At 41.5% G+C, this 115,343-nt stretch carries 104 protein-coding genes (1 of these 104 running past the window's edge); 66 read left to right on the top strand and 38 right to left on the bottom strand.

What is annotated here, in order from left to right; genetic code table 11:
* A protein-coding gene (locus tag M9899_08455) for an O-methyltransferase (protein ID MCO5114193.1) crosses the window boundary here: on the top strand, window positions 1-279 show its 3' end. The gene continues 378 nt to the left of window position 1, outside the view; only the last 279 of its 657 coding nucleotides appear in the window; its start codon lies off the left edge, out of view; it ends in the stop codon at window positions 277-279.
* Window positions 280-353: 74 nt separating this feature from the next.
* Here the strand turns inward: M9899_08455 and M9899_08450 are convergent, their stop codons facing one another.
* The gene (locus M9899_08450; GenBank protein MCO5114192.1) at window positions 354-3,155 is read right to left on the bottom strand and encodes a pyruvate dehydrogenase; all 2,802 of its coding nucleotides are present in this window, start codon (window positions 3,153-3,155) and stop codon (window positions 354-356) included.
* 239 nt (window positions 3,156-3,394) lie between these two features.
* Window positions 3,395-4,399, bottom strand: a complete 1,005-nt coding sequence (locus M9899_08445; GenBank protein ID MCO5114191.1) for a TonB family protein — start codon at window positions 4,397-4,399, stop codon at window positions 3,395-3,397.
* 102 nt (window positions 4,400-4,501) lie between these two features.
* On the opposite strand from M9899_08445, the gene M9899_08440 reads away from it, so the two are divergent.
* Window positions 4,502-5,227 (top strand): Stp1/IreP family PP2C-type Ser/Thr phosphatase, encoded by a 726-nt coding sequence (locus M9899_08440; GenBank protein MCO5114190.1) that lies wholly within the window; start codon window positions 4,502-4,504, stop codon window positions 5,225-5,227.
* A gap of 193 nt (window positions 5,228-5,420) precedes the next feature.
* On the top strand, window positions 5,421-6,446 hold the full coding sequence (locus M9899_08435) for a M23 family metallopeptidase (GenBank protein MCO5114189.1): 1,026 nt from the start codon (window positions 5,421-5,423) through the stop codon (window positions 6,444-6,446).
* Window positions 6,447-6,685: 239 nt separating this feature from the next.
* On the opposite strand, the gene M9899_08430 is transcribed toward M9899_08435, so the two are convergent.
* The 10 genes from M9899_08430 to add all read right to left on the bottom strand — a co-directional run bounded on the left by M9899_08430 (window position 6,686) and on the right by add (window position 18,453).
* The gene (locus tag M9899_08430; GenBank protein ID MCO5114188.1) at window positions 6,686-9,346 is read right to left on the bottom strand and encodes a hypothetical protein; all 2,661 of its coding nucleotides are present in this window, start codon (window positions 9,344-9,346) and stop codon (window positions 6,686-6,688) included.
* Entirely contained in the window at window positions 9,346-10,545 is a 1,200-nt protein-coding gene (locus M9899_08425) for a hypothetical protein (protein ID MCO5114187.1), read from the bottom strand. The genes M9899_08430 and M9899_08425 overlap by 1 nt, the downstream gene beginning before the upstream one ends.
* Window positions 10,546-10,903: 358 nt before the next feature.
* Window positions 10,904-11,299: a 30S ribosomal protein S9 gene (gene rpsI, locus M9899_08420; protein ID MCO5114186.1), complete on the bottom strand. Its 396-nt coding sequence runs from the start codon at window positions 11,297-11,299 to the stop codon at window positions 10,904-10,906.
* Window positions 11,300-11,310: 11 nt separating this feature from the next.
* Window positions 11,311-11,745, bottom strand: coding sequence for a 50S ribosomal protein L13 (gene rplM, locus M9899_08415; protein MCO5114185.1), 435 nt, complete (start codon window positions 11,743-11,745; stop codon window positions 11,311-11,313).
* Between the two features lie 175 nt (window positions 11,746-11,920).
* A complete protein-coding gene (gene truA / locus M9899_08410) occupies window positions 11,921-12,697 on the bottom strand; it encodes a tRNA pseudouridine(38-40) synthase TruA (GenBank protein MCO5114184.1) in 777 nt (258 codons plus the stop codon).
* A gap of 85 nt (window positions 12,698-12,782) precedes the next feature.
* Window positions 12,783-13,982, bottom strand: a complete 1,200-nt coding sequence (locus M9899_08405) for a hypothetical protein (protein MCO5114183.1) — start codon at window positions 13,980-13,982, stop codon at window positions 12,783-12,785.
* A 23-nt stretch (window positions 13,983-14,005) separates the two neighbouring features.
* Window positions 14,006-15,637, bottom strand: a complete 1,632-nt coding sequence (locus M9899_08400; protein ID MCO5114182.1) for a hypothetical protein — start codon at window positions 15,635-15,637, stop codon at window positions 14,006-14,008.
* Window positions 15,638-15,740: 103 nt separating this feature from the next.
* Window positions 15,741-16,748, bottom strand: coding sequence for an aspartate-semialdehyde dehydrogenase (locus M9899_08395; GenBank protein MCO5114181.1), 1,008 nt, complete (start codon window positions 16,746-16,748; stop codon window positions 15,741-15,743).
* Window positions 16,749-16,770: 22 nt separating this feature from the next.
* A complete protein-coding gene (locus M9899_08390) occupies window positions 16,771-17,421 on the bottom strand; it encodes a hypothetical protein (protein MCO5114180.1) in 651 nt (216 codons plus the stop codon).
* 21 nt (window positions 17,422-17,442) lie between these two features.
* Complete coding sequence (gene add / locus M9899_08385) at window positions 17,443-18,453, bottom strand: adenosine deaminase (protein ID MCO5114179.1); 1,011 nt, start codon at window positions 18,451-18,453, stop codon at window positions 17,443-17,445.
* A gap of 101 nt (window positions 18,454-18,554) precedes the next feature.
* Here add and M9899_08380 point away from each other — a divergent pair, with 101 nt between their 5' ends.
* Both M9899_08380 and M9899_08375 read left to right on the top strand, forming a co-directional pair.
* Window positions 18,555-20,564: a thiamine pyrophosphate-dependent enzyme gene (locus M9899_08380; GenBank protein ID MCO5114178.1), complete on the top strand. Its 2,010-nt coding sequence runs from the start codon at window positions 18,555-18,557 to the stop codon at window positions 20,562-20,564.
* 35 nt (window positions 20,565-20,599) lie between these two features.
* The gene (locus M9899_08375; GenBank protein ID MCO5114177.1) at window positions 20,600-21,127 is read left to right on the top strand and encodes a hypothetical protein; all 528 of its coding nucleotides are present in this window, start codon (window positions 20,600-20,602) and stop codon (window positions 21,125-21,127) included.
* Here M9899_08375 and tatA read toward each other — a convergent pair whose 3' ends face one another.
* Both tatA and M9899_08365 read right to left on the bottom strand, forming a co-directional pair.
* Complete coding sequence (gene tatA, locus M9899_08370) at window positions 21,128-21,370, bottom strand: twin-arginine translocase TatA/TatE family subunit (protein ID MCO5114176.1); 243 nt, start codon at window positions 21,368-21,370, stop codon at window positions 21,128-21,130.
* A 30-nt stretch (window positions 21,371-21,400) separates the two neighbouring features.
* Window positions 21,401-22,582, bottom strand: coding sequence for a poly(A) polymerase (locus M9899_08365; GenBank protein MCO5114175.1), 1,182 nt, complete (start codon window positions 22,580-22,582; stop codon window positions 21,401-21,403).
* A 163-nt stretch (window positions 22,583-22,745) separates the two neighbouring features.
* On the opposite strand from M9899_08365, the gene M9899_08360 reads away from it, so the two are divergent.
* Together M9899_08360 and M9899_08355 are read left to right on the top strand one after the other, a co-directional pair.
* Window positions 22,746-23,567, top strand: coding sequence for an alpha/beta hydrolase (locus M9899_08360; protein ID MCO5114174.1), 822 nt, complete (start codon window positions 22,746-22,748; stop codon window positions 23,565-23,567).
* 41 nt (window positions 23,568-23,608) lie between these two features.
* A complete protein-coding gene (locus tag M9899_08355; GenBank protein MCO5114173.1) occupies window positions 23,609-25,243 on the top strand; it encodes a DEAD/DEAH box helicase in 1,635 nt (544 codons plus the stop codon).
* A 133-nt stretch (window positions 25,244-25,376) separates the two neighbouring features.
* Here M9899_08355 and M9899_08350 read toward each other — a convergent pair whose 3' ends face one another.
* Both M9899_08350 and M9899_08345 read right to left on the bottom strand, forming a co-directional pair.
* Entirely contained in the window at window positions 25,377-25,913 is a 537-nt protein-coding gene (locus M9899_08350; GenBank protein ID MCO5114172.1) for a DUF1795 domain-containing protein, read from the bottom strand.
* Window positions 25,914-25,921: 8 nt separating this feature from the next.
* Entirely contained in the window at window positions 25,922-27,040 is a 1,119-nt protein-coding gene (locus tag M9899_08345; GenBank protein ID MCO5114171.1) for an A/G-specific adenine glycosylase, read from the bottom strand.
* A gap of 46 nt (window positions 27,041-27,086) precedes the next feature.
* On the opposite strand from M9899_08345, the gene M9899_08340 reads away from it, so the two are divergent.
* The 7 genes from M9899_08340 (at window position 27,087) to M9899_08310 (ending at window position 36,116) form a co-directional block, all read left to right on the top strand.
* Window positions 27,087-28,070: a hypothetical protein gene (locus tag M9899_08340; protein ID MCO5114170.1), complete on the top strand. Its 984-nt coding sequence runs from the start codon at window positions 27,087-27,089 to the stop codon at window positions 28,068-28,070.
* On the top strand, window positions 28,067-29,557 hold the full coding sequence (locus tag M9899_08335; GenBank protein ID MCO5114169.1) for an aminotransferase class V-fold PLP-dependent enzyme: 1,491 nt from the start codon (window positions 28,067-28,069) through the stop codon (window positions 29,555-29,557). Before M9899_08340 ends, M9899_08335 begins: the two co-directional genes overlap by 4 nt.
* A gap of 17 nt (window positions 29,558-29,574) precedes the next feature.
* Window positions 29,575-30,153, top strand: a complete 579-nt coding sequence (locus tag M9899_08330) for a glutathione peroxidase (GenBank protein ID MCO5114168.1) — start codon at window positions 29,575-29,577, stop codon at window positions 30,151-30,153.
* A 293-nt stretch (window positions 30,154-30,446) separates the two neighbouring features.
* Window positions 30,447-31,601, top strand: coding sequence for a hypothetical protein (locus M9899_08325; protein ID MCO5114167.1), 1,155 nt, complete (start codon window positions 30,447-30,449; stop codon window positions 31,599-31,601).
* An 8-nt stretch (window positions 31,602-31,609) separates the two neighbouring features.
* On the top strand, window positions 31,610-33,997 hold the full coding sequence (locus M9899_08320) for a hypothetical protein (GenBank protein MCO5114166.1): 2,388 nt from the start codon (window positions 31,610-31,612) through the stop codon (window positions 33,995-33,997).
* Window positions 33,994-34,932, top strand: coding sequence for a hypothetical protein (locus M9899_08315; GenBank protein ID MCO5114165.1), 939 nt, complete (start codon window positions 33,994-33,996; stop codon window positions 34,930-34,932). Before M9899_08320 ends, M9899_08315 begins: the two co-directional genes overlap by 4 nt.
* A 110-nt stretch (window positions 34,933-35,042) precedes the next feature.
* On the top strand, window positions 35,043-36,116 hold the full coding sequence (locus M9899_08310) for a hypothetical protein (protein ID MCO5114164.1): 1,074 nt from the start codon (window positions 35,043-35,045) through the stop codon (window positions 36,114-36,116).
* On the opposite strand, the gene M9899_08305 is transcribed toward M9899_08310, so the two are convergent.
* Window positions 36,094-38,277 (bottom strand): penicillin-insensitive murein endopeptidase, encoded by a 2,184-nt coding sequence (locus M9899_08305; protein ID MCO5114163.1) that lies wholly within the window; start codon window positions 38,275-38,277, stop codon window positions 36,094-36,096. The genes M9899_08310 and M9899_08305 overlap by 23 nt on opposite strands.
* A 438-nt stretch (window positions 38,278-38,715) precedes the next feature.
* Complete coding sequence (locus M9899_08300) at window positions 38,716-39,918, bottom strand: MFS transporter (GenBank protein MCO5114162.1); 1,203 nt, start codon at window positions 39,916-39,918, stop codon at window positions 38,716-38,718.
* 141 nt (window positions 39,919-40,059) lie between these two features.
* Between M9899_08300 and M9899_08295 the strand changes: the two genes are divergently transcribed.
* Window positions 40,060-41,178 (top strand): hypothetical protein, encoded by a 1,119-nt coding sequence (locus tag M9899_08295; GenBank protein ID MCO5114161.1) that lies wholly within the window; start codon window positions 40,060-40,062, stop codon window positions 41,176-41,178.
* On the opposite strand, the gene M9899_08290 is transcribed toward M9899_08295, so the two are convergent.
* From M9899_08290 to M9899_08280, 3 genes are read right to left on the bottom strand one after another with little or no spacing between them, the layout of a single operon-like run.
* Window positions 41,086-42,012 (bottom strand): arginase, encoded by a 927-nt coding sequence (locus tag M9899_08290; GenBank protein ID MCO5114160.1) that lies wholly within the window; start codon window positions 42,010-42,012, stop codon window positions 41,086-41,088. The genes M9899_08295 and M9899_08290 overlap by 93 nt on opposite strands.
* 45 nt (window positions 42,013-42,057) lie before the next feature.
* Entirely contained in the window at window positions 42,058-44,721 is a 2,664-nt protein-coding gene (gene alaS / locus M9899_08285; GenBank protein ID MCO5114159.1) for an alanine--tRNA ligase, read from the bottom strand.
* A complete protein-coding gene (locus tag M9899_08280) occupies window positions 44,708-45,169 on the bottom strand; it encodes a recombination regulator RecX (protein MCO5114158.1) in 462 nt (153 codons plus the stop codon). The genes alaS and M9899_08280 overlap by 14 nt, the downstream gene beginning before the upstream one ends.
* Before the next feature lie 120 nt (window positions 45,170-45,289).
* Here M9899_08280 and M9899_08275 point away from each other — a divergent pair, with 120 nt between their 5' ends.
* The 4 genes from M9899_08275 to M9899_08260 all read left to right on the top strand — a co-directional run bounded on the left by M9899_08275 (window position 45,290) and on the right by M9899_08260 (window position 48,972).
* A complete protein-coding gene (locus M9899_08275) occupies window positions 45,290-45,796 on the top strand; it encodes a phosphatidylglycerophosphatase A (GenBank protein ID MCO5114157.1) in 507 nt (168 codons plus the stop codon).
* A gap of 110 nt (window positions 45,797-45,906) precedes the next feature.
* Window positions 45,907-46,401: a CinA family protein gene (locus tag M9899_08270; protein MCO5114156.1), complete on the top strand. Its 495-nt coding sequence runs from the start codon at window positions 45,907-45,909 to the stop codon at window positions 46,399-46,401.
* A gap of 30 nt (window positions 46,402-46,431) precedes the next feature.
* Window positions 46,432-47,562 carry a recombinase RecA gene (gene recA, locus M9899_08265; protein ID MCO5114155.1) on the top strand — a complete coding sequence of 377 codons (1,131 nt, stop codon included), beginning with the start codon at window positions 46,432-46,434 and terminating at the stop codon, window positions 47,560-47,562.
* A 960-nt stretch (window positions 47,563-48,522) separates the two neighbouring features.
* The gene (locus M9899_08260) at window positions 48,523-48,972 is read left to right on the top strand and encodes a hypothetical protein (protein ID MCO5114154.1); all 450 of its coding nucleotides are present in this window, start codon (window positions 48,523-48,525) and stop codon (window positions 48,970-48,972) included.
* Window positions 48,973-48,988: 16 nt separating this feature from the next.
* On the opposite strand, the gene M9899_08255 is transcribed toward M9899_08260, so the two are convergent.
* Together M9899_08255 and M9899_08250 are read right to left on the bottom strand one after the other, a co-directional pair.
* Window positions 48,989-50,182: a hypothetical protein gene (locus M9899_08255; GenBank protein MCO5114153.1), complete on the bottom strand. Its 1,194-nt coding sequence runs from the start codon at window positions 50,180-50,182 to the stop codon at window positions 48,989-48,991.
* A gap of 85 nt (window positions 50,183-50,267) precedes the next feature.
* A complete protein-coding gene (locus M9899_08250) occupies window positions 50,268-51,227 on the bottom strand; it encodes a lytic transglycosylase domain-containing protein (GenBank protein ID MCO5114152.1) in 960 nt (319 codons plus the stop codon).
* Window positions 51,228-51,256: 29 nt separating this feature from the next.
* Between M9899_08250 and M9899_08245 the strand changes: the two genes are divergently transcribed.
* From M9899_08245 to rfaE2, 7 genes are all read left to right on the top strand, one after another.
* A complete protein-coding gene (locus tag M9899_08245) occupies window positions 51,257-51,508 on the top strand; it encodes a flagellar biosynthesis anti-sigma factor FlgM (protein MCO5114151.1) in 252 nt (83 codons plus the stop codon).
* Window positions 51,509-51,566: 58 nt separating this feature from the next.
* Complete coding sequence (gene csrA / locus M9899_08240; protein MCO5114150.1) at window positions 51,567-51,797, top strand: carbon storage regulator CsrA; 231 nt, start codon at window positions 51,567-51,569, stop codon at window positions 51,795-51,797.
* Between the two features lie 168 nt (window positions 51,798-51,965).
* Entirely contained in the window at window positions 51,966-52,427 is a 462-nt protein-coding gene (fliW, locus tag M9899_08235; protein MCO5114149.1) for a flagellar assembly protein FliW, read from the top strand.
* Window positions 52,411-53,292: a 50S ribosomal protein L11 methyltransferase gene (locus M9899_08230; GenBank protein MCO5114148.1), complete on the top strand. Its 882-nt coding sequence runs from the start codon at window positions 52,411-52,413 to the stop codon at window positions 53,290-53,292. Before fliW ends, M9899_08230 begins: the two co-directional genes overlap by 17 nt.
* Complete coding sequence (locus M9899_08225; GenBank protein ID MCO5114147.1) at window positions 53,289-54,047, top strand: 16S rRNA (uracil(1498)-N(3))-methyltransferase; 759 nt, start codon at window positions 53,289-53,291, stop codon at window positions 54,045-54,047. Before M9899_08230 ends, M9899_08225 begins: the two co-directional genes overlap by 4 nt.
* Before the next feature lie 19 nt (window positions 54,048-54,066).
* The gene (locus M9899_08220) at window positions 54,067-55,056 is read left to right on the top strand and encodes a hypothetical protein (protein MCO5114146.1); all 990 of its coding nucleotides are present in this window, start codon (window positions 54,067-54,069) and stop codon (window positions 55,054-55,056) included.
* An 81-nt stretch (window positions 55,057-55,137) separates the two neighbouring features.
* Window positions 55,138-55,587: a D-glycero-beta-D-manno-heptose 1-phosphate adenylyltransferase gene (rfaE2, locus tag M9899_08215; GenBank protein ID MCO5114145.1), complete on the top strand. Its 450-nt coding sequence runs from the start codon at window positions 55,138-55,140 to the stop codon at window positions 55,585-55,587.
* Between the two features lie 34 nt (window positions 55,588-55,621).
* Here rfaE2 and M9899_08210 read toward each other — a convergent pair whose 3' ends face one another.
* The 3 genes from M9899_08210 to M9899_08200 form a co-directional block, all read right to left on the bottom strand.
* Window positions 55,622-56,164 carry a hypothetical protein gene (locus tag M9899_08210; GenBank protein MCO5114144.1) on the bottom strand — a complete coding sequence of 181 codons (543 nt, stop codon included), beginning with the start codon at window positions 56,162-56,164 and terminating at the stop codon, window positions 55,622-55,624.
* An 86-nt stretch (window positions 56,165-56,250) separates the two neighbouring features.
* Window positions 56,251-56,991, bottom strand: a complete 741-nt coding sequence (locus M9899_08205) for a hypothetical protein (protein ID MCO5114143.1) — start codon at window positions 56,989-56,991, stop codon at window positions 56,251-56,253.
* Between the two features lie 42 nt (window positions 56,992-57,033).
* Window positions 57,034-58,167 carry a hypothetical protein gene (locus M9899_08200; GenBank protein ID MCO5114142.1) on the bottom strand — a complete coding sequence of 378 codons (1,134 nt, stop codon included), beginning with the start codon at window positions 58,165-58,167 and terminating at the stop codon, window positions 57,034-57,036.
* 555 nt (window positions 58,168-58,722) lie between these two features.
* On the opposite strand from M9899_08200, the gene M9899_08195 reads away from it, so the two are divergent.
* The 7 genes from M9899_08195 to M9899_08165 are packed head-to-tail and all read left to right on the top strand — an operon-like array spanning window position 58,723 to window position 64,404.
* A complete protein-coding gene (locus tag M9899_08195; protein ID MCO5114141.1) occupies window positions 58,723-59,076 on the top strand; it encodes a hypothetical protein in 354 nt (117 codons plus the stop codon).
* A 20-nt stretch (window positions 59,077-59,096) separates the two neighbouring features.
* Complete coding sequence (locus M9899_08190) at window positions 59,097-60,962, top strand: HAMP domain-containing histidine kinase (protein MCO5114140.1); 1,866 nt, start codon at window positions 59,097-59,099, stop codon at window positions 60,960-60,962.
* 38 nt (window positions 60,963-61,000) lie between these two features.
* Complete coding sequence (locus M9899_08185; protein MCO5114139.1) at window positions 61,001-61,378, top strand: response regulator; 378 nt, start codon at window positions 61,001-61,003, stop codon at window positions 61,376-61,378.
* Window positions 61,375-61,929: a 16S rRNA (guanine(966)-N(2))-methyltransferase RsmD gene (gene rsmD / locus M9899_08180; protein MCO5114138.1), complete on the top strand. Its 555-nt coding sequence runs from the start codon at window positions 61,375-61,377 to the stop codon at window positions 61,927-61,929. Before M9899_08185 ends, rsmD begins: the two co-directional genes overlap by 4 nt.
* Window positions 61,926-62,411 (top strand): pantetheine-phosphate adenylyltransferase, encoded by a 486-nt coding sequence (coaD, locus tag M9899_08175; protein ID MCO5114137.1) that lies wholly within the window; start codon window positions 61,926-61,928, stop codon window positions 62,409-62,411. Before rsmD ends, coaD begins: the two co-directional genes overlap by 4 nt.
* A 4-nt stretch (window positions 62,412-62,415) precedes the next feature.
* On the top strand, window positions 62,416-63,603 hold the full coding sequence (locus M9899_08170; protein ID MCO5114136.1) for a pyridoxal phosphate-dependent aminotransferase: 1,188 nt from the start codon (window positions 62,416-62,418) through the stop codon (window positions 63,601-63,603).
* 9 nt (window positions 63,604-63,612) lie between these two features.
* A complete protein-coding gene (locus M9899_08165; protein MCO5114135.1) occupies window positions 63,613-64,404 on the top strand; it encodes a hypothetical protein in 792 nt (263 codons plus the stop codon).
* Window positions 64,405-64,879: 475 nt separating this feature from the next.
* Here the strand turns inward: M9899_08165 and M9899_08160 are convergent, their stop codons facing one another.
* Together M9899_08160 and M9899_08155 are read right to left on the bottom strand one after the other, a co-directional pair.
* A complete protein-coding gene (locus M9899_08160) occupies window positions 64,880-65,101 on the bottom strand; it encodes a hypothetical protein (GenBank protein MCO5114134.1) in 222 nt (73 codons plus the stop codon).
* 384 nt (window positions 65,102-65,485) lie between these two features.
* The gene (locus M9899_08155) at window positions 65,486-68,335 is read right to left on the bottom strand and encodes a hypothetical protein (protein ID MCO5114133.1); all 2,850 of its coding nucleotides are present in this window, start codon (window positions 68,333-68,335) and stop codon (window positions 65,486-65,488) included.
* Between the two features lie 95 nt (window positions 68,336-68,430).
* Between M9899_08155 and M9899_08150 the strand changes: the two genes are divergently transcribed.
* The 11 genes from M9899_08150 (at window position 68,431) to M9899_08100 (ending at window position 79,352) form a co-directional block, all read left to right on the top strand.
* Complete coding sequence (locus M9899_08150) at window positions 68,431-68,967, top strand: OmpA family protein (protein ID MCO5114132.1); 537 nt, start codon at window positions 68,431-68,433, stop codon at window positions 68,965-68,967.
* A gap of 21 nt (window positions 68,968-68,988) precedes the next feature.
* Entirely contained in the window at window positions 68,989-69,303 is a 315-nt protein-coding gene (locus tag M9899_08145) for a hypothetical protein (protein MCO5114131.1), read from the top strand.
* Complete coding sequence (locus tag M9899_08140; GenBank protein MCO5114130.1) at window positions 69,300-69,959, top strand: tetratricopeptide repeat protein; 660 nt, start codon at window positions 69,300-69,302, stop codon at window positions 69,957-69,959. The genes M9899_08145 and M9899_08140 overlap by 4 nt, the downstream gene beginning before the upstream one ends.
* Before the next feature lie 7 nt (window positions 69,960-69,966).
* Entirely contained in the window at window positions 69,967-71,022 is a 1,056-nt protein-coding gene (tsaD, locus tag M9899_08135) for a tRNA (adenosine(37)-N6)-threonylcarbamoyltransferase complex transferase subunit TsaD (GenBank protein ID MCO5114129.1), read from the top strand.
* Entirely contained in the window at window positions 71,016-71,819 is an 804-nt protein-coding gene (rsmA, locus tag M9899_08130; protein ID MCO5114128.1) for a 16S rRNA (adenine(1518)-N(6)/adenine(1519)-N(6))-dimethyltransferase RsmA, read from the top strand. Before tsaD ends, rsmA begins: the two co-directional genes overlap by 7 nt.
* 14 nt (window positions 71,820-71,833) lie before the next feature.
* Window positions 71,834-72,271, top strand: coding sequence for an SsrA-binding protein SmpB (gene smpB / locus M9899_08125; GenBank protein ID MCO5114127.1), 438 nt, complete (start codon window positions 71,834-71,836; stop codon window positions 72,269-72,271).
* A gap of 286 nt (window positions 72,272-72,557) precedes the next feature.
* Window positions 72,558-72,737, top strand: a complete 180-nt coding sequence (locus M9899_08120; protein ID MCO5114126.1) for a hypothetical protein — start codon at window positions 72,558-72,560, stop codon at window positions 72,735-72,737.
* A complete protein-coding gene (locus tag M9899_08115) occupies window positions 72,715-76,155 on the top strand; it encodes a hypothetical protein (GenBank protein MCO5114125.1) in 3,441 nt (1,146 codons plus the stop codon). Before M9899_08120 ends, M9899_08115 begins: the two co-directional genes overlap by 23 nt.
* A gap of 3 nt (window positions 76,156-76,158) precedes the next feature.
* A complete protein-coding gene (locus M9899_08110) occupies window positions 76,159-77,169 on the top strand; it encodes a hypothetical protein (protein MCO5114124.1) in 1,011 nt (336 codons plus the stop codon).
* Between the two features lie 132 nt (window positions 77,170-77,301).
* The gene (locus tag M9899_08105) at window positions 77,302-78,330 is read left to right on the top strand and encodes a hypothetical protein (protein ID MCO5114123.1); all 1,029 of its coding nucleotides are present in this window, start codon (window positions 77,302-77,304) and stop codon (window positions 78,328-78,330) included.
* A gap of 5 nt (window positions 78,331-78,335) precedes the next feature.
* Window positions 78,336-79,352 carry a hypothetical protein gene (locus M9899_08100; protein MCO5114122.1) on the top strand — a complete coding sequence of 339 codons (1,017 nt, stop codon included), beginning with the start codon at window positions 78,336-78,338 and terminating at the stop codon, window positions 79,350-79,352.
* Between the two features lie 16 nt (window positions 79,353-79,368).
* Here M9899_08100 and M9899_08095 read toward each other — a convergent pair whose 3' ends face one another.
* From M9899_08095 to M9899_08085, 3 genes are all read right to left on the bottom strand, one after another.
* Complete coding sequence (locus M9899_08095) at window positions 79,369-79,974, bottom strand: hypothetical protein (protein MCO5114121.1); 606 nt, start codon at window positions 79,972-79,974, stop codon at window positions 79,369-79,371.
* Between the two features lie 206 nt (window positions 79,975-80,180).
* Window positions 80,181-81,101 (bottom strand): HpaII family restriction endonuclease, encoded by a 921-nt coding sequence (locus M9899_08090; protein ID MCO5114120.1) that lies wholly within the window; start codon window positions 81,099-81,101, stop codon window positions 80,181-80,183.
* Window positions 81,102-82,040 (bottom strand): DNA cytosine methyltransferase, encoded by a 939-nt coding sequence (locus tag M9899_08085; GenBank protein ID MCO5114119.1) that lies wholly within the window; start codon window positions 82,038-82,040, stop codon window positions 81,102-81,104.
* 281 nt (window positions 82,041-82,321) lie between these two features.
* On the opposite strand from M9899_08085, the gene M9899_08080 reads away from it, so the two are divergent.
* Entirely contained in the window at window positions 82,322-82,762 is a 441-nt protein-coding gene (locus M9899_08080; protein MCO5114118.1) for a hypothetical protein, read from the top strand.
* Here the strand turns inward: M9899_08080 and M9899_08075 are convergent.
* From M9899_08075 to M9899_08060, 4 genes are all read right to left on the bottom strand, one after another.
* Window positions 82,749-83,639 (bottom strand): rRNA pseudouridine synthase, encoded by an 891-nt coding sequence (locus tag M9899_08075; protein MCO5114117.1) that lies wholly within the window; start codon window positions 83,637-83,639, stop codon window positions 82,749-82,751. The genes M9899_08080 and M9899_08075 overlap by 14 nt on opposite strands.
* On the bottom strand, window positions 83,587-85,194 hold the full coding sequence (locus tag M9899_08070) for a thioredoxin family protein (GenBank protein ID MCO5114116.1): 1,608 nt from the start codon (window positions 85,192-85,194) through the stop codon (window positions 83,587-83,589). Before M9899_08070 ends, M9899_08075 begins: the two co-directional genes overlap by 53 nt.
* 74 nt (window positions 85,195-85,268) lie before the next feature.
* Window positions 85,269-86,270, bottom strand: a complete 1,002-nt coding sequence (locus tag M9899_08065; protein MCO5114115.1) for a signal peptidase II — start codon at window positions 86,268-86,270, stop codon at window positions 85,269-85,271.
* A 156-nt stretch (window positions 86,271-86,426) separates the two neighbouring features.
* On the bottom strand, window positions 86,427-88,016 hold the full coding sequence (locus M9899_08060; GenBank protein ID MCO5114114.1) for an ABC transporter substrate-binding protein: 1,590 nt from the start codon (window positions 88,014-88,016) through the stop codon (window positions 86,427-86,429).
* Between the two features lie 299 nt (window positions 88,017-88,315).
* Here M9899_08060 and dacB point away from each other — a divergent pair, with 299 nt between their 5' ends.
* The gene (dacB, locus tag M9899_08055; GenBank protein MCO5114113.1) at window positions 88,316-89,647 is read left to right on the top strand and encodes a D-alanyl-D-alanine carboxypeptidase/D-alanyl-D-alanine-endopeptidase; all 1,332 of its coding nucleotides are present in this window, start codon (window positions 88,316-88,318) and stop codon (window positions 89,645-89,647) included.
* Between the two features lie 5 nt (window positions 89,648-89,652).
* Here the strand turns inward: dacB and hpt are convergent, their stop codons facing one another.
* Both hpt and M9899_08045 read right to left on the bottom strand, forming a co-directional pair.
* Window positions 89,653-90,201 carry a hypoxanthine phosphoribosyltransferase gene (gene hpt / locus M9899_08050; GenBank protein MCO5114112.1) on the bottom strand — a complete coding sequence of 183 codons (549 nt, stop codon included), beginning with the start codon at window positions 90,199-90,201 and terminating at the stop codon, window positions 89,653-89,655.
* A gap of 77 nt (window positions 90,202-90,278) precedes the next feature.
* The gene (locus M9899_08045; protein ID MCO5114111.1) at window positions 90,279-90,911 is read right to left on the bottom strand and encodes a thymidine kinase; all 633 of its coding nucleotides are present in this window, start codon (window positions 90,909-90,911) and stop codon (window positions 90,279-90,281) included.
* A 209-nt stretch (window positions 90,912-91,120) separates the two neighbouring features.
* On the opposite strand from M9899_08045, the gene M9899_08040 reads away from it, so the two are divergent.
* The 11 genes from M9899_08040 (at window position 91,121) to murD (ending at window position 104,496) form a co-directional block, all read left to right on the top strand.
* Window positions 91,121-91,603 carry a division/cell wall cluster transcriptional repressor MraZ gene (locus M9899_08040; protein ID MCO5114110.1) on the top strand — a complete coding sequence of 161 codons (483 nt, stop codon included), beginning with the start codon at window positions 91,121-91,123 and terminating at the stop codon, window positions 91,601-91,603.
* Window positions 91,596-92,495, top strand: a complete 900-nt coding sequence (rsmH, locus tag M9899_08035; GenBank protein ID MCO5114109.1) for a 16S rRNA (cytosine(1402)-N(4))-methyltransferase RsmH — start codon at window positions 91,596-91,598, stop codon at window positions 92,493-92,495. The genes M9899_08040 and rsmH overlap by 8 nt, the downstream gene beginning before the upstream one ends.
* The gene (locus M9899_08030) at window positions 92,492-92,797 is read left to right on the top strand and encodes a cell division protein FtsL (protein ID MCO5114108.1); all 306 of its coding nucleotides are present in this window, start codon (window positions 92,492-92,494) and stop codon (window positions 92,795-92,797) included. The genes rsmH and M9899_08030 overlap by 4 nt, the downstream gene beginning before the upstream one ends.
* A gap of 32 nt (window positions 92,798-92,829) precedes the next feature.
* On the top strand, window positions 92,830-94,734 hold the full coding sequence (locus tag M9899_08025; GenBank protein MCO5114107.1) for a penicillin-binding transpeptidase domain-containing protein: 1,905 nt from the start codon (window positions 92,830-92,832) through the stop codon (window positions 94,732-94,734).
* A gap of 365 nt (window positions 94,735-95,099) precedes the next feature.
* On the top strand, window positions 95,100-95,681 hold the full coding sequence (locus tag M9899_08020) for a LemA family protein (protein MCO5114106.1): 582 nt from the start codon (window positions 95,100-95,102) through the stop codon (window positions 95,679-95,681).
* Window positions 95,682-95,710: 29 nt separating this feature from the next.
* Window positions 95,711-97,759 carry a M48 family metalloprotease gene (locus tag M9899_08015; GenBank protein MCO5114105.1) on the top strand — a complete coding sequence of 683 codons (2,049 nt, stop codon included), beginning with the start codon at window positions 95,711-95,713 and terminating at the stop codon, window positions 97,757-97,759.
* Window positions 97,760-98,030: 271 nt separating this feature from the next.
* Entirely contained in the window at window positions 98,031-98,711 is a 681-nt protein-coding gene (locus M9899_08010; GenBank protein ID MCO5114104.1) for a hypothetical protein, read from the top strand.
* A 146-nt stretch (window positions 98,712-98,857) separates the two neighbouring features.
* On the top strand, window positions 98,858-100,516 hold the full coding sequence (locus tag M9899_08005) for a UDP-N-acetylmuramoyl-L-alanyl-D-glutamate--2,6-diaminopimelate ligase (GenBank protein MCO5114103.1): 1,659 nt from the start codon (window positions 98,858-98,860) through the stop codon (window positions 100,514-100,516).
* Window positions 100,513-101,925 (top strand): UDP-N-acetylmuramoyl-tripeptide--D-alanyl-D-alanine ligase, encoded by a 1,413-nt coding sequence (locus M9899_08000; protein MCO5114102.1) that lies wholly within the window; start codon window positions 100,513-100,515, stop codon window positions 101,923-101,925. The genes M9899_08005 and M9899_08000 overlap by 4 nt, the downstream gene beginning before the upstream one ends.
* Window positions 101,922-103,001, top strand: a complete 1,080-nt coding sequence (mraY, locus tag M9899_07995; GenBank protein MCO5114101.1) for a phospho-N-acetylmuramoyl-pentapeptide-transferase — start codon at window positions 101,922-101,924, stop codon at window positions 102,999-103,001. Before M9899_08000 ends, mraY begins: the two co-directional genes overlap by 4 nt.
* Before the next feature lie 106 nt (window positions 103,002-103,107).
* Window positions 103,108-104,496 (top strand): UDP-N-acetylmuramoyl-L-alanine--D-glutamate ligase, encoded by a 1,389-nt coding sequence (gene murD, locus M9899_07990; protein MCO5114100.1) that lies wholly within the window; start codon window positions 103,108-103,110, stop codon window positions 104,494-104,496.
* Window positions 104,497-104,535: 39 nt separating this feature from the next.
* On the opposite strand, the gene M9899_07985 is transcribed toward murD, so the two are convergent.
* On the bottom strand, window positions 104,536-105,108 hold the full coding sequence (locus tag M9899_07985) for a hypothetical protein (GenBank protein MCO5114099.1): 573 nt from the start codon (window positions 105,106-105,108) through the stop codon (window positions 104,536-104,538).
* A 222-nt stretch (window positions 105,109-105,330) separates the two neighbouring features.
* Between M9899_07985 and M9899_07980 the strand changes: the two genes are divergently transcribed.
* From M9899_07980 to M9899_07940, 9 genes are all read left to right on the top strand, one after another.
* On the top strand, window positions 105,331-106,446 hold the full coding sequence (locus M9899_07980) for a putative lipid II flippase FtsW (protein ID MCO5114098.1): 1,116 nt from the start codon (window positions 105,331-105,333) through the stop codon (window positions 106,444-106,446).
* Window positions 106,447-106,470: 24 nt separating this feature from the next.
* Window positions 106,471-107,559 (top strand): undecaprenyldiphospho-muramoylpentapeptide beta-N-acetylglucosaminyltransferase, encoded by a 1,089-nt coding sequence (murG, locus tag M9899_07975; protein ID MCO5114097.1) that lies wholly within the window; start codon window positions 106,471-106,473, stop codon window positions 107,557-107,559.
* 12 nt (window positions 107,560-107,571) lie between these two features.
* Window positions 107,572-108,930 carry a UDP-N-acetylmuramate--L-alanine ligase gene (murC, locus tag M9899_07970; protein MCO5114096.1) on the top strand — a complete coding sequence of 453 codons (1,359 nt, stop codon included), beginning with the start codon at window positions 107,572-107,574 and terminating at the stop codon, window positions 108,928-108,930.
* Window positions 108,927-109,844 carry a UDP-N-acetylmuramate dehydrogenase gene (gene murB, locus M9899_07965; GenBank protein MCO5114095.1) on the top strand — a complete coding sequence of 306 codons (918 nt, stop codon included), beginning with the start codon at window positions 108,927-108,929 and terminating at the stop codon, window positions 109,842-109,844. Before murC ends, murB begins: the two co-directional genes overlap by 4 nt.
* Window positions 109,845-109,855: 11 nt before the next feature.
* Window positions 109,856-110,761: a D-alanine--D-alanine ligase gene (locus tag M9899_07960; GenBank protein ID MCO5114094.1), complete on the top strand. Its 906-nt coding sequence runs from the start codon at window positions 109,856-109,858 to the stop codon at window positions 110,759-110,761.
* Complete coding sequence (locus tag M9899_07955; protein MCO5114093.1) at window positions 110,748-111,488, top strand: cell division protein FtsQ; 741 nt, start codon at window positions 110,748-110,750, stop codon at window positions 111,486-111,488. The genes M9899_07960 and M9899_07955 overlap by 14 nt, the downstream gene beginning before the upstream one ends.
* A 140-nt stretch (window positions 111,489-111,628) precedes the next feature.
* Complete coding sequence (gene ftsA / locus M9899_07950; protein ID MCO5114092.1) at window positions 111,629-112,885, top strand: cell division protein FtsA; 1,257 nt, start codon at window positions 111,629-111,631, stop codon at window positions 112,883-112,885.
* A gap of 18 nt (window positions 112,886-112,903) precedes the next feature.
* Complete coding sequence (gene ftsZ, locus M9899_07945; protein ID MCO5114091.1) at window positions 112,904-114,592, top strand: cell division protein FtsZ; 1,689 nt, start codon at window positions 112,904-112,906, stop codon at window positions 114,590-114,592.
* Window positions 114,593-114,660: 68 nt separating this feature from the next.
* Window positions 114,661-115,343: UDP-2,3-diacylglucosamine diphosphatase (locus tag M9899_07940; protein ID MCO5114090.1), on the top strand; the 683-nt coding region annotated here is incomplete at its 3' end.

Here is a 115,343-nt window from a genome sequence, read left to right as displayed (position 1 = left end):
GAAGGCCCTTTTGATATGGTTTTTATTGATGCCAATAAAGCCGCATACTTGGATTATTTTAATTGGGCTCATCGCAACTTGCGTTCGGGTGGACTGATCGTTGCCGACAATACATTTTTATTTGGTATGGTTTATCAAGACGAAACTCCACCCAACCATGCTAAAGCCGTAGCGGTGATGCGAGAGTTCAATCAAAATTTAGGTGAACATCCCGAATATGATGCGATTCTGATTCCCACCTCAGAAGGCATGACCATCGCCCGCAAAAAGTCTCTTTAAATAAAAAAAGTCACCTTTGGCTAAAAGGTGACTTCAAAATTCATAGATTTTACTAAAAAGCAGAACCGTACTGCTTAGGCGTTGGTTTGATCCCAAAGATGTGACCAGTCTACATCAGGAGTCACCTTAGGATAAAAGCTTTGTTCTACTTGTGGACGAACCTGTGCGGGCATATTCGAGAAGTTGATTTTGACTTGCTCTAAGGCAGTCTCTGAAAGCACTTTGCCGCAAGCTTGGATCACACTGTCTGCATCAATGCCATGGTAGGCATAGATGTCTGTAGGACGACCACATTTAGAATGTTTGCGCACAGCCAAAGCCTCTTGGCGAACTCCAACAATAGAACCGATGTTATCTAATAACCCCGCTTCGCCATCATGCACACTCACAATAGGGATGCGACGACCAGAGAAGGTTTGAGCTTCGCCTGGAAGAGCAGCGCCGTTGCTTAAGGGTTGCAAGAATAAATCTGCGTTCACCTTTAAGTTTTGCTTTAAATGCTGATAGTTGTTTTTGTATGCAGGATTACCAATCAGTAAATCCGTATTTGTTACAACAATTACGTTGGCATAAATGCCTTTAGCTAAAAGGGCATTTGACGCTTTGATGGCTTCCGTCCCTAAGCTTCCCAAAGAAAAGATATTCACCACGTTATCACCAGGGTTGTAACCTGCATAAGATTCATAGTTGATCAGGTAGTAGCCGCCGTTTAACACATCTTTGCGAACGGTTTCTAGAATGTCTGCTTCGGCAATGGTGCTCATAGTATTTTCTGCAACAGCGCCACTCATAGGATAGTCTTTATGAGCAAGTACTGCATTAGAATCCGTCTTAAATCTTTTTTGAGTTTTTAAATATTTTAAAAAGTCTTTCTGCTCTATACCACGAGTCACACCACGGAAAACAACTCCTTGGCGTTCGTCATTATCATAAGTGAAGTGTCTTTTTAAAGATTCACAGAAGATCCAATCCAGTTCTTGGCAGAACATAGGCTCCCAAGTGGTTTGGTTAGGAACCTGAATGTCAGACTTCCAACCATGTTGCGCGCCCTCAGGAGACAGAGTGACTCCAGAGGGAGTTCCGCCCAAGAAGAACGACGACTTCCAGTACATGTTGTAAAAGTACTGATCCAAAGCTCTTTTGATAAAGAAGTCATAAACAGTCATCAGTGGGAAGAGCGGGATTCCAAGAATGTCGCGCATTCTTCCAAAGCTTCCAGCACAGGACATCACGTTAGCTTCAGCAATTTCAAACCTTAAGAATCTGTCCGTGATCTCTTCACCAGGAATCAGGTCAGGGTTTTTATGATCCTTCACTCCGCGTTGCTCTTCGATGTCATCCACTTCGTTGGCACTAAAAATCTTACCGTCCATCGAAGGGTTAAGGTTAGTGCTGGTTCCCACGTCAGGAGCCATAGATACAATATTTTCGGCAAGAGGCTTCCACAGCTTTTCTTCGTCAGTTAAAGGTTTGTCTTTGGTATCGAGTGACGTATTTGCAATACGAGTCAGTTTAGAAGTCAGCTGTCCTAACATCCACTGTGTATGAGGGTAGCTTGCAAACTTTAAATTGATATCTAGGGAAGTGGGAAGCTCATTCACTTTTTTCGCAAAAGCGTCTTTATTGGTTTTACGAATCTCTTCTTGTTTTAAAATGTCATTATAAAGTTTTTCACTACGGGCTTTTAGAAATTTCCCTTCTTCAGACTTGGCATCAAAGCGTTCAAACAATTTATCACCAGTGATACCTTGGGCCTGACGTAGGGCCTCCATCTCTTCGGGTTCGGGTAGGGCAGAGTGGTTTCCACTGCTTGCCGCCATCTCAAGACCCCAGCCTTTGATGGTATGAGCTACAATTGCTGTTGGTCTGTCTGTAGATTTTTTTGAAGCTTCGAAGGCTTGCAGTAAGCATTCGACATCATGTCCACCCATATCGTTAAGGGCCATTAAAAGATCTTCGGCCTTTTGTGACTCAACAAATTGAGCAATGGATTTAATCTTTGCCAGTTCGCTCTTTAAGGTGTTGGCATCTTTGATCAGCAGTAGAGTTTGAAGATCGTAGTCCGTCAATTCAGTTTCAAACCAATTTTTAAAAGCTTCACCACCTTGGGCAGAAAATAATTTCTGTCTGAATCGACCATGCTGAACAGTGATCACTTCCCAACCGTTAGCAGCCATGGTTCTTTCGATACGATGAGCATCGGTTCCATTAAGGGCATCGGTGTTGGTGATTCTATGTCCATCTAAACTTTGGCGGTTATAATCAATGATCCAAGTCAAATTGCCCAGTTCACGTTCTGCAAAGTCAGGCACAGCCTCAAACAAGGAGCCTTCGCGGAATTCCGAATCTCCAATCACACACCAAAAGTGGGCATCAGGAACATTGTATCCATGTTTTTTTGCATATCGGTAAGCCAGAGCTAAGTACCCAGCTTGAACTGCGGGAATGCCCACTGTTCCTGATGGGAAAAAGTTATGACGATCAGGATCCCAAGCCGAGTGATAAGATTGAAATACGGGCTCTCCATTTTGAGAGAAAGCACGTAGACCCATCATCGCTGTGTCACACTCTTCTTGTGTGAATTTAGAAAAGTCATCACGAAGAAATAAATCTAATAAATAATTAAACGAATGGTCTGCAGGTGAAGCATGAGGCTTATTTGAAATATGATCAAAACTGGTTTTGGCAAATAGGTGAAGTGTTCCGAGGATATGTAAAGCACTGGAGCTTGCCGACGAGTGACCGCCTACTTTGGGATCGCCTTTTGCTTTGTTTTTGCGATGGTTGGCTTGGAAGACCATTTGGTTAGCCAGATAGTGGGCGCGTCTGAAAATATGATCTAGAGCCTTAGGGCTGATGTCTTTTAGTGAACTCATGTTTCATGCTCCTTTTAAAATCACAATCAGATGTTCGCGTAAAAACAGCTTATAGAGGGAATCTATAAGCTGCGTTTTCTGACCTGTGAAAGCACCATTATTACCCCAACTGGGGGGCAGTATCAACCTAAAGTGACTTGATGCTGAATAAAGCTAGAAAGAGTAAAAGCCTAATGTTTTTATAAAGTTAGCAGTCGATTTGAGCTTCCAATTTGGGGACAAAAGTAGAGGCGTAAAGGTTAGCTTTCGAGAATAAAGTCCCAGAAGACTTTGATAGTTCCGTCTTTTTCAACCAAACCTGAAGGCGGATTTAAGAAGGGGGCCGCCGCTCTGAAAGCCTCAATGGCAGCGATGTCGAGTTCTTTAAAGCCAGAGGTTTTAAGCAGTTCAATCTTTTTCAAATACCCTTTTTTATCTAAAGTGATTCTTAGAGATGTGGACTTAATGTCTACAGAGGCTAAGCGACGATCGTCTTTAGCGAACAGCAGTTGCACACTATGGCGCACCTGTGGGTTCCAGTGACTGCGAAGCTGCTCTTTAACGCGTGCAAAGTAAGAATAGTAGATGAACTCACGAGTGTTTAACAAAGTTCTTTCACCAATAGGAATGTCTTTAAGGTGGTCATCAGTCTGACTGAATCCGTCTCCAGCAAAGCCTCTTTGTCCTGCCTGTGCAGCGACGGCTTGCTCAGCAGTGCGTTCCACGGTGTCTTCAAAAGAGGCTCCAGTAAGTCCTAGTTTTTGAGCTTTAGTTTTAGGTTTAGTCTCTGCTGCTTGTGAGGCTGTCAGAGGGAACTCGGGTGTCTTTTCTATTCGTGGAAGTTCTTGTTGTGGTTGTGTTTTAGATTTTGCCTGTGGTGTAGGGTCGATCTGTCTTTGGGGAGGTATAAAAGCTCCAGGTGCAGACGCATTATTGAATTTTCCGACGTTTGCGGCACGGGTCTCTTGCTCTACGGTTTGATTGCTCTGACTTAAGAAATAATCTTTTTCTGGAATTTGATCGTTAATGCTTTTCTCGTTTTGCGAAACCACCTGACGTCGCAGGTCTTCTTCATTGATCAGTTCGATCTGTGTTACGACATCTTCGGTTTTGTCTTCGATCGTGTGATTGAGTCGTTTTGCTAATTCCTGCATGAAGGCCAAGCGCGGTGCATAATGTACAAATCCACCCAGCATAGCGTGTAGAGCTATGGAAATAATCAAAAAACTGGTAAGGAGCATCTGCCTTGTGTTTTGCGGCTTCATCACTTGCTTATTTTATCGGATAAACGTGAAAAAAAATAGAGGACTAGGTTTGTGCTTTTTTCACTAGACTCTATGTGCGAGCTGTCGAAAAATAGAGATATTATGAAGATCATTGCCTATGCGAAAACAGACGTTGGTAGAAAGCGTAAAATTAACCAAGATTCGGTTTTGGTGAACTCTAAGTATCATATTTACGCTGTGGCCGATGGCATGGGGGGACATAAAGGTGGTGAGGTGGCGTCAGCTATGGCCGTTGAAGCCATGCAAGAGGTTTTAGGCACACCGCGCACAGCCACTGAAGCCGTCGAAGACAAGATTGAAATGGCCTATCGTCTAGCGAACGAGAGAATTTACACAAAGAGTCATGATCCCAATTTTATAGAGCTTGAGGGCATGGGCACGACTTTAGTCTCACTCATTGCTACAGAGAAGCGCATTTATATTTCAAATGTAGGCGATTCTCGTGCTTATATGTACAGCGATGGGAAACTTTGGCAGATGACCGAGGACCACTCTTTAATCCAAGAGCAGTTTCGTGCAGGTTTAGTGAATAACGAAAACTCTGCTGAAGTTATAGGCAAAAACGTGATCACCAGAAGTGTGGGCTATGAGTCGTATGTCAAATCTGACATTGTTTATAGAGATTATGTACCTGGCGAGATCTATTTATTGTGCTCGGATGGATTATCAGGCTTGATTTCTAATGGTGAGATTGCAAAAATCATAGCCGAAAATCCTTTGGATAAGGTGGCCAATGTGTGTGTAGAACGCGCCAATGAAGCAGGAGGCAATGACAACATCACCTGCCTTGTCGTTTGTCTTAAGTAATTGGTCTAGGTGCTGTGGTTTTTTTGACGCAGACAAAAAAGATTCGTATAACTAAGGAGTCAGTGGCAAAAGCCGCGAAATCCAAGGTGGCAGGCGGTTTGAAGGCATAGGCAAGCTAAACTAAAAGAGACTCAGCTTGCAAAGTGTGCAGACTATAAAGTGACGATGGTTAGGGAAAAACAGTAGAGGAAGAATGAAATCAAGCAAGAAATATAACATTATCATTACTGGAAACCATCGTGCCCCTGTTAGAAAATTTACGATCTCCAGAAGTTGGATTCATTTTTCTTTATTTATTTTTGGTCTGTTTGTTTTGATCATGCTGTCTATGGTGGGGGATTACTTCCGTCTGATTGCACAAAATAACGAGAATAAAATTTTAAGATTAAAAAACGAACAGATGGAAGTTCAATACGACCGTCTGATCACCAAGTTAGAATCCCTAGAGTTACAAGTAGAAAGAGTAAAGTCTCTGTCTACAAAACTTAAAGCCATCACAGATGTGAATGATGAAGACCGAGAGATGGACTTGGTGTTCAACTCAGAACCTCGCCCTGGTGACACCATTTATCCTAACGAACAAGAAGCAGCGATGGCCGCAGAAAGAAAATCAGCCTCTTTGGCCTCTTCAAGTAGTGGCGTAACAGGGCTTTCGTTTTTTAAATGGCCTATCCTTGCAAGAACACCGAATGCCATTCAATCCACTTCCACTCAGTTTTTCTCAGATTTAGAAGTGCGCATTTGGGATTCTTCAAAAACAGCCCAAAACATGGAGTTAGAGCTTAACAAACTTTGGGATGATCTTTCTGAAAGAAGAGATCTTTTGGATTACACTCCTAGCATTATGCCCGCAGTGGGTTGGATCTCGTCTCAATTCGGTTATCGTAATGATCCGTTCACAGGCCGAGTCATCTTACATAAAGGCTTAGACGTGGCGGCTTCAGTGGGAACCACAGTGGTAGCGCCTGCGGCAGGGGTAGTGTCTTATGTGGGATATGAATCTGGTTACGGAAAGATTGTGTCTATTGACCACGGATTTGGTGTGGTCACCCGTTTTGCTCATAACTCAAAAGTATTTGTAAAATTAGGCCAACAGGTCAAGCGTCGCGAGAAGATTTCAGCCGTAGGAAGTACAGGCCGTTCCACTGGCCCTCACGTTCACTACGAAGTCCGCGTCAACGGAATCCCAGTAGATCCAAAGAACTATATTCTAGATTAAGTCTTGGTTATTCCATATATCCTTAGAAGCCCCCCAACACGAGCGGGTGCGAAGCGTCTTCGGCTTTCATCATAGATTTTGGATTAAGATTAAGAGAACCCCCTTGGGGTCTCCCCTTAATCTTAATCCAAAACCTATGCTGCAAGTCGGATACGCATCGCCCGACGTGAGGTGATCTTCTAAGGATATATGGAATAACCAAGACTTAATCTAGAATATAGTTCTTTGGGCCGTGGTTTTTAGTCGGTTGGTTTTTTGATTTGTCCTGTGGCTTCTAGGAAGTGTGAGAATTGGTCTACGATGATACCAGAGACGACGTCATTGTCGTTGGCTTTAACTTCTAAAGGTTCTCGGCCGTAGAAGTCTTCGGGTTTTAAGGTTCCGAATTCTTTTCGTTGCATGAATGTTTGGGTCAATGACGAATAGATCACAAGTTGTTTTGAGCCGTCAGGATATAACAGCACAAAAGAGTTACTCCATGCCGAATACCCGCCGTTGTTGTAGCCCACACGTTGTGAGGTGGTGGTCCCGACACTCATCCAGTCACCAAGAATAAAAGATTGGTGCGAGTCTGCGGTGACAGCATTTTGTGACCCTGTAGCGTGTGCTCTTGGAGACCCTTTCGCGCCGTTAGCACCTTGGTGTCCGTGAAAGTTAAGATGGGTAGGGTTTTCTTTGGGCCCATACACAAAGGACTCACCAAAGGGGAGCACAATCACACGTCCTGGGTGTAAGACAGGGATGGCATGAGCTTCAACTTCGATGCGTTTTTCTGGAGGAAGATTTTTAAGTACATCGTTTCGGGCTTGAAATACGTAAGTTAAAGGATCACTGATTCCAAGCATTCTCGAAGCATAAGTCAACTCGGCTAAGAAGAGTCCATTGATCACAGATTGAGCTTGGGGTTGTTTGTCGATCAAGGTTTTGGCCCAATAGCTGTGGTTAGAATCTGTAAGTACAATCTGTATGTCAGGTCTGATGGAAGTTAAAGCATTCACGACTTGAACGATTCCCATCATTTCTTTATGAAAGTCCAAGTCTCCATTGGTAAACTTTCGAATGAGCAGAGATGTTTGCTCGGCTTCATGTCGGTTGTGTGAATTACCATCAATGGGATCATGTAAAACAATCTTTTTAATAGAAGGATTGTTACGAATAAAGTTGGTGATCGAAGCCATATAAGCTTGGTCAGTGACCCGATCATGAAGATCACCAAGTACAATCACTTCAGCCCCATGTTGAACCTTTTCAACAATCAACTTGATGTCCACTTTGCCTTCTTGTTGTAGCTTTTCTTTGGCTGTGTCTCGAACAAAGTAACTGATGTTCATGTCAGTAAAGCCTTCAATACCTCTGTGACCTTTGAAGTAAACAGGGCGGACGTGCCATATATTTTGCGCTCCATCTCCCAGAGGACCAGCTTTGGAATCGGACTTTTCAAGAACTAAAAAACCATTCTTGTGATTGTTTTTAGCAAGTTCACTGGTTCTACCTTGTATGGCATGTTGAAAGGGATAACTGTTTTGACTTAAAGAGCCTGTGGACCAAATTTCTGTAGGTCTGATATGGTTACTGCCTGTGGGTTTTACTTTTAAAGTGAGTTGCGAGTGCCCCACAATCGTCAGCTGTCCTGGGTTGACCTGTCCTGGAGCATCCAAAGAGGCCAGCGGATTTTGGTTTTTCGTTAAAATAGGAATGTTCCAAAGTTTAAGATGAGCATTGGAGATGGTGTGCGTAAGAATATGAATTCTAGGATTAGAAATCAATCTCTTATCTAAGCCTTCTAAAATTTGACTGGTGGGAATCACAAGAATGTCATAATTTTTATCTTTGGCATATTTGAGCATGGTGGCCAGTTGGCTTTCCACAACAGGTATCCCCGCATTGACGGAAGTCACTAGAAACCCATCACGAGCTTCTAAGGCGGTCATGATTTCGGCCAGTTTTCTTTCGTTATAAATCTCTTCAGGGATAAAGCTTTTAAAGGCATTGGGGTTACGTTCGCGCGCTTTCTCTTCTACACCTTTAATGCCGCCTTTAAAAAGACTAAATGGACCAGCAGTTTCAGCTTCACCAATAAGCTCGCGTAAGGTTTCTACAGTAAAAGCTTTGCTTTCAATATCCATAGCCAGAGCCTTGTCTTTAGAAATGGCCACAAGAGCTTGCAACAATTTTTCTGGACTAGGTGATTGAGGACGGGTTTTTGTATGTTCGGCTTCGTCGGTATTTCTAATGACTCTGAGGTAAGCGGCAATCAATTTATTTTGTGCCTTTTGTAAGGCTTCAGGATTGGAACTTGCGACATCTTTAAAGAACTTATTTGAATCAGGTATAATAATCCTTAAAACTTCTTCGGTGACTTCCATTTTTTGTGCGATGGCTTCGTATGTGGGAAATCTTAATCTTTGCACAAGATGATCCGCAGAAAATGACTGAATCTTTTTGACTAATTCAGCCACTAAGCTGGGATTGGATTCGACGGAGGCCTTTAAAATATTAGCAACAGAACTAGGAGACTTTTCATGACTGAAGTACTCTTCAAGTTTACCTGTTTGCTCCATGGATTTAGTAAAGCGTGACGCAGTTCCAGAGGAATCTAAAAACCCAATAATGCTTCTGATTAGAATATTTTCAGGAGGAAGTTGATGGTTTTTTGAAAAGAACCTTGAAACTTCATGGACTAAAACACCATTAAAATTTTTGTGTTTATTGAAATCAAAAGATTTGGCAGGCTCATTCCAAAACGCCGTGAAATTAAAGGATTTAAATTCTGTAACTACTGGGGAGGGGATAACCTTAGGGGAGTTGCTACTTAAATACTTGACGCACATATTTGCCGAGGCGTTTTGAGCCATAAAAAGAATAACGATAGCCGTAAGAATAGTTTGTAATGCCGTCATTAGTTACCACCCTTGTTACTACTTAAAAATTTTGTACACAGTCTCTGTGAACGTTGGGATCGCACATGAGATAACAGATCTTGTGTAGAGACTGTTTGATCTTTTGAAATTTTAGTCCAAGCTCGAATCTCTTCTGGTGAGGCCTCTCTGGCAAACCCACCTTCAAACACGGTCCATCTATTGGCCCATCTTGCGCCGACTAAATCTGACTCAACGCCTGCATTTAAAAGTACAAATCTTATGGCGTCTTTGAATCTATATTCTCTAGAAAGTTCTGCGAGTTTTTGTCCAATTTTAGCAACATAACCAGGATGGTCTTCTGCCACAATCAAGGTGTGTTTGGCCTCTAGAGCATAGGATAGGTTTTGAGTGGTGCCTTCCACATGGGGCTTCAGCGGAGAAATTAAAAGCTGCTGGGCTGTCTCCACCACAGATTGCACTTTTCTTTCAGATAGACTGCGTCCCAGCTCAAGACCTTCGGTTAAGGACTCTAAGTTACGCACGATCACTTTGTTGCTCTCAGGACTTAGAGGTTCGGCAAACTTCAGATGCCCATCCTTTTCCATTTGTGAAAACAGATGCAAAAACTCAGTGAGCTTCTGATCTCGCGCTGTAGAGATGATCACACGCGACTGGTCCGAACTTTCAGACAAGGCCTTTTGTAACAACGTGAATGCGGGTCCTTGCCATGCGTCTCTGCGCCCTAAACCCTTATCAGCTCGGACCAGAGCTTGTTCGTAACTGGACAGAAGGTGACTTGGACCTTTGGGGTTAGAATTGGTTTTGTAATATTCAAATGTGATGTCAGGATTCACTTTATAAAATCCAGGACGAATGGTTAAAGGACGTCTTAAAAAAGGATCGGGCGTAAGTTTAACATCCGTCAAATCACCAAGAAGCCCGTCACCTTTCGCAAGACGAGAAAGAAGCCCGCGATACTCAGCGTATGAAAGTTCAATACGCTCGGGTTGGTTTTCTAAAAAAGCAGTTTGGGCCACAGAGTGAAGTTGATTGACTCTAACAAGAACCCAAGGCGTTTTCCATGTCGCTCTTGGCCCAGCATCATTCACTATAGTCCCATCAAAATCTAAAACATAAACCGTAGCGGCATAAAGAGGGTGAGTGATAAAAAGAGGACCGAATGCCATGAAAATAAAGAGACAGGCTCTCATTTTGAATTTTAAAAAGGTACAAAACATAATCTTCCCCATCACTAAAAATGTTCCCCAAGAAAAACAGCCTAGATACGCCGTAGCAGTATCAATATACGGTTTTTTTCAAAGATCATGTCAGGATGAAGTTTCAAAAAAAATTATACTGTAATCATGTAAATAATTTACTTTTTGCCAAACTCACATACATTATATGGACTTAGAACATATACACCGAAAATAGAAGTAGTATTTCGCGCCCGCCGTATGTGAGCTTCTCAGAGATAAGAGAAATCTAAACCCGTGCCTTGAGAGTGTCTTAAAATGAAGTAGGATAGAAAAAAGATGAGCAAAAAAAAAGCCCCCGAAACGGAGGCTTTGTTGAAGAACAGTCTGAAACGTTGGATTAACGTTTTGAGAACTGAACTGCACGACGGGCTTTGTGTAGACCGTATTTTTTTCTTTCCACCATACGAGGGTCACGAGTAAGAAGACCCGCAGCCTTAAGCTTAGGACGATTGGTTTCGTCAGTGTTGCAAAGAGCACGAGAAATACCGTGTCTGATGGCACCAGCTTGACCAGATAAACCGCCGCCAGCAACAGTGATGTAAGCATCGAATTGACCTTTGCTGCCAGTCACTTCAAAAGCTTGCCATACTAATTGTCTACGAGTGGGGTCAACGATGTACTCTTCAAGAGATTTTCCGTTGACAGTAATTTTGCCGCTTCCTTGTTTTAGGAACACACGAGCAGCGCTTGTTTTTCTTCTTCCAGTTGCGTAGTAAACGTTATCATTTGCCATTTATTGACCCCTTAAGCCTTGATCTCTAGAACTTCTGGTTGTTGAGCATCGTGAGGGTGCTCGGAACCTTTGTAAACTTTTAACTTCTTAATGATTTTGCGAGAAAGTTTGTTTTTGGGAAGCATACCTTCAACCGCATTGATGATGATCTGTTCAGGATTTTTATCAAGCATCTCTTGAACAGAAGTTTCTTTTAAACCACCAAAAAAACCAGTGTGTCTGTAGTACACTTTTTGATCCAGTTTACGACCTTTTAGAACGATCTTTTCTGGATTCACTACAACTACGAAATCACCAGTATCCACATGAGGAGTAAATGTAGGTTTGTTCTTTCCTCTTAAAACGTTAGCGATTTCTGTGGCCATACGACCTAATGTTTTTCCTTCAGCATCAACGATCCACCATTTTTCTTTAATGTCAGATGCTTTAGCACTCCAAGTTTTCATTTCAACCTCTGTTTTCTAGTGGCGTTTGGTGTATCCATTTCAACGCACATCAATCTATAAAAATGCACTTTATTAAGTATCTAATTCTACATACAAATGCTTTGTCTACTTATTACTTATGCCATTAGTAGATGCAAGCAAGATCGTCAGATTAGACCTAACAAGAGTGAAATTTTTAGAGTTTTAGGCACTTATTGTCAAGGTTTTCAGGATAATTCACCTTAAAAAGGGTCAATCCTTGGGCAGGGGCTGTAGAACCTGCAATTTGCCTATCTTTTGAGCTTAAAATGGACCGAATGGACTCTGGGCTGTGGCGCCTTTCCCAATGGCCATCTAAAAGGGTGCCTACGATGTTCCTCACCATTTGTTTTAAAAAGCCATTGCCTCGGATAAGGAACAGAACCTCCTCATCGTCTTGGGGGGATGGGCTCCACTGGGCCTCAAAAATATGTCTGACCGTGGTTTTTAGCTCAGTGCCAGAGGTTTGGAAGGCTTTAAAGTCGTGCTCGCCTAAAAGTGGCTGAGTGATCTGATTTAAATAATCTAGGTCCACCTTAGAACGAACCCAATATCCATATCTGGTTTTAAGTGGGTTAGGGGTGGGAGTGTTGAGCACTCGATACAAGTAGGTTTTGCTTTCAGCATCTCTGAGGCAGTGAAAGTCATCGGGGCAGCGATAAGCCTCTCGCACTACAACAGCGGAGGGTAAAAATCTATTTAGTCCCCTGACCATATCAAAACGGGCAAGGTCTCCATCATAATCAAAATGGGCCACTTGGTCTAAAGCGTGAACTCCAGCATCCGTGCGGCCAGAGCCTTGAGTGGAAATATCATTTTTCAAAAGAAGTTTGAGGGCGTTTTCAATGGCCCCTTGAACGGTGCGTCCCTCAGGTTGTTTTTGCCAACCCAAATAATCGGTGCCGTCATAACTGATGTGAATACGATATCTCATAAAGTGCTTTTGTGATTTTAACGAGACAAACTATATTCGATGTTTGCACTGGCATCAATCACTACACGACATTTCCTCAATAAAATTAAAACTCTAACCAGAGCCCGCCTACGATAGATGCGGAAGTGAATTTAAACTCTTGTTGAATGGCGATGTTTTGGCGGAATTCTACAGTTAAATAAGCTTGGTTGATTCCAAATTCAGCGTCTAAATCAAACTTTGCCGACTCTTCTAACCAACCTAAACCCAGCGCTACACCACCAGAAAAGTGTGCCCCAGCTTGGCCCAGGTATTTCATATTTTTAAAACTGCCATCCTGAATTTCTGTAGCCACCATGTAACTTAAGGCGGCTGTTCCGTAGGGGATAAAGATCTGTTCGTCATAAAACTCAAGGGCATACTGAAGACCTACTTCAATGGGTATGCCTATAAAGGTGTATTTTTCAGGGGCGGGAATGCCACTATAGTCACCAGAACCAAATATCCCGTTACCATTGGCAAAGATAAGTCCCGCACCTAATTTTAAGCGAGCAGCTTTTAAAATTTGAGGTACATTTTTATTGCGGAAGAAGGGCCATAGGTATTCAACAAACGCAGAGGGTTTAGCCGAGTTACCATAAACGTCTGTAAATTTATTTTGCGTGCGCTGATTCATAAGGTCTTTGAATAAAAATGCGCCACCTTTAACGGCAATCCCATACTTTTTGGGCGATTCTTTCACCCGATAGTAGTATTTGCCATCAGAGGTGATTTTATAAAGCCCCTTTTTTTGGTTGGGATGTTTGATGTAGTAGTGGCGGTTGGTCTCTTTGGGTTGTACGCGTTCCACAGGCGGAGCATTGAGACCCTTGATCTCATCCTCAACAATCTGTTGCGCTTCGCCTTCTTCCCAAACACTGTCTGTGGCAAAGCTAGAATCATCTTCAAAAGCAGGGGACTCAGCGTTTAAGTCCTCTTCTGGAAATCCTGTGTCGGCAGTTTCTTCATCGCCTCCGTCAAAAAGTGAGCTTTCATCAAAGGGATCGTTTTCAATATCTTCATCAGAGGCTTCGGATTCAGAGTTGTCTGAAGAGTTTGAATCTTGAAAGTCAAAGTTTTCAGTTTCTAAATCGAAGTCCTCTTCGGTATCTGCCTGAGCCAGGAGTGACTCGCTTGTTAATGTAAAAAGGCTGCTATCAAACTTTTCTTTGGTATGAGATAGAGTCGGGGGCGTAGTCGCAGCTTGTACGAAAGGAAAACTTCCCCATGCTAAACTGAAAAATAAAATAAGAAAAACTCTACGCATTATTAAATCGTAACTTGAAAATATCATTTAAACAAAGAGTTTAAGCGTCTCATCATGTGTCCCAGCTGATAAAACAGAATCCCAGCCAAGCTGATTGTAGAGAATAAGAAAACTAGACCTCCCCATGCTCCCCATGTGTTAAACATGCGAGCGGTAAAATAGAAAGGCCATAAACCTACTTGTAATACAGGTTTAAACTGGGGATGTTGATCAATCCACTGTGCGGCTTTGGGGCCATGTGTGTAATAAAATTTGATGAACTCTTTGCCCAAGGATGTCGTGTTTAAAAAACGTCTTCTAAATTCGCGCAAGGCCACCACTTGATAATCTGAAGATGTCCCACGTAAAGCCGTAGCAATAAAACATTGCAAGTCTTTATCCAAAATTCCGTAGACGGCACTAGGTACCGTGGCATAGGGGCAGGAGCTGGCTCCGACATAATATGTGAGATTGGTAGTAGGGTCAGGTGGGCTTGTTGCAGGAGAACATTCGGTTTTTGTAAGTATCGTATTATCACCTGTAAGGTGGGTGACGTTTCCTGCCATATCTACAGAAGCGACTCTTGCAAAAACTGCCTGATCGTTTCTTGTAAATTCTGTTTTGACTGTGTTGGATATAAAGGTGGTCTCATCTCCTGGAATTCTCAGGGAAATCTCCTTGGCCTTTCCCAAACGAGGTAAAGCGGTAGCAAAGCTATTTGAAGTATAAATAATAATACTTTTAAGCGGCACACTGACTCCGCCAGAACCGCCAGTTGCCACGGAATTGTCAATGAGACGTAGAGTGTTGATGATACCTTGGTCGGATTCTATGCGAACTTTACGATCACCAGGCCAAATTGCAAAGTCGCAAGTGAAATAGTGACCTACATCTGTGGCACCAGTAGGAACCGAGTTTCCGCTGGCATCAGTGATACTTCCTGGGCAAGGGGATTGAGAGCTGTGCCCATCAGTACCTGCGATAGAGGTTGCTCCTGGACTCACATTAAACAAACCCACCGCAGGATCAGGAGTAAAGATGATAGTCTTTAAGTTCACAGGATAGGGCACATCAGTCCCCGCAGAATTTCCAACTCCAACGGCCAACTGAATCGCTCCGTTATGGATGACGCCACTATCGACACAAACATCCATAGGCCCGGCGGGTGAGGTGATGGTGCCCATTCCCCCTCCAGCGCGTAAACAGATTTCGCTCCATTTGATTCTTACAGTATAGTTTCCTAATGAACCTTGTATGTTAGTGGGGCCTTGTACTGCGACGGGAATGTTATTTGTTCCTCCGCCTACAGTGTTGCTGACACGAACAAAAGCTAGAAGCTGTCGACTGTCTGTAAACTCTTGGGTGTCACTAAAAGAAATGGTCAACTCAGTGTCTTTGCCCACTTTTTTTCTATTACACCCAGGGAAAGTGACGCTTGGTAGTGTGGCGGGGTTGGCGCCTGAGTATGTGAGAGAAGGGTCATTGCAACTATCAAAGGTCTTTGCTGGGTCGGTACTATGGTTCACACCCAAAAAACTTCCATACACATCAAAGTTGTTGTCCCCGTTTTGCACTACAGCCGAAGCCCCATCAATTTTAACGGAGCCTGCAACGATCTGCGCTTGAGAAAGAGTGGGTGCAAATAATAAAAGTAAGGCGATCCATAGGGTCTTCATCCCTACTATTGTCTCGGAGACCGAATTGAAAATCAAGAAAAAGCCCTAGAGAGGGGCTTTGTTATGAATATAAGTGTTTTTAAGCTCTTTCGCTTTGGAAAGTTTAGTGGTCGTATAAAGTTTCTGCAATTTGAAGGGCATTCCACGCTGCGCCCTTTAAAAGATTATCAGCCACAACCCAAAATAACCATGTTTTGGGATCATAACGATCTTGGTGAATACGACCCACATAAGTGTCGGTCTGACCCGAAACTTGGCGCACGACAGGATACCCTTCTTCCATCACCACAAGGTTATCGACTTTTTTTAAAGCCTTGATGAACTGCTCTTTAGAGATGTCTTCTTTGAGGCGCACCCACACCGCTTCAGCATGACCGTTTAAGGAAGGAACACGCACTGTAAATGCACTGATGTTTAAATCAGGCAGATTTAAAATCTTGCGACTTTCACGCATGATCTTATCTTCTTCAGAGCAGAACCCATCATCCAAAAAAGATCCGATCTGCGGGATGGTATTAAAAGCAATAGGATGAGGGAAGGCCTTGGGTGTGTGCTCCTCAAGGGGTTTTACACTTTGGGCAAGTAGCTCTTCTTGGGCCTCTTTGCCCGCACCACTGACAGACTGGTAACTGGCCACACGTACACTTTCAATGGTGAAGTCTTGAGAGATGCCATAAAGAGGTAACATCAATTGGATAGTAGAGCAGTTCGGGTTGGCAAAAATAGTGGGCTTGTCTCTTTGAATCAGATGTTTATTCACCTCAGGAACGACCAAGGGAAAACGTTCGTCCATTCTAAACGCCGAAGAATTGTCCACAACAAATGTCCCTTGTTCTATAGCTACAGGAGCCCACTTTTCGCTGATGTCAGCTTCAGAAGAGACAAAAACTAAATCTAAACCTTTAAGGCTGTCTTTACTCGGAACTTCAATGGTGTAGGGTTTGCCGCGAAATTGAATCTGTTGTCCTGCACTTCGCTCGGAAGCAAAGGGGACTAAGTTTGTAATATCCAGAGGACTTTTTTCTAACAGATTTAAAAATGTGGTTCCAACAAGGCCCGTAGCCCCTAAAATTCCAATTTTAATAGGTCTTTTTGATTCCGTTGCGTTCATAAAATATTTCCTTTTAAGTGTTTTACACGCTTAAGTAGAAAAGTAAACTGAGTAAAATTCCACTGATCACGGGCATGGAAAAATTATCATCCACTTTGGGGATTTGGATCAGTTCTGCTACCCCCCCAATCAAACCCGCAAAGAGAGCCACATACAGCAAACGATCAGATGAAAAGTTGGTGTAATATAAAAATCCCACAGAAATTAAAAAACAAATGGCAAAACAAGCCATAAAGCCCTGAAGGGACTTATCGCCGATCTTGTCTCGACCATACTTGGACCCAAACCAAGAGGCGATGGGGTCACCCAGCATCACAAAAAGAAGACTGAGGGTAACTACTTCTTCGGAACAGAAAAGAAAGAGAATCCAAAACCCTGCGAGCATATAACTTAAACCCGTGAAGTGTTTCTTTTCTTCTTCACGCATAAAGGGGCGCATAAAAAATAGAACGATCTTTTGAAAAAAAGCAAAGCGCATACGCAAGTAATCGCAAGTGATCACAAAGGCAGCGGCGGCACTGCATAGACCTAAAGACACCTTTAGGGGCAATGTAGAATAAAGCCATAGGATAAAGGCTACGCCTAAAACGTGCCAAATCTTACGGGCAATGTGAAGGTCCTTTCTTGAGGCCAATTTTACATTCGTATTTTCTGACATAAGAACATTCTCCATCTCAAACTCCTTTTTTTCAAATTAAGACCAAATATTTTGAGGCCAGACGGCTCTTTTTTTAGCCTCAGGGATAAAGCTGGCTAGAGCGGCAATCTTATTGCACTCCACAAAGTCAGACTCTTTCCATCCTAAATGCTTTTCTAAAATATCGTATTCTACTAGCAAGCTAGACTCAAAAATCCCAGGGTCATCGCTGTTCACAGTGACCTTTACGCCTTTGTCTCTTAAAACGTTAATAGGATGGTCTTCATAAGTCGGCACGGCAGATGTGAGCCAATTACTTTTGGGGCAGACTTCTAGCACAGTTCCTGTTTTAACAACGTAATCTAAGACCTCAGGGTTTCTGTGAATCTGAATGCCGTGACCAATACGAGTAGCACCAAGTTCATCAATAGAAACAACTACATTTTGTTCAGAACCTTCGGCCAAGGCCTCTCCAGCGTGCACAGTAATAGACAGTCCATGTTTTTTAGCCTTTTGAAAAACGGGAGCATAAGGGCGAGCTTCAAAACCCACTTCATTGTCGGCAAGGTCTAAAGCAACAAAACTATCTTTGTTTTCAATGGCAAAGTCGGTGACTTTTTCTGCCACCTCTACCCCAAGGATTCTTTGAATAATACAAATCATGCCGACAGCCATGTTAAAATCTTTTTCAGCACGAGCCACGCCTTTAGAAAAAGCCTGATGAATCTGTTCAAAGCTAAAAGTATGTCCTAATTGTACAAAGGTGGGGGCATAACGAAGTTCAAGAATTTTGATTCCCTCTTTGTGGGCATCTTCACACGCCTCGTAAGCAATGCGCTCTAAAATTTCCAAAGAGCTAAGAAGTTTCTGTGTATCTAAAAACTTATGCAATACGGCACCCAAATCAGGCATCTGCTCTGGAATGACAAAGTGATGCTCGTAGGCCCCAGGAGACTTGAGGTCAAAACCGTGGGAAGGAGCTAGTTCTTGGATGGTGGAAGGGCGTAACGACAACTCTAAGTGTCGGTGCAATTCAACTTTGGGCATGTCAGTCCATTTTGAGTTCATGGAGTTCTCCTTTATTTTTTAATTTGGAGATATTAACGCAGCAGACATAGGTTTAAAAGCCTTAATCTTTGTGGCATTTATTTAAGTAATAAGGAGCCATTATGATTCAGCCATTAAATCGCCCTAACCCATTAGCCAAAGGCCCTCTTTCTGCGCCTAAATATTCAAAAACAGTTCAGACACAGTTTGGAGAGTTTCAAGTTGCAAGTCCAGAAGTGGTCAGAGGACTGATCGCACTGATGGACATGCAGGCGGTGTTGGGCGGAGCGGCAAGTCATTTTGGTGGCCCCTCGGCTTTAGCAGAAATCAACTCTGCGCTTTATGCTTATGTTTTTGATCGTGGAGGTTCGAACTGGATGGATCGTTTCCACTTAGTGAATGATGCGGGACACTGTGAAAATGGTCTGTATGCTTTGAAGGCCCTATATGGTTTTGCAGATTTAAGCATCGAAAGTTTAAAAGGGTTTCGCTCCATCAAGAGCCCTCTGACGGGTCACGGGGAGCATCATATTTTCCCAGAAGGTGTGTTCATCTCTAACGGTCCATTAGGGTCGGCTGTGGCACAAGCGCAAGGCTTAGCTGTGGCCGATAAATTTGCAGGAAACTCTCGGGTGACACTTCTGACTTTGTCTGATGGTGCGTGTATGGAAGGCGAAGTCAAAGAGGCTTTGACATCTATTCCTGGTCTTGCCCGTCAAGGTAAAATGAATCCATTTGTGGTCTTGATCAGTGATAACAACACTAAACTTTCTGGCCGTATTGATACGGATGCCTTTTCTATGCAGCCGACTTTTGAGAGTTTGACAACTTTGGGTTGGAACGTGGTCCACATCGAAGACGGACATGATTTAAAATCCTGCCTAGAGGCGATTGCTAACGCCATAGAAAACTGTAAACCCGATCAGCCTTGGGCCTTGCATTTTAAAACCATCAAAGGTTATGGGCATGGAGCTTCAGAAAAGTCCTCTTCGGGAGGACATGGTTTTCCTCTCAAAAAAGCAGAAGAGTTAGAGGGTTTTTTACAAGAGGTTCTTAAAGGCGAATCTATGCCGCCAGAATTTTCTCCATGGCTTGAGGAGTTGAAAAACTACAAGCCCGATAGTTCTAATTATACGTATAAAAGTAAAAGCTGGTCATGGCTTAACGATCACAAAGATGAAAAGATTCAAACAGGAATCTCTAAAGCATTGATAGATTATAAAAATAAAAACTATCCGATCATTTCAGTCACCTCTGATCTGCCAGGTTCAACAGGGGTGGCGGAATTTAGAAAAGCCTTTCCTGAATCTTGCATTGATGTCGGCGTGGCAGAAAGCAATATGGTCAGTTTAGGTGCGGGATTATCCAAAGTGGGATACATCCCAGTGGTGGACACCTTTGCACAGTTTGGTGTGACTAAAGGAGCCTTACCATTAACGATGGCCAATCTGTCTTGTGCACCTGTGATTGCGGTCTTCTCTCATACAGGTTTTCAAGATGCGGCCGATGGAGCTTCTCACCAAGCTTTAAGTTACTTTTCTATGGTAGCGTCTATCCCTTACACTAAGGTGTTTGCATTGTCGTCTTCAGAAGAAGCTTATGAACTTATGGGACAGGCTTTAGAAGAGTATAAGTCGTCTTTAGAAAGTGGGAAGACTCCTTACTCTTACATCTTCTTTTTAGGACGTGAAAACTTTAAGCCTTCGTGGAAGCAAGGTCTAAAGTATAAATTGGGTAAAGCCCAAGTGATTGCAGAATCTTCAGAATCTTTAGCTACAGTGGTGGCAGCAGGGTCTTTATTAACACAAGCCATGCGCGCTTTAGACCAGTTAGAACAAACGGGACAAACTATGGATGTGATTCACCCTTCATCTTTGAATCATATAGATTTAACTCCCATTGTACGGTCCTTACAAAATACAGGAGGCAAACTGATTGTGATGGAAGACCATCAACAGATTGCAGGTTTTGGGCAGCACTTGGTGGGTGAGATCACCAAGAGTCATCCAGGTTTAATCACTGAGTATCAATCTTTAGGTGTTGAGGGCCACTTTGGACAAAGTGCCTATCAAGCCGATGAGCTTTACCGCAAACATAAAATGGATGCACAGGCATTGCTTGATTGCCTATAGTTGATCATAATAAAGGAACAAAAGGGGTGCCTAGAATGAAAGCGATGAAAGCATTAGCCGTATCTACAGTTTTATTTTTGTCTTCACTGGCTGTGGCGGGTGAGTATCAGCATTTGATAGATGGAAGCGTGAACCTTTCTAACACCAGAACCACTTCTGACTCTGCGGGAGAAAGTAAGGTCAACCAGTTTGAACTTTTTGTGAAGTACCGCAATCAAATCCAACCCAGTTTGTATTTGGTTTCAGGTTTTAGTTTTTTAGACTCTGCGACCATCAATGCCTTTGGACTTGAACTGGGAATTGAAAAGGACATTTTTGGCCGAAGTGAAAATGTCGAGATTGGACCTGGTGTTGTGGCAGGGTTTACAGATGGGGAATACGGCACTCAAGACTACCGCAGTTTTGGTTTTATGCCTTATGCGTTTTTAAGAAGTTTTATTGGCGGCAGCCGCGCTTATGTCATGTGGATGCTGGGGTATCAATTCACATTTGCTGATCGTGATGGTGTTGACGAAAAGTCTCGTGGGATCACGATGTCCTTTGGATTTGGACTCGGCTTTTAATTAAGCCTTGTCCTTTTCTGAAGACTTAGATTTGGAAGATTGAGCTTCGTCAGAATTAGATTCAATTCTTTCGGCTTTAGCAGAGTCTGTCACATCTAAAGTGTCATCTTCGTTTAAAGCTTTTTTGAAATCGCGGATTGATTTTCCTAGTGACTTGCCAATGTCTGGAAGTTTTTTAGGGCCTACAAAAAATATCAATACAATCACTACAAGTATGATAAGTTGCCAATATCCGACAGCCATACACCCTCCGAATTTAGAGTTAAGGTACTTCTAACTATTGTCACTGATCGGAGTTTTTGTCCAATCCTTTTCGTATTTTAGGTACTGCTCACTCCAGAATGCGATCTGATAATCTGAAAGCATTGAGGTCCACTGTCCCAGCGTAAGAGCCATAGGAAAGCTCTTCTGTGACAACAGTCCCATCTTACGGCGATCTCCTTTGCGTTCAAAGTCATCAATTTCAATCTGTGTAAGTTCAGTAAGTTGTCGGAAGGCTTGGGCAATGGCCGTACTTTCGATATTAAACAGTCCCAACTCCATTTTTAGAACCTGTTGCTGTTCTTCCTCTTTTAACCAGTCACAGGCTTGGTCAAAAGTGGTGTGGCCTAAAACATAGCCCGTTAATAGAATCATAAACAGATAGTGAGTGGGGGCATTTTTACGAAACTCAAGTGTGGCTTTGATCAGCAATTCATAAAACCAAGAGCGAGCCGTTGGATTTTCAAATAGAAAATTCAAATGCGGACTGAGTTGTTCTAAAACTCCTAAATCATAAAGTTGAATGAAAGCGGCATAGGGATTTTTAAGTCGTAAAAATTTTAAAATCTCCTCGCGACGTCTGGGTAATGCTGTGTCTTTCAGACTATGAGCGTGTTTGGTGATGTTTTCCTTAAGCTCAGGATCAATACGACACCCTGTTTTATGGGCTAAACGAATAGCGCGCAGAATGCGAATGGGGTCTTCTAATAATCGTACATTAGGGTCGCCAATCATCCGAAGTTTACGCGCCTTAAGGTCTATCAATCCGTCAGCATGATCTACAATTTGGCCTCTGACAGGATCGTAAAATAGGGCATTCAGAGTGAAGTCTCTACGGTGGGCATCCTCTTCGGGAGAGCCAAATAAATTATCCCCCTCTAAGTCATCATTTTCTAAATCTTCAGCGGTAGGGGCTCGTCTGAAAGTAGAGATTTCAAATTGCTCTTCATCTCTTTTGGCTAAAACCAAACGGAAGCGGCGGCCGATGATAAACGAGTTGCCGATGAGTTTTTTAACCTGTCGGGGACGAGCCGTAGTGCTGATATCAAAATCTTTGGGTTCTATGCCTACCAGAAGGTCTCTGACGCATCCTCCCACAAGATAGGTTTCAAAGCCGTTTTCTTGTAGGGCTTTCACGATCCCCAGCGCGTGGCTGTTAATCCATTTGTGGTTCAATCTCAGTTTCGACTTCAAGTGGTTCTGGCTCCCAAGTTGTAAATCATCTCGCAGATGTGTCTCATAAGCATTATGATGCTGATCAAATCTAATTTGTAGCCTTTAATTTTTAAAGGATGGATTATCGTTAATTCTTGAGCCGCTATTTGACAAGATCAAATATAGCTCTATTACTTTAAACATGTCGATATTGGAAAACTTATTCATCAGAGAGTACGGGCGAGCCCAGAATGAGGCTCCCACTTTGGTCTTTATTCATGGCCTACTGGGGTGGGGTTTGAATTGGAGCCCAATTATTAAGCACTTTGAGCAAGATTATCATATCATCACTTACGACCAACGCGGGCATGGTCGATCTTTCCATCCCCCATCTTACAAAACCGAAGACTACGCCATGGATCTGTTAGAGCTTTTGGATGCAAAAGACATCCAGACGGCTCACTTGGTGGGACACTCTATGGGAGGGCGAACGGCCCTTGATTTTGTGGTGAAGCACCCTGGTCGCACTTTATCTTTGGTGTTGGAAGACATTGGCCCCAGTCCAGAACCTGAAGAGACATTGTCCACGCAACAGATGATTCTGCGTGTGCCTGTGCCTTTTAAGTCTAAAGAAGAGATGGATCGTTTTTTTGAAGAGGAGTTCTTTTTGAAAAAAGCCAGTGGTGATAAGCAAAAGCAGGTGATGGCGCAGTTTTTAAAAGCCAACTTGCAAAGGCAGCCTAATGGTGAAATCAACTGGCGCTTCTCTTTGGATGGGGTTTTAAAAACCATCGAAGAGGGCTTTACACCGCGTTGGGCTGAATTTAAGTGTTTAGAGGTTCCTACTTTTGTGGTGCGCGGAGAAAAATCTAGACATTTACGCCAAGAGACTTATGAAATGATGCTCAAAAGTGCTCCAGATATTAGGGGTGTGGTGATTGCCGATGCTGGGCATTGGGTGCATTACCAAAAACCCGAAGAATTTTCAGCACATGTGTTGCAGTTTCTACAGAATTTAGGTTAAAGCTAAAGTGCATTTATTGATTTTGGAGCTAGGGAGCTGTTTTGGATTTTAAAAGCTTAGGGTTACATGAGGCCCTATTACAGAACTTGGAAAAATTAGGGTTAAAAGAACCCACCCCCATTCAACAAGAGTCCATTCCCACCATTTTACAGAAAAAAGACGTGGCAGGATTAGCGCAGACGGGAACGGGAAAAACCGCCGCCTTTTTATTACCGACCATTCACCGCATTTTAGATTCGATCATAGAACCCCAAGGGCCTATGGCTTTTGAAGAGTGGGGAGCTCAAAGCTTCTGTTTGATTCTTGTGCCCACTCGTGAGTTGGCCGAGCAGGTCAATCAAAATATCGAATCCTTAAGTTGCGAAGGCAAAATCAAATCCGCGGTGATCATTGGTGGTAAAGAGTACGAAGAGCAGATTCGCAAAATCTCTGAAGGCGTGGACTTCATTGTGGCTACTCCAGGTCGACTGATTGATCTTTATAAAGAAAAGAAAGTGGACTTAAATTTAGTACGTTCTGTGATTTTTGACGAGGCCGACAGAATGTTTGACATGGGCTTTAAGGATGACATGGTTTATCTCTTACAAAGAGTCCCTGCGGATCGTCAGCTTTTAATGTTTAGTGCGACGATGAATTTTGATGTGCTCAATGTGGCTTATGAATTTGGCTCTGAGCCTGTTGAAGTCAACATTGATAAAGATCAAGCCCGTGCAGAAAACGTGGATGATGCCATATTTCATGTGGGTCAGGATGAAAAGCCCCAGTTCTTATTGTCGTTGCTTAAAAAGATCAACCCCTCACAAGGAATCATCTTTAGTAACTTTAAAAGAAACATTCCTAAACTGGAAAAGTTTTTGATTGATAATGGGTATAAAACCCAAGGGATATCCAGTTCTTTAAACCAAAACCAACGCCACCGTGTGATGGAAAAATTTAAAGAAGGCCAGGTGCAAGTTCTTGTCGCTACGGATGTCGCAGCCAGAGGACTAGACATCAAAGGTGTGGATTTGGTGATTAACTTTGAACTCCCCGACGACCCTGAAAACTACGTGCATCGAATCGGTCGTACGGGTCGTGCAGGTGAAAAAGGGATTGCTTACAGTTTGGTGTCTGACCGTGATGTGTTGGCGTTAAACCGTATCGAAGATTATGTGGGTAATAAAGTGCAAGTGGGATGGATGGAAGACACAGAGTTGGTTAAAGACTTTAAGTCCTTCCCGTATCACTATGATGCCGAGTCAGGTTTAGATCGTGTGCAAAAGAAATCGCGTATAGATCGTTTGCAAGAAGATCGCCCGAGAGGAAAGAGACGAGATAAAAAACGTCCTTTTAAAGAAGGGCGAGGTGGTAAGCCGACGGATAACCGTAGTAGTGGTAGACCTGCGGATCATCGTGGGAGCAAACCTAACGACAACTATGAGGCACAACGAGCTGAAGGCACGGGGGCTTCTTTTAAAGATAAGAAGTATAAAAAAGATTTTAAACGTCCTGCAAAATCAGGCGACAACGCGAATTTTAAAAAGAAAAAACCAAGTGATAAAAGCAAAGGTTTCAAAGCCCAAGGCCAACGTTACGATAACTTTAAGACCCGCAAACGCACAGTGACTTCCACTCAAACGGGTGCCACTTCTTCTGGCGGATTATTTTCTAAAGTCAAAAAACTTTTTGGTCTATAAGGCGACGGCCGCAGAAGATTCGCGGCAAGCGGCCGCAAAAATATTTACGGTAAACGGCTGTAAGCTTTTGAAGTGCAAAAATTTAATTTTAAATCCAAAGTTTAAAGGCAGGCTTACGCTTTAAGTTAAGAGCCTAAAGCCATTTAAAATTTCTGTAGATTTGATTGCAAGCTTTAAGCTCTTGTTTGAAGCTCTCTTGGTGGGAACTGCATGTGAGGATCACCACGGTTTTATCTTTTTTAAATAAAACTTGTCGCAATTGTATAGGCGAACCGTTTTGCTTGAGGTCTACAAGGTAGGCCGACTGGTTGTTAATTTTAAGTGGACGTTGCGATAAAATCTCAAAACCAAAGCGATTATAATCACGCACAGATCGACCAATGTATTTCAGCAAAGACAGGTCCTGCTCTAGAGTTTCAGATCGGACTGTCATTTTGGCTTGTGAACTACTTTTAGGATTGATGAATTGGGTCTGCACCGATGAATTCTCAGGTGTGGGCACCATAAGCCAATCTGTATGGGCAGGACTGATTTGGAAGTCGTCTTTACCAAAATAAATGTCCTGCTCTTGTGTGCCTAAGAGTTCAGAAATATTCAGAGCCGTAGGTGTGGCTAGTGCATACCCAAGAGGAATGAAAGTTAAAAAAAGAAGAGTAATAAGCTTCTGCAAGCAGTTCATCATTTAATGATATGCTGAATTGCTTTCTGAACCAATGAAAAAGGAGAAATTTCTTTCACTTTGTTTAAAACCACCATTTGTTGCTCTTGGTTAGGACTTACGTGGGGGTGCTGCTCAGTCTTTTGAATGTCCACATAGATTTCATGGTGGGTGATATTATGTTTATAGTCGAACTTTTGCGGTTTGGTTTTAAGTTTCTGCGCGTCTCCAGGAGGCACCCACTTGTTATTTAAAAACAGAGGAGCGACGGGAGCGGGGCTGCTGTTTTTAGCCTTAGTGGGCAAAGAGGTTTTCGTATAGTGGGCTTTGTTTTCGGAAACTTGAGGGGAGACCATCTCTGGTTTTGCATTTGAAGTCGATACTGTTTTGTTGTGCACGAGAAGAATTTGATCCTTGTGGATGTACATCTGGGGCTGCCATAACCAAATTTCTTTTTGCTTTTTAGATTTTTTAATGGGCAGTACGTTTTGAGTTTGTTGCTGTAAAGCTAAACAGTCTTTAGACCATGGGCATAGCATACAGGTGGGCGACTTAGGAGTGCAGACAGTGGCTCCGAGTTCCATCAAAGCTTGATTGGCATCAGAAGGGTTAGTGGCCTTTTGTGCCAGAGCATCAGACCAATTTTGAATTTCGACCTGGGTTTTACGATTCCACCAAGGCTCAGAAAAATTAAAAAGCCGCGTGTAAACACGAATCACATTTCCATCTACCACGCCCACGCGTTCACCAAAGGCTTGGCTTGAAATGGCTCTTGAGGCGTAGGGGCCAATACCTGGAACCTTTAACAGGTCTTCATAACTGGAGCTAAAACCCTCGGTGGCAAAGATCTGTGCAGCCTTATGGATGTTTCTGGCTCTAGAGTAGTATCCTAAACCTGTCCATAACTCATAGACCTTTTCTAGTGGGGCTTTGGCCAAGCTTTGCACATCAGGAAAGGCGTGCATAAAACGTTCAAAGTAGGGGATGACGGCTGCCGTTGTGGTTTGTTGCAGCATGATCTCGGAAATCCAAATTTTGTAGGGATCGCGATCTGTACGCCATGGAAGAGGCCTTTGGCGCTCTCTAAACCAGTTTTCAAGAGTATGAATATCATGTGTTTTCGGAGCTTTGAGTGCCATTATTTATGTGTTATAACACGGTGTTTTTTTAACAAGGAAGGGTTTTTTGATCCACCATGAATTTTGGCCCACCTCATTACTGCACTTGCCAGTTTATATCTACGCGCTTGGACAAGCTTTGCGCTTTAGATCACTGAACTATTTTGTGTGGGCCAATCCCAAAATTGCAACGGGCGGACTTAAGGGATACTCAAGATATAAAATCTTGCAGCACGTTCCTGAGTCGCATTTGCCTGCTACAGTTTTGGTTTTTGCCTCGGCAACACCAGAGGATGTAGAAAAACTTTGGTCTGAAAAAGGCGGAGCATTTCCTATAGTGGTTAAGCCCGACTTGGGTGGCAGCCAAGGTTTTGGTGTCAAACTCATCAACGATCAGGAAGAGCTGTTAAAATATCATAAAAAAGTAAAGTACAACTATTTAATTCAAACTTATGTGGATGAACCCGAAGAGTTTGGAGTTTTTGTTCTTCGCACCTCAGAAGGGTTTCAAATCAGTTCTTTAGTGCAAAAAGATTTTTTGATTTTGCATGGCGATGGCCGATCTTCTATTAAGGAATTATTTTATAAACACGGTCGAGCCAGTCAGTTCATCAGCGTTCACGAGTTGCCTCATTACAGCGAAAGAATTTTAGAGGTCGGTCAGAATGTGTGGCTGCAACCGCTAGGGAGTCGCCGTAAGGGCACAAGGTTCGTAAATGCGAACAGCATTATTGATGAGTCGTTGACGGATCACTTTCAAATTTTAACTAAACATATCCCACAATTTTTCTATGGCCGTTTGGAAGTGCGTGCAGAGTCCGTAAGGGCCTTGTCAGAGGGACGATTTAAAGTGATGGATATCAGCGGTGTGGGCTCGGTCCCTGGGCACATTTATGATTCAGGGTACAAATGGACTCAAGCGATCAAAGATATATTGTGGCATTGGAAAAGACTCAGCGACATCGTCAATGTGAATCGCAAAAGACTCTCTAAAGAGTCCGCGAGCACGACCTATAAGACCATTTTTTTTTCTAAAGGCAGTGATGTATGAAGTCGGGACATGAAGATTTAAGCCTTACGCAATCACAGTCCACTTCTAAAACCAACAAGAGTGTGGCGTTTGCAAGTCCAAAAGATTTTGCTGAGATTTGGCAGACGCTTTTGCAAGAAGGACATTTAGAACAAATTTTAAAATCCGTAGCGTCTTTGCTGCAAGAGTCTAGAGTAGCTCATTACAAGTCGGCCCTTGAGAGATCACAAACCGAAGACTACCAACTGGTTGAAGAGGGAGCCTCGATTCCAGATGTGATCACGTCGTTACAGCAGTACATGCAAAAAGCCGTCAATACTCAAAGCCCCTATTTTTTGAATCAACTTTATGGTGGGGCTCATCCTTTGGCTGTACTTGCGGAATTTGTGACGGCCTTTATGAACACCTCTATGGCCACTTATGAAATTGCTCCTGTGGCCACGATGATGGAAAATGAGATTTTAAAGGCTTTAGCGTCACTGACAGACTGGCCAGAGATTGATGGACTTTTTGTTCCTGGAGGCAGTTACGCCAACATGATGGCCTTTCATGTGGCCCGCTACCATAAGTGCCCGCAAGTGAAGTCGCAGGGACAAGATTCCAAATTGTGTGTGTATGTCAGTGATCAGGCTCATTATAGTATCCAAAAGGCAGCTCATCTTTTGGGTTTTGGCGAAAATGCGGTTCGTATTATTGCCAGTGACAGTAAATATAAAATGTCACCTGTGTATTTGGAAAAACAAATCTTGCAAGACTTATCCCAAGGTCTTCGTCCGTGTGCGGTGGTGTCCACGTTAGGCACTACGGTTTTTGGAGCCTTAGATCCCATCAAAGACATTCAAGCTGTCTGCAAAAAATATGGAGTCTGGCACCATGTGGATGCCGCATGGGGTGGACCCTTGATCTTTACTTCCAAAGACCTGCAAAATGATCTGCGCGATGTGGATTCCATCACCTATGACTTTCATAAACTTTTTGGGGCAGGTGTGACCAAAGCTTTGTTTGTCACCTCTCATGCAGAGATTTTGGAACAGACTAACTCTTGTATGGGGACCGAGTACATCTTTCACGAAGAGCCTGATTCGGAGTGGGATACGGGTGTTAAGGCTTTACAATGTGGTCGTAAGGTAGAGGCTTTAACGCTTTGGACGCTGTGGAAGTATTTAGGCCAGCAGGGCTTTAAAGATTATATAGATCGTTTTTTAACACTTCAAAACTTCGCAATCACAGAATTGCGCCAAAGGGGATTCGAGCTTCTGCACGAACCTGAGTATTTGAACTTGTGTTTTAAGGTTCCTGTCGCCAAAAACTCTTCGCAGATGTTAAGCGACTCTCAGCACACAAGGTTGCGGCAAAGTCTGATTCATGGAGGAGAGCTGTTTGTCAATTATTCCAGTGATTCTAAAAATGGCGTTTTTATTCGTTTAGTTTTAAGTCATCTTCAAATCAACGAGCTGACATTGCAAAGAACTTTTGATCTAATTGAAGAGGCGAGGATGAAATGTTGAAAAAAGGAAAAGAGATTATGATCAAGTCGACATTAAGTGCGGTATTTTTATTTGCTATGGGTTGCTACAATAAAGTGACACAAAAAACACCAGAGGTGGGGACGATGACAGAACGCCAAGCGGCTTCGGCTGAGCTTTTAAAAATGGAGTTGACCACCTTAGATGGCAAAAAGACCTCTTTAAAAGATATGCCCGCTAAGGCGTATTTGGTTGTGAACACGGCTTCAAAGTGTGGCTTCACCTACCAGTATGAAGGTTTAGAAAAATTAAACAAAGAGTTTGGTCCCAAGGGCTTACAAGTTTTAGGTTTTCCTAGCAACGACTTTGGCTCTCAAGAGCCTGGATCAGCTGAAGAGATCAAAACGTTTTGCAAGATCAACTTTGGTGTCACATTTCCTTTATTTGCTAAAGCTCCAGTCAAAGGCGAAGACAAACAAGAGTTCTACAAATATCTTTTACAAGCTTCAGAAAAAAACTCTGAAATCCTTTGGAACTTCGAAAAGTTCCTTTTAAGTTCTAAGGGCGAAGTTTTAAAAAGATACAACTCCAAAGTAAACCCCGAAGACATCGCCCCTGATTTGAAAGAGATTTTGTAATTAAAAGGTTTTAACTTTCTTTTAGGAGAAGCACTACGATGTGTGTCAAATATAACCTATGCTGTAAATGAAAACTAAATTGTAAAATTTTTTTGACCTAGGTCTAGATTTCGTTTTCTTCTTTGATCCAAATAAAAAAACTTAATTTTATATTTATCTATTCAATCCAAAGGTTTACATATACAAAAATAATTACGTGCCAAAGATTTGTGCTATTTGAGATTGTGGGTAACGGATTAAAAACTTTTCTTTTTTAATCTTGATGAATACCCTTTATGCAAAAAGGAGATTGTATGAAGGGGAGTTTTTTGTTTTTAATTATTTTATTTAGTTTTATATACACAGAAAGCGTCTGCGCCAAAGAGCAAGAAAAATCTAAAACAACCCCAGATATCAATATACAAGTTTCGGGCATAGACCTGGTTCAAAGCGTGGGCTTGAGTGGTGATTATAGTATAAATCGTGAGAGCACAGTTTTGATGTATTCAGCTGCTCCAACAAGATCAGGTAAGCCAATAAAAAAAATAGAGTGGACCTACAATGGAGTAACATGGGAAGGATGGAGTTTTTTTCCTTATATCTCAGAAGATAAAGGTTCTACGATTACGGTCAAAGTTACAGACGATGACGATGATTACGAGACAAAAGATATTGATTTGGAGTTTGCTGACTTTTGTGAAGAAGAAACACAAGACAGTAATTTTGGATTTTGTTTAAAAAGTAATAACTTTTCAGGTGATGGTGAATTTATTGCCTTAAATCAGCCTTTTCTTAGTTTCTATTTGGCTCATGGTGAAACTTTAAATGGAAATTTGTCTGATAGACAAGTACTTTTGGTTTCAGAAAGCACGGGTGAGAGCGTAGATATTACGGCCGCTACAAGTTTATCGGGTTCAAATTTGGTTATTAACATGTTAGCCTTAGGCTCATCTTTAACGATTGATCTAAATGATAAATTTTATCTTAGTTTGTATGGAAATTACGATACAATTTCAGCGACCTTTGATTATGAGAACACAAATGCAAGATCAAAAAGTTTTAAGTTAGGTAGCTCTGCGCTTAGTCTTAATTTTGGCGAAACGGCTAACCAATTAAGTATTTACAGTTCTGATACACCCTTTGGAAAAGTGTTAGTAAGTGGTATCGGAACTAGTACATATAGTTTATCCTACCTTCCTGCAGGTCATTATGTGATTCATGTAGAAAACGCGACCAAAGAAGGCTATGCGCAGGTGTATGTCAATCCAGAAGAACTGGTAAGCATAAGTTTTAGTATGCAATCTAAGAATCCAATAAGTTCTGGCAGAACGGCACTTGCCGACAGCTATACAGTGACGTCAACTTCATTATTTAATAAGAGCAGTAGTTTATTAAAACAAGCTCCAATTTCTAAGAAAGAAAAACTTAAAAATAAGTTATTAGAATTACAAAAAAATATGCTGATTTAAGTGGAAAAATGAAAAAAAATGAAAAACCAGTCGACCCACTGGCTGATATTGTTTATTGGAACGGATATACAGAAAGCAGTATAACTTACCCTACACAATATACTGAAGACATGTTTATTCAAAACTATGAAACATTAAAAAGTCAGTTTTTGGATCCTTTACCTGTACCACTTAAAGCTTCTTCGATAGAAGTGAAAGGTAAAAATGGTGTACAAAAAACTTTTGTATCAGAATATCCAGAATTTCCAGAACCCATAGCCTCTGTTTATAATATGAAAGTAAATGGAACTGTGCCTAACGGATACACTACTCTTCCCAATAAAAATGTTGATATTGGTGCACTTTCTAACGGTGTAGATGTAATTCCAGATACAAACTACGCTCCGTTTATATTTGGTGATTTGCCAATTTTACACGTGGCAAAAAGTAAAGAGACAATAGAGATCATTTTTGAGCGATGTCTTATCGGTGCAGGAATTGATCCCCCTTCAATTGAGATGTGTAAATTTCAGTATCTTATTGCTTTAGAGGCTTGGAATGTACTTTTTAACTATTTTTATGAAATAGGTAGTATTCATATAAGATATACTTTAAAGGGCACTTATTCTTCACAAGAACATCAAGTTGTTCACGATTTTGTATACAATAATAAAACGTTCGTAGATGTTAATGGTAATTTAGATGTGGCATCATCAAAGTATATGTATAGTCCAGAAGGTACAGATATCAATGATGGATGGCTTTTTGGAAAAACACCGTATATTTATGTCCCAGATTATTTTACTAGTCCTACAGTCACATTAGAAATGTTCACGCAAATCCCAGATGATATTTTTGATGACTTAGACACTCTTAATTTAAAGGCATACATCGCAGCAGGTTTGGTAGAAGACGAAAGAGAGTTGCCAAAGGTCATCAATGTAGAACCTTTTAATGAATCTATAGCAGGGAAGGTAAAAGATGCTAGTATGGTGAGAAATAGTAAGGCCCATGGCCGCCTTATGATGATGAATAGATTTGTGCCTGTATCTTTAGAATCACAAGAGGCGGGTTTTTATTATGGTAAGAGCCATGCGTTTGAGGTTCAATTACATACGAGTGACTTGAAAGATTATGAGGTCACGGGTGTTATGGTTAGCATTAAAAGAGGCGATGAGCATTACCCAAACGTAATTACTTATCCAAAAGGAGGTAAAATATATACAGGTAGTAGTGTAACTATGAATGTTGATGGGAATCCTAATATTATTTCTATTGTAGTGAATCCTTATGATATATTTGAAGATAGCCTTATATTAGAGATGGAAGAAGATAATGCTTTAGATTTAAGATTTCAATTAGTTTTAGATGATACAACTACACCAGGAGTAGAGGAGCTTATCAGTCCAGTATTTACTATTGTAACGCTTGAGCCTATTTATGATTTAATGAACGAAGATATTATGGATTATGCTCCAATAGTTCCTCCTTGGTCATTTAATGAACCCTCAATATACAGCACACCAAGAGGATCGTACGCGAAAAATAGTTTGGCAAAGGCGATTAGAAAACTTACAGAAACTCTAGTGTTTAACCCTTTAACAGATCAATTATTAAGAATTAATGATGGTACTTTGCCCTATGGAGGAGGGTTTGATGTGCATGGTGGTCATCAAAGAGGTGTTGAGTTGGACATACGTTATCCTCATCCTCAAAGTCAGGATTGGGATCAGAGTAAAAACAGATCAGAGGCTAGCACCTCATTTTGTTCTTCTACACGGGGGCGAATAAAGTTTGGTGATGGGGTAAGGATTCATGGATATAAAAAATATTTATCAATTAAAAATTATCTTTGGATTAAAAGATTGACCAAAGATATCCATGAAAACTATAAATATATGTATGGAGATGCCAATATGAAATTGCTTGATACAGCAACTGAAGATCACAGAGGAGATTTGGTTGATTATATAGCAAATACATTTTGCCCTTCAGAGGCCCCTATTCCTAAACCTCCAACCCCCACATCTTTGCAAGGATTGTGTTATGATTTATTTGATGTCTATACGTCTGGCAATTTAGTAGATATTGATAATTTAGTAACGTATATTAGAGAAACTAGGTCTAATATTGAACTTATGGATGAAGAGACAGACTATAAGTTGACTCTGATATTATCTTCTGACGGCAGAGATTTAACGGATTGTTTCCCCACGGAACAAAGTACAATTGGTTTTGAGTATTCGACGGATTGGCATAAACTTCTAATGCAGGAAGGAGTATTTCCTGATGGCGTTCAAGCAACAGAATCATCTGTTCCTCTGGGTGAGTGGCTTGATGCTCCAAAGACTTTTGAATATAATGAAAACGATCAATCTCATTTAAGCCATCTACATATTGAGGCCAGTGTATTATGAAAATACTTAAACGAAAGCTTTTGATATATGCGGCTATATGTCTTTTCAGTTCTTCTTTTTCTCTAGCCAAGGAATATAGGACATTGACTAAAATAGCCTTTGTTCCCATGTCGCTTGAGAAAGAAAATCAAATAGAGGTTCTTAGTCATAATTTAAAAGATAATAAGATTAAGGTGGCAATGCGTAAGAGTTCTCCGCACATCGATAATATTGTTAATTATGCTGTATATATCACCCCTGCTCATGAGGGAGAGAAAATAGAAATGCTGGTTAACGGAGTTCAGATTGTTGCCAAGAAAGATGAGCCAGTAAAATTTTTTTTAGTAGGCGATCGGAAATTATATCCCATTGAATTTATATCTCCTATAGATCAAGAATATATGGGTGTCCAAATTAAGAAAGGACAATATATTTCGACGTCTCTTTACAGATCGGGATCACCATGGGGAACGATTGGCGAAGATGGATATTTTGGGCGTTGGAAAGAGTTTGAAGAAGAAGCAAAAAAGTCACCAGTAAAAGATATTCACGGATGTGTAGGGGTATATGAAAGTAAGGCTTCTCAAAAAAGGCTTTATTACATTTATAAAGGTAAAAAAATTCCTTTAGATAAAGCAGAGCCAAATTTTTGGAAGGCGAATTCTAAATATGCTGGAAATCGGATCTGTTCAGATCAGCCAGAGGCTATTATTGATTGTATAGCATCGGGTATCATAGACTGGGAGTATCCTATAATCTTTGGTGTATCTACTCTGGGACGATCGGGTTTAAATCCTGATGAGTACGATCAGCTCATATCTGACAGTGTTAAATATGGTAAAAGATGTGATCAAGCTGTTGCGGCCTATGAAAAAAAGACAGGAAAGAAAATCCGCATTTCAGGTTATTATAAATCTTTTGAACAAGAGATCAAAGAAAAGCAGAGCGGAAAGTAACTACTTGGTCTGTATATGGAAAATACCATTACCCAAACGACAGGTGATGGTGTTCAATTGAGGTAGGGCCAGACCTGATTTTAGGTTTTGGCCAATACCGAGAGTGAAATATGGGTACACAAGCAAAGTCGTGGATCGTCAGTCCTGTTTATGATCTTGGATTTTTTATTTTACCCTGTCTTTTGTCGTTAGCTATTTTTTCTTTTTATGAGGTCTTAGTTCATTTGGGCGTTCCCAACTTGATGTGGTGGGTGTTTGGGATCTATGTGGTCTTTGATAGTTTTTTTGATACACCCCATATCTTTCAATCTTTTAGCCGAACTCACAAAGACATGAGCCAATATCGCAAATACAGATTGGCTTTCACTTGGGGATTTTTAGCTCTTATCATTTTTGACACTTATATCTTTTATCTGGGATACAAAGAAATCTGGATGGTGTTCTTTGCGTGCATTGGTTACTACCATATCGGCAAACAGAATATGGGTTTTTTGATGGCCTATCGGGCAAAGTCAGGTCAGTTTTTTAAAGCCGATATATTTTTTGATCGTTACTTGTATTTGATCATCTTTTTTACTACAGGATGCCACTACTTCTTTAATAGCCCAGAATCTTTTTTATACCCTTTACAAAAGTATGTTCCAAATTATTTCTTCGTTGGCTTAAGTATTATGGGTTTAATGATTTATCTTGGTCGCCAGTTATATCTTAAGTTTTATCTTCAAAGTGATATCAGTGTGGCGAAGGTGTCCTTATACTTTGTAACCCTATTGACCAATCTCATTATACATATAGACCCTACTGTTCCCTTGTCTTTAATTGTGGTGATGGAGACCATCTATCATGATGTGCAATATCAAGGATGGATCATGCACTATCAGAAAAAGTTCTTTGAAGCAGTAGAAAAGAGAGTCAGACTAAAATGGTTGGGGTACTCGTTTATATATGGGATCGTCATGGGTTGGATTTTATATTCTGGCCAATCAGGAATCTGGGCCATTGCTATTGAACCTACATTTTTATCTATAATTTTATTTCATTATCTTTCAGATGGCTTTATTTGGAGATTCAGTAAAGACCCTCTGTTAAGAACTTTGTTGCATTCGATTCATCTAGTTGCGCTTATGAAGCAAATCCCACTGTTATTTGCTGTGATTCCTATTATTGGCATACCTTTTCGGTAGTGAGTTTACCCTGAGGTTGACAAAATTCATTTTGGGAATTGCACTTCATGCGAATATGGTAGTGATTACCGTGTCCAGCAATATGTCTGAGGTTGTTGTTGATAAAGTTTTTATACTCGTTAGTTAAACGACCTTTGTTTTTCATATACTGGCAAAAACGCTTTTTGATTTTTGTATCGGTAAAAATAATATGGATTCGATCTGTAGAATAAAGAATCTTAGCATAATCCAGAGCCACTTCGGTTCGTTCATCTGTCATATTATTAACAAATTTGTCAAAGCCTTTGGTTTTGTTTCCTATATGAGGATAGGACAAGTCCACATCCAAACCATTTTGATGAGAACCGTGGCCCCCAATCTTGCCGCCATTTTGTAAAGAAAAATCGTGAATATCAATTTTAATATTTTTATACTTTTGCTCTAAAACACAAGCGGCGTATTCCACCGTAAGAAGCGTTAAATCCGAACTGAATTGTCGACTTTTTTTAGATGTATTAGGGCGATTGCTTTCAAAACTTTTAGAATATGGTTTACCATTTCTTAAGCTTCCACTGTAATAGATACCACGAGATTGGTTGAATACACCTGTTTGCAGGCGATTCAACTGGGTTGTGCATTTGGTCAGATCAAATATAAATTTCCCATCTACACTTAAAAGTTGATTCTTTCCTGCTACAGCAGGACCAGCGTTACCTTGTCCCAAATGCTCAGGACGAGGCATGGGGCGTGGAATTTGATCAATAGGAATTTCGGCTAAAATCTCTGCGGGAGTGGGATTCTTGGGAGTCTCTTCAGATGCAGTATCTTTGGGTGTCTCTGTATTGTTGTCTGCTGAAGGGGGAGTGTGGTCTGGGCGTGGTGTTGGAATGGGAATATTTTCCGTGGGAAGTTTCACTTCATTGTCATTGGTATTTTCTGCTGGCGTAGTTGCAGACGTAGCAGGAGGTGTTGTTGTAGAGACTGAACCGGTGTCATTATCAGGGCCAGTGATCACAAAGCCTCCACTACTATTTTGATCATCAGGACCAGTGATGACAAAACCACCACTTCCTTCATGGCGATCTGGGGTTGTAACGATAGCTTTTTGATCTTCCGCAGAATTTGCTTGTCCCGTTGGCGGAACAGCAGGCTGAGTGGGGTTGTTATCGGCAGTATCTTTGTCTGTTTCTGGTTGCTCTGGAGTTTGAGGTTGTCCCAAAATATCTTGATCCATATTAAACACGTCAACTACAGCGTCGTCTTCATCTTCAGATTCTTCTTCATGAAGAGGATTTTTTTGAGTGGAGTCGTAAATATAATCAGGACATTGTGTAGGATCAGAAACCATCCCTGCACATAAGGTACCCGTAGGATCTTTAGGAAGTACGGGGGCTTTTACATTGGCAAAGACTTCATGGTTTTCAGGATCAGCAATGTCATCTACACCGAACTCATCTGGAAATTCCACTTCAGTGATTTTAATATCTAAGGTCCTTTGTTCGGCTTTCCCAGGCTGAGTGTCTGTTAGAGCTTTTTCACTTTCACGTCCATCAATAGTAAAAGTTTTAGAATCTACAAGTTCTTTACCGTCAGGGCTTGGATTTAAAAATGAAAAGACTAAAGCCACTTCATCACAACTGGGTTGAGTCGCACAGTACACAACACCATTTAGTTTTTCTGTAGGGCCTGATTTTTTCTCAAGAGGAATATAGCGCAAACTTTTATCGGTTTTATACTTTTCGCGAAATCCCTTGAGGTCGCCTTCAAAAGTGTATTTAAATTCTGTGAAGTCTCTATCAGAACTCTCATTGATTCTCAGTGTGGCTGATACATAAATCTTTCCATTTTTCTCATCATATTGAACCGTAGGTGAAACCACAGTTTTAAATTTTTCTTTTAAGCTAGGAGTCAACTCACGTATAAGTACAACTTCTTTATCAGAATTAGGACTCTTCTCGGTCACAATCTGTTGCTTGTGATCGCAATTACTTGAAATGTGCTGGTAAACGGTATCAATACAATCGGCACTACGAAAACGAAACTCCCTTAAACCTGTATCCTCATTGATCAGCTCAGGAAGTTTTTCATAAGCCTGCTGCTGAGCACACTGAGTCAGTGTGAAAATAGCAATCATAAAAAGCAGCGACTTAAGCACCCATTTCATCAAGAGTTTAAGAGGCAAAGACCATGCCCCATTTCTTGAGCGTATACGCTACTTTAAGGGCGAAAAGCGGCTATTTTAGAGCGAGGGTGACAATTTATGTCTTTTGCGTTTAACTCCGACCACAGATTTTAACGGGGAACCCAAACCTTGTTTTTTTAAATGTGGGGTGAATTCCGTGAACTAAAGGAAGACATCAGTGTTGATGTCTTCTCCATAAATTCTTGTAGTAATAGATACAAGTTGTACAAAACTAGTCACACCCCTCCATCCGTTGTCTGTTTATAAGGTCTTTTAATTAAGGTCTATCTTTCGAAGGAGGCCTCCAGCAAACGTGACGTGTTTTGCCCAAAGGGCAAATGCTGGCAGAGCCCAGGAGGGGCGTGCCTCCTTCGAAAGATAGACCTTAATTAAAAGACCTTATAAACAGACAACGGGGCCGCCATCCGCGCTAGGGATTTAGGTGTCGTAAGTGTTTTGTACTTTTCTGATGATAAATAAGGCCAGCAAGCTAAATAAAATAGCGATGTAGCCCACATAGTTAAAGTGTTCTAGGCTTCCAGTAGGGGATTCAATAATGATCATGCCCGCAAGCCACGATGCGGTAGCCGCAGACAGTTGTTGCACGCAACTCACTATGGCCAAAAAACCTGCGCGCATTTCAGTGGGTGCTGTAGCTGTAATCAGTGCCATTGAAGGTACAAGCCGTCCTGACATCACAATAAAAAAGAAACAACTTATTGCTAAAATTACTAATACGGGCTGAGGGCCAAGATGTGTGATAAGATAAATAGAAACTAATGACATAAGAACAGCCACACGAAATACGGCATGTTTGCCATATTTATCTGCTAGGCGCCCCATAAGCGGAGAGGCAAACATCGAACAGAATCCGCCTAGAAGATAAATCAAAGGAAGTTGGTCTTCTTTTAAACCTGCATTGAGCACAAAACTAGGACTGATAAAGGGAATGATGGTGAATTGCCCCAAGACTAATGAAAACACCAGTATTAAGGCTAAGACTTGATTATGATCAGAAAGGATCATTTTAAACACTTGGAAGTTGTCTCTGGTAGGAGCTTTATGTTGTAAGTGCGCATTTTGTTTTGGAATCAGAGCAAAAGCTAAGGCAAAAATAAAAATGGCAAGTACTCCTAAAACTAAAAACGGAGTCTGCCAATTTCTGTGATTCGCAAGATAAATTCCTAAAGGAAGTCCAAATATAGAGGCGGCAGCAAATGCTGACATGACAATGCCCATCGCCGATCCACGTCTAGAGTATTCAAAAGAATCTGAAACGATAGACATCACAATGGAAGTCAGTACCCCACCAAAGACACCTGTAAAACATCTGGCAAAAAGCAAAAGATGATAATGAGATGAGAAGGCACAGCCTAAAGTCCCGAGAATAAAACCCACAAAAAATAACAGCAGAATGTTTTTGCGATCAAAACGGTCTACAAAAAAAGAAGCCACTAGACCACTTAGACCTGCGGCTAGAGTATAACTAGAAACTAGAAGACTAAACTGTCCTGGGTTAATCTGTAGACTGCGCATGAGTTGCGGCCCAAGAGGCATCATGATCACAAAATCAATGATATGGGCAAACTGGATAGAGGAAAGCACCAGAATTAAAGAAAGCTCTGATTTAGTAAATTTCACGAAAAACCTTTGTGTAAAAGAAATGAGAGCATCTGTGCAAAAGGTATCTGTCGAGTTCTTGTTTCATAGAGGGTGTCTCTCCAAGAGCAGCAAGTGCGTTTAGAGCTTTAATTATAAACCGTTTTGACCGAGAAAGTAAGTGTGAGCAAGGTTTTCCCAGAAAATTATTATGTAGAAAAACTTATCAAAAAGCTATCTAAGTTTGGTTCGCTTTTTAACTACGAAGTGTTGGGTGAGGTTTCTGTTAAAGATAGAACGATTCCCATTTACGGCTTGCAATTAGGACAGACTGATCCATCTGTGCCTGTGCTTGGAATTTTTGCTGGTGTTCATGGTTTAGAAAAGATCGGCACACATATCATTGTGAATTATTTAAATACTCTCGCTAGCAATCTCAATTGGGACACATCTTTAACTTCCAGTCTTGAAAAGATTAAAATTGTAACGATTCCCATTGTAAATCCTGGCGGGATGTATTTACGCAAAAGATCTAATCCCAACGGTGTAGACTTAATGAGAAACGCCCCCGTAGATGCAGAAAGTGGGGGAGTTTTTTTGGGATCGGGTCATCGTATCAGTAAAAGGCTCCCATGGTATCGAGGTGAGCAAGGTGTTTTGGAATATGAAAACCAAGTGCTCAGGGATTTTGTTATTAAAAATATGATGCCCTCTCCGTTTGCGATGTCAGTTGATATTCACTCAGGTTTTGGATGGCATGATCGCTTATGGTATCCGTATGCAAAATCATATCTGCCATTTGATCAAACACGTATTACCAGTGTCTTTGCAAGGTACTTAAAGCTGTCCCATCCTTACCACCGTTATATTGTTGAAAAACAATCCGACAGTTATTTGATCCATGGTGATATGTGGGATCATATTTACGATATTCATAAATCACTTTATGGATCATCACAAGACAGTCAAAGTTTAGCTTTGCATTCACAAATGAATTTAGAGCACAAGCAACTTATGTCTAATGTGTTTGACTCAAGATTTTCTGCACCAGAGGATCATAAAAAGATTTTTATCCCATGGACATTAGAGGTGGGAAGCTGGTCATGGCTTTTAAGAAAACCTCATCGCATTTTTAGCACGTCGGGGCTCTTCCATACCGAAAAGACCACAAACAAGTACGCCTTTACAATGCGCAAGCACTGGGGACTTTTAGATTTTTTCCAAAGGATGACGATCCACTACAGGACTTGGGTGCGAGAGCAAGAGCCTAAAAAAGGTTTGGATAGCGCTGTAGGTTTTTAAAACTTCTTTGGGATCACTTACTTTTTCAGGGTTAAACTCCACACAATCTACAGAGATCAAACGAAATGTATTTTTGATGTTCTTGATCAGCTCTTCAAGCTCGGCAAAGGTTAAGCCTTTAGGTACGGGTGTGCCTGTGGCGGGAACTAATTCTGAACTTAAAGCATCAATATCAAAACTTAAGTGAAGACCTTCAGTAAATCCATGCTTTACAAAGTGGGCTTTGGATTCGGCAATGATCTGTGCAAGGCTTCCGTTATGAACTTGTTCTGAAGTGTAATAAAGCACGTTATGATCTTTAAGAATTTTATACTCGCCTTCATCCACGTCCCTCAGGCCAATATAAACGATCTGTTTTAAATCTAAGTTCGTTCGCATCCATTCGCCTTTAAACATCTCTTCGCGAGAAATGATTCCCGCTAAAGCAGCCACAGGCATTCCGTGTAAATTACCAGAAGGTGAGCTTTCAAAAGTGTTGATATCTGCATGAGCATCCACCCAAAGAATACCTGTCCTAGGATAGTGTTTTAAAACCGCAGATACGGAAGCCATAGCAAGACTGTGGTCGCCGCCGAGTGTGATGGGCAGTAGGGACTCCCAAAAGGCATGGTCCACAAGTTGAAAGATCTCTTTGTATTTTTGTTCTAACTGATCTGGTTGGCCATAGACAAATTCGGTGCTTTCGGGTTTTTTAAAAACTTTAAAATTTGCACCTAAATCAAATAAAAACTGATTGATTCCAAATTCTTCCATCGTAGAAGGGCCGAATGCCACACCTGGTTTTTTCTGCCCTTCCCAAATGGGGGCATGTACAATTCCAAGGGTATAATTCATAAAAACTCCAAAGTAGGCTCTCCTAAACTACCCAATTCATTGAGATCAGGCAAGGATAGACGCGATGACCTCGTTTACGGTTTGCGTGATGTTGTCAACGTCACTCACAGCCCCTTGAGCAAAGTCAGGGCGCCCACCCCCGCGACCACCGTGCTTTTCGGCAATGGACTTTAAAATTTGTCCTGCAGGAGCTTTTTTGTTTAATGAGGCGTCTACAGATACAATCAAAGGCGTCTTGTCAGAAACCGCACCTGTCACCACAACAATACCAGAGCCTAATTTATTTTTAAGTTGATCCACTAAAGTTCTTAGAGTTTCTGTGTCGTCAATATCACTGCTATAAAAGATGTAACTAAGTCCAGAATCTAAAGTGACTTTGTTTTTAACAATATCATCCACAGAGACTGAGCCTTGCGCGGCAGATTTCAATTTCTTTTTTAAATCTGAAATTTCTGCTTTGAACTTTTCGATGGTTTGAATCACGGCCTCAGCGTGGGTGTCTTCAGAAAGTTTCAATTCACTACAGATTTTTTTATAGTCAGAAAACTTCTGATCTAACATTTCAATGGCCTTCGTACCTGCTAGGGCTTCAATGCGACGTACGCCTGAACTTACACCTGTCTCAGAAACAATTTTAAAGTACTTAATGTCAGCAAGATTATGAACATGTGTACCTCCGCAGAGTTCTACTGAGTCCGCCATCTGGATCACACGCACAGTGTCCCCATACTTTTCCCCAAAAAGCGCAAGGGCACCTGCTTCTAAAGCCTCATTGTAAGAACTGACCGTACTTGAAACCTGTTCTGCATCTTTAATTGCTGAGTTTACAATCTGTTCGATCAGTTGTTTTTGTTCAGAGGTCAGAGGACCTTTGTTGGTGAAGTCAAAACGGAGTTTGTCTTCGGCCACTAAAGACCCTGCTTGCTTTACATGAGTTCCTAAAACCTGTCTTAAAGCAAAATGCAAAAGATGGGTGGCGGAATGGTGGGCCGCGATCTGTGCTCGTCGCGCTCCATCCACATGCAAACTGAAAGTCTCTGTGGAGTTGATGCTGCCTCTAGCCACTTCTACTCGATGAAAAAAGACGTCTTTATACTTTTGCACATCTAAAACATTAAACGCCCCAGAAGAACTTGAACCCGTACCGAGATCAGCGACTTGCCCCCCGCCTTCGGCATAAAAGGGAGTTTGATCAAAAAGAACATAAGCCTCTTCGCCTGAGTTTAAAGTGGAAGCGGATGATAAGCCTGTCTCTTCAATTTTAAAGAACGCAATGGCTTGGGCTTCGGCAGTTTCTAAAGTTTCGTATCCTAAAAACTGGGTGGGTGAATATTGTGTGGCCAGTTGGTTCACTTCCACATTAGAAACTTTAAAGCTTTGTCCTTTACGACTGGATTTAGAGCGTTCTTTAGCCATTTGCAGATGATCTTCAAAAGACTTTTCATCAATGGCAATGCCATCTTCTTTGGCCATTAGCTGGGTGAGGTCAGCGGGAAATCCAAAAGTGTCGTAAAGTTTAAATACAAACTCACCAGATAGGGCTTTGGCGTTTCTGGATTTTACTTTTTGAATTTCATCTTTCAGAAGTTCTGTTCCTTTATCTAAAGTTTCTAAAAAGCGTTCCTGTTCATCGGTCACACTTTTTAAGATGAACTCCTTAGACTGTTGCAGTTCAGGGTAAACATCGTTCATGGTGATGATCACCTTATTGCACACCTCAGGTAGAACAGATTGATCGGTTAAGGTGCGAGCATAACGAATGGCACGACGTAAAATACGTCGAAGCACATAGCCTCGTCCTTCATTAGAGGGGATGACTCCATCTGCTAATAAAAAACTTACAGCACGAGCGTGATCCGCAATCACTCGAAGAGCTGCGGCCTCTTTGTTATCTGTAGACGCCGCTAAGCTATAAGTGGTTTTACTGATCTTTGAGGCTACATCAATCAAAGGCAAGAACAGATCACTGTTATAGTTATTGATCTGCCCTTGCATGATGGCACTGATTCTTTCCAGTCCCATTCCCGTATCAATGGAAGGGCGAGGCAGTGGTGTCAGTTTACCCGACTCATCTTCAAAGTACTGCATAAACACTAAGTTCCAAATCTCAATAAAGCGATCGCCTTCGCCACCCATAACGTTGTCTTTGGGGTTACCTCCAACGCGATCTCCTTGATCATAAAAGATTTCAGAACATGGACCACATGGACCTGTATCTCCCATGCGCCAGAAATTATCTTTTTGACCAAAGCGATAAATTTTATCTTTGGACACCCCAATGACTTTATGCCAAAGCTCTGCGGCCTCATCGTCATCGTCATATACGGTGACATAAAGTCGACGTTCATCAAGGCCCCATTTTTTTGTTAAAAGTTCCCAAGCAAAGATCAGAGCTTCTTCTTTAAAATAATCACCAAAAGAAAAGTTACCTAACATTTCAAAAAACGTATGGTGTCTAGCTGTAAAGCCGACATTTTCAAGATCATTGTGTTTACCACCTGCGCGCACGCATTTTTGTGAGGTGGTCGCGCGTCGAGAAGCAGGAGGTGCTTCTTGCCCCAAAAAGACGCCTTTAAATTGATTCATACCTGCATTGTTAAAAAGCAAGGTGGGGTCATTGTGGGGAACAAGTGAAGAGCTTTTTATCAACTCATGGTTGTGGCTCTCAAAATGATCTAAAAAACTTTTTCGTATTTCAAAACTCTTCATTCATAGACTCCATATTTGCTTCAAGGCGAAGGGCTTCATAGCAGCAACTCAGATCAAAGCCTTTTTGCGCTAAAGACCGCAAAACTTTTTGTTTATCATCATACTCTAGATTGGAATAAGTTTGAAACTTCTTCTCTAGGTGACGCCGAATGGTCTGGACCTCTTCACTGCGATCAAAGGCTGTGGAGGGCAAACCCTTTGTTTTTAAATACTGCTCGATGTACTTGTGGCTTTTGCCTTTGCGTACAAGATAGGCATGGACTTTTAAGGCCAGCTCGTCATCAGGTAAAAACCATCCTGCGTCTTGTGCTTTTTTTATGCCTGCAAGAATCTCTTCGGTGGTAAAGACCTTTTTGCGTTCCAGTTTGTCCAAAATTTCTTTGGGGCTGTGGTCTCTACGCGCTAAGTAATCTGCGATTTTATGAAGAATAGATTCCTTTGAAGACATGTCTTAAGGTATAATCAACAAATTGTGAAAGTGAAATAAAATAAACCCAAAAACGCAAAAAAATCAGCACTTTCCATCATTGGGGTTTATGGGTCAGCAAGAGTAAACAGGCGAGACGAAATGCAACACAATCAAAAATCATCTTCAGACGTAGATTATATCAAGATCTTTGTCACCTTTGGAGGACTGGGTTGTATCCCTAAAGCTCCTGGGACTTGGGGCAGCTTAGGCACGATTCCGTTTGTGATTCTTTTGGCGGCTCTTGGTGCTGAGATTTATATGGTTCTTACTTTGCTGTTTTTGGCTCTGTCATTGTGGATCACAGCCATGTACTTGCATAAAAATCCTGACAACCAAGACCCCAAAGAGGTGGTTGTGGATGAAGTGGTGGGGATTTTGGTCACTTTTTTTCTGGTCCCTGTGACTCCTCTTGCGCTTTTGGTGGGTTTTTTAATGTTTCGTGTTTTAGACATTTTAAAACCACCACCTATTTCTATTTTTGATAAAAAAGTACCAGGGGCCGCGGGAGTGATGAGTGATGACATTGTCGCGGGCTTTATTGCCAATATGCTATTTCATTTCCTGATTTTGCCCAATGGGTGGTTAAATGGGTGGCCTATAGGTTAAGAGCGGGCAGAAGAGTTTGCCAAACGCATCAAAAGCTTTAAGGGCTTCAGGTTTAAAACTATAGGGTCTGCGGGTTTAAGAATATCTCAAAAGAAAAAAACGGAGGAGTCTTGTCACAGTCTTTACAACATCAAGTCATTGCCGCTTTTAAGAAAAGACAATGGACTTTGGGTTTTGCTGAAAGCTGCACGGGGGGACTTGTGTCCTATCAGGCGGCTCAAATCCCTGGAGTTTCTGAAATTTATAAGGGTGCGGTGGTGTCCTATAGCAGCTTGGTCAAAGAAGAAGTTTTGGCCGTGCCTTATGCTCTGCTCAAAACCCACAGTGCAGAGAGCGCGCCAGTGGCTAAAATGATGGCAGAAGGGGCAAGGCAAGTGCTGAATGTGCATGTGGCACTCAGTGTTACAGGCCTTGCGGGTCCGAGTGGCGGTACAGCGTCAAAGCCTGTGGGCTTAGTTTTCATTGCTGTGGTTGGTCCAGGCTTTGAAAAGGTTGAAAGACATATCTTTACAGGCTCTAATGGTAAGACCCTTTCTCGCGAAGAGATACAACAAGAAGCCGCAAAGCGAGCATGGGCCTTATTAGACGAAGTTTTACAAAATTAAAATCTTAACAACACATAAAGGGGTTGCATAATGAAAGACGCTCAAAAAAATGTCTCAGAAAAAGCGAAGGCTTTAGATCTTGCAGTAGCTGCAATTGAAAAGCAATTTGGCAAAGGCTCAATCATGAAGCTTGGCGGAGACGCTAAAATTCATGACGGGATCTCTTTTATCAGTACAGGTTCTTTGGCCTTAGATGTGGGTCTTGGAACTGGCGGCCTACCTAAAGGACGTATCGTTGAAATTTATGGACCAGAAAGTTCGGGTAAAACCACTTTGGCGTTATCTACTATTGCTCAATGCCAAAAGAACGGGGGCACTGTGGCTTTCGTGGATGCCGAGCACGCTTTGGACATCAACTACGCTAAGAAATTAGGTGTGAACATCGAAGAAATGTTGGTCTCTCAACCTGACACAGGTGAACAAGCTCTAGAGATCACTGAAACTTTAGTTCGTTCAGGTGCAGTAGACATCTTAGTTGTGGACTCGGTTGCGGCTTTGACTCCGAAAGCAGAGATCGAAGGCGACATGGGTGACAGTCACATGGGTCTACAAGCGCGTTTAATGTCTCAGGCTTTAAGAAAATTAACTGCTGTGATCAATAGAAGTAACACCATGGTGATTTTCATTAACCAAATCCGTATGAAAATTGGTGTGATGTTTGGTAACCCTGAAACCACAACTGGTGGTAACGCTTTAAAGTTTTACTCTTCAGTGCGTTTAGATGTGCGCCGTGTGGGTGCCATTAAAAACGGTGAGGACGTAGTGGGCAACCGTACAGCTGTAAAAGTGGTAAAAAACAAACTGGCACCCCCATTTGCTAAAGTGGAATTTGATTTGATGTATAACGAAGGTATTTCTTTAGAAGGTGACATCATTGATCTTGCTGTTCAAAAAAATATCATTGATAAAGCGGGCGCATGGTTCAGCTATGAGGGTGAGCGTTTAGGTCAAGGCCGTGAAAACGTAAAACAATTCCTTAAAGACAACCCTGCTATCAGAGAAGAAGTAAAATCAAAAGTTTTATCTTCTTACGGAATTGGTGCCAACCTAGAAGTCAGCGAAGCTACGGCGACAGATGACGCCGTGGTGGCTGAGCCTAATTTAGATGACATGAAAGACGCACTGGCAAAAGAATCCAGCAAGCGCGCAAAGAAAAACTAAGCACGATTGCCATAGGTGCTTCGTCTGCAAAGGGGGGGGCCTAATCGGAATTGCACCTAGCCGTTTTTATGTGTTGATGAGGAAAAAATCCAAGATCAAGTATTAAAGAGATCCACTTCGGGTCTCTTTTTTTTTGACGAAGATGTGGGGCGGTGTTGCTGTTTGGAAGGTCTTTAGAAGAGATATCTCCCTAACAAGAGGCACGCCCATCCATGGGCTCTTCCAGTATTTGCCCTGCGGGCAAAACGCGTCACGCTTACTGGAGGCCTCTTGTTAGGGAGATATCTCTTCTAAAGACCTTCCAAACAACAACTGCCTGTGTGATTGTGTTTAAGTCGGGATATAGCTGTCTCTGCGCCGTTGTCCTATTTGGTTATTTATATCATCAACAAAATTAAAAAACTAAGCACGTTCAATATAAGGCTTGCGAAAACTTACAGACTTCCTATTTTTCATTTCAAATTCAGAGGGCCCACTGTCTTTTGTTGTTTTCATTTAATTTTCCTTTACAATCTATATTGCTGACTTTCTAAGCAAAAAATATTGACACCCTTTATTGACCTTCCCCCAATCTTCATCCAGTCAGAAGGAATAAAATTTCCTACTCAGGATTTTTTAAATAAAGATTCATTATCCCGCTTTAAACACAATCACACTGGCGTTGCTATTTGGAAGGTCTTTAGAAGAGATCTCTCTAAGAATAGGCCTCCAGTAAGCGTGACGCGTTTTGCCCGCAGGGCAAATACTGGAAGAGCCCATGGATGGGCGTGCCTATTGTTAGAGAGATATCTCTTCTAAAGACCTTCCAAATGGCAGCTGCCTATTCAGAGAGTTAGCTGTAAGGTGAGATGTGTAATCAAATTGTAAATTTAGATTTAAGTTGCACTTTCCGCACCAACCCCCTAGCATTAAATTGAAGAGTTCCTAATGGCGTTCTTTGAATCAGCAAGGAGGCGTTCGATGTTCCTTAACTTAAAAAAACTCATTTATACGATGTTTATCTTTTTTGCTTTAAGTCTGACTTTGGGTTGTGATCCTGTAAAAGAAGAAGAAGAAAGAGAGTTCACCACTAATGAAGCAGTGGTGATGTCCAAACAGTGGTGTGCCAGTGCTCAGATTGCTTTTGGAGCGCCTGTGGGAGTGGTTCCCTCGCTTGTGAAATTAGACCTTACTCAACCTGGTTATATATATGTGACAGCCCTCACCAGATCCGCGTTTGTGAACCCTCCCCAACGACAGCAAAATGTTTTGAATTGTAGTCTGACCTCACAAGAAAATGTGATGGAGTGTTACGGTCTGGGTGTGGTGAAGTTCACCCTAGATGACACTAAACAAACTTTAAAAACGGACTTGCTTGAAGAAGTTAAAACCTTCAAGGAGTGTGAGCGAGATCAGTTAGCTTTGTTCTAACTCAAATACTTTTGAGTTAGAAGTTGCCCGTAGGCTTTAGAATTTCTAAGGCCTTTTCTTTTTCTGAATGGGGGAAAGAAAATAAAATTCCTTGTGGGTCTTTAAGAATCTTATCAATTTGCACTTGGGCTTCTTGTAGCTTTTGAATCAGGCTGACTAAGGCTGTTCCGTTTTCTAACCCCATGCCTTGAATCATGATGCCGACATGATCAGAGACGACCTTTTCAATATCAGCTTCGCTTTGAAGTTGGGTGAATAGATCTCCAATCCAGTCTTTGTGTCCAGTGACCATCAGTCTTGAGCCTTCTCCTGCCGCAGTAGAGGCTACAAGTATCGGGAAAGGAATGTCCAAGGTTCGAGACACATCCATCAGTTTACAGATCGCTTGATCTAAAGGCAGACGATAAGAAACGGTTAAAATGGGTTCAAAGATGCTGATGGCATTTATATTTACGGATTCCATAGTTTTATTTTTTCCTATGTCGTTGTTAATAAGGGTTCCAATGCGATGGTCTTTCCACGAGCCAATCTTAAGAGGAACAGAAAAACGTTTAGCCAATTCAACCGCTCTGTGTTGAACCACCTTCGATCCCCAATAACACAAAGAGAGCAACTCATCATAGTGCATGTGAGGAATCAATTGAGTTTGTGGAACAAGTTGAGGAGGAGCAGTCAAAATACCTGCCACATCCTTATACAGTTCACACGACCTAGCCTTGTAGTGGGCGGCAAGAGCCACGGCAGTGGTGTCTGTTCCACCGCGCCCTAAGGTGGTCACCTCTTTAGTTAAGGGATCAACACCTTGAAATCCCGCGATCACCACAATTTTATTTTTCTTAAGCTCTTCGTCCACGCGGATGGGTTTGATCTCATGGATATAAGCATACCCGTGTTTGGAAGACGTCATGATGCCTGCTTGGCTTCCTGTAAAGCTAATAGATGGACATCCGTGCTTTTGCAATGCAATGCTCATCAAGGCCATACTGATGCGCTCTCCAGCAGAGATCAACATATCTAGCTCTCGGGCAGGAGCGCGATGGGACAGTTCATGTCCCAGTTTTAAAAGTTCATTGGTGGTTTCACCCATAGCGCTGACCACGATCAAAGTGGGTTCAGGATTTTTTTTATATTCTGAAGCAATATGTTGGGCGATGTTTTCGATGTGTTGAGGTGAGGCCAAAGCACTTCCACCATATTTTTTAACAATCATAGCTTCCTACCCATATAAAATGAAAATCCATTTTAGACTGCGGCCCACTAGAGGTCACAACGAAGTGTAGCACTGAGTTTGGCGTTTATAAATGACCTTGGCGCACGTTGATATATGCTGCAACCTGTTTGGCGGAACCCAAGGGAATGCGGATGCGGTGGGAAGGAATCTCTTTAGGCACAATACCGTGTAAAAGTTCGGGGTTGAGTTTTAACAAAGCTCGTCGTTCAATTTTTAAATGTTCAGCTAAACGAAAGAGGTCTGTGCCACCTGGAACATAGAAGTAGTTGTACTCTAAAGCTTTCCCATCTGGAGCTTTAAAACCGTAAAGGTGAGGGGCTTTAGCAATCATGGTGGCTGCAATCAGTTTAGGCACATAGTCGCGAGTCTCTTTAGGGAAGTCGCGTTGTTTGGACAGAACCCAAAAGTCGGTGGACTTGTATTTTTTCACTAAACGACGCAGACGGGTTTCCCCCATATTATAGGCCGAAGCAGCAAGGTACCAAGAGTTGAACTCTTTGTTTAAATCATTGAGGTACTGAGAGGCGGCCCAAGTGCTCTTGATGATGTCTCGGCGCTCATCAATCCACCAGCTATGTTTTAAGCCATACCGCTTAGCTGTCGGTAACATGAACTGCCAGTATCCCACAGCAGAGGCACTGCTGATGGCTTGTGAAGAGTAACCGCTTTCAATCATGGCCAGATACGCCAAGTCTCGAGGTAAATTTCTTTTATCCAGCAGGCGATGAATGTGAGGGATATAGCTGGCAGAGCGATCCAACCACACTTGAAACCACTTTCGCCCGCTGTTCTGAAAGTACTTCACCCATTTAGAAACATGACTGTTATAAGTGATGGGAATGTCAAAACGAATGGTTTCGTTCTGAGAGCGACGACCTAAATCTCCAAAACCTTTAGACGAAGGCACACTGGCTTCAGCAGTCCAAGCCAAGCTAAAGATCAAAAAGAAAGAGATGCAGAGCCGTTTCACAAAAATCATTCTATGAAAAAATTGCAAAGAAGGCCACGCTTTTACCGTATTCATTTGAAAAACTCGATGTTAAACTGACAGCAATGGACTTAGAAAAAGAGAACCAGCCTAAGGTCGTGGATTTGGATGAAAAAAGACAGCGTGAAGAGCGTCTTATGCGTTTACAAAAAATGATTGATGCTGGTGAGTACAAAGTTTCCGCTCAAGAGATTGCCGACTCGTGGCTATCCAAAGAAAATTTTGATGAGATACAAGAAGAGTCTGAGTCAGAAGAGAGACCATCCTCACCACATCTGGTGATTGAAAAAAATTCGAAAACTACAGAGGAGCCATGACTGTTGTTGACTTCTTAAACGCCTAGGAATAATTCATTTCCTTAGTTCTGGAGGAGTCATGTTAGTTCTGACAAGGAAAGTTGGAGAATCTATAGCCATTGATGACCACATCAAAATTCGTGTGGTTCAGCTTAAAGGCAAACAGGTGCGTTTAGGCATCGAAGCTCCCCGCGAAACTAAAATCCACAGAGAAGAGATCTACCAATCCATTCAAGACGAAAACGAAAGTGCTGCCAAAACAGACATCGAAGCTCTTAGAAGCGCCTCGCGTCAAATTAAAAACACCTAAAGGTCCTGATTTTACCCTGAGACCCCCATATTTTGCATTTGAGCATGTCGCAAGACCGTCGGGATGCGATCAAAAACTTGTTGTTTGAAAAGACCTGTGCTCTCATAACCACATATTATTGAGGCGATTGCTACGGGAGTGCTAACTCACAAAGAGGGGGATGAGTGCATGATTGAGATTCAAAGCCTAGTGGGTACATTAAAAATATCAGAAGACGATGTTGTGACTTTTCCAGAAGGTCTTTTGGGTTTTTCTGATTTTAAAAAATTTGTATTTATCACTGATCCACAAGATGACGTTTTTATGTGGCTGCAAAGCTGCGATCAAAAAGACATTGCCTTTCCTGTGATTGAAGCGGGGTTTGTGGCAGACATGTCTCAAATGCAGTTGACACAATATGAGTGTGAGAAGCTCAACATTACAAACGCGCAAGAGGCCAATTTTTACTGTATGGTTCGAGTGGCTTCAGAAGCCACGGGCATGACAGCAAATTTAAAGGCTCCCATTGTAATAAATAAAAGGGAACACATGGGCTACCAGTTTGTTCTTGCCAATCAAAATCTGCAAGTGCAGTATCCAGTTTTTGATTTGCTAAGGAACAAAGTGCGTGAGGATGCAGACTTACTTTGAAGTTCTCCTAAACGGAGTAAAAGCCACAGATGAAGAGTACATCAGCTCAGTTCTTTTTGAATTGGGTGCTGAGGGTATCACTCAAAATTTAAAGTTCATTCAAATTGCCGAAGATTTTAATCCTGAAATCATTGATGAAGAAGAGGTCAATCTCGTGGCCTACTTTTCAAAAGCGATCAGCACAGAAGACCTTTCTTCTTTAAAAGATCACTGTAAACAGATTGATCTGAAGGAAGAGGAACAAAAGGACTGGTTAGAAGAGTGGAAAAAACATTATAAAGCCTTTGCAATTGTGGAGGGCTATTGGGTGGTGCCTTCATGGTTAGAATCACCTGTGGCAGACACTCATACGATTCGTATCAACCCAGGTTTGGCATTTGGAACGGGAACCCATCCCACGACTCAGCTGGTTGCGCAATTGATCTATGATGAGATGGCTATAAATGGAAAAACTTTTACTCACTCCTTAGACTTGGGTGCGGGCACGGGGATTTTAAGCATACTTATGGCCCGCCTTGGGGTGCAGAGAGGCGTGGCCACAGAAATTGATCCTATGGCCAGAGAGAAGTGTGTAGAAAACCTAGAACTCAACCAGTTGGCAGAACGCTTTGTCGTGGATGATGAAAATTATATTTTTAAAGTGACAGAACCTTATCCTATTGTTGTGGCCAATATTATTGATGGAGTCCTATTAAAACTTCGTGATGCCATCCTTCCTTCATTCAGTGATACGTTGATTGTTTCAGGAATTTTGGATGAAAGAAATCCTCGATTTGTAAAAGAGTTTATCGAAGGTGGATCTTTGACAGTGGTGAAGAGTTTGCGCTCGCAGGAGTGGTGGGCCTACGTATTAAAAAAATCATGAGACGTTATTTGACAGACCAAACATTGCAGCTGGGTAAAGACATCACTCTAAGTGGTGAGAGCTTCCATCATATTCATATCGTCTGTCGTTTGGGAATGGGCAGTTTTTTTGAACTTCTTAACGAAGATCAAGATCAGGCCTTTTTGGTGAAAGTGAAACAAGTAGATAAAGTGCAAATGACTGTAGAGGTGCTTGAAGCCAGAGACTTACCCACACTGAAACCGCCTTACGTTCACCTTGTTTTAAATTACCCAAAGCCCAAGGTGTTTGACGCTGTTTTGGAAAAGGCTGTGGAGTTAGGCGTGGCTCAGATATGGCCCATGCTTTCGGATTATAGTTTTTTTAGAACAGGAGATAAGCTTAAGGGCAAAGAAGAGCGTTGGGAGAAGATCGTGAGATCAGCCATGCAGCAAACGGGCAGATATGAGCCCCTTAAAATTCAGCCTATACAGCCTCTAGAGCGGTTCTTAGAGCAACAGAAGTCAAAACTTTTGGACAAGAACTCTTTGGCCCTGGCCTTTTATGAGGGGAGTGCACCGTTACTCAGTGCCTTTTTTCAGTCTCAACCTTTGGATAAGTCTATTGAAAACATTTGGGTTTTTGTAGGTTCTGAAGGGGGCTTTTCTGAACAAGAGGTGGCCCGCTTTAAAAGCTATGGGATTCCCTCTTTATCCCTAGGAGATCAGGTCTTAAGGGTCGAAACTGCTTGCGTGTCGATTGTCTCCGTTCTAAGGTATATGGGTGGAGCCTTTTAACACTCTGGAGCTTTAAAGTATGTCTGATCTTAATGAAAATATAGATTTTCGACCACTTTCAGAGGGTTTGGGCTTTCATCAAAAAAAGTCTAATGCTTATGCAGATCAAGAGGCGGCAGATGAAGATTTCGTGGTGCCTTCTGTGGATTTAGACACGATGTTCACTGCTACTCCGCAAGCCAAGGTGTCTTCGCCAGAGGCAAAACCAAAAAACGTACAAGCTTCTCCTCCTCAAACTCTTTCTTTGGGTGAGACAAAGAAGACGCAAAACTTTAAAGCTGAGACGGCCGATGAAGTGGATATGACCTCGCTGACTCCTGTGTGGATGCGTCCTGTAGAAGAGAAGTACAATCCCTGGGCTGGAGACGTAGACATTGGCAGAGAGCCTTCCGTTGATGGGGTGGTAGAAAAGGACATAAATCCTTCCACAGTTATTGATAATCCTTTTTTTATTCCGCAAAGAATGGGTTCTCCAGTAGAGGTCGTTACACTTAGATTTTCTGGTTACGATGGGCTGAGAAAGAAAAAGAGCAAACCCGTTCTGCCTTCATTCACAGCGATCATGATGGATGTTCTGACTTTAGTGTCGATCTGTATGATCTTTTTTGCCATTGTGCTTACAGCTATGGGCGAGAGTTTATCGGCAGTGCTGAGCAATTTGCCTTACGATGCCGCAGGAAGGTCCTACTTTTTGGGAATCGTTCTGACCGTCAGTTTTATGTATATGATCTTAGCGCGATGTTTTTTTGGACGCACCATTGGCGAGTGGATGGTTTACGCCCAATTAGGTTCCAATGAAGATCAAAGTAAAGCCGCTTATCCTGTTAAAGTTTTCGTACGAACCGCAGTGGTGTTTTTATCAGGATTTATCGTCTTCCCATTATTGTCCTACTTCGTGAATAAAGATGTATTGGTTTATTTTTCTGGCGTTGAGATGCACGGTGAAAAGACAGAGGCGCAGTACAGAACGATGGATCAAGATTATTCTAAAGCAGCTAAAAATAACTAAATCGCTGTATACGCTAAGAGACCTTAAGGATATTTAGGCAGATCGCGTACACCGAAGACATACAGAAAAGCAGGATCATAAATGAACATTCAAGACTTAGAACAGCTTCGTCAATCTAAAAAAATTGTATTTACTAATGGGTGTTTTGATATTTTGCACGTAGGACACGTTCGTTATTTAGAACAGGCAAAAGCCTTGGGTGACATTTTGGTTGTGGGTTTAAACTCTGATGAAAGTGTAAAACGCCTAAAGGGACCTACGCGTCCGATTCAAACAGAAGAGGATAGAAAAGAACTGCTTTTGGCCTTAAAGGCCGTAGATATGGTGGTGATCTTTTCTGAAGACACCCCCTTAGAGCTGATCAAAAAGATTAAACCGCACTTTTTAGTTAAAGGTGGCGATTGGTCTGAGGACCAAATTGTAGGTTCGGAGTTTGTGAAATCTATAGGTGGGAAGGTGATGTCTTTGCCTTTTTCACAAGGCAAATCAACTACAAATATTGTGGATAAGATAGAAATGCAAAAGCCTTAATCAGGCAGATGGAACCAAAGCGTAAAAGCATGGATCAGATCGAAGTGCATTTAAATGAATCTTTAATTTCTAGGAACATTTCAATCAAGACATTAAAGTCATCTTGGCTTGGGGCACACAGGTCCATCTGTTTGCACTGGTCGTCTCGACGTCCCAGCGCAATCTGTTCTCCGCCCTGAGTGATCAAAACTGCTTTGGGAGGTGTGTATTCTGTACTGCACACCACGTCTTCGCTGGCAGCGGTTATGCATAGACGTGCCTGATCTAAAATGTGTCTTAAGGAGTAAAAGAAATCGTAACCAGGGCAATAATGCACGCCCTGAGAGTTTTTGATAACACTATTGTAAAGGTCGATCACCATCAACTCTTCTTGTGGGGCCGCCTGTTTTCGGGTACTTGTCGGTGTTCGTGGTGCGTTTAAAACCTTTGCGGGGATATGCAGAGTGTGCACCCCAAGGCTTTCAAGAGTGGTCTCTGAGGCTTGAAGAGGAGTCTCTTCGTGATGGTCACAGTTTTGGAATAAAAAAACGAAAGGGATAAAGAAAGTGATAAATCCCAAACGCGTGTTTTTTTTCAAGTGATTTCCCCTGAACTAAGGTCTAATAAAGTCTTCGGCTAGTTCTAAGAGAAGTTTAGAGGGAGAAATAAAAATATTTAGTGGTGTTAGAGAGAATAGCTCAAATTGAGACGGCTCGACCAGCTGGCATTGAAATTGTAGCTTTGAATGACGTTAATGTGGAAGGAGTCAAAGTGGTACTGAAGGCTTAAGAAGGGACTAAAATTTGCGTGGTCTACTTCTTCGCGTCGACCACTGCTGGTAATAGGACGGGCATCAGATATGGCACTAAAGCTTGAAAAGGCAAAGGCAAAGTCACCCCCTAAATACACGGAAAAGTCCCTGCGGTTATAGCCAAGCCCCATGTGAAATCCGAGATCTTGATTATAAAAGGCATCACGAAAATTGGTATACTGAGTGTAAAGTTGCAAAACGGCTTGGAATTTTCTGTTGGCAAAAATATCAGGATACCATCTTAAATGCCCCCCAAATCCAGACACCGTGTCTGAGGTGAAAGAGCTTAAGAGCATAGAAAGCCCTAACTCTAAGCCATAGATCAGACTCTTATTGATATACAGGCTGGAAAGAAAAAGAGAGGAGTTAATATCGTCAGCGGTAAAGCGTTCTTTCACTTGATCCAAAGGGCGATACTGAAAGCTTGTGCCAAATTCTATTCCTAGGTCGTTTCCAGTGTAAAAGGGGCGGGACATATACTGTGCAGAATAGGTTTGGCTTAAAAAGCCAGCTACAAACTTTTGCTCAGACGAAGTGAGATTTGAGGGGATAAAGTAAGCCCAACTCATCACAGGAAGCAATAAAATGCAAAAAAAACTAAGTGCCTTTGTCATAGTGTGAAGTTTGATCCTACACTATGACGGCAGCCTTAGCATCTAAGAATTTACAATCTCAGGAATTAGAGCAGTGAGTTGACGACTGCGGCTATAGCTGGGATGGCCTGGTGACAGCTGATTGAGGCTGTGAAGGACATCATTGACGAGCACGTCAAACAGGTTAGACGGAACATCTGATTCAAGGATGAGACCCACAGTGTGTACGGCAAGCTGTGAAGAGATGATAGACTCAGTATTTACAATCTGTTGGCTTAAAAACTTAAGACCACCAGCGTTTTTAAGGCGCTTAGTCAGTTCAGAATCCAGAAATTGGTTCATCCCATCTGAGGCCGAAGACGAGTATTGCGCTAAAGTGGCAAAGGCGTCGGTGTGAAGTTTGTTGCTCAGATTGGTAATGGCAAGACGTTGCATGCTTTCGCTCTGAGAGGCAAACCCCATAGACATATAGTCCACGTACTCTTGAATGCTGATGGAGTTTTTAGAAAATAAAGAGTTAGCTGTATTGACTCCTGCGACCGTAAAAATTTTAGGAAGTACATCAGAGCCATTCACATCACCATCGTTCCCCCCGTTGTTAAAACTTCCGCCATAGGTAACAGTGTTCCCAGAGGTTTCATCTTTCTCTTCTGGTGGAAAGGGTTGATAAAGACCAAATGAAGAGAAGGAAGCGGTGTCAGGTTTTGTCGATCCACTATTTTTTAATTCTTTAAGTTCATCCATCTTCGCTTGCAGTTCTTCTTCTAACTTTTGAGCTCGATCGTCAGATAAGCGTTCAGTAGGAACAAGTTTGGCTTCTTCTTCCTCTGGGTTTTCTTCGTTTTCAGAGATGGTAGGAACATTTGTGGCTGTTTTATATGAAGTGGGTGGCGCAGTAGGAGTTTGGTCCCTGAGTGTGTCCGCATCAGCATAAATGCCATTAGGATTATAGTACTGAGGTTTAGACTGCGTGTGCGGTTTGTTTTTGGCTTCATGCAAAGCAGGTGCAAAGGCTTTTTGATTTTCTGACTTTTGAGCGTGATGAGTCAGTCTGGCACTTTTAGAAAGTTCTTTATCAAGATGATTTTCTAGTTTGCTAGTCATGTGTTGATTTGAAGTTTTGCTTTTCCCAGAAAAGACAGCAAGGCCAAGAGCAAGGCCCATACAAAAAATAAAAAACCCCTTAACAAAGCTCACTGAATCCCCCTAGCTTTTATGTTCCAGCCATTCAGCTTGTCTTTATATTTATTGCAGAGGTCATGCCAAAAAAAAGAGGTCTAAATCCTCTAAAACCCCTATAGAGACAAGGGTTTACGATGTTTTCACAACAAGTGTCCTAAACTTAGACACCCACAAGGGCCTTACTCAAAAAAAAGTTCAGTTCAAATTTATTGAGTAAGAACCCACCCACAAGAGTTAGGTTAGGTTGGAATATTTTTGAATATGCGTGGTCGAAATGCGAGTTCGGCTTGGCATAGCTTTGCGCATGCAAAGCTATGCCAAACGTCACTGTCTGAGCATTTTGAGTACGCATATTCAAAAATATTCCAACCTAACCTAACTCTTGTGGGTGGCCCATAAGTCCAGATGGGCTTGGCAGAGGCGTCTTGATATGAAACACCACCAAGAATAAATCAGTTCATTTTGGCCCAAGGTCGCTGATAAAGAGTCCAAAAATGGTCCAAGCCAGATTATTGACAGCATGAAATTTCCAATATGGTGGCATAATGATCGTAAAGGAGAAGCGAATCTATGGTCTTGAGAGAGGTGTTGGACTTATTGGACATGAAGAACAGTGCGCTAGAAGAGTTTATTTTAGAAAATGAACGCTTCATGCAAAGAGCACAAGACAACACCACTTCGCTTTTCGATTTTCAAAACTTTTACACAGCACGTGAACACATCCTAGCAAAGATCAACAAGATTGATGCTATGATAGAAAAAATATGCGGTATCCATGGCTATGAATTTGTGGACATCGAAGAAACAAGAGAGCACGTCATTCACCGCCAAAAGAAAAAGAGGCAACTGGTCACTAGGATCATTGATCAGGACCTAGTGATTATGAGCATGTATGCAGAAAGAAAGACTCGTGTAGCGAAGTAAGATCATATATAATTTGATTCATGAACATAATATGGAAATCTAAAACTAAACCGTGCCCCGAGCGTCTGCATGATGCCATTGCGGGTGCACTGGTTAAATTCAGTTTTGATGCCGAGATTTTCATTATTGATTCCGATGATTTAAGTTTTGAAGACAAAGATTCTTTTTTTGTATGGAGCAAAGACTTAAATGCTCAGCAGTACAATGACCTTAGAAAAAAAACTAACTTTTTAGGAGTGCTAGGACCAGACCTCAGCGAAAAAGAACTTGAAGACATCTTAAAAAGCACACAGACACGATTCATCCGTAACCTCAAACAGACGGAAGTGATTCAGAAGGCAAAGTCACAAAATTTAAAATACGAGACACTGGCTTTGCGCTTAACCGAGCAGATCGAAGAGCAGACAAAAAAACTCAAAGAATCTCAAGACGAACTCGAAGACAAGGTGCATTTTTTAAAGTCAGCCTTGCAAGTGGTGAAGTCTTTTGTTGAAGCATCCACTTTAATTGATTTTATTGAGAACTTTAAAAAGAAATTTGAAGATGAAGGTGTGCATGAGGTCTTTCTCTTTGTAAAGCGTGCGGGATATTATCAAATCTATTCTTCCGACGTAAAATTAAAGTATCAGATCAATGAAGATGAAATAAAACGCCTTGATAAAAAAAGATGGGCAGACATTGTAAGCCATCCCGTGATCCATTTTAAAAATTTTGAACTTAATGCGGATCACAGGTTTTATTTGGGGTTTGAATTTAAAAATTCAACAGCAGATCAGTCCCCAGTTTTTTTGGACAAACTTAACTTTTTAAAAAACATCTTTGTGATGATTGCAGAAGCTTTGATTGATGAAGAGGAGATCAAACGAGATTCTTTATTATGGTCGGATTCATTTAAAAGTTTCAAAGAACCCATCTTTATTATTGATGAATTCTATAAAATTATGCGCTCCAATTTCGGAAGCGTGAATGATCAAAAACACTGCTATAAAGTGTTGTTTGATCGGGATAGTCCATGTGAGAAGTGTCCTATTACAGACTTTCATAAAGGCAAAAAAGCCTTTGCCGAAGGTGCTATAAATCTTAATTCCAAATATGATTTGAACTCGTTTTCTTTTGAACTGATGACAGAAATCAAGCAGCGTTTATGGGTGCACCATTACGAAGACAAAGAATCTATCAATCTCTTAAAGGGTCAATTCATTAAGTCAGAAAAATTTGCGTATTTGGGGAATCTTGTGGACATTGTCATTCATCGTATTTCTAATCCCTTAACGGGAATGAAAATGAGCACGCAGACTTTATTAAATGATCCCAAGGCGGATGACTTTAGAGACGACCTTGAGGAGATCTATTCTGGTCTAAATCGCTGCTTTTCCATCATCAGAAATCTTAAAGAGTTCTCGGAATCTAAGATTGAGGTGAACGAAGTCTCTGTAACGTCTCTTGTAGAAAGCACTTTGATTTTGATGAAGTCAGTCACCCGTAATATTCGATTTGTTTTAGATGAGGGCATGGAACGCATGGTGTTCTGCTCTAAGGGCTTAACGCAACAGGTGCTCTTTAATCTGATTCATAATTCGTGTCAGGCGATGGATTATAAGGGGGGGATTCTTCTTCGTTCAGGAGAAGAAGAGGGGGTCACCTATCTTGAGGTGATCGACACAGGCCATGGGATTGCTGTGGGTTTAGAAGCTCAAATCTTTAGCCCTTTTTTCTCTACAAAAACCACAAATATGGGAACAGGAATTGGTTTGTTCCTTTCTAAATTGATCATGGAACAGTCTGGTGGAGATTTACAACTTTTGCCTTCTGTAGATGTAGAGGTTGAAGGGCAGAAGTTCACTGGGGCCAGATTTAGAATGTCTTTTTCTAGAAAAAAGTTTTAAAGTAAAAAGAGTTATAAATTTCAAAGGAAGACCAAGTTTTGAAGATTTTAATTGCTGACGATGAACTTTTGATCCGTAAAACTTTGCATAAAGTTTTTGAACGCCAAGGACATGAAGTGCAGTCGGTGGCCGATGGAGATGAGGCTTTGCAACTGTGGCCAGATTTCCAACCACAACTCGTGATATTAGACGTACTTATGCCTAATGTCGGAGGCGTTGAGGTTTTGGAAAAGATCAAGGAGTTGGGCTTTTTAGATTCTAAAAATTTGGCTGTAGTTATGATTTCAGCGTATTCTGCTGGGGGCACTAAAGAAGACTTTATCCTTAAGGGGGCCACAGACTTTGTGCGCAAACCCTTTGACGATGTGTATGATTTTGCTAAGCATTGCCTAGACTTGGTGAAGGAGCCATCGTGAGGATCATTTCTGGAAAATATAGAGGGCACAAGCTAGTTGCTTTTGATGCTGCAAATATTCGTCCCACAACAGATAGGGTGAAAGAGGACATTTTTAACCTTATGGCGATGTATGTGGATGGCGCTAAGGTGTTGGATCTTTTTTCGGGGACAGGTTCTTTGGGGCTGGAGGCTCTCTCAAGGGGCTGTGAGCATGTGGACTTTGTAGATTCACATATCAAGTCCATCCAGATTCTTAAGGAAAATATCCATAAGCTTAAAGTGCCTGCTGAGAGCTATAAAATTATAAAGTCTGATGCTTTAAAATTTATTCAAAAAAATCCTATAGATTACGATCTTATTTTGATAGATCCTCCTTTTACTAAAACCATGGCAGATGAGGTGATGACGGCGTTAGGGCAAGCGGACCTTGGCCCGTTTAAGTTTATATGTATCGAGTCTACTAAGCATGAAAAGATTGAAGATCAATATGGTGATGTTATAAGGCTCTATAAAAGAAAGTCATACGGAGACAAACATCTCTCTGTATACAAACATAAAGAGGACTTATGAAGGCCGTATATCCAGGAAGTTTTGATCCCATGACTTTAGGGCATTTGGACATCATCGAAAGAGCTGCGCGCACCTTTTCGCGTCTGACAGTGTTGGTGTCTACCTCTTATGAAAAAGAGGCTTTTTTTACTCCCAAAGAGCGGGTGGAGATGATCCGTGCTTCGATTCAACATCTGGACAATGTGGATGTGGACATTTGGACGGGCTTAACTATTCATTATCTGGAACAGAAGGATTTGAAACTTATGGTTCGTGGAGTCAGGTCTTCTTCAGATTTCATTCAAGAACAGACTTTGTCTAATATAAATCGCCAAGTTAATGATAATATAGATACTGTGCTTTTTTGCTGTCGACCTGAATATCGAGATGTCTCTTCGCGATCCATCAAAGAGCTTGCGCATTTTAAAGGTCCATATCAAAAATTTGTAACACCTGTTGTGAGTGCGTTCTTTGATAAAAAACTTAACAGTGTAAAGGAATAAGCAAATGTCTATTCAGCTTTCTAAAAGAGCCCAACAATTAAAAGAGTCTGCAACATTAGCCCTAGCGGCCAAAGCCAAAGAGCTTCAATCTCAGGGGATAGACATCTTATCTTTAACTGTGGGGGAGCCTGATTGGCCCACAGTTAGTGCAGCCGCACAGGAGGCCGTACTTGCCATTGAGGAAGGGAAGACACGTTATACACCCGCAGCAGGAAATGTGAGTTTAAGAACAGTCATTGCCGAACAGTTCAATCAACAGTTTAAAACAGATTATAATGCAAACAACGTGAGTGTCGCTACAGGAGCTAAATATAGTCTATTTTCTGCCTTCCAATCTTTATTGGATGAGGGTGATGAAGTGATTCTCCCGAATCCTTTTTGGGTGAGTTATCCAGATATGATCGAGCTGTGTGGTGGAAAGGCCGTGACCGCAGATGTGCAAGACATTTCTATGAGCCCAGAAAAGCAAGAGGCTTTTAAGAAGAGCTTTAGCAAAAAGACAAAAATTTTATTACTTAACAGTCCCAATAATCCTTCAGGCTTGGTTTTAAGTGTTGAAGATTTAAAGTTTATGGCGTCAGTGGTGCAAGAGCATCCGTCTGTATTTATTATTTGCGATGATATTTATAACTTGCTTATGTTGGATGGCTCTGAGCGCGCACCACATTTGCTAGATATAGCTCCTGAGCTTAAGGATCGTATTTTAAGTATCAACGGGGCTTCTAAATCTTATGCGATGACAGGATGGAGAATGGGATGGGGAGTGGGCCCTTTATTTATCATTAAAGCTATGTCGAGCTTTCAAAGCCAGTCCACAGGTTGTCCCAACTCTATTGCCCAATCCGCAGTCGAGGCGGCCCTTAAAAAATCTGCTCCCGATGTAGAGACGGCCAAATCTTTATTAAAAGCAAGAAGTGAACTGTTCATCCGCGAACTTGAAAAGGTCCCACATATCTCTTTTGTGAAGCCCCAAGGAGCTTTTTATCTTTGGTTAGACGTGTCTTATTATTTACAAAAGAAATCTTGGAACAGCGATCAGTTTTGCAAGGCTTTATTAGAGGACCAGCAACTGGTCATTGTGCCAGGTGGGTCCTTTGGGCAGGACGATTATGTGCGATTGAGCTTCGCTGTGGATGAAAAAACCATCCTTAGGTCTGTAGAGAGGTTACATAAGTTTCTGCAATCGTTATAAAATTAGGGTGTGGAACTATTATTAGAAGCATTCGTTTTATTTTCGTGTTTAATGTTTTGGGTGGTGTTCTTTCATAAAAAAGGAACTCTAGCAAAACTTAAAAAAATTGAAGCCTCCATCCAATCTAAAATTTCGATCTTAGAAGATTTAGCAAGTAAGTACCCACAAACGGTACAACCACCTCAATTTTCTACTCCACTGACAGAGTCACAAGTTCAACCCACAGTTTCTCCTCTCATAGAGACAGATGCTGGTTCCGCTTCGGTATCGCAACCGCCCCTTCCACAAGCTGGTGAGTTGCCATCTCGTTGGACCCAAGGGTTTCAAATTCCAAAACCATCAAAAATAGAAAAAAAAGACGAAGAGCCTACCAAACCTTTTTTGACCAAAGAAAAAGTTTTGTCCAAAGTGAAGGACTCGGCAAATATATTTGAACAAAAAATCGAAAATATGCTCAGACACTACGGTGCCCTTAAAACCGAAGACATTTCCGAATCTGAAGCGGAATCTAGGCCCGAGCCACAACCTCAGAAGCAAGCCTCTCCATCCCCATCGCTGTCACCAAAACCTGCGGTGGCAACACCACCTCTTCATGTTGAACCTTTGCGCGCCGAACATCAGCAAGCTCAAGAAAGTCTGTACGAAGGCGACGAACAACTTGAACAAGCTTTAAAAGAAGACAAAATCTTCCAAAAACAAACCCAAGTCATAGTCCCAAGAACAAAACCCATCGAGTCCTTCCAAGACGTCATCAACCTCTCCAAAGCTCTAGAACAAGAACAAACCAAAAACCGCGGCTAATTCCTCATTGGGGTGGGATTGGGTTTTATATTTAAGTTTTTGGATATGTATACTCAAAATGCTCAGACAGTGAGTTTGGCATGATTTTGCGTTCGCAAATAATGCCGTCGAACTCGCATTTCGACCATACATATCCAAAAAACCTAAAATAAAACCAATCCCACCAATTGAATTGCGCTAGAGCGAAGTGCCAATCTTGTTTGAGACTGTTATTCTTTACTTTGTGCTGTTGTGGACGAAGTGTTTTAGGTAGTAGCGCACTAGGTATTGGAGAATTTATGGGTTTGGATTTGTTGGTCCAGATCAATTACCGCCGAAGGCTCCCCATTGGGCTTCGATCACGCTGTGTGTCATTGGTCCGCCCTCTTTGACTGTTCGCCATAAAAGTGGGTAGCAAGGTGATGGAATTGAATGACGATTTTACCTGCCTGCTCATAGAAAAATAAGTTTATATCCATTTCTAAAGAGCATGAAATCAAGAGTGAGTTTTTGAAATTCCATAAATCTTGATTTGTCCAAGATTGGTGTTCTTAAGTTGATTAAAAATCGTGGCATTGCGAATGAATTGGGCCTTTAGGCTTTGTAAGAACTCAACCGTTCCTTTAAGCAGAATGTTTGCAGGGTCAAATGCAGGTGAAAAATCAATCACACCCGCTTCTTCCATTTGCTGTTCGCCACGAACTAGATCTTTGATCAATCAATATTGCTTTGATCCAAGGCTCCCTCCTGCACACTCTCCTTAATTTTTGGTCTGTTACACTAAGTCAAGAAGAGAGCGTAAATTAGCTGATTTGTGAGTCTCCATCTATCCATGACCAAACAAATAACGCAATACAGCGCCTCTGGCGCAACTCTCTTTGGCTTGAGGTTAGATTTGAATTTTTGAATAGATCCTAGTTTTTTTTTTAATATATATGGTCGAAATGCGAGTTCGGCTTGGCATGATTTTGTCGGGCAAAATCATGCCAAACGTCACTGTCTGAGCATTTTGAGTATATATATTAAAAAACTAGATCTATTCAAAAATCTAAAATCTAACCTCAAGTCAAAGAGGAGTCAGCCCCAAGGGTGGTGGTAGGGCTCAGTTCGGGATGCTGGGTGTAGCAAAGTTCAAAAAGATTTGGCTCCCAGTGGCCACCCCAGGAATTTTATGGATGGGGTTAAAGATCCCCAAGCTGAGTTTCAGTGGCACATGGTGAAGAAGAGTCCACTCTGTGTGAATCTCAATTCCATAACCCGCAAAGGCTTTGTCAAAGTCAGTGCCGATCCAAGCACTACTTGCACCATCATAGTAGTCCCCTTTGACTTGGCCATAGTCCACAAACGCCGTTCCATAGATGCGTTTAAAAAGTAAAGGCAAAGCTTCAAAAGGAAACGATCGGAAAGAATTGAGAATGGGGAAATTAAATTCTAAACCTAAGTTGAAGGCCCCCTCATACGCTCGGAATACCCCTGAAGGATAACCACGAATGACAAAATCACGCTGATAACGTGACGACGCAAAATAACCACTGTAGTTGATCGGAGCTAAGAGTGGGGGCAGGAACTGATCAGACATGATGCCTTTTCCAAATAACTTCCAAGATGTTTTGGGAGGAGCCACATATTTTGAGAAGAACTTTTCAAAATACAGTTCACTATAGTTGTAGCCAAACATATCTGAGCTTTCAAAAAAATAAGAGTGAGCTAAAGAGACAAATTGCCCAGAGATCGGAGCTACATCTGCGGGAAAACCTGCAATGTCGTCATAACTTAAACGTGCGGTGACGCCAAAAGTTTTAAGGTCATCCACTACTCCTCGCAGTTGGGCATTGTTGTAGTCGGCACTCAGGCGTAAAGACAGCCCCCCCAGATTAGAATCCAGTTCCACAAGTTCTAAATCTGTGAACACTCCCGCTCTTTGATAGGTTCTAGAAAGTGTGTCGGTTAAGGGGGATTCCATCTGACTGACATAAAGACCCCAAGGGTGTTGGTAGGAGTAGTTGGTGTAAACCATACTCCCGCCTAGTCGCTTTGAGATCGTATCATGGGCCAGAGTGATATTATAAGAATGTCTTCGTAGAGGATCAGTAGACCCTGTTGAAAAGGTCATAATAAAGTGATCAGAAAATCCGCCATAGTTAGGATAAATAAAAGGGATCCAATAGTGTGGTAGCATATAAGGCCACAGAGAGTCGTCTTTCACTTGGACTTCAGGTTTAGTGATACTCTCACTTGAAGCTAAAAAGTTCGAGTTTAAGGTGTAAGGCGGTGAGGGGCTTTCTTCTTGAACACTTGGGGAAGGAGTGCTGGGTGCAGTGCCTGTGGTTTCGATATTTTGTAGAACTTTGACTTTGTATCCAGTGGGAGTCACGCGCGAAAGACTTAAGTGACCATGGTCAAAGTCAAAACCCGCAATTCCCACAGGGTCATGACTGAGTGGAGTCCAACGCGCTCCATTTTGAATGTACACTTGTCGAGTGTCTGAATCTTGTGCCAAAGCCTGAAGTGTAAGTTGTTTTCCACGAGGCTTAGCCCAGTAGATATCTTGAAACTCTTGAGTGTTTATGGTGGACATGTGGCGTGTGTTTAAATTTAAAATCTTTAAAAGACTCTTTTCATTATTCGGCTTTTCAATAAAAACCACTTCGTCCGCACTCAGGTATTCGGGAAAACTCAGTCGAGTACCTAGGGGAGGAGTATACAGAACTTCACAGGTGGGTTTTTCCGCCTTTAGAAGGATGCGACACAACTCACTTTGCGCAAGGTTTAACTTGATAGCTATCGCAGTAGAGTTATCGGCAGCAAGAGTGGCCTCACGCACTCTAAGCCCCGTGGTGAGGCGTTTTTTAGTTTTATTTTTGATGTCATATAAAAAAAGATCACTGGTTTGATATCGTCGTTGGTAAGGGGCGATGGCATCAAAAAGAATGAGACTCTTGTCTTGGGAAATTTCAAACCGCCCGAGGCTCTGATGCTGAACCCAAACTTCAGGAGTCGGCTTTTTTTGGGACAAGTCGTATTTGATCAAATTATTAAAAAGGTTTTTATCCAAATAGTTGGTGATCAGAGTTTGAGGGTCTAGTAGGCGGGGTTGTTCTCCTAAAAATGTAAACCCTTCGTCTGTGGGGTATGTGTATCTTTCTACACTTTTGCGTGCGGCTCGAAAGTGGGTCTTAAGGTGTTTTTTTGTAGAAGAGTAAAGGTTGTAAGGGGGAAGCATACGTGAATAGGACTGTACGAGTCGATCTATATCTTGAGGCTCGGCCTCTTTTAAGGCCTGATTAAAAACAAGGCTACCATAGAAGTAAGGTCTTTGACCGTAAGGAAAGGACGGAATGTATCTTTCATTGATACGGTTGAGGTCCTCATCTCCTGAAGCTAATGAACTTGAAAGGGCCTTGGCCATTTCACTATAATGGGCGGAGCGCATACGCCCACCATGGGTGAGGTGGGTCTCAAGGTGAACAGCAAGCCCTTCATGCCACCAGGCGGGTAACATAATAAAGTTAGGGGAGATATAGTTCCCAAAAAGCCAATTTAGGGGTTTATAGACGCCGTGCACAGGAAAAAAACTTAAAAAATGCACAAGCTCGTGGAGGACCAACTCGTAAACCCATTCTTTGTACTCCCCAATAGAGGAATAGGTGTTGGGGAGCGTGGGATAGAGCACAATATGTGGATAAGGGAAATTAGAGGCAGAACCATTGGCTAGATCAGTACGGTGCTCAACAACAATAAGTATTTTGGACGTTGGGAACTCGGAATAGATTTTTTTAAGCTGATGGTAGGCACGTTCAGACTCTTCAGCAATATATTTACCCGTTTCAATGTGTTCCGCATGCACTAATAAACGGAAGTGTTCTGTTTCAAGTCGGTTCCACGATGCAAATGCAATCTGACTTATATTTATGCAAAATAAAAAAAATAAAAATTTTGTAGAAAAAAACATGTTCCACCTTGGTCCACTATTTATTATGGGCATTGACATCTCTGAAAGCCACCTTAAAATGATATTGAATCATTATACTTAATGGGGGTATTTCAATGAAAACTATCATCATGGCTTTTGCAGTATTGACTCTAGCCTTTTCCGTAACAAATTGTGCAAGTAAGAAGAAATCAGGCGACACTTCTGTTCTTGAGCCAGATGGTGGTGATCCACTATCTCAAGGTGGAGTTCTTGATGCGTCAGGAATGAACGATCAAGCTCTTAACCCAAGTGCAGCAGGTAGTGATGCGGGTGCGATTCCTGGTCTCTATACTGTGAACTTTCCTTATGACGGTTCCAACCTGACTGACGATGCTAAGCAAAAATTAGCTTCTAATGCAGAGTGGATGAACGCGAACCCTAACGTTAAAGTGCAAGTAGAAGGTCACTGTGACGAAAGAGGTTCTATTGAGTACAACTTGGCTTTAGGTGAAAGACGTGCAAAGGCCGTTAAGAATTACCTTGTCAGCTTAGGTGTAAGCTCAAAACAGCTTGTCACAATCAGCTATGGTGAAGAGCGTCTATTGTCTTATGGCGACACAGAAGGTGATCACTCTAAAAATAGACGTGCGAACTTCTTGCCACTTCAGTAAAAATTGTTGAGAATTGGGTCAATGCGATTAACATTGGCCCTATTTTTTTATCTTTTTCTTGGACTAGGACTTTCAGCCTGTGTGGGTAAACCCCCTCTCCAAGAGTACATGCTTTCCTATGTGGCCATTGAATCTGCGCAAGAAGCGCGAGCCAAAGAGTACGCCAAGAAGCAGCTTCATATTTCACAAACTTTATATGAGCAGGCACTTCGTCATTACAATGAACGAGATTATAAAAAAGCCAAAGAATTTTTCAATCAAAGTCGCCGTTATGCTGAACAAGCAGAACTCAGAGCGCGTGTGATTCAACGTCGAAAAGGAGAGGCCTTATTATGAAACACTTAACTCAAACTGCATCTTTATACGCACTTCTTTTGGGAAGTTTATTTTTTATGTCAGGATGTTTGGTTTTACGTTCAGAAATGTCTCCCAATGCTCCTGTGAATCCACAAAAGCATCGACAATCTCCTCAAGAGTCCAAGTTGCAAAAAGAAAAGGCAGAACTGGAACTGAAACTTAAAAATTATGATGAACAGTTTCGTGAACTCTTGGGACGTATCGAAGAGATGGAAGCCAAAGCAAGCACCCAAGGGGACGCAGCCTCTCAAGATAAAGTGAAAGACCTCGAAGCCGCCTTAAGTGAAATGGTGGGGCAGCAAGAGGCGTTGAAAAAAGAGATTGCAGAATTGAGAGCTTCTGGGGCTAAAGCTTCTACAGCAGAGTCCAAGAAGGCTGCAGCAACAGGGGATCTTGCGGTGGCAGATAAGCACTTTTCTACAGGGAATTGGTCTGCGGCCATTGAAGAGTTCCAGAAATACAGAGAATTAAACCCTAAATCTACGGAAATTCCGCTGGTCACTTATAAAATTGGCGTGTGTTTTCAAGAATTAGGGATGAAGAGCGAGGCGAAGACCTTTTATAACTCGGTCATCAAAAGATTTCCTAACGATCGCGCCGCTAAGTTTGCCAAATTCCGCCTAGATAGTTTATAGGATAGGGATGGCATTACCATCCCCCATACTATGTTTAGCAGTCGAAACGAGTTGTGATGACAGCTCTGTGGCTGTTGTGGACTCGACAGGCTTTGTGTATCGGCAGCTCGGTGCAGATCAAAATGCCGTTCATGAGCCCTTTGGTGGTGTGGTTCCTGAAGTGGCCTCTAGAAATCATACCAAAAATGTTTTACCCCTGATTGACCAAGTGTTGGGAGACCTGAACTTAAAACCTCAGGACCTTGCGGGCCTAGCCGTGACAAATCGCCCAGGTTTAGTGGGGTCGCTTTTGGTGGGACTTGTGACTATAAAGACTTTGTCTTTATCTTGGAAACTTCCCTTTGTCGGGGTGAACCATTTAGAAGGACACATCTTAGCCCCTTGGCTCAGGGATGAAAAACACTCCGCGCCTAGTTTGCAGGACAGTGTGCCCGCCTTGGTTTTAGCAGTGAGCGGTGGTCACACTCAACTGTACTATTTTGAAGAATACGGAAAGTACAAAGTGTTAGGTCATAGTATTGATGATGCTGCAGGAGAGGCTCTAGATAAATTCGCCAAAGAGTTAGGTTTAGGGTTTCCAGGTGGAGCTCAGTTAGACAAATGGGCCAGACAAGGAGATCCCCTAAAGTATCAATTTTCACAGGGGCTTTTGCATAAAGGATTGGATTTTAGTTTTTCAGGAACCAAGGCTTCAGCTATGCGACTGTTGCACAGTTTAGGCCCCGAGCAGGTCGAAGCTTCGATCAAAGATCTTTGTGCTAGTTATGAAAAATCAGTCGTTGATGTTTTGATCACTAAATTAAAAAGAGCTTTAGAGTCTTATCCACAAGTAAAAACCATCGCGATCACGGGTGGAGTGAGTGCGAACACCTATTTACGTCAAAGAGCCACAGAATTAGGTTTGAGTTTAGGAAAAAAGATTTTGATTCCGCCATTAAGATACTGCACTGACAATGCGGCTATGATTGGATACACAGGGGCAAAAAAACTTGCAGATCAAAAATCAGACACCCAAGACTTAGCCCCTATGGCTCAATCTATGCCTGAGGACTTTATATGGTAAAGGGGCCCACACAAAAAGAAAAAATATGGGCTCGCTTAGAAGAACTAGGAGCTACAGCGAAACGGTCTTTGGGACAAAATTTTTTGATTGAATCCCAGATCATCGAGAAGATTGTAGAAAAGGCCCATAGTTTTAATGCTTCATCTTTAGTGGAGATTGGACCTGGCTTGGGATCTTTGACAGAGTATTTAAACAAAGACCAACTTTTGCTCATCGAATTAGACACCAAGTTTGCACAGTACTGGAGCGCACAGGGTTATAAAGTGATCGAAGCCGATGCTTTAAAATTGGATTGGAAGCAGTTAGGGCTTAAGGACTATGTCTTGGTTTCTAATCTTCCTTATCAAATTTCTGCTCGACTTGTGGTTGAAATGTCAGTCTCAGGTGGTCCCAGTGCCATGGTTTTGATGTTTCAAAAAGAAGTCACAGACCGCATTCTCAGTGCGCCGAGTAGTAAGGACTACGGGTATCTGACTGTGATGGCTCAAAGTTTTTGGGAGATCAAAAGACTGTGCCTAGTTTCGGCGTCTTGCTTTCATCCACGGCCTAACGTGGAAAGTGCGGTGCTGACCTTTGTGGATAAGGCGAAGGATCGCACGCATGCGGCTTTATTTTCTGAATTTGTAAAACTTGCTTTTATGGAACGACGAAAAAAGCTCATCAATAAATTAAAAAGATATAAGCACGCAGTGAATTGGTCACAGCTTTTAGAGGCACTAGGGCATAATGAAAATGTGCGGGCAGAAGAACTTTCCGTGCAGGACTTTCAAAGTTTATTTGAAAGTTCTCTGAAATAGCTTAAGGTAGCAGGATGAGTATAAAGATTATTTCTGATAATAAAAAAGCCAGATTTGATTATCAAATCATTGAGACCTATGAGGCGGGTTTGGTGCTCACGGGGAGTGAAGTCAAATCGATCAGAGCGGGACAGGTGTCTTTAAAAGAATCTTTTATCTCCTTTAAGGGTCATGAGGCCTTTTTGCAAAAGGCCCATATTCAGGTGTATCAAGCCAGCAGTTATAATAACCATGAGCCTGAAAGACTTAGAAAACTACTTTTACATCGAGAAGAGCTAGATAAGATCAGAGGACGAGTTGTAGAAAAAGGTTTAACGGCAGTCCCTACAAAAATGTATTTTAAAAATGGTCGCATCAAATTAGAAATTGGATTAGGCCGTGGTAAAAAGACACATGATAAACGCCAAAGCATTAAAGAGCGCGACATTAAAAAACAACTACGGAAATATTAACCGTAAAAAACTCACAACCCATGGTTGTTAAAATAATTCTTGGTAATTTGAATTTTCCAAAGGGACACAAGTATATTGCCTGTTTTTTTAACATCACACTGTTATATTTACGTGCGATTTTTGTTAAGTATTGAACACATTTTGATAAAGACACTGTCTGATGGTCTAGAATTTGCCTGAAGCATAGGGTCTAAACTTTAGGCGTCCAGAAAATTGCTTTAGCCTCTTCGTAAACATAAAAAAATTTTGTTACGTAAAGGTGATAAAGATTGAAGAGGGGGCCAGCGTGCATCAAAAATTATTTAGACTACTCTTATGGGTTTCATTAACGATTCCAGTTTTGGCATCGGCAAATGAAAAGACGTCAAAGCCCAAGACCACACCAGATATCAACATTGATATTATGGGCCATGATCTTGTGCAAAGAAGTGATGTGAAGGGTGATGAATATTTTTTTGGGACGTGACAATACAATTATGATGTATTCAGCGGCACAAACCACTTCGGATCTACCTATTAAAAAAGTAGAATGGACTTATGATGGAGTGACATGGGAAGGGTGGACCTTCTTTCCTTATTTGTCTGAAAGCAAAGGCGATACCATTACTGTAAAAGTCACTAACGATGATGATGAGTTTGTGACCCAAGATTTAGAAATTGTGTACAGTGATTTTTGTGAAACTCAAACCCGTGATAATGAATTTGGTTTTTGCTTAAAGAGCAATAATTTCTCTAGTAATGGGGATTATATTCCACTCAATCTCCCATTTTTAAATTTTTACCTTTCCCACACTGAAACACTAAATGGCAATTTATCTAACCGTAAAGTATATCTGGTGGCTGAAAGCACAGGGGAAGCCATTGATATCACTTCCGCTACAAGTTTGTCTGGTGCAAATCTGGTGATCAATATGATCACTCTGGGTTCCACACTCAGTTTGGATGATCCTGCGGACAAATTCTATATTGCGCTTTATGGCGACTACGGAACTGTGTCGGCTACCTTTGATTATGAAAACACTAATGCCAGATCAAAAAGCTTTAAGTTAGGAATGTCAGGTTTAAATTTAGCTTTTGGCGAAGCAGCAAATCAGTTAAGTGTGTACAGCACAAGCACCCCCTATGGACAAGTCTTAACAAGTGGAGTGGGCACAAGCACTGTGAATTTATCTTACTTACCTGCGGGCGAGTATATCATCCATGTCGAAAACGCCACTAAGGAAGGTTATGCTCAAGTGTATGTGAACCCCGAAGAGTTAGTCACAGTGTCTTTTAGTATGCAGCCTAAAGATTTATCAGCCACAGGCAGGCAGCCTCTTTCAGACAGTTATGCAGTGACTCGTGGTTCATTTTTAAAATCTAAAATTAAAATGAACTCACTGACTAAAAAAGAAAGATTAAAAAAACGTTTAGCCGACTTGAAGCAAAAATACACAGACGAATATAAAAAACTAAATAAGAATCAAAAGGACGACCCTATTTCACCTCTGGCAGATATGGTGTACTGGAATAGCTATACCCATAGCAGTGTTGATTATTTTACTCAGTACACTGAAAGCATGTTTATCAATAACTATGAAATGCTTAAAAGCCAGTTCTTAGACCCTCTACCTCCATCGCCTTTGATGTCAAAGCCTATAAAAGTGGCGACAAAGGGTGGTCAAAGTAAAACTTTTGTCTCTGAGTACCCAGCCTTTCCTGATCCCTTGGTTTCAGTTTACAACATGAAAGTTCAAGGCACTGTGCCTAATGGCTATGTGACACTCACAAATAAAAATGAGGACTTTGGAACTTCATCAGGTGGGGTAGCGGTACAAGCGGGAAAAAACTATGCTCCGTTTATGTTTGGGGATTTGCCTATTTTACATATCTCTAAGAGTAAAGAAGTTCTAGCGATCATGTATGAAAGATGTATCATTGATGCCGCATCAGACCCAGTCGGAATAAGTTTATGTAAATTTGAAAAAAACATGGCCGAAGAAGCTTGGAAAGTTTTGCTGGATTATCTTTCATTAGAAGCTACAGTAAGAGTCAGATACACCATCACTGGTATGTATGCCTCCCAAGAGCATAAAATTGTTCACGATCACACTTATGATTATGGGACTTTTGTTAAAGAAAACGGCGATCTTTATATGGCCGCTTCCAAGTACATTTATTCTCCAGAGGGGACAGACATTAACGATGGATGGTTATTGGGTAAGCAATCTTACATTTATGTCCCAGACTACTTAACAAGCCCTAAAGTCCGATTAGAAATGTTCACCACAATCCCAGACGACATTTTTGATGATTTAGATATTTTCAATCTAAAAGCTTATATTGCAGGCGGTTTGGTTGAAGATGAGAGGGAGTTGCCGTCGGTAACAAACATAACGGCTGATGCTTCTGCCATTGATGTATTTCCAAATGAACCTCCAATAATTATTCCATTTACTCAAAATAAAATAAAGTATTCTTCAAACGCAAATGGAAAGTTATTTTTACAAAACTCATTGTTGCCAATATCATTAGATGGTTCGGGTGGCAGTCCCGTTTTTTATAAACTACATGGTGACTATGAAATGGAATTGATTCTTCATGCAACTAAATTCACTAACTTTTCAATTGTTGGGGTAGCTGTGAATGCAATGCATGGGGACGTTCATTTCCCTAACGACGGTTTGGGTAATCCAATTGCAGATATCCAGTATACTGGTAGTAATATTGTTTGGCCATATAATGGAGATAGTCGGAAGTTAAAGTTAAAATTTAATCCTCTGGATATATTTAGTGATAATTTACTTTTTGACGTAAATAAGGATGAGCTTATTGCTTTACAGTTTAAGTTTATTGTAGATTACTTGCCTACCCCAGAAACTGAAAATTTGAAAGGCCCAGTTAATAGAGTTATTTTTTCTGCTCCATCATATAGCTTTGCGGATTCTCTAACTATGAACTATCCAATACATAAAATACCAGTTCCATTTTATAGCCAGCCCAATGCTACTTTTGGTAGAAAAGAGATGGCTAACTTTGTGAATTATTTAGTTAATTCTGATTTTAATACAACAACCTCTAGCTCATTGTTTAAATATAATGATGGGAGTCTGCCATACGGTGGAAGGATGAGCGCGCATAGCAAGTCACATATGGACGGAAGACATATTGATATTAGATATCCACACGCATTGAATAATACGTGGGATCAAGCTGTTAACCCTATGATATTGCAGCCTGTACCAGCTCCGAATTCGAGTTTTGACAGAAAACTTTGCTCTTCAGGATATGGAGTTTACTCTGAGCAATCTAAAAGGCTTCATCATGGGTATAAAAAATATTTAGCTATAAAGAATTACTTATGGATCAAAAGGTTGGTGGCACAGATACATGAAGACTATAAGGACACCTACCCAGACGTTGAGATGCGAAGCCATACTCCTCAAAATGAGACACATAATGGTGATTTGATTGCCTATGTTGCATTAACAATTTGTGATGCTGAATCATTTATGAGTGACCCTATACTAACTGGCTTGTGTAATGATTTGAGCCAAGTGTATAACAGTACAAATTTAGAAGAAATCGACGATTTTATATCTTACGTAAGTGAAACACGTGATAACATTGAAGAGATTGTGAGTATTTCTGATGGGGAGAAGAGTGATATAAGTCAAATCCTAATATCAGATGGTGCAGGAATTAGCAGTTGTTTTCCTAAGGAAAGCTCATTGTATAGTTTTTCTTATTCAAACGATTGGCATAAAAAAATTTATAATGATGGGTTGCTTCCTGATGGAGCTAGTGCAGGGATTGGAGCTTGGGGTATTAGTAAGCCAGACTCGGTTATATTCCAAAAAAATGATTTTGAACACTTAAGTCATTTACATATTAGGGTGGAGTAAAGTATGAGTTTTAAATTTTTATTACTAGTTTTAATGATACCTCTGCAAACATTTGCGGAGCAAGGCAAAGGGCAATTTCACGAATTGAAGTTTGTTCCAGAAACTTTAAAGAAGAATAATACGGTTGAGCTTATTGATCCAGATCAACTTCAAAAAGATTATATCTTCGTTTATGAAATAAAAAAATGCTTTCCTCTAAAACTGACAGAGAAAGAGGGTTATGAGTTTTATTATCCAGATACAAACGGTGGAGTAAACTATATTGCGTCAATATCACCAATTTATAGAAAAAAGATGAACATAGCTTTAAATGTTAATGGTCTTCACATAAGTGGACAATCACTGCACTTTACAATGAGAAATGACTGTAAAGAACTTGTGCCAACTCATTTTACTTCTATGAAATCTCAAAACTATTTGGGGTTTCCGTTAAAGCAAGGAAGTGTTGTGAGGTCCAATGTAACTCAAAATAATACGGAAAGAGTATTGTGGGGTCGTATTAATGAAGATGGATATGTTAACCCTATTAAGTTCAGTGGCTATAAAGACTTTCACGACAGATTTAAAGATTATCAGAACGCAGTAAAGGTCTTCGATTACAATATTGGTTGTCTTGAAGTTAAAGATTCGCAAAAAAGTAAAGATGGATTTTATATTTATAATGGAGAAAAAATAGAATTTAATATGGGTCGTCCAAATTTTTGGCTAGCCAACTCTAAATATGTTGGACATAGGGTGTGCTCAGATCAGCCGAACGCTATATTTGATTGTGAAGGAACAATTATAGGTGGATATGACTATGAAAGAGAAGTTTTTGGCATAGGTGGTGCTGACCTTACTCATGGCGTCTCTTTGGGTGAAAAAGCTGCTCTTCAAGCAGAGTATGAACGAGATTGGAATAAAGCAAAAATTCTAGGAAAAAAATGTGACGAAGCTATCGCAAAATATGAAAAGAAAACGGGCAAAAAAGTCAAAATTTCACCGTATTATCCAGAAGAGCTTCTTAAAAAGTAAGCTTTAATTAAAGCGGCCTTAATTAGAGAAAAAACTATTGAATCTTGGACAAATCAGATCTCATCTGCAAAAATGATATAAAGAGAACAGATGGATTTTTTGTTTTCCACTAATTTGGAATTTTAAACGGATATGATAATTTCAAGATATTCTATAATTTTATTACTACTAGTTTATTCAGTCTGTTCATTCGCACAGACTGAAAAGCTAAAGGAATCTAAAGATTTAGTTCCAGAAAGCATTAAGAAGTTAAATAAAATTGAGTATCTCAGTGATGAGTCAAAATATAAACGTGTGGTTTATACTCAAGGCTCTTGTGAACCCAACGAGTTAGTTACAGAGAATGGTAAAAAAGTTTACCGAGATATCGTAGGTTCTAATAAAAGCTTAAAGTATATTAGCGAGATGGAGGTGGGTGAGGGAACATCTATTCCAGTCGAGTTTAAAATTAACGATATACATATAGTGATCGAACCAGGCTCAAAGGCACGGTTTGTATTAACTGATAACTGTACAAAGTTATTTCCAGTGCACTTTATCTCAGGTTCTGATCAGGATTATTTAGGCGTAAATCTTAAAAAAGGAAATGAATTTAGTCGATTTAAAAATAATATGGGTCGTTTAATGTGGGGAAATATAGATAATGACGGTTATTTGCGGCCAAATAACTCGGTAGGTCTTCATCCCGAAAGCACAGACTCAGAGGCTGTATATGAGGATGGCTATTATAAAAAATTGTTGCAATGTGCACAGATTAAAATGACCAAGAACAGTATTAAGGGTTTTTATTTGTTAGATGGTAAGCGGTATGATTTTAGCGAATCACGGCCTAACTTTTGGAAAGCCCACTCAAAGTATTTAGGACACAAAATTTGTTCGGATCAATCTCAAGCTAAAATTGACTGCGAAGGAACACCGAGTTGGAGCAGTTTTGCTGATGACAGTATATTTGGTATCACTGATGACTATCTTGATTATGCTACTAGCAAAGAAGAAGAAGAGAGTATGAGACAAGAAGCGGCCGAGGAAGTCAAACAGGCCAAAATTATAGGAAAAAAGTGCGACGAAGCCATTGCAAAGTACGAAAAAGAAACAGGAAAGAAAGTCAAAATCTCTCCATACTATCCTGAGAGACATATGAAGAATATAAATAAAGAGTAATTAATATGATACTTAAAACAATAGTACTGCTTGTTTTATTAACTCCACTCTATTCTTATGCCCAGTATAAGGCGAATTCCCTTAAAGATATAGAATTGTTTCCTGCAAATCTTCAGAAAGTTAATCAAGTTAAATTTTTGACTGATCCAGATACAGTGAAGGATGTTCAATATCAAAAAACATACTGTTTGCCCCTTGAACCAAAAAATATTGGCCCCCGTAAAAAAGAAAGAATAATCTATGCTCCTACTCAAAAGCTTAATAAAGCCGTTGATTATATAAAATCTTTATACGTTAGAGGTGAAGGGCAACAAATAGAGATGCAGGTGAATGGTTACCATATTGTGGCTAACTCGAAAGTTCCCATATATTTTGAATTGATAGATGACTGCACAAAGTTACGACCCATCGGGTTTTATTCACCAATAGAGCAAGATTTTTTAGGAGTGAAGTTAAAGAAAGGGAGTATTGTGAACCCTGTCTTCTTAAATGAAAATATAGAATGGGGTGAATTTGGTGCAGGGGATTATGGCGGGCCATGGAAAGGTGAGTCTTACGAAGAGAAAGAAAAAATGCTTGAAGACTTTGAAGTTGCAAAGAAACGTCAAGAAGCTCACATGAAGACTTGTATAGAGATAAGAGATCCTTTGGATCTAGAAAAAAGCGTATATTTATATAAGAATAAGGTTTTAACTCCAGATATTGTTTCTCCTGGATTTTGGAGGGCACAATCAAAGTATATAGGCCATAGATTGTGCTCAGATCAACCTAATGCGGTGATTGATTGTGTAGGGTCAATGATTCAAGAATTTGAATTTGATCAAATTTTTGGTAAAGCTACGATTGATGATATGGAATCTGAGCTGTCCAAGAAAAATTATAAGGTCTTTATGGAAAGAGCCAAAGAGCTAGGAAAAAAGTGCGATGATGTGATTGCCCAACACGAAAAGAAAACAGGCAAGAAGGTCAAAATTTCACCATATTACCCTGAAGAGCTTCTTAAAAAAGAAAAATTTAAATAATTTCAGAAGCTTGAGTTCAGTTTGCTACTTTATATTCAGGTTTACTGACTTTCTTTTTCTGAGTCAGAGGCTTGATCTCTGAACGTTCAGTCAACTGTCCTAATTTTTCGTTGATAAGAACACGTGCCAGTTCTGGGGCATGGACTTTTTCTAGCTCTTCTAAAAAGATCACGTCGCGCTTCAGGTTCGATTGAATGGAGCTATAAAGATAGTTATAGGTTTTGATCAACTCAGCAGCGTGGTTTTCGTGGGTGGACACCAAGCTAGGTTGTCCAAAGTGCCCTTGAATGGTTTTAGACATGTGACTTTGCAGATGGTTGATGGGCTTTGTGAATTTACGAATAAATTCTTTTTGCCAAGCTAAAATGATAAAGGCACCAATAGCATAAGACCCTAAAGCAAAAAGCAGAATGAACAGCCGATCTTGATTGTTGATGTCTAATAACGAAGGGAAGAACTTATACCCAATGTCATCAAGCATCTTGTAGTTTTTAAATAAGAAATACAATGGGGGGGCAATGGTGACCAGATAGCATACAGTAAAGACCAAGAGCGCAGCTCTTTGAGCAGGTCTATAGGACACTGGAGTCGAAAATAAATCTCGGCGATCTGATGGCTTCATCAATAAAGTTATCGGAAAAATAGGAAGATTTAGACACAGATCAAAGTCCAGAAACGACACCTATATAGATAAGGTTTGAATCCTTGAATTTACTAAACTGAGTCCGTATTGGCTATCGGTAATGGAAAGGCAGAATCCTTAAGCTACAAAAATAGGAGTATTTATGGTCTTGTTAAATGCAAAAAGCTACGAGAGGGCATGAATGTTTAAGCGTAGTCTTTGAGTCTGATCAGAAGATTTAGTTTTACAAAAACGTCTTCGCCCTCTTTATAGAGAGACCCAAACTTATGTCGACTGGTAGAAGCTGTATCTAAAAAGCTATGCTCGTAAAGATAGTTTTTAAAATTATTGATATCAAATCTGTGCAGACAGATGAGATCCTGGTTTTGATTGTAGATCAAAGTGCCAATGATCTGTTCTTCCCCATTCCAATCCACAGACGGGAACATGCCTACACACATGTAATATAAAAAGTCCTTGATTCTTTTTTGTACGGCTTTGTAGTTATCTTTTTTGGCAAACGTCAGATCAACCAAATCAGAAACTCGTGTTGTGGTTCCTTTAAAATATGAAACCAGAAGTTCTGCAAGAAAAGTCTCTAAGCAGGTATCAATCATGCTTAAGTTTTTTGAAAAGGTGTGACTCTCACAATTTACAAAAAGTAAGTTTTGGTCTTCAATTTTTTGTAAAAGCTTTTTAGCCTTAAAACTAAAAAGCTCGGGTAAAGGGTTATGCACTTTAAATTTAAAGTTAGTAGCTCTAGAAGCATTCAACAAAGACGGTCTTAAAGTTAAGGATTTGATTCCAAAACCATCAATATGATCTTGGGACTCAAACATATACTTGAGCCAGATATCTTGCTTCTGTTTAGAGGATCCTTTTTTAAATTTATACCGTTCTAATATTTCGGGATGCACTGTAAAAGTGGCTCTATGACTGTGAATCAGTGTGGATAATTTTTGAACATCAGTTAAAAGATGCGGACCTTGAGTAGTAAAATCGTCTTCTCCATAAGAAATCCCAGTGATGGATAATTTTTTTTGTGAATTATAAAGAGGAACATCGTTTTCTTTTAAGCAGAGCAGGCCTACTAAAAGTTCGTTCCATTCCCCTTTATTAAGCTTCATTTACAGTTCCAGATCGGGCCGAGTTGTACGTGTTGCTTTAGCTGTGGCCTTAGGTTTTAAGGAGTGTTGTGAGATGTGAAGAGCTTTTAAAATCTCTTTGCCAATATCATAGACCACGTTGACCGCAATGCTGTTGCCCAGTTGTTTCATAGCCTGTGTGTTGCTGACAGGAAAATCAAAGTCTTCAGGAAACCCCAGCATCTTTAAACCATGTTGAGTTTGAAGCTTTACGATTTGGCCATCAACCAAATACGTGTCCCAGTTTCGTCTGTCATGTAGACCAGAGGATTTTCCTCCCACTCTCAGTGTAAATCCGATCTTCTTATTGCATTGGCCCTGAAATATATCGCTCATGGTTAGCTCAAGAGGTCTTGAGCTGGGAAATACAAAGCTTTGAATATTTAAATCGTTTCTAAAGCAAACCATATAGACACGTGGGCGATGTTGAGGAAGACCATGATCGCTGGCCTTGATCAATTTCCAATGGAAGGAGTATCCATGTTTTTGGATTTGCTCTTGAATGACTTTAAAAGTTTTTCCATTGTCGTGATTAACAAGATTTCTTACATTTTCCAGAAAGAGCACTTTAGGTTTTTTTTCTTTGACGATTCTCATGATTTCAAAAAACATGTTGCCTCTGCCAATGTCCTCAAAGCCTTTTTTTTGGCCCGCTTGAGAAAAAGGCTGACATGGAAAACCCGCGCACAAAATATCAAAGTCTGGAATGTCAGAAGGGTTTACGTCTTGGATGTCTTCGGCAAAAGCTTTTTTGGTAAAAAGCTTAGGGGAAATGGTTTTATAATTTTGTTCATAAGTGAGGCGTGCATATTTATCAACTTCACAGGCAAAAACACATTGGGCTCCCGCTTGGTGTAACCCAAGATGGAAGCCGCCAATTCCTGCAAACAAATCAATAAAAGTAAAGTTTGAACTCTTCATGCCACCCCTAATGCTGTAACAGTTTATGCTGAAACTTCGGCTTTATATACAGATATGACGCGTCTCAACGTTTAGGATTGGTATAGATAATCCCACCTTTTTGGGTCTCGAAATCTTCTTGTTTATAGGGGGCAGAGTGTTACGCTGAGTAAAAAGAGAGCAACAAAGATTTTACAAGAGATTTTAACATAATATTTCCTTAGTGCTGTGTTAAAATCATGGACACCCATTTTAAAAGTCAAACATAAGGGCACTAAGTAAAATAGAAGTATATGGTAAGAATGAACGCACTTAAACAAATGATTAAAAATAAATATTTTTATATTTTAATATTGGCTTTGGTTACGGTGCCTTTTTTGTTTGTCAGTTACTTTTACATTCTAGCACAACGTACAGGACTTGAGGGTCGAAGAGGAGGGCCGCAAGATGCCTTTCGCCACATCTATGCCTCTGCGTTTACGGCTCGTTATGTCTCACCACGAGTGGTAAAACTTGTCACTGCAATGTCAGAAAGAAATCCACATTCAGCATATGACCAGATGGATCGACACAACAATCGCTTGGGAGTACGTATTGGTCTTTCGCAAGTGCCTAATTTGTATCAGGCAGTTTTGGATAAAGTTCATCATGCACAGATCACACCAGAAACCGAAGACCATGCTCAAATTCTTGAATCTACGAAATGGCAGAGTCGTGATATTTTTATTTTTAAGAGCGAGTAGCGAAGGGAAGTGGCCTCATTTTTGGGGCGGGTTTTTCAAACACCCGCATGGCTTGTTCTGGGGTCAATTGTAAGATCTGCCCTTTTTTAAGAGACCTTAGCTTTAAGCCACCAATGGCTACACGACGAAGTTTGACCACATCAATTTCTAGCTTTTCAAACATGCGACGAACCTGACGGTTTTTACCTTCAGTGATCGTGATGGAAACCCAAAAGGTCTTTTGACCTCGCATATTCTTTTTCATACGAAAAACTTCTGTGGCCTTCACTTTGCCGCCGACAATGGTGACACCAGAGAGCAGTTTTTGTTTCTTGGGTTCTGTCAGTTCTTTATCAATTTTGACATGATAAGTTTTTGGGATCTCTTCTTTGGGGTGAGTCACGCGTTGAGCGTAGTCCCCATCATTGGTCATGATCAGTAAACCCTCACTGTCCCAGTCCAAGCGTCCTACGGGAAAAAGTCGTTTATTTTTTTGTTTAGGAAAAAAGTCAGCAACAGTCTGCCGCCCAGACGGATCAGACATGGAGGTCAAAACCTGTGTAGGTTTATTCATAACAAAATAGATAAAACTTTTGTGTTTCTGATGGATAGGTTTTTTGTCCACAGCTACAATGTCGGTTTTAGGATTGATTTTGACTCCAAGTTCAAAAACTTTTCGACCGTTGACGGTCACGCGTCCTTCATCAATCCACTGGTCCGCAGCTCTTCGGCTGCAAAGACCACTGTCAGCAATGTATTTATTCAAACGAACAGAATCAGAAACTGCGGCCGTCGTTCTTATCTTTGCGGGACGAGGTCGTCTATCATTACTATTCTGTGGTCGTCTATTGTCGTTCTTCTTCGGACTTTTGTGGAATTTTGATGGACGTGGATTCACTTTCTACCTTTCCTAACAGCTGTAACATTTCTTTGGGACCCATAAATTGAGTGACAGTCAGCTGCTCTAACCAATGGCCTTTACTATCAAAGATTAGGATTGTTGGTAAGCCTAAAACCTTATATTTCTTAAGAATTGCACTCTTTTCAGTATCTAAATGAGTGACATCAATAGCTAGGAATTCAAAACCCTCTAAGGCCGTTTGGACATCAGGGTGGGGGAAGGTCACCTTTTCCATTTCTATGCAGGCGGCACACCAATCGGCTTTCAGATCTACAACGACGGGACGCCCTTTGGCCAGAGCCTCATCCAGCATCGCCTGAGCGCTGCCCCCAGTGCTAGTAAAGGAATGCCACAAGGACTTCACACCTGGGACCATAAAAAACAGCCCCGCACCTACAAGTAAGACAGCAAGTAGGTACTTGACGTAATTCATCCAGCCCCCAGCTTTGGGAAGCTTGTTAATCAGTGAACCTGATAAACTCATGGCAATAAAGATTTGCCCCAAACCTAGGGCATAGATAAAGAGTAAAAAGAACGCAAAAATTAAGTTTTTAGATTGGGCGGCGTAGGTGAGAATTCCAATAAGCACAGGCCCAACACAAGGGCTGGCAAATAAACCAGTAAAGGCACCGAATAGATAAATTCCACCTACTGACTTCAAAGACGGCTGCTGCATTTTGTTTTGTAAACTACTTAAAAATTGAATTTCAAATAGCCCTGCTAAACTTGCAGCCATAACAAAATAAAATATTCCAATGCCGATCAAAACCCAAGGGTTGGAAAGCAACTGTCCGAAGAGTGATCCCGTAGAGGCCGCAATAAGACCCAGAATAGAGTAGGTGGTGGCAATTCCCAGAACATAAATGCAGGTTTTTCTGAAAGCTAAAAATCTATTATTTATAATATCTTGTCCGATCAAAGCCAGTGTGATGGGAATCATGGGAAAGATACATGGTGTGAAAGAGGTCAGAACTCCAGCCAAAAATACAAAAAGGAAAATCAAAAATAATGAGGAATTATGAAAATCAATAGACATATTCAGAATAGAACTTTTATTTGCAACAGGTTCTATTCCGTGCTCGAAATCTCGAGTTTTGGGTAAATAGCAAAATTCAGAAGTGCAGGCCCGATAAGTCAGAGCAAATGTGGAATTGAAGTCAAAGTTGTAGGGCACTTTAAAAGTCATCTCTGCACTGTCTTTCACTCCTTGTTTGATTTCGTTATTAGAAAATTTATCTAAAAACTCAATCACGGGAAAGGCTTCCACTTCAAAAGTGGCATTGATTTTATCGCCCAGTGTGGATTTGATGGAGAGGCTGTCTGCGTAAACGAAGTGATCTGGGGCTACACTGATTCTTAGCCTGAATTCCTGTTGACCGTTATCAAGACGTTGAGAAGAGACGGAAGTGACATTGACAGGGTTTTGTAAAATTTCGGGCTGTTCAGCATAAGCACTGACCAGAGCCAGCTGAGTGATCAAATAGCAGACGGCTCCGACAGATTTATACACACTATTTCTACTCTCAAAAAGCATCGTCCAAATAGATGGCATGCGTCCTTCTTTCATCTAAACTTTTCGGTCTTTTCTCTCTGTAGTTTAGGCGAGCGGGGCTTTAAAGTCACCGATCATTTAAGTAGTTTCAAAATGGCACTGAGGCTTAAGTCCTCATCTTCAGGGACTTCGGGGACAATGTCTTTGAGGTGAATTTTAGCTTGGTGAAGAGCCTGATAGTCTTCTCTTAGGGCTTTGGCATCGTTTTGTAAGTATTTAAATTCGTCTAAGGATCTTAATTGCAACTCTCTGAATTGGCCTTTACGGAGATCTTTTAAGTAAATCCTAAATGCGTGAACAGGGCCCACAGAGCGGTGGGAAAGTCTGAGTCCTACTAAAAAAAGTGTGATCATAAATGCCACAGTGATAATACTAAAAATAAAAACAAAAGGCCCTAGGTAATCCCCTTGTAACTCAACACCCTTATGTGTGGCTTCAGATAAGACCACTTTTAAAAATGTAAAACTAAAAACACCAAGGATGACTGAGAATAAAAAACTAAAACTTAAAAGCATAAAACAGTATTTCAGTTGATAAGTTTTATCCACCCACAAGGAGTTTCTTTTTTCATCATCGTGCCAAATCAAATGCCCATGTTTGATCAAAGACCATGCTACACAAAAGTAGCCGATCCACTGAAAGGCATCGGCTAGGTTAAAGGCGGGGCTTAGAGCACCAAAGGCGCGCAAAACAATAAAATCAGTGATCCCGCCAGAGACGATGCGATCAAACACATTGCCCAAGATTCCGCCTAACAGAATCGAAAGTCCAATTCGAAGTACAAGCAGACGGTGTTGAAGCAGCTTCATGATGATCGCGTAAATAAAAATTAAGAAGGCACCGCCAGTAGACAAAGACACGATACGAAGAATGGGTGGAAGGTGAGAGAATGTTCCTAGCATGGCTCCATAGTTTTTATGCAGGAAAAATCCTAAAAACGACATATTCGTATTCCAATACCCACCGTTGCCCAAGATATTTACGGCCCATACTTTAGTGAGTTGGTCTAAAAGAAAAATAGCTGGGACAGTTGCAAGTACAATCACCCAGTCTTTTTTGCTCATCATCGTTGTCATGTGTGAATCAACGGCTTTTTGTCGCCAAATGATAAGGCTAGGAATTCATAAATCCTACAGGAGAGATAGGAATTTGGTGGTTTAGATATGGCAATACACTAGATAACGAGTCTTGAAACTCTAAGGGAAAACATCAAAGCACAAGAAAGAGTTTTCTTAAGGTGTAAGTGTGGCCTCTACTAGGCCACTGTAGTCTCCATTTAATGAAGGTGTGTAATTCTTCACTCTCTTGTGGATCACTGTGATGGTGTCTTCATACCATAGGGGTAAGATGGCTAGGTCTTTGATCGCAATCTCTTGGGCTTTTTTGTAAATGTCTCGTCGTTTGTCTGTGTTGGTCTCTTGTGCGCCAGCTTCTACAAGGCGATCAAAGTCTGGGTTTTGATAATATCCACGATTGCGACCTTGCGGTGGTAATTCTTTTCCTGAAAGAGCAATGCGATAAATATCTGGATCATAAGCTCCGACCCAAGTCATGGTGGCCAGATCATAATTACCTTCTTTGATGTCTTTAAAGTAGGTGCCCCATTCATAACTTTCATGTCGGACTCGAAATCCATACTGTCGCATTTGGTTGGTGAGCAGTTTAGCATTTTCAACAGCTTCTCTAGTGTTAGAGGTTTTTAAAAGCAAAACCTCTTTGCCTGCATCGCCCTCTAAAATTTGTTTTCGCAGCTCTTCAGGCTCAGAAGGACGCTCAGGGAGGAGTGATAAAAGTTCGTGATTAAAATACGGGTTGGCCTTGGTCAGAATAGATGTGGCGGGTTCACCAAGCCCTTCTAGTTTATATTTGATCACTTCTTCCACGTTAAGGCTTTGAAATAAAAGTTGACGGTTTTTAAGTGAACTTAAGGTGGAATTTTTAAAATTCACAAGAATATAAGCCATTTTTAAACCAGGACGTCGGATTACATCTAAAAAGTCCATGCGTTCTAAAGAAGCCACTTTATTTTTTGGCATTGTAGATACGGCTAAATCTAAGTCTCCGCGGTACATTTGCAAGAAGCGGGTGAAGTCATCTTTAATGACTTTGAATTCCACCTTTTTAAGTTGAGGAGGTTTAGTGAAGTGAGCATTGGGACTTAAAGTTATGGTAGTTTCCCCTTGCGATAAGACAGCAAATGGACCAGAGCCGATTAAGAGTTCTTTAAAGCGATCACTGGCTGTCTTATAAGATGGGGAGTTTTTATAGGAAAAGTCGTTAAAGCTGATCATGGATGAACTGGCCGCTTCCGTCAGAAAAACTTTTCTTGGTAAAATCTTTAGAACAGGTAAATCCGAGTTCAACATTTTTTCTGAGTAAGAGTCCAGATACAGCGTAAGGATATGCTGCTCACAGCGTGCGCGTTTAATATTGTCATAAGCAGACTTAAAAGGAGAGCTATCAGATTTGTACTCTTGAATAGAAAATAAAACGTCATCGCAAGTGATAGGGGTAGAATCGCTAAACTTAAGATGTGATTTTAAAGGAAAGCTAAGAATAAATTCTGGACCTTTCTGTTCCACCTTCCAAGACTCTACAGCATCACCGACGACATTCATGTCGGGCCCAATCGTCACTAGAGATTGAAAGATCAGGCTTCCAATTTTCATCCCCTCAGCATCAAGTGCAAAACGAGGGTCCATGGTTGCAGGAATCGCACTGAGCCCTACGGTGAGAGTTTCTGGATCTTTTTTGTTTTTAAAACTACAGCCTAAACTGCTTAAGATAAAAAATAAAAGAAGTGTATGAATCAAGTTTTGCATACCAAGATTATAAAGGCTTCTGTATATCAAGCCAATGATTCTTTCTTGGGATATAGAGATAAAAGTGGATCGGGTGTCTGTGGTGTGAAGGGAACTATAAAGACTAGATATGGCATTATGTCCTAATGGGACTTATAAAAATACGATAGCTTGGATTTCACAAAGAAAACTCTTCCATTCCTTGCATTTGAGTCTGGCTTGGTTAGACTATTTGCATGAAACGCCGTCAGATTTTTACCTTGTTTTTTACTCTCAGTTTAAGTCTCCTACTTTGTCCTCAACTGGTGTTTGCAAACGCTGTGAGTATCAAGTTAGACAGTCTCTTGAAACGTCATGGTTTAACGCAAGATCAAGTGTCTATTTCTTTTCACAAACGCACGGGTTTGAAAACATGGGAGCCTTTTTTTGAATTCAATGCAGATAAACAGATGATTCCTGCTTCTCTGACTAAAATTGTGACAGCACTGGCTGTGTGTGAAATCTATCCTAAGAATTATCAGTTTGTGACGGAGTTAAAGTCTTCTGCTAAAGTAAAGACAGGAGTTCTTGATGGCGACCTTTACTTGGTTGGTGCAGGTGATCCGACCTTGGTGACGGAACGTTTATGGCTTTTAGTACATGAGTTAAAAAGACTAAATATACAAAAAATTACAGGAAATCTGATTTTTGATAATACGGTTTTTGACGAGGTGAAATTCAGTCCTACTCGAACTACCAATGATCAGCGTGCTTACAGTGCGCCCGTTTCGGGTTTATCTTTAAATTGGAATGCTTTGTTCATTCGTGTTTTTGGAACAGAACCAGGTCAAAAAGCAAGGGTGTATATTGACCCTCCTGATGCCAGTATCCGTTTAAAAAATAATGCCATCACGGGTGTGCGTACAAATTTACTTGTGGATAGGGTGTCTACCCCCGAACACGATTCTGTGGTTGTAACAGGTTCCATCAAACCAGGCGAAGAGTATGGGGTTTATCGCAGTCACACCCAGCCCTCACGTCGAGCAGCAAATCAAACCATGAGCCTTTTGAATCTCTATGGTGTGCAAGTCGAAGGCACGATCAAACAGGGACAAGCCCCTGCTGCGGCTCAAACTTTAGCTAAGATTGAAAGTGTGAGTGTGGATGAAATCAACAAGATGATGATGAAGTTCTCTAATAACTTTATTGCTGAAATGCTGACTAAAAAAATGGATGAACTTGCAAACCAAAAGCAAGGCACATTGTTGGGTGGTCTTAAGATTGTGGAAAAGGTAGCGAAAGACTTTACGGGTAAAAGTTTTGTTTTGAAAAACCCCTCGGGTCTTACGACAGAAAATAAAATGAGCTCGGCTTTTTTTACAGACATTTTGACAAAGGCCACTTCTAAATCTGAATACAACGCCGAGTTTTTAGCGACTTTCCCACGTTCGGGAATTGATGGAACTTTAAAGAAAAGGTTTGTGAAGATTCCAGGAAAAGTGCGAGCTAAAACAGGCCTGCTTAACGGTGTCGTGGGACTTGCGGGGTATATAGAATCCAACAACGGCCATGAATACGCTTTTAGTTTGATTTATAATGGCCCCAACAAACAACGCGGTCGCGCTACAGACATGTTTGATCTTTTAACAGAGATGTTTGTAACCCAATATTAGTATTCTTAGTTTAAAGACTTATTGATGAGTCTTCCAATGTAAGGAAGCTGTCTGAACTGCTCGGCGTAGTCTAAGCCAAAACCTACGACAAACTCATCAGGGATTTCAAATCCAGCAATGTCAGGTTGAAAGTCATTTTGGCGAGCTGCTTTTTTATCCAAAAGAGTCACAGTGGTGATGGATTCGGGTTTACGAGCCCTGATGCTTTCGACTAAGAAGCTCATAGTTAAACCTGTGTCGACAATGTCTTCAATGATGATGACATTTTGTCCAGCAATAGGGGAGGCAAGGTCTAAGGTCAGCTTCACTTCACCAGAAGATTTGTTTGCACTTCCATAGCTTGAACAGCTTAAGAAGTCACACTTGATGTCTGAATCGATCTGTCTAACAAGGTCAGAAAAAAACATAAAGGAGCCCTTAAGAACACAGATGGCCAGAGCGGGCTCTTTCCAGTTTTTTAATTTTTTATTGATTTGAGTCGCGATCTCAGTGATCTTTTTTTGTAAGTCGGCTTCTGTGATATAGGGTGTAACTTCGACGCGATCTAAATCCATTTCTGACTCCTAGGGCTTCAAGTTTCGTTTTGTAATATAGCGAATGAAAGCCAGAGTGGCTAGGCTTTTCTCGGCGCCTAAACGTCTAAAGTAGGTGAGGGATTAGTGAGAGGGGCGTCCTTTAGGGGTTGAGGCCGCGCGGGAGGATTAAAGTGGGTACGGCAGCGAGCCTGATACACTTCGCCTGCTCCGACTAAAATATTCTTATTTGATGAGACCAGTCTTTGAGTGCGGGTGGCTAAATTACCGCAATGTGTACAGACCGCATATTTTTTGTGAATCACATCCGCAATCGCTAAGAGTTGGGGCATTGGTGGAAAGGGTAAGCCCTGCCAGTCTGTATCTAGCCCCGCAAGGATCACGCGTTTACCTGCCAAAGCTAGAGTCTCAACTACATTCACGAGGTCGGGAGAAAAAAATTGTGCTTCATCAATACCCACGACATGGGTTTCTGGTTTAACCAAAGATAAAATATCTTGAGCTTCATCCACAGCTGTAGAGGGGAGTTTTTGCTGACTGTGTGAAACTACCAGTTCGGCAGAGTCATAACGATTATCAATCGTGGGTTTAAAAAGTTGGTATGATTTTTTGGCCAGATGAGCGCGTTTAAGTTGTCGGATCAGTTCTTCGGTTTTCCCGCTGAACATACATCCTGTGACCACTTCCACAAGTCCGCCCTCAATATTTTGTAATTCCCAACTTAGTGACATGAGATCAAGAGTAGCAAGCAGGTACCTAGAATGGAATACTTAAGTCTAGTTTTTCTGAATTTTAAGCGTTTTAGGCCCAAACCAGCGTTTAGGGCTTAACCAGCGTCAAAAAACCTCCGAAGTGGAAAATAGTGGAAATAAGTGGTCACAAGCCTAAATAAAAGGCAAAAAAGTGGAGCTTAAATTCACCAGATGCAAAGGAGAAGGTTTTGAGCTTTTCAGGCCGACTAAATCTTAAGATGGATCCCAAAGGGCGCTTTCGCCTGCCATCGACTTTTGCCTCTGGAGTATCTGAGAAAGATCAAAGGGAAGGACAAATCCATCTTGTGATCACCAACTCCATATATAAGGGCGAGAAGTGCTTAGATGTGTACACCGAGTCAGAGTGGGAACTTCTCACTCAAAGAATGTCCAAGCTGCCAGCCTTTGATACTCACGTTCAAGCCTTTCAAAGATTTTATTTAGCCAGTGCCCACAAGGTGGTGCTAGATGCCCAAGGAAGAATGCTCACACCTACAGTGCTTCGTGAGTTTGCGGCCCTAAGTGCCAATGTTGTGGTGATTGGAATGGGATCAAAGTTTGAGATTTGGGACGAGGCTGCGTGGAATAAAGTGTACGGCGACATTTCACAAAATTACGACGAAATTTTACAAGCTGTCAGCCGTCTGAGTCAGGAGAAGGATCATGAGTGAGTTCGTGCATATTCCTGTCCTTTTAGAAGAGTGCAAAGCCGCGATCCAAGGCATGGATGTCCCACCACAGTTAGGTTTGGATTTGACTTTTGGACGTGGTGGTCATGCGCGTGCGTTTTTGCAAATCGCCGAAGGTTTAAAAATCTTAGCAGTAGACCAAGACGCTCAGGCCATACAAGAAGGTAAGCTAAGTTTTGCGACAGAGTCAGAAAAACAAAGAATCGAGTTTCATCATTGCAACTTTCATCACTGGCCCGAGTATGCTCGTGAGCACTCTCTTCCTTTAAGTTATGACTATATCATGATGGACTTAGGCGTAAGTTCTCCGCAGCTAGATACCCCAGAGCGTGGATTTAGCTTTTACCATGATGGTCCTTTGGATATGCGAATGGACCAACGCCAGACTCAAACGGCAGCCCATGTGGTGAATGAGTTTGATGAAGAGGACTTAAACCAGATCTTTAAAGTGTATGGTGAAGTCAGAAGTCCTTATCGTGTCACCAGAGAAATTTTAGAATTTAGAAAACAGCAAAAATTTACTAGCACGCTACAACTTTCCTCTTTGATTGAAAAGACAGACGGTTGGAGAAAAAAAGGGGTACATCCTGCAACCCAATATTTTATGGCTCTGCGTTTGTACTTAAATAATGAGCTGGGGGGCTTAAGAGATGTTCTGCCGCAACTGATGGCGATGCTCAACCCCAAGGGCAGAATGCTGGTGATCAGCTTCCACTCTTTAGAAGATAGAATTGTAAAGACCATTTTTAAAACCTCTGAGTTAGGTAAACCTGTGAACAAAAAAGTAATCAAACCCACCAGAGACGAAGAGTTACAAAATAAAAGATCAAGAAGCGCGCAACTGCGTGTTTTCCAAAAAGGAGAAGTGTTATGAAAAAAACAAATAAAAAATTAAATTTTAATTTTTTCATCTCTCTGTTTATTTTTCTGGCCACATTGATGGTGATTCTGTTCGCCAGAATGGAAATGAAAAGAAAGTCTTACGAAATTTATAAATTATCTTCAGAGTTTAAAATTTTAGAGGATGAATACCGCAGTTTATATACGGATTACTCTTCTAAAGTTTCAGACCGTCATATCACTCAGCTAGCGGAAAAGACTTTGTCTGTCAAAGCTCCACACATGAATCAAATTGTGAGCTTGGGTTCAAAGTCATTTTTGATCAGCAGTAAATAGGAGTTACAGGTTAAAGCCTTATGAAGTATTTTTTGAGTCTTTTTTGTCTTCTTAAACTCACTCTGTTTTGTCTGATTCTTGGACAAGGTGGACGAGTGCAGTTGATGCCCAACAAAAGACTCGATGCTTACAAAGAAACTCAATTCTTTAAAACCGTCACTGTGCAGGCTCGTAGAGGTAGTATTTACGACCGCAAAGAAAAAGAACTGGCAATGATCACTCCGACCTACTCGTTGTTTGCTGACCCCCAGTTTGTAAACAGTCCTAGATATGCAGCTCGTAAAATTGCAAAGCATTTGGGTGTGAACGCTACGGTTTTAGAAAAACGTATGCGCAAAAAGACCCGATTTGTGTGGTTAAAAAGACGACTCCCTATGGAGCTAAAAAAAGAAATTGAATCTTATGGCATTAAAGGATTGTACTTTGTCGGAGAAAGTCACCGTAGATATCCTGAGCAAAACGGTCTGTCACAAACCATAGGATTTGTGGGTGCTGAAGGAAAAGGTCTTGAAGGGCTTGAATACGCCTATAATGAATACTTAGAAGGTAAGGATGTGGTCTTGCAAGTGTCAAAAGATGCTAAAGGTCGTCCTTTATTTATGGAACCAGAAAGATACACTCAACCCCCAGAAGGTAAGGATTTAATCTTAACGGCAGACAGCGAATTTCAACATTATTTAGAGATGGAACTTAAAAAAGTTTATGAAGAACAGGGTGCAAAAAAAGCCATCGGCTTGATTTTAGATGTAGAAACAGGAGGAATCAGGGCGGCAGGCGTATGGCCCTCTTATGATCTGAACAATGCGCGTAACGTAAAACCTCAAGTGAGAATCAACAGTCTATTCCAAGAATCTATGGAGCAGGGAAGTGTGATCAAACCTTTTGCGGTGGCTGCGGCTTTAGAGAATCAAGCCTATTCTCCTAACTCTGCATTTGCTTGCCTTGATGGAAAAATCAAAGTGGGCAAACGTACAATCAAAGACAGTTCCAAAAAAGATTGTGAAACCATGACATTGACTCAAGGGCTAGCTGTGTCTTCCAATGTGGTCTTCACACAGTTAGCACAAGGGCTTTCTAAAAATACGCTGAGAGATTTTTATAAAAAAGTGGGCTTTGGTCAAAAGACCGAAATTGATTTTCCTGGAGAAAGCACGGGGCTCTTCTATAGCAAGACTTGGCCTGAGCACATGAACATTTCAGCATCTTTTGGTCATGGCTTTACCGCAAGCCCTATACAAGTGGCAGCAGCTTACGCGGCAGTTGCAAATAATGGAATTTGGAAACAGCCTCATCTTGTGGATCGCATGATTGATCCTACGGGATTGGACGTAAAGATCAAACGCCAAGAAAAACGAGTGATGACTGAAAGCACAGCTAAGAAAGTCAGAATGATGCTCACATCTGTAGTGCAAGACCACGGTTCAGGTAAAGCCGCCTCTGTGAATGGATATTTAGTGGCAGGCAAAACAGGAACCGCACACAAAGTGGATTTGGTAAATGGTGGTTATCATAAAGATAAATATTTTAGCAGTTTTGTGGGCATGGTCCCTGCGGGTAAACCCAAGTTTGTCATCTACATCGGAGTGGACGAACCCACCAAGGATCACTACGGTTCTAAGGTGGCGGCTCCCGTATTTTCTAAAGTGGCTCGATTTGCTTTATCCAAAGAAGGTGTATCTCCAGAAGTCATTCAAGAAGAGAACTTATTTGAATGTAAAGACTTAAGCTGCGAACAAGAATTGGCCAGCAAGACTCCACAAGAGCCATCCCCCCATAGTCTAAAAGGCCTAACCCTGCGCGAAGCTCTCAACATCTTACGCCAAAGCGAAGTCGACTTCGACATCCGCGGCCAAGGCGTCGTACGCGACGTTGATTTTATAAACGGCAAAGAATTCAAAAAAGGCAACAAAGTAAAAATCACCCTCTCCGCCCTTTAATACACACTTTATTTTCTCGCTCCAACTCTAGGGCCTCGTTCTTTCTAGGCTAAAATTCTAATTACTCTCTCGAAGCGACCCTCCGAGGCGAGCGATGCGTATCCGACTTGCGTCATAAGTTTTGAACTGAAATTAAAATTGAGGGAGCCCAAAGGGTTTCTCAATTTTAATTTCAGTTCAAAACTTATGACGAAAGCCGAAGACGCTTCGCACCCGCAATCGTCTGGGTCGTTTCGAGAGAGTAATTAGAATCTTAGCCTAGAAAGAGCGAGTCCCGTCAAAAAGTCGAGCCCCCACATAATCTAATGCGAACCCCATCAGGATCAGTTAGACTGGGATTAAATTTTTAGCAACGAGGAGTGACTATGTTGGTTTTTGGTTTGGTAGTGGCTGCTGTCGCCATCATGGCGGCGACAATTTATAATAAGTTGGTGCGTTTAAAGAATGCCGTGAAAAATGCCCTGTCGCAAATTGATGTGCAGCTCACGCGTCGTTTTGAATTGATTCCAAATTTAGTGGAAACCGCTAAAAAGTTCATGTCCCACGAAAGAGAAACTTTTGAGGCCGTGGTGCAAGCCAGAAATATGGCTGTGGGGGCGCAAAAGAAAGTGAACTCTGATCCAGCAAATACAGAAGCGGTGAAAGAGTTGCAACAAGCAGAAAATCAACTGATGTCCCAGATGAGTCGTATGCTGTTGATCGTGGAAAACTATCCAGAGCTTAAAGCCAATGAGACCATGAAGGGGTTAATGGAAGAACTGACCTCTACAGAAAACAAAGTCTCTTTCTCAAGACAAGCCTACAATGATTCGGTCATGAGCTACAATACATCTATCCAGGTATTTCCTAATAATATTTTCGCAGGAATGTTTTCGTTTAAAGAATTTGAATTTTTAAAAGTCGAAGACCCTAAGGCAAAAGAACCTGTAAAAGTCAGCTTTGATTAAAAGTTAAAACCCAAAACCCAAAACAATCCATGACTGATTTTTTTGAACATCAAAGACGGGCAAGAAAGAAATCACAACGAGTGCTTGTGGTCTTTTTCTTGCTTATGCTGTTCTTACTGTATGTGTTCAATATTGCTGTGTACTGGATTGTGGGCGGCATGACAGAAAACTCCTATCCTACTTATTCTACAACGGCTTATAAATACCAAACGGATGTTGTTCCACCGTCTTCTTTGCCAGAGGCGAAGTCTATTCTGGACTTGCGTGAACAGCCTGTGACTCGAACCGCTTCAGAGTTTTTACAAAAGATTTTTTTTATTCACCCGCATACGGCACACATGCAATGGGCGATCATTGGACTGTTTTTGTTGCTTTTTATGGGTGGGTTTTTATTTAAGATCTTCCAATACTACTCTTACCCTCGGGCTGTGGTGCAGTCTATGGTGTATCGAGAAGTCTTTTACCATAGTAATGTTTCTGAGGCCGAAAGACGTCTATTAAATATAGTCGAAGAGATGTGCATCTCTGCGGGCATTCCTGTGGTGAAAACCTATTTGCTTACTAATGAACATTCAATCAATGCGTTTACAGCGGGGTATGATTTAAGGACCGCACATATCGTGGTCACACAAGGGGCCTTGGATCATTTGAATCGAGATGAAATGCAAGCCGTGATTGCCCATGAAGTCGGTCACATTACCAGTGCTGATGTAAGTGTAAATACATTGCTGTTGAGTTGCATCTTTTCGATGACCATCATTATGACGACAGGGATAAGAATTTTAAGATCATCAAGCCGAAGTAGTAGCAGCAGTAGCAGTAATAGACGTGGTGGCGGTGGTGCAGGTCAGATTCTTCTGATTGCAGTGCTTTTGGTATGTATAGGAGCACTCGGAGCCTACTGTGGTCGTGCTTTGCAAAGTATGTTTTCTCGTAAGCGAGAATTTTTAGCTGACAGTCTGGCTGTGCAATTCACCAGAAACCCGTCGGCTCTTGCTAGTGCTTTAGCAAAGATCAGAGACCAAATTTTTGTTAAGATGAATCACTTTCAAGCCGCTAATATTTCCCACATGTGTTTTGTGTCTTCGGCTCATCAGGGACTGTTTGGAGTTTTTGCCACTCATCCTCCCATAGAAGATCGTATTGCAGTTTTGGATAAAGAGTATTTGGGTGTGCATCCTGAAACAGAAAAGTTATTTACCAAGAAAGAAACTCCAAAAGTAGAAAAGAAAAAAAATACGATTCATATTCCCTTTGATCATCTTGGCCCACAGGTGACTGCTCAACGAGTGGTTGCCGACAGTTCTTTGTTGTTTGATCCTTACCTTTCGTATCGAGAGGCAGAGAGACTCTTGGGAAGCTTGCGTAAACAGCCAGAGGTAGAACACGCGTTACATACGTTAGAAGATTTTAAATATCCTGTGTGGGGGCTTTTTATCTCCCATGATGAGGTCATCAAAACCAAACAGATTGCGGTACTGAGAAAACATTATGGACAAGATTTTTCTGAAAAGAAACTTAATGATTCCATTTTACCCGATGAAGAGTGTGTGGAGTTAGTCAACTCTGTGGTTTTCATTGCACTTGCACGTGCGCAAAGTTTAGATAAAGAGGCCAAAGGTGTATTTTTAGCTTCCCTTCAAGAGCTGATGATGGCCGATGAAGTCATCGAACCTTTTGAACATCTGATTTATTGCTGTTTTATGGCGAATAACTTATTAGAAAAAGAAGTTTCAAGAATACAACTTGAGCATCTGCGGTCTCTGCTCTTTCTGTGCGTGAAGCTCAATAAGACTTCTGAGCAGCATGAACTGCAAATTTATCAACAAGCTCTGGAAAAATATATGGGCGTGAAACAAGAGTCAGTGACTCCACCCAAATCCATTGAGTTAGGAGATACGACCTTACTTCTTAGACAATTGCGAACTAAATCGCTTCAAACTCGTAGGGAAGTGCTCCTAGCCGTAAGGAGCGCTTTATTTAGCGATGGTAAAATTACACTAAGAGAATATGAAGCTTATAGGGCTATTTCTCTGGCTCTGGATATTCCCGCACCTCTTGTTGCTAACCCTTTCTAAAGAATATAACCAGTTTAATTGGCTATTACATTATCAAGCTAAAGCCTATGTGAGGGTGACAGTTTGCGGTTGGGTTGGCTTGGGCCGATGAGGACTGTCGCATTGAATGCCGAAAGCTGTGTGGGGATGGCCTTTAGGGCCGTTGAATCATGGCAAATAAAGTTTATAAAAAATAAAATATTTTAATTAAATTGTTTATTAAATAATTGCTCGGACTAGTCTTTGGTCGTAAATCTTTTCTTGTAACAAAAAAACCAAATTAGGAGGGTTTATGAAACAAGTACTAGCTATGATGATTGTGTTTTTCGGTGCATTCCACGCTCAGGCATTAACAATTTTGCCAGCGCACTTAAGTGTGCATGAGGTTCACACAGGATTAAGACCTACAGGTGAAGGTGGCTATCGAGGTCCTATTTCTGTGATTCGCTCACAAGGTGGAATTGAACTGTTGGTCGATCTCAATGTGTGCACAGCAGATGGACTTTGCACCATGATGGCTCCGCTTAGCTTTGATGCTCGTTTGATTCTTGTAGATCAAAATGCCATTTATGAGCAATTTGTAATTTATGTTACCAATCCTCAACCTAATGTGGTGGCTAAGCAGTACACTTTGACGGTCTTTCTTAATAGCTCACAAGCAATTTTAGAAGAAGGTGAGAAGGTGTATGAGGCGACAAACTATGTTTGGGTTTTAAAGCATGATGGCTCTATTGCATGTGGCTATGATGGTGTTGAGCCTTACGAGATGTCTCAAGAGCTAACTGCTGCTGGAATTGAGTTCCGTAAGCTGAACAAAGCTACAACAGGTGCTATTGTGCCTGCCGTATGTGGTATCCCCACAACCAAAATGAATGCGTATTTGATTCCACAGGGTTCTTTACTTGATGCTTCTCAGTTGGGCTACACACACATGGATGCGTATCCCTATGCTGATTTTTTAAGTCAATTCTAGGCGTGAGGGTTTAAAACTCACTCCCGTTGTTGTTGTAACATATTTTGAGGTGCTGGCTTTCAAAGCAGCACCTCAATCTTTTTGAGTGGCGTCTAAACTCAAAAGCACGTTGCGTGCCTATAGCATTAGGATAATAATGTTCGATTATGGAAACCTTGTTATCTTTTGTATCTCAGCATCCAGAATGGATTCCCGTTGCCGACTCCAGACAGGTGAATGAACACAGTATTTTTTTCGCTATCGCAGGAAGCCAAAGTGATGGCCATGCCTATATTCCAGAAGTGATCAAAAAAGGTGTGGCCGCCCTTGTGCTGCAAGAAGAACCCTCTTCTTTACTGTCCTCCACCGCATCATTAGGAAAATCACGGTTAAAAAAGGAAGGCCCTACGGCTTCAGCACAGAAGTTGCCACGCGCCTCATCTATTGCCGCCAAGTCTGCTCTTAAAAATTTTACGGGTGAAGTCTTCTATGTTTCCAATTCACGCAAGGCGTGGGCTGAGGTATGGCGTCACCGCAGTGGATGTCCCGATGAAAAACTGTTCTTGGTGGGTATTACGGGAACAAATGGCAAGACCTCCATGGCTCACATGGCAGAACACATTTTAAATATTGCAGGAGACACGTGTGCAGTGATGGGCACCATCAATCATCATTTACAGGATAAGGTATGGCCCACGGCTATGACCACCCCTGGTGCAGATATTTTATTTCCACGTTTGAAAGAGTTTTTAGCCGAAGGTGCTAAGGCCTGCGCCCTAGAGATTTCAAGTCATGGCCTTGATCAAAACCGTGCTGAAAATTTAAATTTAAATGCGGCTATATTTTCTAACCTTACTAATGATCACTTGGATTATCACAAAGGGTTAGAAGATTATTTTTTAGCAAAGGAAAAGCTTTTTACGCGGCTTTTAACGCCCTCTCAAAAAAAGAAAAAAATTGCAGTGATCAATCTGATGGACGATTGGGCCAAGAAGATCATTCTAAGCACAAAATATAAAACCATTTATCTGTATGAAAAAGATTCTGATACAGTTTCACATCAACACCGCATGGACTTTATTGCAGAACAACGAAAAAAATATCCTGTTTATACCTGCGAGATCGAAATTGTAAAAAGCGATCAACACGGGAGCCAAATCTGTCTTCATGTCGAAGAAAAAAATGATAAAGGCGAGCTAGAGAAAATAAAAATAGGGATGAACTTACCTATTGTGGGTCGATTCCAGGCGTACAATTGGGCGCAAGTGGCATTAAGTGTGCGTGACCACATTGGTAACGATGCGGTTTTGCAAAGAGCGGCCCAAACCTTTTCGGGAATTCCAGGCCGTTTGCAAAAGGTGATCTTAGATCAAAGTTTTAAAAATGTATTTGTCGATTATGCTCACACCCCTGACGCTCTCATGCGTTCTTTGGAAAGTTTACGTCAGATTACAAAGGGACAGATCGTGGTGGTCTTTGGCTGCGGTGGTGACAGAGACAAAGCCAAGCGGCCTTTGATGGCTCAAGTTGCGGAACAGGGTGCGGATCAGATCATTGTGACCAATGACAACCCTCGTACTGAAAATCCAGAAGACATTGTGCAAGACATCCTTTCGGGTTTTGATCCTGAAAAAGAAACCCTCCCATTGATCTTGATGGATCGCAAACAGGCCATTGCAAAGGGGCTTGAACTTCTAAAGTCTGCCGAAGATGTTTTGTTGATCGCAGGTAAAGGGCATGAAAATTATCAGATCGTGGGTGAGCAAAAAAATCACTTCAGTGATTACGAAACAGCGTATGAGCTTTTACAAAAAGGAGAAGCATGAAGCTAACAAGTCAAGAGATCCAAGAGGTGACTCAAGCCCTAGGGCAAAATATAGACAGCTCAAAGCTTTGGACTGGTTTGAGTACGGATTCACGTGAAGCCGCCGCTGGGGCTCTTTTTTTGGCACTTGTTGGTGAAAACTTTGATGGCCACAACTTTATTGCTGGGGCTCTCAAACAAGGCTGCCAAGGGCTTATCGTACAAAAAGACGTTGCAGAACAGATGACTCAAGAGCAGCAAAAAAACATTCAAATTTTTAAAGTGCAAGACACACTAAAGGCCCTGCAACAGCTGGCTCACTATCAGAGTCAAAAGTTCAACTCATGTATGAAAGTGGCCATTACGGGCACTAGTGGGAAGACCACGACCAAATATTTTGCGCATCAACTTTTAGAAGGCCAAGTGCCACATTATTTTTCACCTAAAAGTTTTAACAATCATATTGGTGTACCCTTAAGTCTGTTGGACGTGCAAAGCACAGATCAAGTCGCGCTGTTAGAGGTGGGCATGAACCACCATGGTGAGATCAAAAATTTAGTCTCTATCATTGAGCCTGATCTGACTTTAGTGACGATGGTAGGACGAGGACATTTAGAAGGTTTGGGAACCGTTGAAGATGTTTTAAAAGAAAAGATGTCGATCTATTCTAAGGGCCGCACCCATGTGATTAACAAAGATGACCTTAAAATTTCAGGTTTTTACACCGAGTACATCTCCTCACCAGCACAGCGTCAGATATGGGTTTCAAGTCAGGACCCACAAGCTGATATTTATCTACAAGCTCTCGAAGATGACACTGACCCCTTTGGCCGTTTTAAAGTGAAGGGACATATTTTAGGTTTATCAGGAGAAGCAGTGATTCCTATTTCGGGTGTGCACCACGTGACCAATGTGTTGATGGCCGTAGCCATTGCCACGCAGTCAGGCCTTGGTGCAGAGACATTGTGGCAGCGTCTTTCGCTTTTGCAGTCGTTTTGGGGTAGGAGTGAAGTGCTCAATTCTGCGGAGGGACTGCGTTTTTATTTTGATGCGTACAATGCTAATCCTGAAAGTATGAAGGCGTTTTTTGCTCAGCTGCAAAAACTTAAAACTCCACCGTACATCGTGCTCGGAGAGATGTTAGAGCTGGGTGCGAGCACTAAAGAGCTTCACTACGAGTTAGGGGTGCAAGCGGCCCAAACTCCTCATGCCCACCTGTGGTTTATGGGACCTTCGGGAGAAGAGTTTTTACAAGGTTATAGGTCTCAAAAAAATGGAAAAAATCCAATAATTTCAGATAGTTATAAAGAAGACGTTGCTTTAAGATATAAAAGTATGTTAAAGACAGGGGATTGGATTGCGTTAAAGGGTTCGCGAGGCATGCACCTTGAGAGCTTTTTATCATTATTTGAGGGAGTACGACTTCGTTGATTTACACAATATTAACTCAGAACTTTGATGTGACTACAGGACTGGCTAACTTATTTCGTTATGTGACGGTCCGCACGTTTATCACTTTTTTCACTTCATTTTTTATCTGCTGGTACTTTGGCACACGATTCATCAATAGATTGGCAAGTCGTCAAATGCGTCAAGCCATTCGTGATGATGGACCACAATCCCACTTAAAAAAATCAGGAACACCTACAATGGGTGGGGGATTGATTTTATTAGGTGTAGCTATCCCTAGTTTATTGTGGGTGGATCTTTTAAACCCTTTAGTATGGGCTCTTTTATCGATCACCTTTGGATTTGGTTTAATTGGTTATTTGGATGATTATGCTAAGGTCGCCAGAAAAAATTCAAAAGGTTTACCAGGAAAAGTCAGATTGTTTTTTGAATTTGCCATCGTCTTTTTGGTCGTGGGATTTTTGGTTTATAACCAGAGTGTGACCACCGTGCTGACTTTCCCGTTCTTTAAGAACTTATCTTTTGATTTAGGTTGGTTGTATATTATTTTTGCTGGGTTTGTGGTTGTGGGATGTGCCAATGCGGTGAATTTGACTGACGGGCTTGATGGTTTGGCCATTGTGCCCGTGATGGTGGCCACAGGCACCTTTATGATTTTTAGTTATGTGGCAGGACACGCCGCTATCGCTGAATATTTGCAAATCCCCAGCGTGACAGGAGCAGGAGAGCTGACCATTGTGGGTGCCGCTCTGATGGCTTCAGGTATGGGTTTTTTATGGTATAACGCCCATCCCGCTCAAGTGTTTATGGGAGATGTGGGAAGTTTAAGTTTAGGTGGATTTCTTGGAGCCATGGCGGTTTTGACTAAGAATGAAATTTTATTAGTGCTTCTAGGTGGAGTTTTTGTGGTGGAGGCTCTGTCGGTGATCACTCAGGTGCTGTCTTTTAAACTCCGTGGCAAAAGGGTTTTTAAAATGGCCCCGATTCACCATCATTTTGAATTGAAGGGATTAGAAGAGACCAAAATCATTGTCAGATTTTGGATTGTGTCAATTTTATTGGCCGTACTGTCGCTAGCCACTTTAAAGTTACGTTAGAGTGCGAGAAGACAGGACATGTGTTGTAGTGGCTTTGACGTCATGGCTTGAGTTTAGGGCCCGCAGCGTTTAGAAAGAATTTGAAGATAAATTTAAAAGGAAGGATATGGGAATGCAGTTATCAGATTTAAACGGAAAAAAGATTTTGATAGTTGGGTTTGCAAAAACTGGAGTTGCTTTGGCGCGTTTCTTAGTAAACCATGGCGCAGAAGTCACAGTGAGCGATCACAAATCAAAAGCTGAGCTTGCCAACTTCTTAGAGCAAATGGATGACATCCAGGTGAACTATGATTTGGGCAACCACACTCCTAAAGTCTTTTTACAGCAAGACCTGATCATTTTAAGCCCTGGTATTTCTCCGCATTTAAAGATTTTTGAATATGCAAAAAACAATGGTGTGCAAGTCACAGGAGAGTTTGAATTTGCCTCTCGCTTTATTAAAGAACCTGTGATTGCTGTGACTGGCACTAATGGTAAAACGACGACAGTATCTTTAATCACTGAGATGCTCAAGCGTTCAGGAGTGAACGTATGGGTGGGTGGAAATTACGGCGAACCTTTAGTGAGCTATCTGACTTCGGATGCAAAGTCACAAGTGATTGTAGTTGAAGTTTCAAGTTTTATGCTTGAGCACGTGGTTGAGTTTGCTCCCAAAAATATTGTGTTTATGAATTTGGCTGAAAACCATTTAGACCGTCACAAGTCTATGGAAGATTATATCAACGCCAAGAGAAAGATCTTTTTAAATACTAACCAAGACACTACTAGCATTTTAAATGCGGATGACAATGCCGTAGTAGAATTAGCCAGAGACCCTGCTGTACAAAGAGGGATCATTTATTACTTTTCAAGAAAACAATCTTTAGAACCACAAATCATGAATATTGGTGGTGGTGTACAGATTCGTGACGAGATCAAAATTCGCACAGGCCCAGACATTGAAGTGTTTTCTGTAGAGAACATGAAGATGCGTGGCTTCCATAACGTAGAAAACACGATGGCGGCTATCCTTGCTTCTCGTGAACATGGGGCGACTCATGAGGCTATTCAAGATGTGATTGATACTTACACAGGGATTGAGCATCGTCTTGAGTATGTTCGTAAAGTGGGTGGTGTTGAATTTTATAATGACTCTAAAGCCACAAACGTTCATGCAGTATTAAGAGCTTTAAAGGCTTTTGATGAGAACGTGATTTTGATTATGGGTGGTAAAGACACGGGACTTAACTATGCGCCTTTACGTGAAGAGGTACGTAGAAAAGTAAAAACGTTAATTCTTGTGGGCGAAGCTAAAGAACGTATCAATCGTGATATTGGTGATCATAGCGAAACCTTCTTGATTGGAACTTTTGATGAGGCCGTTCACATGGCGTATTCCAAATCTCGCATCGGAGATAAAGTCTTGTTGTCGCCAGGAGCTTCAAGTTTTGACTTTTTTGATGATTACCGTGACCGTGGAAACTACTTTAAACAGATTGTTCACGCTTTAAAGTAAACGTTCCTCAACTGCAAAGTCTTTGAGGAACATGAATGTTCACTGACAAAAAGCATCGGGTAGGGCAAAAAGTGTAAAACGCTTATTGCCTCTGGAGTTGGGCAGATGAATGACAGGTACGGATTTAAAGTCTGCAAATTGTAACATGTCTTCAGAAGTGCACCGACGTAGTGGAACGCCTAGATTTACAAAAAATAAAGTATTTATGTTTTTTCTGTAACTGTCCCAAGAGACAACGGCTCCGCCTTCAAAGCATGGTGAAGAGCACAGCAAATAGCCATCATACCTAGGATCGTTAAGACAATTCAATTCGGTTTCATAGTTACCTAGAGAAGAGTTTTTGTTTTTTGAGATAGGAGTGACCAGCGCTTCTTGCAGGAGAGTCATCTTGACGGACATACTGATGCTGTCGGTTTGGTCTTCATAGTTCAGACTGACTCGAATCTGTTTTACAAGTTGGCCCGCATTGGCGGTGATTTCATGGTCTAGGTACTCACGACCGTAACAGAGGGTTTTTGTTCGCTTTAGCTCATCTAGAGCACTTGGCTGAGCCCAAGCACTTGCTACAAGCAATGTGTTAAGAACCCATAAGTGTAAACTCAGCCACTTCACAAAAAACTCCTCTTTTTTTACGAACCCAACTTAAGGCAAGATTTAACCAGAAATACAGAGGCACAATTAGCATTTTTTGCAATTTGCGACCATGAGAAAGTCGTCAGATGAAGTGATCTTGTAAAGAATATAAGGTGGAAAAGACCTATGCCAAGAGCGGGTTTTAGGCCCCTTAAGGCTTTTTCACTCAACCCCGCTTGTAAAATCCTTTAAAATTTAAATATGGGATTTTTAAAGTCGATACCAGAAAGAATTTCGGAAGCCGATCGCACGATCTTGTGGATCGTCATGTGCTTGTTAGGTTTAGGACTGATTCAGGTCTACACTTCGAGTTATGTCTTAGCGATTGATAAATACAGCGACGGTCTTTTTTATCTCAAGAAGCAGGCGTTATTTACAGTCGTCGGTTTGGTGGCTCTGTTTTCTATTCTCGCACTTAAAACCCAAACACTTTTGCGTTTAGGCTATGTGGGATTTTTTGTCAGTCTGCTGGCACTGGCTTTAACTCTTGTGCCCCATGTGGGTGTTCAGGCAGGAGGCGCACACAGGTGGTTGCAATTGCCCTTTGGGTTTAGGTTTGAACCCTCAGAAATGGTGAAGATCTTTGCTCTTTTTGCTGTCAGTAAATGGCTCGTACAAATTCAAGATGAAAGGTTATGGACAGAAGCCAATCTGGTGAGGCTGGGAATGTTAGCTGCTCCATTTGGATTATTTTTATTACAGCCTGATTTTGGTTCTTTTGTGCTTTTAAGCTGGGTGCTTTTGATTTTATTCTTTTGTTTTTTTAAACCCATTTGGCCTGTCATTACGGCAACTGGGGTGTTAGGGGCTACGGCTGTGGCTTTAGTCTATGCCGAACCTTATCGACTCAAAAGACTGCAATCCTTTTTAGATCCATGGAGCGATCCTAAAGGAGCAGGGTTTCAAATCATTCAAAGTCTTTTAAGTTTCAGATCGGGGGGCTGGTTTGGAAGAGGTTTGGGTGAGGGGCAGGGTAAGCTTTACTTCTTGCCAGAAGCCCATACGGATTTCACTTTGGCTGTACTAGGGGAAGAGTGGGGATTTGTGGGTTTTATGACAATCATGGCTCTGATTGGAACTTTGATTTTCAAGGGACTGCAAGTGGTGCTCAGCCAGACGGATTTGCAGCGCAAGATTCTTGGTTTTGGTCTTATGAGTTTATTTGCGTACTCTGTTTTTTTTAATGCCGCAGTCGTTTTAGGACTGATTCCCACAAAAGGACTGACGATGCCATTTATGAGTTATGGAGGCAGTTCGCTCTTAGGGACTTGCATTCTTTTTGGAATAGTACTTAATTTAAGTTGTAAGAAAGAGTAACTGCTCACACATAGGACAACACCAGTGAAAGCCATAAAAGTTTTATTGGCGGGCGGAGGCACGGGGGGACATATTTACCCTGCCTTGGCCATTGCCAAACGTATCGAGGACCAATTTCCACAAAGTCGTATTGAATTTGTCGGGAGCCGTCGGGGGCTAGAAAAGAACATCATTCCAAAGCACGGTTACAAGTTGCACATGCTTGCTGTGGGTCAGCTCCACTCCAGTGTGGGGCGAGTCAAACAGCTGAAAACTCTATTGTTGATGCCCGTGGTTTTTGCTCAGGCCCTATGGATCATATTAAAGTTTCGACCCTCTTTTGTCTTAGGTGTGGGAGGTTATGCTTCAGGGCCCTTAGTGCTTGTGGCCAGTCTGCTTAGAATCAAAACGGCCATTTGGGAAGCCAATGTGGAGCCAGGAATCACCAACAAGATTTTAGCAAAATTCGTGAAGCATTGTTTTGTGGTGTTTGAGGTGAGCCAAAAGTTTTTTCCTCCTCATAAGACCAAGTGTTTGGGCTATCCCGTCCGAAAAGAGTTTGAAGAGCTGCACCAAAACAAAAAAAACTCTGTCAGCCCACCTGCCGCGTCTTCTCGGCCTCTTAAAGTTTTAGTCTTTGGGGGGAGCCAAGGAGCTGCGGTTTTTAATAAAGTGATTCCTGAAGTCAGCAGCCAGTACCCTGAGATAGAGTTCACCTTACAGACAGGAGCCAAAAACTATGCTGATTTTGAAGGCAAAACTTGGCCCCAGAATTTAAGGATTCTGCCTTTTTTAGATCCCATTGTAGACTACTATCTTCAGGCCGATTTGATTTTAAGTCGCTCTGGAGCAGGAGCGATTGCGGAGCTGTCAGCTCTTGGAGCCCATTGCTTGTTTGTGCCCTTCCCTAGAGCTTCAGATGATCATCAGCGTAAGAACGCCGAGACTCTTTGGGAGAAGAAGGCCGCAGATATGATCCTTGAGAGTGATTTTAACGAAGAACGCCTTTCTGAGTTTTTGCGCCAATATCTCAACCGAAGTGTGTCACAAAATGCCGAAATGCAAAAAAACATGCTAGATTTCTTTAAGTCTGGAGCTACGCAAGCTATTGTGGATACTATGGTGAAAGCCTAAGGGAGAGCTGATTTGGATATAAGCACAAATAGATTTCATTTTATAGGTGTCGGCGGGATCGGCATGAGTGGGCTGGCAGAAATTTTAGCTAGCCTAGGTGCAACGGTTTCAGGCAGTGATGTCAAAGAGAGTGCCCGCACCGAATATCTACAAAGTGCAGGAGTCAAAATCTATATTGGCCATTCTGCCAAAAATGTCGCAGACGCTGATGTAGTGGTGTACTCCAGTGCCATTCCTAAAGACAATCCTGAGTACATTTATGCTCTAGAAAATAAAATTCCTTTGATCCGTAGGGCAGAAGCTTTAGCTGAACTGATGCGCCTTAAAAGGGGCATTGCTGTTGCGGGCACTCATGGCAAGACAACGACAACCAGTTTGATTGCGGCCTCCATGATGGCCACCGATGTGGACCCTACAGTGATTGTGGGTGGGGTGCTCAAGCAGCTCAATAGCAACGCTAAGCTTGGGGCAGGACAGTGGTTGATCGCTGAGGCCGATGAAAGCGATGGATCTTTTGATAAGCTTTCACCAGAAATTGCTATCATCACCAATATCGACAACGATCATTTGGATCACTTTGGCAGTTACAACGCTCTTAAAGAGGCCTATCGTAACTTTGCAGAGAAGGTGCCTTTTTATGGACTGTTGATTTACTGTGGTGATGATTATGATCTTGTGGATCTGTTAAAAGGTTTTTCTAAACCCACGATCACCTACGGTTTTTATGAAGAGATGGACTATTGGTTGACCTCACTTGGTGATGAGCAGTACGAAGTTTACAAAGGCAAAGAAAAGTTAGGACAGTTTGTGTGTCCCGTTCCAGGCAGTCACAATGCTTTAAATTCTTTAGCCGCACTCATTGCCGTCATAGAAGGTGTAGGTCTTACCTTTGATCAAGCCGTAAAAGGTCTTGAACAGTTCTCAGGTGTAGGCCGTCGATTTCAACTGGGAGCAGAGAACAAAGACAATATTATTTTTATCGACGATTACGCTCATCACCCGACAGCTGTGGCCCAAGTTCTTAAGGCAGCTAAGGAAAGATATTCTAGCCGTCGAATTGTGTCGGTCTTCCAACCCCACAGATACTCTAGAGTGCAGTCATGTTGGGATCAGTTTTTAAATTGTTTTGATCTTTCAGATGTTGTGTATTTTACGGACCTGTATCCTGCGGGGGAAGCCCCCATTGAAGGGATCAGCTCTGAAACTTTGGCCACAGAACTTTATCACCCTAACGCCAAACATTTGGTGGGAGATTTAGCGCAAGTGGCAGAATCTTTAAAAGACCAGATTCAAAAAAATGATGTCGTGTTAATAATGGGAGCGGGCAATATCAATCATCTGACGGCAATGCTTAACGAGCCCCTCAAATGACTTCTTTGATCCAAAATGATGTGGAACTGAAACGCTTCACCACATGGAAAGTGGGTGGTGTTGCCGATCATTTTGCTTCTCCAGCAAATTTAGATGAAGTGAAAGAGTCCATCGCTTGGGCTAAGAATCAGAAGCTCCCCATTACTATTTTAGGTCAAGGCTCCAATGTTCTGGTTAGTGACAAGGGGGTGCGGGGTTTAGTGCTCTCGACCCGACGTTTACAGGAGCTACAAATTTTATCTGAAGATCAAGCCTTACGCGTGCAATGTCAGACAGGGGTTTTAAAATATAAATTGATGCGTTTGTTTTTAAAGTACAACCTCGACCCCGCTCTGTTTCTTTCAGGAATTCCTGGAGACATCGGTGGGGGTGTGGTGATGAATGCAGGAGTGGGGGAAAGTATTCAACCCCGAGAGTTCTGCGAGATCATTGAAAGTGTTCAGGTTTTAAAATGGAAGACAGAGGGCGAGACCTGTAACTTTGATCTGGTCACTTATAAGCAGGACGAATTGCAATGGAGTTATAGGCACTCTCATGGTTGGCAACCAGGGTTTGTGTTTTCGGCTATTGTTTCTTGGCCTATGCACCCCAACCCCGATATTGCCGCTATCGTAAAGCAGGCCATTGATCTAAGAAGGCTCAAGCAACCTCTGGACAAACCCAGTTGTGGATCAGTGTTTGTAAATCCCGAGGGGCATAAGTCAGGAGCTTTGATTGAGTCTTGTGGTCTTAAAGGATTTTCAGTTGGGGGTGCTCAAGTTTCAAATAAACACGCCAACTTTATTGTGAATACAGGACAAGCCACAGCCAGTGACATTCATCAAGTCATTAGCCATGTTCAAAGCAAAGTCTTTGAAAAATACAATGTAAAGCTGCATACTGAAGTGGTTTACATGGGAGAGTGGTCCCATTAGAGGAGTCCATCATGATTGCCATCGTTCAAGGCGGATCAAATTCTGAAGCCGCAGTCAGCCGCAGTTCATCTAAAGCCGTTCAAGAGGCCATGCAAAAATTAGGTTATGAGTTTAAGGTCTTTGAAGCTGACGAAAATCTTTATAATAATTTAAGATCAGAAAAATTTCGTTGTTGCTTTATTGCTTTGCACGGACAAAAAGGTGAGGACGGTGTCATCCAAGGTTTATGTGAATACATTGGTCTTCCTTATACAGGAAGTGGTTTATTGGCTTCGGCTTTGGCCTTTAACAAACAGAAGTCCAAAGAAATCTTTAGGCAGTGTGATATTCCTGTGATGGAAAGTTTCGTTGTGACTCGCGCGGGTCAGACGACCGCACCAAAGCCATCGAGATATCCCGTGATCATTAAACCTAACCGTGATGGTTCAAGTGTCGGAGTGATGAAGTGCAGTACTCATGAAGAGTATTCTAAAAATTTACAAGAGGCCCTCAAGCAAAACTCTGATGTGATTGTGGAGGACTTCATTCAAGGCGAAGACTTTACGGTGGGTGTTTTTGATGGCAAGGCTCTTGAGCCGATTTTGATTCGCCCTAAAGAAGGCTTTTATGATTACACAAATAAGTACACGGCAGGAAAGACGGATTATCTGATCCCTGCTCCTGTGCCTGAAGAGTTAAAGCAAAAGTGCAAAGCTTGGTCTGAGACGATTTTTAAGAAAATGGACCTTAAGGTGTACGCGCGTGTTGATTTTATGTGCACAGCTGAGGGTGAAGCTTATGCCTTAGAAGTGAACACTTTGCCTGGACTAACGCCCACATCTCTTTTACCAAAGGCAGCTAAATATGAAGGCTATGAATTTTCTGATATCATAAAGCTGTTGGTGGAAAGGGCGACATTGGACTATGAAAATCCTTAAATATAATTTTTTAGGTCTAGTTTTGCTTTTTATTTTTGCACTGCTTTTTGTGGAAGCCAAAAACCAGTCCATGCACAGGCCCCAGTATCATTTGCTTGAAAATGCAAGTTGGACTTTAGGCGAGTCACAAAAGCAAGAGTATGAAAAATTAGTGGAAGAGCTTAATTCTCAAGCAAGTGCTCTTTGGTTTCTAAACGGATATCGCCAACAACTTAAGCAACTTAAGTCCTTGCCCTTCATTCAAAACGTAAATATCAGATGGAGTTTGCAGGAGCCTGTAAGAATTGAATCCACAGTGTCTGAAGTGAAGGCAATGTTATTTGAAAACGGGAAATGGTCTTTGCTCAATTCCGAAGGTGAGGTTTTAAAAACCATCACGCAAAACCAGACTTTAGACTTGCCTATTATTAGTTCAAAAAAAGTACTTGAAGAGACAAAACTTAAGCAAAAAGCCTTTAAAATTTTTGCTGCTCTGGAAAATTCTGAAAATTTTTTGACGCTTAAACAGGTGTCAGAGGTTTCTGTTGATAAAAGAGGTTTGTATTTTATTTTTTCTCCAGGTTACAAAGTCTATCTTGCGGATGATAATTTTTCTTCACAATTTCAAAGAGTGAGTGAAGTGTTTAAGTATCTTGAGATGAGAAAAATTGAAGTTGAATTTGTAGATTCGCAATTCAAAAATAAAATTCTTGTTCGCCCCACGAAAAAAAGCACATCTGCGTTATAGTAGAAAAATAAAAATAAAAGCTTGTCTGTACGCGTAATACTTTTTAACCTAATGATTGAGGGCATTTAGGCCCACAAAAAAGTTTTTATATTTTTCTCTCAAGTGCTTTTTTGTGACATCAAGATAGGGCAGCGTGATTTATGGAAAGTTTGATCTCAAATAATAAAACAATTGTGTGTGGATTAGATATCGGGTCTACGCATGTCACAGCCATCGTCGCAGAAATTGTACATGATGGGTTAAAGGTTGTGGGCTTTGGTAAAGTGGCGCACCAAGGTGTTCGCCAAGGTGCTATCGTAGACATCACCAAAACAACTGAAGCCATCAAAAAGGCGCGCAAAGAAGCAGAACTCAACTCGGGACATTTTATCAATTCAGCATGGGTGAGTTGTGGTGGATTGCATGTGCGCTCTCGCGATTCCCATGGGATGGTCGCGATTGAAAACAAAGAAGTTTCAAAACAAGATTACGAACGTGCGATCAAGACGGCCAAAGCCATTGTGCTTGCTGACGATCAGCAGATCATTCACGTGGTCCCCAAAGAATTTATCATTGATGGACAAGGTGGAATTCGCAATCCCATTGGGATTCAAGGTTTGCGTATGGAAGTTCTTGTTCATATCATCTCTGGAGCGCGTACGTATTTTCCTAATGCGCTTAAGTGTATCGAGTCTGCTGGTTTAAAGTGTAGTGGCTTTGTTCTACAGCAATTGGCTTCTTCTATAGCGATTCTCTCTGAAGATGAAAAAGAATTAGGCGTGTGTTTGGCTGACATTGGTGGTGGGACAACAGATCTTATTTGCTACAAAGACGGGGCTGTAATTCACACGGCGTCTCTTCCGATCGGTGGTCAACATTTTACACAAGATATTTCTATTGGTTTAAGAACTTCTCCTGTAGAGGCTGAAAAGATCAAAAAAGAATTCGGTCACTGTTTGCCACAATCTTCCGAGCTCGAAGAGACTTTTGAAGTTCCAGGTGTGGGCGACGGTTCTCTAAGAACCATCTCTCGTCGTAACTTATGTGAAATTGTTGAGCCTAGAGCCGAAGAGGCGTTTAAAATTCTTTTTGACCATTTGGATCACTGCGGACTGACTCGTAAGATGAACGCAGGTGTGGTGCTCACAGGTGGAGGCAGTCAGCTTAAAGGTTTTGTGGAACTAGGTAAGTATCACTATGATTTGCCTATTCGCAGAGGTATTCCAAATATCAACTCTAGTATCAAAGAGACGATTTGTACCTCTGAAATGTCAGCAGCAGTAGGGTTATTGCTGTATGGGTACGAGCAATTGGACAAAAAAGAAATTGCTCAAAGAAAAAACTCCAGCAGTGCTTCGGCAACTTCTGGAGGATCATTTATGAATTTTGCTAAACAAATTAGAGATCTCTTTAGTTAAACAAAGAGCGGGGGTTTTATGTTTGAAATCGAAGAAAGTCCAAATATAGGCGCTTCAATAAAAGTGTGTGGTGTTGGCGGCGGCGGAAGTAACGCAGTCCAAACCATGATCGAAAATGGCTTAAACGGTGTAGAATTCATCGTGGCCAATACTGATATTCAGGCCTTAACAGCCAACAAAGCCGATGGAAAAATCAGATTGGGTGCTGAATTGACAAAGGGCTTAGGGGCAGGTGCCAATCCAGAAATTGGAAAGCGTGCTGCTATTGAATCTTACAACCAAATCGTAGAACAGATCGAAGGTGCGGACATGGTTTTTGTCACTGCTGGAATGGGCGGTGGAACAGGAACTGGTGGTGCTCCAGTAGTGGCTAAAATTGCAAAAGAACTAGGTGCACTGACTATCGGTGTGGTGACTAAACCTTTCCTATTTGAAGGTAAAAAACGTCGCAAGCATGCTGATCTTGGGATCTCTGAATTGCAAGAAAATGTGGACACTTTAATAGTGATCCCTAACCAAAAACTTTTAGCGGTTTCAAACGAAAACACTCCATTAGTGGACACTTTTAAAAAAGCCGACGAGGTTTTATACCAAGCTGTCAAAGGCATATCTGATTTGATCAATATCCGTGGTCTGATCAACTTAGACTTTGCAGACATCAGAACAGTCATGTCTGCTAAAGGTATGGCGATCATGGGTTCTGGTCTTGCTTCAGGCGAGAATAGAGCGACAGAAGCAGCCAAAGCGGCAATCAGCTCGCCACTTCTTGAGAATATTTCTATTGAAGGTGCGACAGGAATCATCATCAATGTGACGGGTGGACCTGCCCTGACTCTATGGGAAGTCAACGAAGCCTCAACACTGATCACTGAAGCCGCTCATGAAGATGCAGAGATCATTTTTGGTGCTGTGATTGATGAAAGAATGGGGGATGAAGTTCGTGTGACAGTCATCGCCACGGGTTTTGATCAAGAAGCACAAGATGCGATTTATCCTACAACAAGAAGTGTAAATCGCAGTTACTCGCAACCTGCTTACACAGTGGGGATGTCACAGTACTCTTCTCGTCAAGAGCCACAACAACCTATGCACCACCAACCCCAACAGCAGCAACAGCCCATGCAAAATCATGATATGAATGCCCAGGCGCAAGAGATGCTGAATCGTGCACAGGACATGTTAAGACAAAATTTGGAAAGTAACAGCTATGGACGCTCTTATCATCAAGAGCCCGTCAGTGCTCCTAGAACTGAAATGCGTCCCCAAGAGCCACAACAGCCCTCTATGCCTCAACCTCACTTTGCGCCATCTATGAAAGAAGAAAATACAGGTGGGTATGAGCAGCAGTCTTTGATTAAAAAAGAAATGGCACAGGATGCGTATCACTCTGCTCCTCAGCAAGCGCAACCGATCATGCCTCGCACAGAAGCAGCTGGTGCAATGCCTCCACAGACTTCTGAAAAGGCAGAACGCTTAGAGCCAATCACCAATATGGATCTTCTTCCCAGAGAAGCTTTACTTGAGAAAGCCCGCGCTTTCCGTGAAGAGCAAGAGCGTATAAAAAGACTTCGTGAAAGCGGAATGAGTGAAGACATGGCCATGAAGACAGCCAGAGAGATGGGTGAAAAGGGTTTAGACAATAAACACTTTGGCAACTCTATCGAAGTGCCTGCTTACTTAAGAGAAAGACAAAACAACAAAGACTAATGGACATTTTATCAACCACCCTAAAAGAGCAACAAAGCCAAAGCTTTGTTGCCTTTTTTTTATCAGATATGCATCTTTCACCTCAGAACCCAGACCATATTCAAAGGCTGGAGGGTTTTGTGGACGAAGTCTTGCATTTGCCTCAGCCTGTAAAGATATTTTTTTTAGGCGATGTTTTTGATCTTTGGGTGGGGACAGCCTCTCCAGTGAAAACCCTAGTGCAACCTTTATTACAAAAGTTAAAATCTTTGCAAGATCGTGGGGGCGAGGTGTTTTTCTTTGAAGGCAACCATGACCTGCATTTGGATATTTACTTTGCAAAACGCTGGAGATTTCAAGTCGTCAAAGACAGCTGGCAAGGAGAGTTAGCAGGTTTTAAGGTGTGTTTAGAACACGGGGATCTATTTGACCCCGAAGATACGGGTTATTTATTCTTAAGAAAATTTTTAAGAAAAGCGTGGGTGAGGTTTTTATTATTAAACATCATCCCAGATTTTGTGATCAACAGAGTGGGAACGTACTTTTCAAAACAAAGTTCTAAAAACACAAAGTATAAGCCTACGGCTTCTCAAGATCGTGAAGACCAAACAGAGCATAAACTTAAAAACTATGCTGCAAGTAAACATGCAGCAGGCATAGATGTTTTTATCTGTGGTCACACTCACCAAAGAAATTCTTTTGAGCTGTCACCACAAAAACTCCTTATCAACCTCGGCACTTGGCAGGATCAAGCCCCCAAGGTGCTAGGCCT

The organism is Pseudobdellovibrionaceae bacterium (genome assembly GCA_023954155.1).
Taxonomy (GTDB): domain Bacteria; phylum Bdellovibrionota; class Bdellovibrionia; order Bdellovibrionales; family UBA1609; genus JAMLIO01.
Note: the sequence above shows the minus strand (reverse complement) of the source record. Positions and strands in the feature narration are given on the sequence as shown.

Bases quoted from the DNA above. Each gene is read 5' to 3' on its own strand.
- M9899_08450 (MCO5114192.1), bottom strand. From the start codon at position 3,155: ATGAGTTCACTAAAAGACATCAGCCCTAAGGCTCTAGATCATATTTTC.
- M9899_08445 (MCO5114191.1), bottom strand. From the start codon at position 4,399: ATGAAGCCGCAAAACACAAGGCAGATGCTCCTTACCAGTTTTTTGATT.
- M9899_08440 (MCO5114190.1), top strand. From the start codon at position 4,502: ATGAAGATCATTGCCTATGCGAAAACAGACGTTGGTAGAAAGCGTAAA.
- M9899_08435 (MCO5114189.1), top strand. From the start codon at position 5,421: ATGAAATCAAGCAAGAAATATAACATTATCATTACTGGAAACCATCGT.
- M9899_08430 (MCO5114188.1), bottom strand. From the start codon at position 9,346: ATGACGGCATTACAAACTATTCTTACGGCTATCGTTATTCTTTTTATG.
- M9899_08425 (MCO5114187.1), bottom strand. From the start codon at position 10,545: ATGTTTTGTACCTTTTTAAAATTCAAAATGAGAGCCTGTCTCTTTATT.
- rpsI (MCO5114186.1), bottom strand. From the start codon at position 11,299: ATGGCAAATGATAACGTTTACTACGCAACTGGAAGAAGAAAAACAAGC.
- rplM (MCO5114185.1), bottom strand. From the start codon at position 11,745: ATGAAAACTTGGAGTGCTAAAGCATCTGACATTAAAGAAAAATGGTGG.
- truA (MCO5114184.1), bottom strand. From the start codon at position 12,697: ATGAGATATCGTATTCACATCAGTTATGACGGCACCGATTATTTGGGT.
- M9899_08405 (MCO5114183.1), bottom strand. From the start codon at position 13,982: ATGCGTAGAGTTTTTCTTATTTTATTTTTCAGTTTAGCATGGGGAAGT.
- M9899_08400 (MCO5114182.1), bottom strand. From the start codon at position 15,637: ATGAAGACCCTATGGATCGCCTTACTTTTATTATTTGCACCCACTCTT.
- M9899_08395 (MCO5114181.1), bottom strand. From the start codon at position 16,748: ATGAACGCAACGGAATCAAAAAGACCTATTAAAATTGGAATTTTAGGG.
- M9899_08390 (MCO5114180.1), bottom strand. From the start codon at position 17,421: ATGGAGAATGTTCTTATGTCAGAAAATACGAATGTAAAATTGGCCTCA.
- add (MCO5114179.1), bottom strand. From the start codon at position 18,453: ATGAACTCAAAATGGACTGACATGCCCAAAGTTGAATTGCACCGACAC.
- M9899_08380 (MCO5114178.1), top strand. From the start codon at position 18,555: ATGATTCAGCCATTAAATCGCCCTAACCCATTAGCCAAAGGCCCTCTT.
- M9899_08375 (MCO5114177.1), top strand. From the start codon at position 20,600: ATGAAAGCGATGAAAGCATTAGCCGTATCTACAGTTTTATTTTTGTCT.
- tatA (MCO5114176.1), bottom strand. From the start codon at position 21,370: ATGGCTGTCGGATATTGGCAACTTATCATACTTGTAGTGATTGTATTG.
- M9899_08360 (MCO5114174.1), top strand. From the start codon at position 22,746: ATGTCGATATTGGAAAACTTATTCATCAGAGAGTACGGGCGAGCCCAG.
- M9899_08345 (MCO5114171.1), bottom strand. From the start codon at position 27,040: ATGGCACTCAAAGCTCCGAAAACACATGATATTCATACTCTTGAAAAC.
- M9899_08335 (MCO5114169.1), top strand. From the start codon at position 28,067: ATGAAGTCGGGACATGAAGATTTAAGCCTTACGCAATCACAGTCCACT.
- M9899_08330 (MCO5114168.1), top strand. From the start codon at position 29,575: ATGATCAAGTCGACATTAAGTGCGGTATTTTTATTTGCTATGGGTTGC.
- M9899_08325 (MCO5114167.1), top strand. From the start codon at position 30,447: ATGAAGGGGAGTTTTTTGTTTTTAATTATTTTATTTAGTTTTATATAC.
- M9899_08320 (MCO5114166.1), top strand. From the start codon at position 31,610: ATGAAAAAAAATGAAAAACCAGTCGACCCACTGGCTGATATTGTTTAT.
- M9899_08315 (MCO5114165.1), top strand. From the start codon at position 33,994: ATGAAAATACTTAAACGAAAGCTTTTGATATATGCGGCTATATGTCTT.
- M9899_08310 (MCO5114164.1), top strand. From the start codon at position 35,043: ATGGGTACACAAGCAAAGTCGTGGATCGTCAGTCCTGTTTATGATCTT.
- M9899_08290 (MCO5114160.1), bottom strand. From the start codon at position 42,012: ATGAATTATACCCTTGGAATTGTACATGCCCCCATTTGGGAAGGGCAG.
- alaS (MCO5114159.1), bottom strand. From the start codon at position 44,721: ATGAAGAGTTTTGAAATACGAAAAAGTTTTTTAGATCATTTTGAGAGC.
- M9899_08280 (MCO5114158.1), bottom strand. From the start codon at position 45,169: ATGTCTTCAAAGGAATCTATTCTTCATAAAATCGCAGATTACTTAGCG.
- M9899_08275 (MCO5114157.1), top strand. From the start codon at position 45,290: ATGCAACACAATCAAAAATCATCTTCAGACGTAGATTATATCAAGATC.
- recA (MCO5114155.1), top strand. From the start codon at position 46,432: ATGAAAGACGCTCAAAAAAATGTCTCAGAAAAAGCGAAGGCTTTAGAT.
- M9899_08260 (MCO5114154.1), top strand. From the start codon at position 48,523: ATGTTCCTTAACTTAAAAAAACTCATTTATACGATGTTTATCTTTTTT.
- M9899_08255 (MCO5114153.1), bottom strand. From the start codon at position 50,182: ATGATTGTTAAAAAATATGGTGGAAGTGCTTTGGCCTCACCTCAACAC.
- M9899_08250 (MCO5114152.1), bottom strand. From the start codon at position 51,227: ATGAATACGGTAAAAGCGTGGCCTTCTTTGCAATTTTTTCATAGAATG.
- M9899_08245 (MCO5114151.1), top strand. From the start codon at position 51,257: ATGGACTTAGAAAAAGAGAACCAGCCTAAGGTCGTGGATTTGGATGAA.
- csrA (MCO5114150.1), top strand. From the start codon at position 51,567: ATGTTAGTTCTGACAAGGAAAGTTGGAGAATCTATAGCCATTGATGAC.
- fliW (MCO5114149.1), top strand. From the start codon at position 51,966: ATGATTGAGATTCAAAGCCTAGTGGGTACATTAAAAATATCAGAAGAC.
- M9899_08230 (MCO5114148.1), top strand. From the start codon at position 52,411: ATGCAGACTTACTTTGAAGTTCTCCTAAACGGAGTAAAAGCCACAGAT.
- M9899_08225 (MCO5114147.1), top strand. From the start codon at position 53,289: ATGAGACGTTATTTGACAGACCAAACATTGCAGCTGGGTAAAGACATC.
- M9899_08220 (MCO5114146.1), top strand. From the start codon at position 54,067: ATGTCTGATCTTAATGAAAATATAGATTTTCGACCACTTTCAGAGGGT.
- rfaE2 (MCO5114145.1), top strand. From the start codon at position 55,138: ATGAACATTCAAGACTTAGAACAGCTTCGTCAATCTAAAAAAATTGTA.
- M9899_08205 (MCO5114143.1), bottom strand. From the start codon at position 56,991: ATGACAAAGGCACTTAGTTTTTTTTGCATTTTATTGCTTCCTGTGATG.
- M9899_08195 (MCO5114141.1), top strand. From the start codon at position 58,723: ATGGTCTTGAGAGAGGTGTTGGACTTATTGGACATGAAGAACAGTGCG.
- M9899_08190 (MCO5114140.1), top strand. From the start codon at position 59,097: ATGAACATAATATGGAAATCTAAAACTAAACCGTGCCCCGAGCGTCTG.
- coaD (MCO5114137.1), top strand. From the start codon at position 61,926: ATGAAGGCCGTATATCCAGGAAGTTTTGATCCCATGACTTTAGGGCAT.
- M9899_08170 (MCO5114136.1), top strand. From the start codon at position 62,416: ATGTCTATTCAGCTTTCTAAAAGAGCCCAACAATTAAAAGAGTCTGCA.
- M9899_08155 (MCO5114133.1), bottom strand. From the start codon at position 68,335: ATGTTTTTTTCTACAAAATTTTTATTTTTTTTATTTTGCATAAATATA.
- M9899_08150 (MCO5114132.1), top strand. From the start codon at position 68,431: ATGAAAACTATCATCATGGCTTTTGCAGTATTGACTCTAGCCTTTTCC.
- M9899_08145 (MCO5114131.1), top strand. From the start codon at position 68,989: ATGCGATTAACATTGGCCCTATTTTTTTATCTTTTTCTTGGACTAGGA.
- M9899_08140 (MCO5114130.1), top strand. From the start codon at position 69,300: ATGAAACACTTAACTCAAACTGCATCTTTATACGCACTTCTTTTGGGA.
- tsaD (MCO5114129.1), top strand. From the start codon at position 69,967: ATGGCATTACCATCCCCCATACTATGTTTAGCAGTCGAAACGAGTTGT.
- rsmA (MCO5114128.1), top strand. From the start codon at position 71,016: ATGGTAAAGGGGCCCACACAAAAAGAAAAAATATGGGCTCGCTTAGAA.
- smpB (MCO5114127.1), top strand. From the start codon at position 71,834: ATGAGTATAAAGATTATTTCTGATAATAAAAAAGCCAGATTTGATTAT.
- M9899_08115 (MCO5114125.1), top strand. From the start codon at position 72,715: ATGAATATTTTTTTGGGACGTGACAATACAATTATGATGTATTCAGCG.
- M9899_08110 (MCO5114124.1), top strand. From the start codon at position 76,159: ATGAGTTTTAAATTTTTATTACTAGTTTTAATGATACCTCTGCAAACA.
- M9899_08105 (MCO5114123.1), top strand. From the start codon at position 77,302: ATGATAATTTCAAGATATTCTATAATTTTATTACTACTAGTTTATTCA.
- M9899_08100 (MCO5114122.1), top strand. From the start codon at position 78,336: ATGATACTTAAAACAATAGTACTGCTTGTTTTATTAACTCCACTCTAT.
- M9899_08095 (MCO5114121.1), bottom strand. From the start codon at position 79,974: ATGAAGCCATCAGATCGCCGAGATTTATTTTCGACTCCAGTGTCCTAT.
- M9899_08090 (MCO5114120.1), bottom strand. From the start codon at position 81,101: ATGAAGCTTAATAAAGGGGAATGGAACGAACTTTTAGTAGGCCTGCTC.
- M9899_08085 (MCO5114119.1), bottom strand. From the start codon at position 82,040: ATGAAGAGTTCAAACTTTACTTTTATTGATTTGTTTGCAGGAATTGGC.
- M9899_08080 (MCO5114118.1), top strand. From the start codon at position 82,322: ATGAACGCACTTAAACAAATGATTAAAAATAAATATTTTTATATTTTA.
- M9899_08070 (MCO5114116.1), bottom strand. From the start codon at position 85,194: ATGCCATCTATTTGGACGATGCTTTTTGAGAGTAGAAATAGTGTGTAT.
- M9899_08065 (MCO5114115.1), bottom strand. From the start codon at position 86,270: ATGACAACGATGATGAGCAAAAAAGACTGGGTGATTGTACTTGCAACT.
- M9899_08060 (MCO5114114.1), bottom strand. From the start codon at position 88,016: ATGCAAAACTTGATTCATACACTTCTTTTATTTTTTATCTTAAGCAGT.
- hpt (MCO5114112.1), bottom strand. From the start codon at position 90,201: ATGGATTTAGATCGCGTCGAAGTTACACCCTATATCACAGAAGCCGAC.
- M9899_08045 (MCO5114111.1), bottom strand. From the start codon at position 90,911: ATGTCACTAAGTTGGGAATTACAAAATATTGAGGGCGGACTTGTGGAA.
- rsmH (MCO5114109.1), top strand. From the start codon at position 91,596: ATGAGTGAGTTCGTGCATATTCCTGTCCTTTTAGAAGAGTGCAAAGCC.
- M9899_08030 (MCO5114108.1), top strand. From the start codon at position 92,492: ATGAAAAAAACAAATAAAAAATTAAATTTTAATTTTTTCATCTCTCTG.
- M9899_08020 (MCO5114106.1), top strand. From the start codon at position 95,100: ATGTTGGTTTTTGGTTTGGTAGTGGCTGCTGTCGCCATCATGGCGGCG.
- M9899_08015 (MCO5114105.1), top strand. From the start codon at position 95,711: ATGACTGATTTTTTTGAACATCAAAGACGGGCAAGAAAGAAATCACAA.
- M9899_08010 (MCO5114104.1), top strand. From the start codon at position 98,031: ATGAAACAAGTACTAGCTATGATGATTGTGTTTTTCGGTGCATTCCAC.
- M9899_08005 (MCO5114103.1), top strand. From the start codon at position 98,858: ATGGAAACCTTGTTATCTTTTGTATCTCAGCATCCAGAATGGATTCCC.
- M9899_08000 (MCO5114102.1), top strand. From the start codon at position 100,513: ATGAAGCTAACAAGTCAAGAGATCCAAGAGGTGACTCAAGCCCTAGGG.
- murD (MCO5114100.1), top strand. From the start codon at position 103,108: ATGGGAATGCAGTTATCAGATTTAAACGGAAAAAAGATTTTGATAGTT.
- M9899_07980 (MCO5114098.1), top strand. From the start codon at position 105,331: ATGGGATTTTTAAAGTCGATACCAGAAAGAATTTCGGAAGCCGATCGC.
- murB (MCO5114095.1), top strand. From the start codon at position 108,927: ATGACTTCTTTGATCCAAAATGATGTGGAACTGAAACGCTTCACCACA.
- M9899_07960 (MCO5114094.1), top strand. From the start codon at position 109,856: ATGATTGCCATCGTTCAAGGCGGATCAAATTCTGAAGCCGCAGTCAGC.
- M9899_07955 (MCO5114093.1), top strand. From the start codon at position 110,748: ATGAAAATCCTTAAATATAATTTTTTAGGTCTAGTTTTGCTTTTTATT.
- ftsA (MCO5114092.1), top strand. From the start codon at position 111,629: ATGGAAAGTTTGATCTCAAATAATAAAACAATTGTGTGTGGATTAGAT.
- ftsZ (MCO5114091.1), top strand. From the start codon at position 112,904: ATGTTTGAAATCGAAGAAAGTCCAAATATAGGCGCTTCAATAAAAGTG.